The sequence below is a fragment of the Streptomyces sp. NPDC008121 genome, assembly GCF_042957155.1.
Taxonomy (GTDB): domain Bacteria; phylum Actinomycetota; class Actinomycetes; order Streptomycetales; family Streptomycetaceae; genus Streptomyces.
The window spans coordinates 1-114132 of record NZ_JBIBHT010000009.1 but is presented as its reverse complement, the minus strand read 5'-3'; the positions used below and the strand labels follow the sequence as shown (position 1 = coordinate 114132).

Here is a 114132-nt window from a genome sequence, read left to right as displayed (position 1 = left end):
CTACACCGCCCGAAGAGCCGGAGAACTGACATGTCGACGCTGCGCGTCACCGCCGAACTGCTGACCGTCCACCCGCATCCGAACGCCGACGCCCTGGAGCTGGCCCAGGTGGGCCTCTACCGCGCCGTCGTCGCCAAGGGCGCGTACCGCAGTGGTGATGCCGCGATCTACATCCCGGAGCAGGCCGTCCTCCCCGCCGCCCTCGTCGACGAACTGGGGCTGACCGGCCGGCTCGCCGGCAAGGCGTCGGACCGGGTCAAGGCGGTACGGCTGCGCGGCGAACTGTCGCAGGGCCTGGTGTGCCGGCCCACGGCCCTTGCGGACGTGGACCTGGCGCGGGCCGCCGAGGAGGGGACCGATTTCGCCGAGGTCCTGGGGATCACGAAGTGGGCGCCGCCGATACCGCCGACGATGAGCGGGGACGTGGAGTCCGCGCCGGATCTGCTGCCCTGGGTCGACATCGAGAACCTCCAGCGCTATCCGGGGATCTTCGAGCCCGGCGAGCCGGTGGTGCTGACCGAGAAGCTGCACGGCACGGCCTGCCTGATGACGTACGTCGCCGAGGACGGGCGGGTGCACGTCTCCTCGAAGGGGTTCGGCGGCAAGGGCCTGGCCCTGACGGAGGATCCGCGCAACCTCTACTGGCGGGCGATCACGGGCCACGACGTCCCTGCCGTCGCCGCGCGCCTGGCCGCCCGTCTGGGCGCGCGCCGGGTCGGGCTGTTCGGCGAGGTGTACGGCTCCGGGGTCCAGGACCTCGGCTACGGCGCCGACGCCCGCTCCCAGGGTCTGGGGTACGCCGTCTTCGACGTCTCGGCCGAGATCGACGGCGAGGTGCGGTGGCTGGACCCGGCCGCCGTCCTGGAGCCGGGTGAACTGCCGCTCGTACCGCGGCTGTACGAAGGGCCCTACGACCTCGACACGGTGCTGGAGCTGGCGAGCGGCCGGGAGACGGTGTCGGGGCGGGCGCTGCATCTGCGCGAGGGCGTCGTGATCCGCCCGGCGGTCGAGCGGTACAGCCCCGTGACGGGCGGCCGCGCCATCGCCAAGGCGGTCAGCCCGGCGTATCTGACGCGCAAGGGCGGGACCGAGTTCGAGTAGGGACCGGCCGGCGACGGCCGGAGAACGAGACCAGGGGCCCGCCCACGGGGGTGGCGGGCCCCTTTCCCTGCCCGCTGCGGCGCGTGACAGGCCCCCTTTCCCGGCCCGCGGCCCGCTCCTACTCGTCCGCCGCCACCCGCTCCGCCATCAGGCGCGAGCCCGTCATGCTGCGGCCGAACGCGTCGTCCGGGTTGGACAGCACGCAGGTCTCAAGCGACAGGCACCCGCAGCCGATGCAGTCGCTCAGGTGGTCCCGCAGCCGCCCCAGCTGCTTGATCCGCTCGTCCAGCTCGGTGCGCCAGGCCGCCGACAGGCGGGCCCAGTCGTCGTGCGTGGGCGTGCGTTCCTCGGGGAGCTCGGCGAGCGCGCCGCGGACGGTCGCCAGCGGGATGCCGACGCGCTGCGCCGCCCGGATGAAGGCGACCCGGCGCAGGGTGTCGCGGCCGTACCGGCGCTGGTTCCCGCTGGTACGACGGCTGGTGATCAGGCCCTTGGACTCGTAGAAGTGCAGGGCGGACACGGCCGCTCCGCTACGCGCGGACAGCTGACCGACGGTGAGCTCGTGGATCTTCTCCGGAATCTGTGGCACCCCTCGAACCCTACTGGTGGGTCCCGTTCGTCCGTTGACAGGAGCCCACCCACCCCCACATGCTGAGCAAGCGCTTAGACATGGGCACGAGAAGGGACGAGGAAACATGGCAGAGCCGAGGATCTTCACCTCACCGGAGGAGCTCCGCGCCGCCGTCGGCGAGCAGCTGGGCCACAGCGACTGGCTGGAGATCGAGCAGAAGCGGATCGACCAGTTCGCCGACGCGACCGGTGACCACCAGTGGATCCACGTGGACCCGGAGCGGGCCGCGGCCGGCCCGTTCGGCACCACCATCGCGCACGGCTATCTGACGCTCTCGCTGCTGCCGACGCTCGTCCCGCAGATCATGCGCGTCGAGGGCATGAAGATGGGGCTCAACTACGGCACGGAGAAGGTCCGTTTCCCCGCCCCCGTACCGGTCGGCTCCCGGCTGCGCGCCGACGCGGTGCTGACGAAGGTGGAGGAGGCCGGGGGCGGCGTGCAGGTGACCGCGAAGGTGACGATCGAGCGCGAGGGCGGCGACAAGCCGGTCTGTGTCGCCGAATCGGTCTCCCGCTACTACTTCTGAGCGCCGACCATCCGCAGCACGAGGTCGGCGTAGAGCGCGCCGACCTCGTCCGGCGTCCTGCGCCCCTCGGCGTTGAACCAGCGTGAGACGTCGATGCAGAGCGAGAGCACCGCGACGGTGGTGCCGGCCACGTCGGGGACGTCGAACTCCCCGGCCGCCACGCCCTCCTCGATGATCCCGCGGACGGCGGCGTCGGACTCGCGGCGCAGGGCCACGATCTCGGTGCGGTGCTCCGGGCCGAGCGCGTCGAGTTCGTACTGCACCACGCGCGCGGTGGTGTGCCGCTCGGCGTGCCAGCGCACGAAGGACCGGACGGCGTCGGCGAGCCGCTCCCCGGCGGTGCCCTCGCCGTCGGCCGCGGCCCGGAGGATCTCCAGGGCCTTGTCGTGGCCGATCCGGCTGATCCGGTGGAGCAGCTCTTCCTTGGTCTTGTAGTGGATGTAGAGCGCGGCCGGGCTCATACCGGCCCGGCCGGCGATGTCGCGGGTCGTGGTGGCGTGGTAGCCGCGTTCGGCGAACGCCTCGACGGCCGCCACCAGCAGCCGCCTGGCCGCTTCGGGCGTGACCTCGCCCCACGGCACGTCCTCGCCGCCGGGCGTCTCCTCCGTCGCGTCCGCCGCGCTCATCGTTCGCCCCTTCTCCAGCCCGTCAGGACGAACACCATACAACGAGGGTGAGCAAGCGCTTAGAGGCGCGTGCCCGGAGCTTCCGGAACGTGCTCAGAGCTTCTGGAAGGGGTCGTGCTCGGCGAGGAGCTTCTCCAGCCGCGCCTGGTCGACCCGGCTGACGATCTGGCCGGCCTCCTGGCGGTCGCGGACGACCTTGGCGAGGGTGAAGGCGGACGTGGTGAGGTAGAGGACGGCGATGGCGAGGAAGGACCGCACCCAGGCGTCGGCGTCCAGGTTGAAGATGCCGATGCTCACGGCCGCGAGGGCGAGCCCGAAGGAGATGACGGCCTGCAGGTAGTAGGCGGCCGTGTTCTGCTGCTTGACCGGTGTGTCGCTCATGGGGACAGCATCGGACGGATGTGGCACCCGCCACATCCGTCCGGATACTCAGCGTGGGTACTCAGCGGCACGCGGTACGGGCTGCTCGGAGCGCTCCGAGGTTTCAGGGCGCTCCGAGCGGTGGCGCTCGGGGACGGGGGCGCCCGGCCTGCGGCTCGGCGGGCTCAGAACGCCGAGACGCCCGTGAGCGCCCGCCCGATGATCAGCTTCTGGATCTGGCTGGTGCCCTCGTACAGCGTCATCACGCGTGCGTCGCGCAGGAGTTTGCCGACCGGGTACTCGTCGATGTAGCCGTAGCCGCCGTAGACCTGAAGGGCGTTGTTGGCCGCCCGGACGGCGGCCTCGGAGGCGTACAGCTTGGCCTTCGAGGCGGCGGTGGCGAAGTCCTGGCCCCGGTCGATCAGATCGGCGACGCGCCAGGTCAGCAGCCGGGCGGCGTCCACGTCGACCGCGATGTCGCTGATCATCTCCTGCACCAGCTGGTAGGAGGCGATGGGCTTTCCGAACTGCTCGCGCTCCCCCGCGTAGCGGACGGCGGCGTCGAGCGCGGCCTGCGCGATGCCGACACAGCCGGCGGCGACCGACATCCGGCCCTTGGCCAGGGCGGACATGGCGAGGGCGAAGCCCTTGCCCTCCGGCCCCAGCAGCGCGTCGGCCGGCACCCGGACGTCCTCCAGGACCAGTTCGGCCGTCGCCTGGCCGCGCAGACCGAGCTTGCCGTGGATGGTGCGCCGGGTGAGGCCGGGGGTGTCGGTGGGGACGAGGAAGGCGGAGATGCCCCGGTGACCCGGGGCGTCGCCGGTCCGGGCGAAGAGGAGCGCGACATCGGCCCAGGTGCCGTTGGTGATGAACATCTTCGAGCCGTTGAGCACATAGGTGTCGCCGTCGCGGACGGCCCGGGTGGCGAGCGCGCCGGCGTCGGAGCCCGTGCCGGGCTCGGTCAGGCCGAAGCAGCCGAGCGCGTCGCCCGCGGTCAGCCGGGGCAGCCACCGGCGCTTCTGCTCCTCGCTCCCCCAGGCGGCGATCGTCTTCGTGACGAGACCGAGCGAGACGGAGACGATCCCGCGCACGGAGGAGTCGCCGCGCCCGAGCTCCTCGGTGACCAGGCAGTAGGCGAGGTGGTCGCCGCCCGAACCGCCGTACTCCTCGGGGACGGTGAGGCCGAGGAAGCCGAGCGCCCCGAGCTTCTTCACGATCGACTTGTCGACGTTCTCGGCGCGGTCCCACTCCACAGCGTGCGGGGCGACCTCGCGCGCGACGAAGTCCTCGGCGAGCCGCCGTACGGCTTCCTGCTCCTCGCTCAGCTCCAGATTCACGGTGCCACCCCACTCGACTTTAATTACCACTGCTAGTTTTTAGCGTCACGCCTACTATGTGCGCCATGGCCCGACCGCGCAAGCCCCTCCTGAGCAGAGACCGGATCGTCGAGACGGCGAGCGCGCTCGTGGACGCGGAGGGCCTCGCCGCCGTCTCCACCCGGCGACTCGCGGCCGAGCTGGGCGTGAGCGGGCCGTCGCTCTACAACCACTTCCGCACGAAGGACGAGATCCTGGACGCGGTCGCGGACGCGGTCAGCGCGAAGGTAGATCTGTCGATGTTCGACGAGGCCGACGGCCGGGACTGGCGTACGGCGCTGCACGACTGGGCCGCCTCCTACCGCGCGGCCCTCGCCGACCACCCGAACATCGTCCCCGTCCTGGCCCAGGGCCCGGGGCGCCGCCCGGCGGGACTGCGCGTGGCGGACGCCGTCTTCGGCGCGATGGTCCGGGCGGGCTGGCCGCCGGCCCAGGCCACCTATATCGGCGCCCTGATGCGCTACTTCGTCACCGGCTCGGCGCTGGGCTCCTTCGCCCGTGGCTTCGTGGACGACGAGACGGCCTACGACCCGGCGGACTACCCTCACCTCGGCCAGGCGCACCTGCTTGCGGAGCACCGGCAGAAGGTCGACGACGGCGCGTTCGACACGGGTCTGAGGGCGCTGCTCGACGGGCTCGCGCTGCAGTACGAGACGGGGGAACGGGGAGCATGGGCCAGACAGGAGTCGACGAGCGGCTCGTAGCGGCGGTCACGGACGGCGACGCGGAGGCCGTCCGCGCCCTGCTGGCCGCGGGAGCGGACCCCGGCGCCCGGACCGGGGAAGGACTGCCCGTGCTCTGCGCGGCGGTGGCCGCCCACGACGCCGGGACCGCCCTCGCCCTGGTGGAGGGCGGCGCGGACCCGGACCAGGAGCTGCCGGACGGGACGACCCCGCTCGGCCGGGCGGTCGAGGGCGGCTCCCCGGCCGTCTTCGAGGCGGTCCTGGGGACCGGACCCCGGCTGCGGCAGGCGCCGCCCGCGCGGGAACGGCTCCTCGGCCTCGCCCGCCGGTGGCACGGTACGGGGGCCGAGGCGGGGCTCCGGTGCGCGACGGGCACCGCAGGCCCCGCGCGGACCCTTCTGGTCGAGGACTCCGAGGACCGGACCGTGGAACAGGTGACGCTCGGCGGGCGGACCGTACGGGACGGGCACGGAGCGATCCTGACCGCGCTGGAGTGGGCCTTCCGTGTCCTGACCCCGGTGGACGAGCTGGTGGAGCGGGCGGTGGCCTCCCCCTACGCGAGCCCGGACCACGTCGCCTGGTGCGCGGCGCGCGGGGTGCTGACCGAGCGACGCAGCCGCGAGACCTGGGCGGCGCTCGCCGCCTACCGCCACCACCCGGACCCGGCGCGCCGGCTCTTCGCCGTGGACGTCCTCTGGAGGACCGCCGTCTTCCAGGGGAGCCACCGCAACTCCTACGCGAAGGACACCGCCGGGCTCCTCGCCGAATGGGCTCCGCACGAGCCGGACGCCGAGGTCCTCACGCGGATCCTCGACACCTACAACCATCTGGAGCACCCCGGCCACGAGCGGCTCGGCCTGCTCTTCGCGGATCACCCGCATCCGCCCGTCCGGGCCGAGGCGGCGTGCGCCCTGGCCGGCGAGGAGGCGCGCTCCTCCGCCGCCCGGGCGGCGCTGCTCGGCCTGGCACGCGACCCCGACGCCCGGGTGCGTGCCATGGCGGGCGACATGCTGGCCCGGACGCACGACCTCACGCCCGAGGTCACCGACGCCCTGCTCGCCCTGGTCGCGGACCGGGACGACGAGGTGCGCGGGCGGGCCGCGGCGGCGCTCGCCGGCAGCCGGGACCGCTCCCCCGCCGCCGCGGCCGCGCTGTGGGGACTCCTCGACGAGGACGATCCGTCGCTGCGGCTGGAGGGCGCCTTCGGTCTGGCCCTGCGCGACGACCCGCGGACCGAGGAGGCGTACCGGCGGGCGGGGCCGTCGGCCGGTACGGAGTTCGAGCACGATCACCGGCCCACGCAGCTGCTTCACTACCGGTGGCGCGCCCGGGACCGTTCGGCGGACGCCGAAACGTGAGTGCGGCACCCTGGAGCCATGGCCGCCCACGACCTCGCCGCCCTCGCGGCGCTCCTCGCCGACGAGACCCGTGCCGCCTTCCTCCTCGCCCTGCTCGACGGGCGGGCCTGGACGGCGGGCGAACTCGCGCGCCACGCACGCGTGGCGCCGTCCACCACCAGTGAGCACCTCGGGAAGCTCGTCGCCGGCGGCCTCCTCGCCGAGGAACGGCAGGGCCGGCACCGCTACGTCCGCCTGGCCGACTCCGGGGTCGCGCACCTGGTGGAGGACCTCGCCGCCCGCGCCGAGCCCGTCCGCAAGGACGCGCCGCGTTCGCTGCGGGCCGCGAGCGCCGGGCACGCCATGGCGCGGGGGCGGACCTGCTACGACCATCTCGCCGGACGGCTCGGCATCACGATCACGGAGGCGATGACCGGACGCGGACTGCTGCGCCAGGACACCGGGTTCGCGCTCACCGACGGGGGCGTGGAGTGGTTCACGGCGCTGGGCATCGCGCTGGAGCCGACGCGGCGCCGCCCGATCGCCCGCGGCTGTCTCGACTGGACCGAACGCAGACCGCATCTGGCGGGGGTCGCGGGCGCGGCGCTCTGCCGTCACGCGCTCGACGCCGGATGGTGCGTACGGATCGGCTCGGAACGGGCGGTGAAGGTCACCGGCACGGGGGAGCACGCGCTGCGGGACACCCTGGGCATCGAGCCGGAGACAATTCGGTGAGCGCCGAAGGGTCCAGGGCCTACCGTCACCCCATGACCAACTCTCCCGCCCCCGCCGCCTCCCGGCTCGCGCTCGCCGCCGCCGGTGTCACGGTCGTCCTGTGGGCCTCGGCCTTCGTCTCCATCCGCAGCGCCGGAGCCGCCTACTCCCCCGGCGCGCTCGCGCTGGGGCGGCTGCTCGCCGGGGCCGTCGTGCTCGGCTGCGTCCTGCTGATACGGCGGGAAGGGCTGCCGTCCCGGCAGGCCTGGCCGGGCATCCTGATCTCCGGACTGCTCTGGTTCGGCGTCTACATGGTGGTGCTGAACTGGGGCGAGCAGGAGGTCGACGCCGGGACCGCCGCGATGGTCGTGAACATCGGCCCGATCCTGATCGCCCTGCTCGGGGCCCGCTTCCTGCACGAGAAGCTGCCGCCCCGGCTGATCGCGGGCATGGCGGTGTCGTTCGCGGGGGCGGTGACCGTCGGCCTCTCCATGTCGGGCGAGGGCCACGCCTCGGTCCTCGGCGTGCTGCTGTGCCTGCTCGCGGCGATCGCGTACGCGGGCGGGGTCGTCGCCCAGAAGCCCGCGCTCGCCCACGGCAGCGCCCTGCAGGTCACCACGTTCGGGTGCCTGGTCGGGGCCGTGGGCTGTCTGCCCTTCGCCCCGCGGCTGCTCGACGAGCTGGGCCGGGCGCCGCTGTCGGCGACCCTGAACATGGTCTACCTCGGGGTGTTCCCGACCGCGCTCGCCTTCACCACCTGGGCCTACGCCCTGGCCCGGACGACCGCGGGAAGGATGGGCGCGACGACGTACGCCGTGCCGGCGCTGGTCGTGGTGATGGCGTGGGTGTTCCTCGGCGAGCTGCCGGGACTGCTGACGCTCGCGGGCGGCGTGCTCTGCCTGGCGGGCGTGGCGGTCTCCCGCTCCCGGCCGAAGCCGCCCGGGGCGGTGCCCTCGGCCGGGAGCGCCGACGCGACGCCGGAGAAGGTCTGACGCCCGCCCCCCCGGTGGGCGGGCGCCAGGACTCCCGAGCGCTGGTACGGGGTTGTCGGGCGCTGGTCAGAAGATGACGAGCGCCCGGCCGCCCTTGCCCGCGAGCATGTTGTCGAAGGCGCCCGGGATGCCGTCGAGGGTGATCCGCTCGGTGACCAGGGTGCTCAGGTCGAGGCGGCCGGCCCGGATGTGCTCGGCGAGGACCGGCAGGTCCTTCGCCGGGTCGGAGTTGCCGTAGACGCAGCCGGACAGGGTCCGTCCCCAGTGGAACAGCTCCAGGGCGTGGAAGGTGACCTGCTGGTCCTTGCCGCCGATGCCGACGACCGTGGTGCGGCCGCCGCGCCGGGTGGAGTCCCAGGCGGTACGGATGGTGACGGCGCGGCCGACGCACTCCACGGCCACGTCGGCTCCCTGACCACCCGTCAGCTTCCGGATCTCCCGGGCGGTCGTGTCGGAGGCGACGACGTACTCGGTGGCTCCGGCGGCCCGCGCCAGGGCCTCCTTCTCGGGGGACACGTCGACCGCGATGATCGGCGAGGCGCCGGCGATCCGGGCGGCCTGGAGGGTGGCGAGGCCCACGCCGCCGACGCCGAAGACGACGACGGACTCCCCCTCCCGTACCCGGGCGGAGTGGTGGACCGCGCCCCAGCCGGTGAGGACGGCGCAGCCCAGGAGGGCGGCGTCGGTGAGCGGGACGCCGTCCGGGGCGGGCAGCACGCAGGAGGCGGCGACGACGGTCTCCTCGGCGAAGGCGGCGACGTTGAGGCCGGGGTGGAGTTCGGTGCCGTCCTCGGTGACGGCGTGGACGTTCCCCGCTCCCTTCAGGGCGTCGACGCAGAGCCACACCTCACCCAGCGCGCAGGGGTGGCAGGCGCCGCAGGACGGGGCCCAGTTGAGGACGACCCGGTCGCCGGGGGCGATGTGGGTGACGCCCTCGCCGACAGAGACGACCGTGCCGGCGCCCTCGTGACCGAGGACGGCCGGGACCGGCAGCCGCATGGTGCCGTTGGTGAGGGAGAGGTCGGAGTGGCAGACGCCGGCGGCGGCCAGCCGGATCCGGACCTGGCCGGGGCCGGGCTCGGGGAGTTCGATGCCGGTGATCTCCAGCGGAGAGCCGACGGCGGGCAGGACGGCGGCGCGGATCACGCTCACGCTCGGGGCTCCTCGGGGCTCAGAACTGGAGGGACTTGGTCTGGAGGTACTCGGCGAGTCCATGGGCGCCGAGTTCGCGGCCGACGCCCGACTGCTTGTAACCGCCGAAGGGCGCCAGCGGGTTGAAGCGGCCGCCGTTGATGTCGACCTGGCCGGTCTCCATCCGGCGGGCGAAGGAGACGGCCCGCTCCTGCTCTCCCCAGACGGCGCCGGCGAGGCCGTAGACGGTCCCGTTGGCGATCGCGAGGGCGTCGTCCTCGTCCTCGTACCGGAGGATCGAGACGACCGGGCCGAAGATCTCCTCCTGCGCGATGGTCATCTCGGGGGTGACGTCGGCGAAGACGGTCGGGGAGACGTAGTAGCCGGTCTCCCGCGGGGCGTCGGGGCCGCCGGCGACGATCCGGGCACCCTCCTCGACGCCCTGCTCGATGTAGCCGCGGACACGCTCCCGCTGCTTGGCGTTGACGAGCGGTCCGACGCGTTCGCCGGGGACGTAGGCGGCGACGGCCTCGGCGGCGAGGGAGACGGCCTCGTCGTACTGGTCGGTGTGGACCAGCATCCGGGTCCACGCGCTGCACGTCTGGCCGGAGTTGGACATGACGTTGGCGATGCCGACGGTGACCGCCTTGCGGAGGTCGGCGCCGGGCAGGATGACGTTCGCCGACTTGCCGCCGAGCTCCAGCGCGACCCGCTTGACGGCTCCGGCGGCGGTGGCGCCGATCCGCTTGCCGACGGCGGTCGAGCCGGTGAAGGAGACCAGGTCGACGTCGGCGTGCTCGGCCAGCGCCTGGCCGGCGACCGGGCCGAGGCCGGTGACCAGGTTGAACACCCCGGCCGGGACACCGGCGTCGTGGACGGCCTCGGCGAAGAGCTGGGCGGTCAGCGGGGTGTCCTCGGCGGGCTTGAGGACGACGGTGCAGCCGGCGGCGAGCGCGGGGGCGACCTTGGCGACGATCTGGTGGAGGGGGTAGTTCCACGGGGTGATCGCGCCGACCACACCGACCGGCTCGGAGTAGACGGTGGAGTTGCCGACCTTCTCCTCGAAGGGGTGGGTGGCGGCCAGCTCGGCGTAGGAGCCGGCGACGGCGATCGGCAGTCCGGTGTGGACCGCGGCCGCGAGCTTGGGCGGGGCGCCCAGCTCGGCCGTGACCGTGGCGGCGATCTCCTCGGCGCGGGCGGCGAGCGCGTCGCGCAGGGCGCCGAGGCGGGAGGCGCGCTCGGCCGGCGGGGTGGCGGCCCAGGCGGGCAGGGCCGCGCGGGCGGCGCGCACGGCGGCGTCGACGTCCTCGGCGGTGCCCGCGGGGACCCGGGCGATGACCTGCTCGTCCGCGGGATCGATCACCGGGATGGTGTCCGTGGAGGAGGCGGGGCGCCACTCCCCGCCGATGTACATCGCGTCGTGGGCCTTCATCCGCTGTCTCCTCACGTGACCGACCGGGCGCCGTCCGAACCCAAACTAGCGCTGATAGTTTTGCGGCGCCAGGGCCCCCGGACGTGCGCCGCGTCTCAACGGCGGAAGGCGGCCGCGCGGAAGGCCGCCCTGCGGAAGGCGGCCCTGCGGGAGGCCGGCCTGCGTGGCCGGTCAGAAGTCGGCGAGGGTCGGCTCGTCAAGGCGCGCCACGGATTCCTGCGCGAAGCGCCGTTCGTACACGTCCCTGATCCGCTCGATCCGCGGGTCACGGACCGTGGCCTCGGCGGCCGGGTAGAGCAGGATCAGCTCGTACGAACGCTCCCGCTCGATGGTGCCGTTCCCGTCCCGCCACTGGCCACGGCCCTCCTGCACCGTCAGGCCGCCGGGGAAGGCGGGCGTCACCTCCGTGTCCACGAAGGCCATGAACTGCCGGTCGGTCACGTCCGCTCCCCCGTCGGGGCGTTCGGTCCCGAAGAAGAGCCGGGTCTCCACGTACGGCTTGCCCCGGCTCTTCGGCGTCCCGGCGGTGACGGCGTCCGGCGCCGTGACCGTGGCGGTCGTGGCGGCGGCCGGGGCCGCCCCCCGCGTCCCGTCGAGCGTGGCGTACGCGGTGGGCGCGGCGGCGACGAGCAGCAGCCCGGCGACACAGGCGGCCACACGGCCGCGGGTGGTGGTGAACGGGCGGTGGGTCATGGGCCTCTCCCTGGGTCGTGGCGCCACGGGCGTGGTGTGCGCGCCGGCGGTGTGCGCGGGCGCGCGGAGGCGCCGACGGGCGCGCGCCGGGTGGCGCGGCCCGCCGGCTTCCGGCGTGACGCGGTCAGATCTCCTTGTCGAGATCGGTGAGGTGGGCGTAGACGACGACGTTCGACTCGTACCCCTTCTTCGGGTCGAACGAGCCTCCGCAGGTGAGCAGCCGCAGCTCGGGGCGGCCCCGGGACCCGTACACCTCCTTGTCCGGGAAACCGGCCTTGGTGTACGTACGGACCTTGTCCACCGTGAACACGGCGACGCGGCCGTCGGCCCGGGCGACGCGGACGGTGTTGCCGGGGCTGAGCACGTTGAGGTTGAGGAAGATGGCGGGCCCGCTGCGGGTGTCGCGGTGGCCGACGACCACCGCCGTGCCGCGTTCGCCCGGGGTGGGGCCGCCGCGGTACCAGCCGACGACGCGGGGGTTGTCGACCGGCGGGGTGGCGAGCCGGCCGGCGCCGTCGAGGCCCAGGTCGACGACCGGTGCCTCGATGGTGATCGCGGGGACGGCGAGACTGGTGGGTCGCGAGCGCCCCAGGGGCGCGGGCGGCGACCCGGGGCCCGCCTCCGCCGCGGGTTTCGGCTTGGCCGCGGCGGTGCCCGGCGACCTGCCGGGAGCCTTGCTCGCGGGCGGGTTGGGGGGCTTGGCCGCGGGCTGCGGCCGTGCCCCTGCCGCCGGCTCGACGGCGGGCTTCGGCCGGGACGGAGGCTCGGGCGCGGGATCGGGGGGCGCCTTCGGCTTCTGGTCGGCGTGGAGCCCGGTTACGGCCGGGGCGGCAGCGGACGCCGCCGCCCCGTGCGCGGCCGGGGCGGCCGCGATCGGTGGGCCCGACGGTTCCCCGTCCTGGGCCCACCAGATGCCGCCGACGACCAGTGACAGGGCCACCACCACCGTCCGGGCGAGCCGGAGGAGGCGCCGCTGCCTGCGCGTGTAGCGGGACCTACGCGGCGCCATCGGTGCGGCGGCGCGACCGACGGAGACGGACGAGGATCAGTCCGGCCGTGCCGGCGAGACCCGCGGCCAGTGCCGTGCCGACGCCGAAGGCGGAGCTCTCGTCGCCGGCGAGTTCGGCGCTGCCGCCACCGCCCGCTCCGACGGGACCCTGCGGGGGCCTGCCCTGGTGGCCGTTGCCGCCGCCGTTGTCGCCGGGTCGGTGGTTGTCGCCGTTGGAGCCGGGGCGGTGGTTGTCGCCGTTGCCGCCCTGGCCGCCGTTCGGGCCGTCGAGGAAGTCGGCGCAGTCGACCTTGAAGATCTTGCTCTTCTTGGCGCCCAGCTGACCGGCCCAGGTCCACTCGACCTTGTACGTGCCGTCGCCGAGCTCCAGGTCAGGAGTGAAGCCGTTGCCCTCGGAATCGATGGTGATCGCACCGCTCCTGACAACGCCACCCCGCGGCGGCTGCGGCGAGATCGTCCAGCTCAGGGACTGGAGCCCGTCGAAGCTGAGGGCGGCGAAGTAGAAGGTGCAGACCTTGGGCTCGTGGCGCTGGTCGTTCTCGGGGCTGCGGGGCGGCTCGTCGGGGCGCCCGGCGTGGTGGACCTTCACGTCGCCGTTGTCGCCGGGGGCGGCGACGGCGGCGGGCGCACCGGCCAGGGCCGCGGCACCGAGAGCGAGGGTCGCGACGGCTGTGGAGAGAAGGGGGCGGACAGCCTGAGCGGTCATGCGGGGGTTCCTCCAGTCATGAAGACGGTCGGATGAATCAACCGATAATCTGACTATCTGTCATTACGAGGAAGCGGAGAGTGGCCGCAACGCCGCGACACTCCCCGACATTCACTCCCCCGGCGCAAGCACGCTCACGGCCCGTGACGGCTGACCGGGACCTGCGCCCCGCGCCGGGCCCCGGCCCCCACTTCCCCGGCCCCCGCCTCCCGTCCCCTGTCTAGACGGTTCCGAAGAGGATCCCCGCCCCGAGGACCACCAGCGAGGTCAGCGCGGCCCACTTGACCGTGAACTTCGTGTGGTCGCCGAACTCGACCTTCGCCATGCCGACCAGGACGTACACCGCCGGCACGAGCGGGCTCGACATGTGCAGGGCCTGTCCGGCGAGCGAGGCGCGGGCGATCTCCAGCGGCGAGACCCCGTGGGCGGCGCCCGCCTCGGCCAGGACCGGGAGCACGCCGAAGTAGAAGCCGTCGTTCGACATGAAGTACGTGAGCGGCAGGCTGAGCACGCCCGTGACCAGCGCCATGTGCGGGCCCATGGCGTCGGGGATCGCCCCGACGAGCCAGTCCGCCATGTGCTCGACCATGCCGGTGCCGGTGAGGACGCCGGTGAAGACGGCCGCCGCGAACACCATGCCGGAGACGTTGAGGACGTTGTCGGCGTGCGCCGCGATCCGGGCCTTCTGCTCCGCCATCTTGGGGTAGTTGACGCTCAGCGCCAGCGCGGCCCCGATCAGGAAGAGCACCGGAATCGGCAGGAGTTCGAGGATCATCGCGGCGAGCAGGGCCACGGTGAGCGAGGCGTTGAACCAGTACAGCCGGGGGCGCAGCGTCGGGCGGTTCGGGTCGAGCCCCTGGAAGCCGTCCTCGCCCGTCCCTCCCACCGCCGGGGAGGCACCGGCACCGGCGCCGTCCGTGCCACCGGAGGCACCGGTACCGGCGCCGTCCGTACCACCGGAGGCACCGGCCCCATCCGTACCGCCGGAGGCACCGGCCCCGTCCGTACCGCCGCCGGTCGTGACCAGGACCGTCTCGGGCTCCGTCACCAGCGCCTCGTCCAGGGTGAGGTAGCCGATCCGGTTCCGCTCGCGGCGGCCGAGGACGTACGCGAGGACGAAGACGAAGAGCAGACCGGCGCCGAGGGCCGGGATCATCGGCACGAAGATGTCGGCCGCGTCGAGCTTGAGCGCGGTGGCGGCGCGGGCGGTGGGGCCGCCCCACGGCAGGGTGTTCATGACGCCGTTGGCGGTGGCGGCGACGCCGGTCATGACGACCAGGCTCATCCCGAGCCGCTTGTAGAGCGGATACATGGCGGAGACGGTGATCATGAAGGTGGTGGAGCCGTCGCCGTCGAGCGAGACGATCGCGGCCAGCACCGCCGTACCGACCACGACCCGGACGGGGTCCGCCTTGCAGAAGCGCAGGATGCCCCGGACGATCGGGTCGAAGAGCCCCACGTCGATCATCACGCCGAAGTAGACGATCGCGAACATCAGCATCGCCGCGGTGGGCGCGAGCTTGCCGACACCGTCGAGGACGAAGTCGCCGAGCTGCGCGCCCTGCCCGACGAGGACACAGAACAGCGCGGGGATCAGGACGAGCGCCGCGATCGGCGACATCCTCTTCATCATGATCAGGACCAGAAAGGTCGCGATCATGGCGAAGCCGAGGACGGTCAGCATGGAGGACACCTCACGTTCACCTTCGAACTCCCACCGGGAGGACTCCACCGGTGCGGCGGTCCGGATGACGTTAGGTGCCCCCTTCCGCCGTTAACAAGATGTCGACGCGTGAGCAATACGAGCAAAAGCCCAGGTCACGGCGGGAGCGCTACGTACGGGTGTCACGGCAGGGGTGTCACGGCGACGGGGAAGCCGTTGAGCACGGCGGTGCCCGAGAGGGGGTCCAGCCGGGAGCCGTCGAGGAGCTGGTTGACGTTGACGCCCGGGCGGGCGGCGGCGACGGCGAGCCGGGTGCCGGGGCGGTCGTGGCCCCAGCCGTGCGGCAGGCTGACCACCCCGGTCCGCACGGTGTCGGTGATCTCCACCTCGACGTCCAGGGCGCCGCCCTCGGCGGTGACGCGGGCGGGCTTCCCGTCGGCGAGCCCGAGCCGGTCGGCGTCCCGCGGGTGGACCTGGAGGGTGCACCGGTTCGATCCGCCGTTGAGGGAGGGGACGTTGTGCAGCCAGCTGTTGTTGGAGCGCAGGTGGCGGCGGCCGACGAGCACGAGCCCGTCCCGGCCGGCGTCCAGGGCCGCTCGCAGCCGGGGCAGGTCGGCGGCGAGGGGCGGCGGGAGCAGTTCGACGCACCCGCTGCGGGTCTTGAGGAGATGCGGCAGGCGGGGCCGCAGCGGACCGAGGTCGACCCCGTGCGGCTGCCGGCGGAGCGCGTCGAGGGTGAGGTCGTACGGTCCGAGGCGGAGCATCAGGTCCAGGCGCCGCTCGGCCCCCGTGGCGCCGGTGAGCAGGGCGGCCTGTTCCCGCGGGTCGGCGCCGAACAGCGGCGAGTGCTCCTGGGTGACGGCCTTGGCGAGGGCGGTGTCGACGGCGAGGTCGTCGACGGCGGAGGGCGGGGCTCCATGCATGCCGGAGACGGCGAGGATCAGCCGGGCGTGGATCTCGCACTCGTCCATGCGCCCCTCCTCCAGGGGGACGGCGGCCGGGGTGAAGCGCGCCTGATTACGGACGGCGAAGCCGTTGAAGGCGAAGTCGAAGTGCGCGCTCTGGGAGGGCGGCGGCGGGGGCAGGACGACATCGGCGTGGCGCGTGGTCTCGTTGAGGTAGGGGTCGACGGCGACCATGAAGTCGAGGGCGCCGAGGGCCGCGTCGAGGCGCTGTCCGTCGGGGGCGGACAGGACGGGGTTGGCGGCGATGGTGACGACGGCCCGGATCCGCCCCTCGCCCTCCGTCTCGATCTCCTCGGCGAGGGCGGCCGTCGGCAGTTCGCCCTTGGCCTCGGGGTGGCCGGAGACCCTGCTGGCCCAGCGGCCGAGCGCGAAGCCCTTGCCGGGTCCCGCGGGCCGGGGCGCGGGAGCGGTGGCGGACAGCGGGAAGAGCGCCCCGCCGGGGCGGTCGAGGTTGCCGGTGAGGACGTTGAGGACGTCGACGAGCCAGCTGGCGAGCGTTCCGTACGCGACGGTGGAGCTGCCGATGCGTCCGTAGACGGCCGCCGAGGGCGCGGCGGCGAGTTCGCGGGCGACCGCGCGGATGGTGGCGGCGTCCAGGTCGCAGGCGTCCGCGACGGCCTCGGGGCTGAACTCCGCGAGCGCGGCGCGGACTTCCTCGACGCCTTCCACGTGCCCGTCGAGCGCGCCGAGGTCGGTGAGGTCCTCGGCGAAGAGGGTGTGGGTGAGCGCGGCGAGGAAGAGCGCGTCGGTGCCGGGGCGGATGGCGAGGTGCCGGTCGGCGAGGGCGGCCGTGCGGGTGCGTCGGGGGTCGACGACGGTGAGGGTGCCGCCGCGCTTGCGCAGCGCCTTGAGCTTGCCGGGGAAGTCGGGGGCGGTGCACAGACTCCCGTTGGACTCCAGGGGGTTGGCGCCGAGCATCAGCAGATGGGCGGTGCGGTCCAGGTCCGGCACGGGGACGGCGAAGGGGTCGCCGAAGAGCAGCCCGCTGGAGACGTGCTTGGGCATCTGGTCGAGCGTGGAGGCGGTGAAGAGGTTCCTGGTCCCGAGCGCGCCGATCAGCAGGGGCGGGTAGAGGGCGCCGGCCATGGTGTGGACGTTGGGGTTGCCGAGGACGATGCCCACCGCCTGTGGCCCGTACTCCTCCACCAGCGGCCGGATCCGGGCGGCGATGAGGTCGAACGCCTCCTCCCACGAGGCGTCCCTGAGGACCCCGTCCGTACGGACGAGCGGGCCCTTGAGCCGGTCGGGGTCGGCGTCGACCTCGGCGAACGAGGCGCCCTTGGGGCAGATGAAGCCCTGGCTGAACACGTCGTCGCGGTCGCCGCGCGCTCCGGTGACCCGGGGCCCGTCGAGGGTCAGCGTCAGCCCGCAGGTGGCTTCGCAGAGGGGACAGATGCGCAGGGCCGTGGACATGGAGGTCTCCCTGGGGCGTCGGCGGGTGCCGCCGAGCATACCGACCGGTAGGGATGAAGGGGAGGGGTTCCGCGAGCGGCCTGGACGCGGGGCGGGGGCGGGAGCGGGGGGCCGTTACGCGAGCGAGGGGGGTTACGCGAGGGAGGGGGCGAGGTAGGCGTGCAGGAGCTCGCGGGTCTCGGCGATGAGGGCCGGGTCGCCGGTGGGGCCGACGCGGAAGGCGAGGTGGAGGAGGGCGTCCGTGGCCTCGACGCCGACCAGGACCTTGCGGCGCAGGGCCTCGTCGGCGGGGCGGTCGAGGGTGGCCGCCAGCAGGGCGCAGAGCCGGTCGGCGACCAGGTGGTTGGGGTCCTCGTCGCCGGGTTCGCCGGGGCTGGGGACGCCGAAGTCGACCAGGGCGAAGCCGGGCACGGACCGCTTCATGGCGATGTACTCGTCGAGGACGGTGTCGATGGCCCGGCGGGCGTCGACGGCCGGGAGGGCGGCGAGGCGGGCGGTGATGCGCTCGGCGTACCGGTCGAGGTTGCGGTGGGCGAGGGCGGCGGCCATGGCGCGCTTGTTGCCGAAGAAGCGGTAGACCGAGCCGATGGGGACGCCCGCGCGGAGGGCGACGGCCCGGGTGCTCAGCTGTTCGTAGCCGGTCTCGTCGAGGAGTTCGGCGCAGGCGTCGAGGATCCGGGCGAGGCGGTCGGCGCTGCGCTGCTGGACGGGCGCGCGACGCAGGGCGGGCTGGGCGGGCCGGTCGGGCGGACTGGGCTGGGGCACGGGGACCATGATGCCGTTCCGCGCCGGGTCAGGCGATGAGGAGGCCGATACCGCCGAGGGTGTACACGATCATCAGCGCGAAGAGGGGAAGCTGCCCGGCCAGTGCCCGGGCGGGCGGGAAGAGTCGCACGGCGCGGTCGTGGGCGGCGATGACGCCGAGGACGTGGCCGGTGACGACGGCGACGACCTGGAGGGTGGCGAGGCCGCCGGGACCCAGCGGTGGGGCGGGCGAGGGGGCGTTGTCAGTGCCCGCTGCCATCATGACGGTACGTGGTCCTTCGGTGACCAGGAGTGTGAAGTAGTGGGCGACGAGATAGCCGAGCGCGATCGGCAGGAGGGAGTGGGCGAAGGACGAGAGGGGGTGGGTGAGTTCGGGGGACATCAGGCGCAGGGCGCCGGCGCAGAGGCCGTAGAGGGCGGCGACGAGGGCGACGGCGGCGAGCAGTCCGAGGGTGGCGGTGAGGGTGGGGCCGAGTGGCGAGGTCTGGAGGGTGGTGAGCCAGCGGGGGTGGTCGGAGAGGCCGTCGTAGGCGGTGGAGCCGAGGAGGACGCAGACGGTGGCGACGAGGCCGGGGGCCTGGGGGGTGGAGTCGAGGCCGTCGAAAGGGGAGCGCAGGACGAGTCGGCCGTCGGCGCGGCGGCCGAGCGGGGAGAGCCGGGCGAGGAGGGAGGAGTAGAGCTCGAAGGGGTCGGCCCGGGCGAACCACCGCTCGCCGTATCGGGCGGCGCCGAGGAGTTGGACGGCGGTGAGGACCGCGAGGAAGGTCAGGAGGGTGGGGGTGGACGTGGGGTCGGGGGCGGCGAGTTCGAGCCAGGCGAAGGCGAGGAGTCCGGCGGCGGCCGGCCGGGTGCCGAGCCGGGCGGGCACCGGGTGGGGGTCCCCGGTGGGGCGGAGCGGGCGGAGGAGGGAGTGGAGCGCGCGCAGGGGGTTGAGGAGGCGCCAGACGGGTCCGAGGAGCAGGGAGGCGGGGACGAGTCCGACCCAGAGCAGGACGTAGACGGCGCCGGGGGCGGGGTTGCGGTCGGGGTCGTCCGGGCCGAGGAGGAGATGGAGGAGGACGGTGATCGCGGCCGCCAGGCCGAGGGCGCGCAGGGCGGTGCGGGTGGCCGGGGCGTCCGCGAGGCGCTGGAGGGCGGCGGGCAGGGGGCGGCCGGCGCGGTCGCCGCGGAACCGGGAGGTGGACCAGAGCAGGCCGAGGGCGAGGAAGGAGACGAGGAGGGCGGTGAAGGCGCCGGCGTAGGCGTAGAAGGGCGAGAGGGGCAGGTCGTGCTGGGCGCCGACGCCGTGCGCGAGGGCAGTCATCGGACGAGGAGTTGGGTCAGCACGAGTCCGGACTCGTGGGTCTCGACCTCGAAGAGGCCGGTGCGGTCGACGGTGAGGGTGAGGGAGGCGGGGCGGCCCGCGGGGAGCGGGAGTTCGCGGTCGTAGCCGTGGACGTGGAGGGTGTCGGCGCGGTCGCTGGTGACGCGGAGGGTGAGGCGCTCGCCCTTCTTCAAGGAGACGCGGGAGGGAGGGGGTTGTACGGACGTGCCGTCGACGCGGATGTCCACGGTCCGGCCGGCGGGCGGGTCGGGGGCGGCCGTGGGGGCGGTGGAGGCGGTGGTCGGGGCGAAGCCGGCCGTGGCCTGGACCGGCCTGCCGTCGACGGCCCAGACGGTGTGGTCGTCGGCGTGGAGCCGGACGGTGAGGCTCCGGGCACCGGGCGGAACGTGGTGCCAGGGGCCGTAGGCGCGGGCGGCCTCCCGGCCGTCGACGAGCAGCCGGGCGTATCCCCTGCCCGGGACGGCGGCGCCGCCGACGCTCTCCGGGGTGAACCGGAACCTCTCCACGGCCAGGTGGACGTTCCAGCCCCCCTCGGAGTCGGGCCGCACCTCCAGCCGCACGCCCGGCGCCCTCCCGGCCGGCGCCTCCCGCAGCCGGTGCCCTGCCTCGTCCTTCGCCGCGAGCAGCGTGCCACTGCCCGCGGTGGCCTCCTGGTGCCCGGTCCCCGGCTTGTGATGCGTGGTGGCCCGCCCCCCGCACCCGGCGACGAGAAGAACGGCGAGAACCGCGACCAGCACCGGCCGGCCCGCCCACCGGCCCGCCCACTGGACGAACCACCGCCGCGGCCCGGACCGGCGGACGCGCGGGGCGCCGTCGCCGGCCGGGGCGGGGGCGGCGCCAACGTGGGCGGGGGCCCCGGCGACGGCGAGCCCGACCGGCCCGGACCCGGGCGGAACGGGCCCCACCGGCGCGGACCCTGCCGACGCGCGCGCGAGCGGAACGGACCCGACCGGAAAGCGCGACCCCTGGCCCGCCGGTTCGCGCTGCCCGCCGGTCGTCTCGGGGCGGGTCATTCGGTCGCCTCCGCGCCCGAGCGGGGTGCCCCGGCCGCGGGGTCGTCCCGGCGCGAGCGAGGTGGCCCGACGACCGGGGTGCCGTGGGCGGGCTCCGGCCGGAGGGCGTCGCCGTCCCGGCCGTCCGGCCGCGTGCCCTCCGTCCTCTTCCCCGTGGCGGGGCCGGAGGCCGCAGGGCGGGTGGAGAGGGTGGCGGACCAGAGGATCCAGGCCACGGCCAGGAGGGTGCGGAGCCAGGCGGGGCTGAGGGGGATCCAGGGGATCATGAGGACGGCCTTGTCGAAGGCGTCGAGGAGGGTCAGGGCGCCCAGGGTGAGGGTGGTCCAGGCGAAGGCGGGGCGGGCCGGGCGCAGGGTGAGGCCGAGGGCCGTCCACCAGGCGCCGGTCAGGAGGAGGGCCAGGGCGGGCAGGGGCCCGGAGGCCAGGCCCAGGGTCGAGCCGGCGACGTCGAGGGCGAGGCCCACGAGGCCGAGGAGGGTCGCCGCGCCCGCCAGGCGGCTGCCCCGCAGCCTGCGCCACCACAGGGCCCCGCCCACCAGCGCGAGGACCACCGCGGACCCCAGGGCGAGCTGGGTCTCGACGCGCTGGACGCCCCGGGCGCCGTACCAGTCGCAGCCCGCCGGAAGCCGTCGCGTCTGGACGTCGTAGTCGGCGCAGACCAGCAGATGGGCGAGCTTGGACGGTTCGCCGACGAGCCGGTCGGTGTTCCCCGAGACCTCGCCCCGGCGCGCCCCGCACTCGGGCAGGGTGCCCGGGGTGGAGGCGCCGGTGCCGGCCTGCCAGCAGTTCCCGCCGCCCTGGCCGTCCCACCACACGTCGGTGCGGTTGGGTCGGGAGGCGCCCGACCGGTCGACGCCCAGGTGGTTGCCCGCGTAGCGGTTGTGGTGGGAGGTGTCGGTCTGCTTGCCCCAGGCCGACTCGCCCCGGATGAAGGCGGGGACGGCGCTCAGGAAGAAGGCGGCGCGCTGGTGCCCGTACACCCAGTTGTTCTCGTAGAGGTTCCAGTTCCCGCCGGCGGTGATGATGCCGGTGCCCGGGGGCATGGAGATCTGCGGGCAGACGACGCCCTGTTCGTAGCCGCGCTCGACGGGCGGCGCGGCGCAGGTGCCGTCGGCGACGTACCGGTAGTAGTTCTGGTTGTTGTCGTGGATGAGGTTCCGCTCGAAGCGGGCGTGGTTCTGCGGCAGTCCGGGGTGGCCGGGGAAGGCCGAGTCCATGGAGGCGCCGCCCATGTTGTGGTCGAACTCGTTGTCGTGGACCCAGACCGAGTCACCGGCCGTGCCGGAGTAGCCGACCATGTTGTGGTGGCTGCGGCAGCCGGTGATCTCGATGGAGTAGCGGGGGACGTCGTAGCCGCGGCCGTTGTTGATGTCGGAGGCCGAGCCGGGGTAGATGCCGGAGTCGCCGTTGCCGTACGACTCGCAGTTCTTGTAGAGGCCGTGGTCGGAGGCGAAGGTCAGGAAGCCGTACTCGTCGTTCCATCGGGTCAGGACGTCGTCGATGACGAAGCCGTCGGCGGCGAGGACGTACAGCGAGTTGAAGGTGGTGCGCTGCGCGGTGAAGTTCCGGAAGTAGATGCCGTCGGAGCGGTCGGCGCGCACGGCGTTGAGCTTGGTGTAGGCGGCGTCGACGACGACGTCGAGGCGGGAGGCTCCGGTGCCCTCGATCTGGAGGTCCTTCTTGCCGAGGACGGCGACCAGGTTCTGGTTGTGCGGGCACCGCCGCTGCTGTTCGTACGACAGGATCTGGTAGCCGAGCGAGGAGCGGGGCGCGTCCAGGGAGGCGCAGGCGCCGGTCGGCGTGGCGCGGGAGGGCTCCTCCTCGTACAGGCCGGGCAGCACGGCGATGGTCATGCCGGGGCGGTCGACGGCGTCGACGGCGTCCTGGAGGTGGCGGTGTCCCCCGCCGGGGCCGCCCCGCGCGCAGCGGGCGAAGAGGGCGAGGTTGCGGGCCTTCAGCGCGGCGGGGAAGCGGGCGATCCGCCGGTCGAAGTCGGCCCGGTCGGTCTTGCAGACCAGGAGGTCGGGCTCCCCCGTGCGCAGGACCGGCACGCTGCCGGAGCCGTCGGGGAAGGTGACGGGCCGTTCCTCGTGGGCCTGGGCCCCCGGGGCGGCGAGGAGGGAGGCGGCGAGCGCCGCCAGGACGACCGAGAGCGTGAGGAGGAGCCTGCGGGTCCACGACATGCGCTGGAGAGTAGAGCAATGTTCATGTTTTGGAACCCCTCGTGCACGGACTTCGTCCCACTCCCGCCGCGGTGCACCGTTGACGCGAGCGGGGGCGGAATCCTACGGTCATGCATAGGATTCTTTGAGGGCAGAGGACAGGAGCGCGCGATGACCACGGAGAGCACCGAGCGGGCGAGAAAGACGGCCGAGGGGCTTCGGTACACCACCGGCTTCGGCAACGAGCACAGCTCGGAGGCGGTCCCCGGCGCGCTGCCGCACGGCCGGAACTCGCCGCAGCGGGCGCCGCTGGGCCTGTACGCGGAGCAGCTGAGCGGGAGCGCGTTCACCGAGCCGCGCGCGCACAACCGCCGCTCGTGGCTGTACCGGATCCGTCCCTCGGCCGCGCATCCGCCGCTCGCCCGGGTCGGCAACGGCGCCGTACGCTCCGCGCCCTTCACCGAGACCGTGCCGGACCCCAACCGGCTGCGCTGGAACCCGCTGCCCGACCCGGCCGAGGGCACGGACTGGCTCGCCGGCCTCTGGACGCTCGGCGGCAACGGGGACGCGACCCAGCGCACCGGCATGGCCGTGCACCTCTACCACGCCAACGCCTCCATGGACCGCGTCTTCAGCGACGCGGACGGGGAGCTGCTGATCGTCCCCGAACGCGGCGGCCTCCTCCTCCGGACGGAGCTGGGCCTGCTCTCCGCCGGTCCCGGCGAGGTCGCGCTGATCCCCCGCGGGGTCCGCTTCCGCGTGGAGCTGCTCGACGAGAGCGCCCGCGGTTACGTCTGCGAGAACTACGGCGCACCCTTCCAGCTCCCCGACCTCGGCCCGATCGGCGCCAACGGGCTCGCCCACGCCCGCGACTTCCGTGCGCCCGTCGCCGCCTACGAGGACGTCGAGGGCCCGGTCGAGGTCGTCAACAAGTACTGCGGCAACCTCTGGTCGGCGACGTACGGCCACTCACCGCTCGACGTCGTCGCCTGGCACGGCAACCACACCCCGTACGTCTACGACCTGCACCGCTTCAACGTCATCGGGACGATCTCCTACGATCACCCGGACCCGTCGATCTTCACGGTGCTGACCTCGCCCTCCGACACCCCCGGTCTCGCGGGCGTCGACTTCGTGGTGTTCGCCCCGCGCTGGCTGGTCGGCGAGGACACCTTCCGCCCGCCGTACTTCCACCGCAACGTGATGAGCGAGTACATGGGCCTGATCGAGGGCGCGTACGACGCCAAGGCGGAGGGGTTCGTGCCGGGCGGCGGCTCGCTGCACAACATGATGTCCGCGCACGGTCCCGACCGGGAGACCTTCGACCGGGCGAGCGCGGCCGAGCTGAAGCCGCAGAAGATCGACGACGGCCTGGCCTTCATGTTCGAGACCCGCTGGCCGCTCACCGCCACCGGCCAGGCCGCGAACGCCGACCATCTGCAGAGCGGTTACGACGACGTGTGGCAGGGTCTTGAGCGCCACTTCCGGTCGTAGTACGGAGAAAACCGTGACCGCCTTCGCTCCCGACTCACTGGTCCTGAACCGCAAGCTGCCGCTCTGGTACCAGGTCTCGCAGTCCCTGCGCGCCTCCATACTGGGCCGCACGCCCGACGCCTCGCTGCGGCTGCCCACCGAGGAGCAGCTCGCCGCCCATTACGGCGTGAGCGTGCTGACCATGCGGCAGGCTCTCAAGGAGCTGGAGGAGGAGGGGCTGATCAGCCGCCACCGGCGGCGGGGCACCTTCATCGAGCCGGGGGCGAGGCGGTCCACCCCGCGCCGGCTGCTCGGCTCGATCGACGCGATCGTGGCGCAGCAGTCGGGCGAGCTGACGACGGTCCTGGGCCACGGCGCCGAGCCCGTCCCCGGTGAGCTCGCCGAGTACTTCCCGAACGAGTCCGAGGTGATGGCCTATCGGCGGCTGCGCTGTGACGGGGAGAGCGGCGAGCCCACCAACTGGGCCCTGAACGCGGTCCGCCAGGATGTCGCGGCCCGGCTCGACCCGGCCGATCTGGAGCGCTGGCCGATGACGAAGGTGCTGCGGGACGTGGTCGGCGTCCGGATCAGCCGCATCACGGACACGGTCGAGGCCCGGCTCGCGGACCCGGAGACGGCGGGCCTGCTCCAGGTGCCGCTGCTCTCGCCGATCCTGCACTACACCGGGGTGACCTACGGCGAGGACGGGCGAGTGGTGGACGTGGCCCGCATCTTCTACCGGGGCGACCGGTTCTCCTTCACGGTGACGGTCGAGGCCCACTGACCATCCCGGCCCCCGCCCGGGCCGCACGCCCCGACGCGCTGGTGCGCCGCCGGGGGGCCGCTCACTAGGGCGTGTGTCGGAAGTAGCGTCGTCCGCCCGCAGGGCGGGGCCGGGGGCGTCTGGTGCGTGCGATCGCAAGGCGGAGGAAGGAGAGCGCAGCGGGCTGCGCCGACGACCGACAACGCAGCGAGCGTGCGTGCCAGACGTCCCCAGCCAGACGGGACTTTCGAAACACGCCCTAGCATGCGGCACGTGACGGACGAAGAACCCCCTGCGGACGAGGCGCCGCTGCTCGACGAGCTCATGCCGTGGTCCGTGGCGCCGTTGCGGCTCGGCCGGTCGTGGATCGTGGCCCCAGACGTCCGTACCCTGCGCGCTCGCTGGGACCGCCTGGTGGCGGCCGAGGGCGCGGAGCGCGAGCGGCTCTTTCGGTCCAGCAGGGCCCGCACGCCGTCGAGTTCGGTCGCCGCGCTTCCCGGGCAGCGGACCGGCACCGGCCGTCTCGCCCGTGAGTCGGGTCCGTGCCCGGCGCCCGTCCGTCTGGCGCACGGCCCGTTCGACGAGCAGTGGCTGATCCCGGACCACCGGCTGATCGACACCGCCCGGCCCGAGCTGTGGCGGGTGGCCGACGCCCACCAGCTGTTCGCGGTGGAGCAGGGTTACGTCCCCGCTCCGGGGCCGGGCGGCGGCCCCGCGCTGCTGGTGACCGCGGCTCTGCCCGACGGCCGCTCCCCCGCCGGCCGTCCGGGCCGGATCCGCCCGCTCTTCCGCCGCCCCGGCGGCCGGGAGCCGAACGTGGCGCCCGGTCTGCTGGCGCTGCTGGGCGAGCGGTACGGGCACGAGGTCGCCGCCGAGGAGCTGCTGGCCTGGGCCGTGGCGGCGGCCCGTCCCTCCCCCGTGGGGCCCAGGGTGCCGCTGCCCCGGGACCGGGCCGTCTGGGTCCGTGGCGTGGAGCTGGGCCGGCTGCTCACCGGCGTCCAGCTGCGGGGTGCCCGGGGCGGCGAGAAGCCCCGGCTGCCGGGGGGCTGCCGGCCGTACGTACGGGCGGCGATCCCGGCCCGGCCGACGACGCCGGTGTACGACCCCGAGGAGGAGGTGCTGGAGCTCGACGGGGGGCGGATCTCCCCGGTGCCGGCCGAGGCGTGGGAGTTCCGGGTCGGTGGCGTGCGGATGCTGGAGCAGTGGTGCGCGCACCGGACGGCGCCGGCCGAGCCGGGGACCCTGGAGGCGATCGGTCCGGCGGCCTGGCCCCAGGAGTGGACCTCGGAGCTGCTCGAACTGATCACGGTCCTCGCGCTGCTGGCCCGGCACGAGCCGGAGCGTGCCTCCCTCGCCGCGGCCCCCTCGCTGACCCGCGCCGACCTGCGGGCGGCCGCCGTGCTGCCCGTGCCGCAGGGTGCGCGGAGCCCCGCGTCCGTCCTGGACCACCAGGAGGAGGGCCCCGAGGGCCAGTTCGCGCTCCTGTAGGCGGGCGATGTCCGACGCTTCCCCCGGGTGGCCTGCGTGGGCGCGGTGACATGTCCCGCAGTGACAAGGGCGGTGTCCACCGGGTAGGCAGAGCTGTCATGAGCACTCAGCCACTCCCCCTGGAGGGGATCACGGTCGTCGCGGTCGAGCAGGCCGTCGCCGCGCCCTTCGCCACCCGTCAGCTCGCCGATCTCGGCGCCCGGGTGGTGAAGATCGAGCGGCCCGACGGCGGGGACTTCGCGCGCGGCTACGACACGGCGGCCCGCGGGCTCGCCTCGCACTTCGTGTGGTGCAACCGTGGCAAGGAGTCGGTCGCGCTCGATCTGAAGCAGCCGCGGGGCCTCGCGCTCGCCAGCCGTCTGGTGGCCGGCGCCGACGTCTTCGTACAGAACCTGGCGCAGGGCGCGGCGGCCCGTCTCGGCCTGGACGCGGCCACGCTGTGCGCCGCCCACCCCCGGCTGATCGCGGTGGACGTCTCGGGGTACGGGCCGGGCGGGCCGTACGCGCAGAAGCGGGCGTACGACATGCTCGTGCAGTGCGAGGCGGGGCTCGTGTCGGTGACCGGGACCGAGGAACGGCCGGTCAAGTCGGGGATCCCGGCGGCCGACATCGCGGCGGGGATGTACGCGTACGCGGGTGTCCTCGCCGCGCTGGTGCGGCGCGGGACCACGGGCCGGGGCGGGCCGGTGGAGGTGTCCCTGCTCGACTCGCTGGCGGAGTGGATGGGGCATCCCCTGCACCACGGGATGCACGGGGGCACGGCCCCGGCGCGCACGGGTCTGGCGCACGCCGTCATCGCGCCGTACGACGCCTATCCGACGGCGGACGGGAGCCTGGTGCTGCTGTCCGTGCAGAACGACCGGGAGTGGCGGCGGCTCGCCACGCGGGTCCTGGGCCGGCCCGAGCTGGCGGAGGATCCGGCGTTCGCCACGAACACGGCCCGGGTGGCGGGACGGGCGGAGACGGACGCGGTGGTCGCCGCCGCGCTGGCGCCGCTGACGGCGGCGGAGGCGTTGGACCGGCTGGACGCGGCGGGCATCGCCTGTGCCCGTCTGAATACGGTGGCGGATCTGGCCGGCCATCCGCAGCTGGCGGCGCGCGACCGCTGGCGGTCCGTGGACTCGCCGGTGGGGCCGCTGCGTGCGCTGCTGCCGCCGGTCGTCTTCCCGGACGGTCCTGACCCCCGGATGGACCGGATCCCCGCCCTGGGCGAGGACACGGAGAGGGTGTTGGGGGAGCTGGGGGTCACTGCGGCCGAGCTGCGGGGGTTGCGCGGGGACGGGGTCGTGGCGTGACGGGGGGTGACGGTCTCGGAGCGGTCGGGGCGGGTGGCCGGGCACCGGGGTGTCCGATCACCGTCTTCGGGGTTGCGCCCAACCGCTCCCGGACATGCCCCCGGACGGTGTCGGGGGGAGGAACGTCTGCCCGCAACCCTTTCGCGGGGCCTCCGGAGTCGTCCGGAGGCTCAGCCCCGGCTGCCGAAGAGCGAGCGGCGCAGTCGGCGCAGGGGTGCGAAGAGCGAGACGCGCGCGCTCTTGCTGCGTCGGCTGTGCGCGAGGTCACGGGTCGTCAGTTCACGCATCAGCAGCGTCGCCTCGGCCGCCTCGCGCTGGGGCACGGCGGGACCGCCGAGCACCGCGAGATGGCGGTCGAGCCGCGAACTGGTCGCGTTGTTCCCGCATGTGATGGCAGGCACTCGCGGCCTGCTGCGCATTGCTATCTGTTCCATGTCACTCCCCACCCTAACGAGGGCACCCGGCCCGGGCAGGTTAACCCTATCGCCCCACCGTCACACCCGTGTATCCCGGCGGCAGGATTCACCACACTCGTACGGGGGTTGACGGTTACCGTCTGAATCCATCTGATTCCAGGGCGAGTTGGACAGCGATCGAACACCTGCCGAACTGTCACGAACCATCCTGCACGCAAGGGCCTCGGCCATGGTCATCCGGCGGGCTGTGATCTCCACCACCAAGATCACCGCCCGCTGGTTCCGTGGAGTTCGAAATACCCCGGACGGGGGCAGAAATGCACCACCGGGCCGACAACGGACAGGGGAACGCGCCATGACCGTGATCGCGGGGCGGTACCGGCTGCTGGACATCCTGGGCGAGGGCGGGATGGGGACCGTCTGGCGCGCCAGGGACGAGGCGCTCGGCCGCGAGGTCGCCGTCAAGGAGGTCCGCGCCCCCGCGGGCCTCCCCGCGGGCGAGGAGAGCCGGCTGTACGCCCGGCTGGAGCGGGAGGCCTGGGCGGCCGCCCGGGTCTCGCACCGGAACGTGGTGACGGTGTACGACGTGGCGACCGAGCACGGCCGCCCATGGATCGTGATGGAGCTGATCCGCGGGCTCACCCTTTCGGACGTCCTGGACGCGGAGGGTCCTATGCCGCCGCGCCGTGCGGCGCACATCGGCGCCGAGGTCCTGGCCGCGCTGCGAGCCGCCCACGCGGCGGGGGTGCTGCACCGGGACGTGAAGCCGGTCAACGTCCTGATGGGCAACGACGGCCGGGTGGTGCTGACCGACTTCGGGATCGCGACGGTGGACGGCGCCTCGACCCTCACCGTGCCCGGGGAGCTCGTCGGATCCCCCGAATTCCTGGCTCCCGAGCGCGCGTTGGGCGAGAGACCCGGCCCGGCCTCCGATCTGTGGTCGCTCGGGGTGCTGCTGTACGCCGCGGTGGAGGGCAATTCCCCCTTCCGCCAGGACACGCCGCTGAGCACCCTGCGGGCGGTGGTGGACGAGGAGCTTCCGCCGCCACGCCTGGCGGGTCCCCTCGGGCCGGTGATCGAGGGGCTGCTGCGGAAGGACCCCCGGGAGCGGCTGTCCGCGGCGGAGGCCGAACGGCAGCTGCGCCTGGTGGGCGCGGGCGGTTCGCCGCGTACGGAGCCGGTACGGGCGGCGTACGGCCCGGTCGGCCCGACCGTCTCCTCGTCGGCCTCCCCGTCCTCCTCCTTCGGCGGGACAGGGCGCCCGTCGGCCGCCGGGGCCCCGGGGTCCGGCGCCGGCGAGCGGAGGCCGGGCCGCCCGGGGGTGCTGCTCGCCGCCGGCATCGTCCTCCTGCTGATCGCCGGGGGGTTGCTGGCGTACGCGCTGCTCCGGGCCGAGCGGCCGGGCGGTGGCACGGGGGCCGGGGCGGGCGCGGGCGCCACGAGCGGTGACCCGGGACTCACCCCGCCGCCGGCGCGCACGACGGGTGCCCCGGGCGGCTCCCCCGGCACGGCCACCATGACGACGACCACGACCGTGACCACCGCGACCACGACCGTGACCGCCACGCCGCCGGCGCAGACGGTTCTCGTGTACGTGACAGCCGTGCGCGGCAGTTACACCGGGCCGTGCCCGCCGCCGGCCGCCGAGGCCCCGTCCTTCACGGCCACGGTCGCGGTGGGGCGTACGCCCGCCTCGGTGGAGTACCGCTGGGCGACGGAGAGCGGGGAGAGTTCCACGGGTGCCTGGCGGAGGCTGGAGTTCGCGGCCGGCGGTCCGCCGCAGCGGAGGGTCGGCCACACCGAGCCGGCGCACCGCGCGGACGGGGCGCGGCGGGACCGGATCCGGGTGGAGGTCCGGGCCCCGGTCGAGGTCCGGTCGAACTGGGTGCGGACCTCCGTGACGTGCGAGGAGGCGACCCCGTCGGGCGGGGCCGCCTCCTCGGACGGGGTGCTTACGCCACGGCCCTGAAGGCGGGCAGGTAGCCGCCGGACTGGCCGGAGGCGGTGGGGTGGTACGACTCGCCGATGTTGAGCCAGTTGACGCTGTGCAGCCAGGCCGAACCGGAGCAGATCTCGTGTCCGGTGAAGGCGGGGACGACGCTCGCGAAGGTGTAGCCGTGGTCGGCCGCGCGCTTGGCGGTGGCGGCGTTGAGGTGGTCGGAACCGCCGTTGATGGCGCGCCGCTCGTTCTCGCTCAGTCCGGCGACGCAGCTGCCGCCGATCTTGTAGAAGCGGGGGTAGCCGAGGACCACGACGCGGGCGTTGGGGGCCTTGGCTCTGATGGCCGAATACACCGCGTCGAGGCGCCCGGGGAGGGTGGTGTCGACATAGCTCTTGGCTTGATTCACCCGGTTGATGCATGTGGCCTCCGACTGGAGGACGCAGGTGGTCATGACGTCGGCGAAGCCCGCGTCATTGCCGCCGATGCTGAGGGAGACCAGGTCGGTGGCGGCGGAGAGGGGTCCGAGCTGTCCGCTCGTGACATCACCCGTTCGGGCGCCCGAGCACGCGGTGAAGGCGAACGACGAGGGTGAGTTGGCGTTCGCCCAGAGGACGGGGAAGGCGCGGGTGGAGCGCTTGCAGTCGCCACTGGCGCTGTCGTAACTCCCGGCTCCGACACCGGAGGAGTACGAGTCGCCGAGTGCCACGTAGTCGACGGCGGCGGCTTCGGCCGCCTGGGCGTTCCCCGCGCCGGTCAGGGCGAGGACGGCGCCGAGCAGGAGCGAGGACGAGATGGCCGCGAATCGGGACAGTTTCATGGAACCTCCCTGTAGCAGTACCTCTGCGTTACTAGGTAGTAGCAGCGCATGCGGCCAGCTGGAAGTGTCCATGCCAAGAACATTTGGCGAGATCTCCCCGACACCCCGTCACCCACCGTCGTGATCAGGCCATCTGGCGGGTCGTCCGCCGGGCCCCCCGCCCGCCCGGTGCCGGGCCGACAGGCTCCCGGGGCGGAGCCGCGCCCGCGACCCGCGGACCGTCCCGTTCAAAACGCTGTGCGTTCCCTGCCCGATTGCCGGATCATGACCGCCATGTCTCTGACCCAGGCGGAGCCCGCCGAGCCGACCGACCCCCAGCGGGCGCTGCCGATCCGGCTCAACGTCGACGACAGCGACTCGCCCGCCGATGTCGTCGACGCGCTGTTCCTCGGCCGCTTCGCCACGGGCGAGCAGCCGCACTCCCACAGCACCACCCTGGACCGGGTCAAGCCCGCCGCGACCCTGCTGCCCGCAGGGGCGAAGGTGCTGCGCGCGGCCAAGGACGACGACCGCAGCGCCGTGCTCGCCGAGGGCGAGGGCTGGACGCTGCTGGTCAGCCGCTGGAACCGCGGCGCGGACGTCACCGTCACCGCGACCGGAGCGCACCTGGCGGAGCAGGTCCTCAAGGAGGCCACGGACGGCGCCAAGGACGAGCCGGAGCCCCAGCCGGAGAACGTGACGATGGGGTTCTGGTACGTCTCGCCCCGCCGCGGCCCGCACCGCACGACCCGTCAGATCAGCGCCGGTACGTGGGAGGAAATCCGGCCCAACTACACGGCGCCGGTGGCCACGGGGATGGACCGGCTGATGAAGGTCACCCCCGACGACATCGCGGGCCGGCTGCTGCTGCTCCACGGCCCGCCGGGCACGGGCAAGACGTCCGCACTGCGGACCCTGGCCCGATCGTGGCGGGACTGGTGCCAGGTGGACTGTGTCCTGGACCCCGAGCGGCTCTTCAACGACGTCGGGTATCTGATGGACATCGCCATCGGCGAGGACGAGGGCACGGCGAAGGGGCGGTGGCGACTGCTGCTCCTGGAGGACTGCGACGAGTTGATCCGCGGCGAGGCGAAGCACACCGCCGGCCAGGCGCTGTCGCGGCTGCTCAACCTCACGGACGGCCTCCTCGGCCAAGGCCGCAACGTCCTCGTCGGTGTCACCACCAACGAGGACCTGGAGCGGCTGCATCCGGCGGTGGTCCGCCCCGGGCGCTGCCTGGCCCGCATCGAGGTCGGGGGCCTGACCCGGAACGAAGCGGTGGCGTGGCTCGGCACGGAGGAGGGGATCGGCGCCGACGGCGCGACCCTGGCGGAGCTGTACGCGCTGCGGCGCGGCACGACCCCGGCCGGCGTCCCGGAGTCCCGCCGGCCGGACGCGGGGCTCTACCTCTAGGGCAGTGCCGGGGTGCGGCTGCACGTGCGGTACGCGGCGCGCGGGGGCGCGGCGCCCCAGGGTCCGGCCTCGCCTGCTGGGGCGCCGCGTCTCACGGGCGCTGCCTCACGTGCCGTACGCGGCCCGCAGGGCGTCCTCCACCGCCTTGGCCGCCGCCTCGCGGGTCAGGCCGAGCCGGTGGGCCTCCCCCGCGTACGACGCCGCCGCCGTCGCCGCCAGCCGTTCCGCCGCGTCGCCCGCCGCCGCGACGAACGTGCCGTGGCGGCCGCGCGTCTCGATGACGCCGTCCACCTCCAGCGCCTTGTACGCCTTGGCGACCGTGTTCGCCGCCAGTCCGAGGTCCTCCGCCAGCCCCCGTACCGTCGGCAGCTTGTAGCCGACCGGCAGGACGCCGGAGCGGGCGCGCTCCGCGATCTGGGCGCGGAGCTGTTCGTACGGGGCGGTCGGGGAGCCGGTGTTCACGGTGATTCGCAATGTCACCCGCTGATTCTGCCTCCGCCGGGCCCGAAAATGGGAGGCGGCCCCACCACCCGCGGCCGTAGCGTGCGGGCCCATGACTGTGATCGTGCGCGATGTCCGGCCCGAAGACGCGGAGGGCTTTGCCCAGGTGCGGCACGCGGCCCTGCCGTTCATGCTCGCCACCCCCGCGCAGGTGGCCTTCGACTGGGCCCATGCCCATCCCGACGCCCATGCGCGTCCCCTGGTCGCCGAGGTCGACGGGGAGATCATCGGCACCGCCCAGCTGCGCTACGCGCACGACGCCCCGGAGCCGGGGGTCGGTTCCGTCAACGTCTACGTCCACCCGGAGAGGCGGGGACTCGGGGCCGGGTCGCTCCTGCTGCGGGCCTCCGAGGAGCACCTCGCCGAGGTGGACGCCACCACGCTCTACAGCTGGGTGCTGGACGAGCCGCCGAACCGCGCCTTCGCCGAGCGGCACGGGTACGCCCCCCGCCGCTCCGCGCACTTCCTGCGGCTCGACCTGACCGCCGCCGGCCTGCCGCCGCTCCCGGAGACGTCCGCCGGGGTGGAGATCCGCACCGCCGCCGACTTCGCCGCCGATCCGCGGCCGCTGTTCGCGCTCGACGCGCTGACCACCGCGGACGAGCCGGGTGACGTGGGTGCCGAGCTGACCGACTACGCGCACTGGCTGGCGACCACCTGGAACCATCCCCTCTTCGACCCCGGCCTGACCACGGTCGCCGTGGTGGACGGCCGGCCCGTCGCGTTCAGCGCGGCCCAGACCGACGGCCGGGGGCGCTACAACTCCGCGATGACCGGCACCGATCCGGCGTTCCGGGGCCGGGGGCTCGCCAAGCTCGCCAAGACGCACTCCCTCCACCGGGCCCGGGCGGCCGGCTGCACGGAGGCGTTCACCGGGAACGACGCCGGCAACGCACCGATGCTGGCGATCAACACCTGGTTCGGCTACGAGGTCTGCGCGACGGAGGTCCGTCATGTCCGCACGCTCGGTTGAGGTGGTGCTGGTCAAGGCCGGGCGGACGAAGATCCGTTACCCGGCCGACGTCCTCGCCGACGACGGCACCCGGCTCACGGTCCGCGCCCCCTGGGCGGCGGAAGGGGTGCGGGACTTCGGCTTCGTACGGTTCGAGCCGGGCGACGTCTTCGTGGAGCACTACTGGCGCGACCGCTGGTACGCCGTCAAGGAGGTCCGTGACGGGGACGGCTCCCTCAAGGGGTGGTACTGCGACATCGCCCGGCCGGCCCTGATCGACGACGCGGGCGGCGAGGTGGTGGTCGAGGACCTCGACCTGGACCTGTGGGTGTCGGCGGACGGCAGCGAGGTGCTGCGGCTCGACGAGGACGAGTTCGAGGCGAGCGGGCTCGCCGTCCGTGACCCGGAGGCGGCGGAGTGCGCCGTCGTCGCCCTCGACGAGCTGGAGGTACTCGGACGCGAGGGCCTGGCGCAGCTGCTGCGGTAGCGCGCCCGCCGCGGCCCGGGGTGGGGGAACCGGGCCGCGGCGGGCGGCGGGGCGGGGGCGCCGCGAGGGGTCCGCGGCACGGCTGTGCCCGTGCGGGCGGTGCGCCGGCGGTACGCGGGCGCCCCCGGACACCGCTCGGAAGGCCGTCAGTACAGGGTGACGTCCGAGTCCTGCGCGGCGAGGAAGCCGGGCATCGGCAGGCCCATCGGGCCGGTGGGCGTGAGCTGCATCAGGGTGGCCTTCACCCGGGCCGCGCCCGCACGGTAGGCGGGCTCCTTCACGACCCCGGAGTTGCTCCACGTCCGCACCCGGCCGTCGCAGACGGCACGGGTGCCGCCGATCCCGGCGGAGAGGTTCTGCTGGACGAGGGTGCTGCCGACGAAGACGGGGCCGGCGCTGTCGTCGAAGCAGCGGTAGGTGCCGGAGACGGTGACCGTGCCGTCGTCGGCGACGGTTCCGTACGCGTCGACGGACAGGTCGTCGACCTGCTCCGCGTGGGCGGTGGACGCGGTGGCGGCCATGAGCAGGCTGGTGGCGGCGAGGACGAGACGGAGACGCATGGGCGCGGTCCCTTTCGAAGTGGGGGGAACGTTGCCCGCCAGGGATATCGGATCAAGCCGCCCTATGTCCGAAACTCACCCTTTCGGGGGCGCGTTGGGACCGGACGCGACCGGTCGCGGTCTGGCATACCGTCGTACGGTCATACCTTCCGCTTCCTCAGCAGCGGCCAGACCAGCAGGAGCAGGACGACGGCGTACACGGTGACGGAGAAGGGCGTGTCGACCAGGCCCGTCAGCGCACCGTCGCTGATCTGGAGCGCGCGGCGCAGTTGCTGTTCGGCGGCCGGGCCGAGGATGACGCCGATGACGGCCGGCAGCACGGGCAGTCCGTAGCGCCGCATGCCGAAGCCGACGAGTCCGATGACCAGCAGGATCACAAGGTCGAGCGCCTCGCCGCCCACCGCGTACGCGCCGACGGCGGCGAAGAAGAGGATGCCGGCGTAGAGGTACGGGCGCGGGATGCGCAGCAGCTTCGCCCACACCGGGGCGAGCGGCAGATTCAGCGCGAGCAGCAGGACCATGCCGACGAAGAGTGAGGCGATCAGGCCCCAGACCAGGTCGGGTTCGCGCTCGAAGAGGAGCGGGCCCGGCTGGATCCCGTACTGCTGGAACGCGGCGAGCATGACGGCGGCGACGGCGGTCGTCGGCAGCCCCAGGGTCAGCATGGAGACGAGCGTTCCGGCGGCCGACGCGGAGGCGGCGGACTCCGGCCCCGCGACGCCTTCGATGGCCCCCTTGCCGAACTGGTCCCGGTGCTTCGAGAGCCGCTTCTCCGTGACGTACGAGAGGAAGGTCGGGATCTCCGCGCCGCCGGCCGGGATCGCGCCGAACGGGAACCCGATGAACGGCCCGCGCAGCCAGGCCTTCCAGGTGCGCCGGACATCGTCCTTGCCGAGCCACGGCCGCCCGACCGGGAGCGGCTTGCCCGAGGTGCGGCGCAGATGGGCGGCGACCCAGAGGGCCTCGCCGATCGCGAAGAGACCGACCGCGACGATGACGACGTCGATGCCGTCGGCGAGCTGGAGCGAGCCGAAGGTGAGGCGCTGCTGGCCGGTCATCTGGTCGAGGCCGATCAGGCCGATCGTCAGACCGATGAGGAGCGAGGCGAGGCCGCGGATCCGGGAGGAGCCGAGGACGGAGGTCACCGCGATGAAGGCGAGGACCATGAGGGCGAAGTAGTCGGGCGCGCCGATGTCGACGGCGAGTGCGGCGACGGTCGGGGCGAGCGCGACGAGCAGGAGCGTGCCGATCATGCCGCCCGCGAAGTGGCCGATGGCGGCAGCCGCGAGCGCCTGCGCGCCCCGGCCCGCCTTGGCCATCGGATTGCCCTCGATGGCGGCGACGACGGCGGCGCTCTCGCCGGGGGTGTTGAGCAGGATGGAGGTGGTGGAGCCGCCGAACATGGCGCCGTAGTAGATCCCGGCGAACATGATGAAGGCGCCGGTCGGTTCGAGCCCGTACGTCACCGGGAGCAGCAGGGCGACGGCCATGGCCGGGCCGATGCCGGGCAGGACGCCGATGGCGGTGCCGAGGAGCACGCCGAGCGCGGCCCAGAGCAGGTTCATCGGGGTGAGGGCCGTACCGAAGCCGTCGATGAGCGAGTTCACGGAGTCCATGGTCAGAGCACTCCCATCAGCGGGCCGCCGGGCAGCGGGACTCCGAGCAGGTGGTCGAAGACGAGGTAGGTGAAGAGGGAGAGCCCGGCGGCGATGAGGGGATCGCGGCGGGGGTGGCGGCTGCCCAGCGCGTAGGCCGCGCCCCAGAAGAGCAGGGCGCCGGCGACGGGGAAGCCGACGGGCCCGATGAGGACCGCGAAGGCGAGGAAGACTCCGGCGAGGAGCAGCACCGTGCGCCAGTCGCCCGGCTCGGAGAGGTCGACGTCCTCGCCGCCCTCGGCCTCGCCGCGGCCACCGCGCAGCACGTCGACGGTGAGGAGGACGGCCACGACGAGGAGTCCGACGCCGACGACGATCGGGACGGTCCGCGGGCCGACGGGGCCGCGCTGGGCGACGTCGACGGTCATGGTGAGGGCATCGGTGAGGACGAGGACGCCGATGAGGAGGAGCAGGAGGCCGACACCGAGCTCGGAGCGCTCGCGCAGCCGGCCCTTCCGCGCGGGCGCCGCGGGGGTGTCGGGGGGGCCGGGGGTCTCAGGTGCCTCAGGAGATTCGAGGGTCCCGTGGGTCTCAGGGGCCTCAGGAGTCTCGGGGGCCCCGGGGGCATCGGAAGTCCCGGGGGTGTCGGGGGTCTCGGGGGTGGTCACAGTCCCAGCTCCTTCAGTACGGAGCCGACGCGCCGGTCCTGTTCGGCGAGGAACGCGCCGAAGCGTTCGCCGGGCAGGAAGGCGTCGTTCCAGCCGTTCTTCTTCAGCGACTCCCGCCACTGCGGGGAGGCGTGCAGCTCGCCGACCAGGCCGACGAGCTTCTCCCGCTCCGCCTCGGAGAGGCCGGGCGGGGCGACGATCCCGCGCCAGTTGGTGAACTCGGTATCCAGCCCCGCCTCGCGCAGGGTGGGGGCGTCGAGCCCGGGGACCCGCTGGGCGCCGGTGACGGCGAGGAGGCGCAGTTCGCCGGACTCGATCTGGTCGAGGTACTCGCCGACGCCCGAGACGCCGAAGGCGACCTTGTCGCCGAGGATGGAGGCGAGGAGTTCGCCGCCGCCGTCGAAGGGGACGTAGTTCACGGTCTTCGGCGCGATGCCGGCCGCCTGGGCCATCAGCATCGGGGCCAGGTGGTCGGGACCGCCGGGCGAGGACCCGCCGCCGACGGGCAGCTTGCCCGGATCCTTCTTCCAGGCGGCGAGAAGCTGCTGGATGGTCCGGTACGGGGAGTCCTTCCCGACCACGACGATGTCCTGCTCCTCGGTGAGCCGGGCGATCGGAGTGGTGTCGGCGAGGGTCTTCGGGGTCTTGTTGGTGTGGACGGCTCCGACGACGCCGAGGCCCATGGACATCGCGAGCCGGCCGTTGCCGTGCTCGCCGACGAGCCGGGTGAGGCCGACGGTGCCGCCGGCGCCGGGCAGGTTGAAGACCTCGATGCCGGTGGTGAGACCGGCGTCCTCGGCGTTCTTGGCCACGGTGCGGGCCGTGATGTCGTACCCCCCGCCGGGGGTGTTGGGGACCATGAACCGCAGGCCCGGTATCCGCGTGCCGGTGTCGGAGCCGCTGCCGGGCGTGAGCAGCGGCGGCCCCACGAGCACCAGCAGCGCCGCCCCGAACAGGGCGAGGGGAGTGCGCAGACGCACGTGTGCCGCCTCTCGGTAGGTGGGTGAAGTGGCCCACATGTTGCCCGCGCGTGAGGAAGCTGTCTCCCTTCCGCAATCAACGGACGTTGTGGTCCTTGTGGTCGCGACCTAGCGTGTCGGGGTGACGAAAGTGCTGGTGGTGGACGACGACTTCATGGTCGCGAAGCTGCACAGCCGTTATGTGTCGGCCGTGGACGGTTTCTCCGTCGTGGGTGTCGCGCACAGCGGCGCCGACGCGCTGCGCGCCGCGGACCTGTTGCGTCCCGATCTGGTGCTGCTCGACATCTTCCTGCCCGATATGGACGGGATCAGCGTGCTGCGCGAGCTGCGCGGGGCGGGTCTGGGGGTCGACGCGCTGTTCATCACGGCGGCGCGGGACGCGGGCATGATCCGTTCGGCGCTGCGGGCGGGGGCGTTGCACTATCTGATCAAGCCGTTCAACCAGGCAGCGCTGCAGGAGCAGCTGCGGCACGTGGCGGCGCTGCGCAGCCGCCTTGCGGAGCTCGACGAGGCCCGGCAGGAGGACGTGGACCAGATCTTCGGCGCGCGGCCGCCGGGCTCGCGGGAGCTTCCCAAGGGCCTCGCGGCGCCCACGGCGGAGCTGGTGGACGGCATCCTGCGGGCCCATCCGGAGGGCCTGTCGGCGACGGAGTGCGCGGAGGCGGGCTCGCTGTCCCGGGTCAGCGCCCGGCGCTATCTGGAGTACTTCGCGGAGACCGGCCGCGCGGAGATCACCTTGCGGTACGGGGGCACGGGCCGCCCGGAGCGACGCTACCGCCGCCTGGGCGGCTGACACCGCCCGCGCGACGCCCGGAGCCGACGTCCCGAGCCGACGTCCGCGACCGCCACCCGTACGGCTCCGCGCCCGTAGGCTCCGCACTGGTCCGGCCGCCGTCCCGCACCGGCGTCCCTGGCCGGGAGCACGCACCGGTCCGGCCGCCGTCCCGCCCTGGTCGGGAGCACGCACCGGTCCGGCCGCCGTCCCGCCCGTGCGGTTCACCGCGCCGGGCCGCCCGGTGTCCGGCTCACCGTCCGGCCCAGGGCGGCCACCGCCCGGGCGAAGGCCGGGGCGTCGGCGACGGCCGCCCCGCCGGTGTCGTTGTTGAAGAACGCGTACACCTCGGCCTCGTCCGGCCAGGTCCCGGCGATCCGCCCGGCCCAGGAGGCGAGCGCCTGCCGGCCGTAGCGGGGCGCCGGCCGGGCGAGGCCGGCGTGGAAGCGCACGTACCCCCACGGGGCGGTCCGCCACAGCGGGGTCACCGGGCGTGATCCGCGGTCGGCCCAGCACAGCGCGCTGCCGTGCCGTTCGAGCACCGCCCGCAGCGGGCCCTGCGCCTCCCACCAGGAGGGATGCCGGAGCTCCACGGCGACGCGGACGTCCGCGGGGAAGCACCTCAGGCAGGCGTCCAGCGCGTCGACGTCCTCCCGGAATCGCGCCGGCAGCTGGAGCAGCACGGGCCCCAGCCGGTCGCCGAGCCCGGCCGCGTGGTCCAGGAGCCGGCGCACCGGTTCCTCGGGGTCGTGGAGCCGCTTGAGGTGGGTCAGATAGCGGCTGGCCTTGACCGCCATGACGAAGCCGTCCGGTGTCCGCTCCCGCCAGGAGGCGAAGGTCTCGGCCGTGGGGAGGCGGTAGAAGGCGTTGTTGTTCTCGACGGTCGCGAAGGACCGGGCGTACTCCTCCAGCCACAGCCGCTGCGGGACCCCGGGGGCGTAGAGCGCCCCGCGCCAGTCCCGGTACTGCCACCCCGAGGTTCCCACGCGTACGGGCACGGTCCACCCTCTCGGAAACGGCCGGCTCCACCCTCCGCGGGACGGAACGGCCGGTCTGTCCGTGGTGCCTTCTCCGGTGCTTCCTCCGGCGCTTTCTATCGTGCCGCTTAGGCGCTCCTTAAGTCGACCATAAGGATCCCCCTCACCCGCTCCCAGCAGCCCGTTTCACCGGTGCGGACGGCTAGCTTGCTCACCGACCCCACGTTCCCCCCTCCCGAAGGAGTCGCCCTCATGACCGCTCGCCGTACGGCCGCCACCGCTCTCGTCCTCGGCATCGCGCCGCTCGCGCTGGCGGGTCTCGCCGCCGCCCCGGCCGTCGCGCACGGGTCGATGACGGACCCGGTGAGCCGGGTCTCGGCCTGTTACGCGGAAGGTCCCGAGAGCCCCGACTCCCCCGCGTGCAAGGCGGCGGTGGCGGCGAGCGGGGCGCAGGCGTTCTACGACTGGAACGCGGTGAACATCGCCAACGCCGCCGGCAAGCACCGCGAGCTGATCCCGGACGGCAAGCTGTGCAGCGCCGGCAACGACAAGTACCGGGGCCTCGATCTGGCGCGCGGCGACTGGCCCGCGAGCAAGCTGGACTCCGGGGCGCACACCTTCCGCTACAAGGCGACCGCTCCGCACCGCGGCTCCATCGCGCTGTACGTCACCAAGGACGGGTACGACCCGTCGAAGCCGCTGTCGTGGTCGGACCTGGAGGAGAAGCCGTTCGCGACGGTGACCGACCCGCGGCTCGAGGGCGGGGACTACGTCTTCGGCGGGACCGTCCCGAAGAAGTCCGGCCGGCACCTGATCTACTCGATCTGGCAGCGCTCGGACTCCCCCGAGGCGTTCTACACCTGCTCGGACGTCGTCTTCGGGCAGGACAACGGCGGCGCGGGCGGCGGTCCGGCCCCGACGGCGAGCGCGCCGAGCGAGGAGCAGATCGAGGACGGGAAGGACCAGTCCTCGGTCGAGCACGGCGGGCACGGCGACGACGACGCGGGGACCGGCGCGGGCGAGACCGCGGCGGCGCCGGCCTCGGCAGGGGCCGCGCCGGGCGGGTTCGGTTCCTCCGAGGCCGGGGCCGGAACAGAGGCCGGGACGGAGGCGGGAACGGAGGCCGACGGTTCACGCACCGGGACCGGGGCCGCGCCCGGCGCCTCCGCGCCGAACGCGCCCGCCGCCGCCGGCTCGGGCGAGAACCTCGCCGAGACCGGTGGCGACAGCTCGACTCCGTACATCGCGGTCGGCGGCGCCGCCGTCCTGGCGTTCGGCGCGGCCGTGCTCTTCGCCACGGTCCGCCGCTCGTCGCCGTCGACGGGCCGCCACGGCCGCTGATGCGTCAGCCGACGACCGACAGGCAGGTGGTCGGGGTGGCGCGGGCCGGGTCGAGGGCGTTGGCCACCTCGTGGAACGCGACCCGGTCCAGCGTCCCGATCGCCACGTGCTCGGAGAGGTCGAGGGCGCACTTGTCCTGGATGAGGACGTTGGTGACGTGGGCGCCGTCGAGGAACTGCGAGCGGTACGGGGTCACGACCTGGTCGTACTGGGTGGCGATGACCGTGTAGGTCACGCCCGGCACGGTGTCCCCGCCCTGGTTGAGCTTGGTGAGGAACGGCGAGCCGGCGATCTGGTCGGCGAGACCGGGGGTCTTCTCGTCGATCAGGTCGGCGACGCCGGGGAAGTACGGCAGGAGCCGGGTGAGGCCGAGCAGGGTCGTGCCGTGGTTGTCGGGGGCGATGCCGACGAGCGCGCGGACCTTGTCGGCCCCGCCGAGGAACTTGAGGTAGTAGCGGGGCATCATGCCGCCCTGCGAGTGGCCGACGAGGTCGGCCTCGGCGGCGCCGGTGGCCGCGAGCACCCGGTCCACGTAGGCGTCGAGCTGTTCGGCGGACTTGTCGATCGGTCCGAGGCCGTGGAAGAAGGGCACGTTCGGCAGCTGTCCGTAGTCGAGCGAGAAGACGCAGTACCCGCGGTTGACCAGGTACGGCGCGAGGCCCAGCCAGTTGTCGATCGAGTTCCCGAAGGTGCCGTGGACGAGGACGATCGGGCGGGGGTGGGCGGCGGAGGGCTTGCAGGAGAAGTCGTTCCAGCCCCTGCCCGCGGCGGCCGTGACGGCGGCGGGGGACGCGGTGCCGGACGGGGCGGCCGCCGGGGTGGGGGCGGCGGCCTGGGCGGAGGCGGTGGGTGCGAGGGTGGCGGCGGCGGTCAGCAGTAGGACGGACACGGCTCTGAGGGCGTTTTTCCAGGGCAGCATCGTGCGATCTCCTTGTGGCTCAAGGGAAATCCAGGCGAACGATGACAGCGAGCCCTGCGGTCCGGACCACAAGTGGGGATGCTCTGCTCATGCCAAGCTACGCACGGGTAGCCTTTGCTGGGAAGTTACGCGTCGGTAAAAACTGACCGTTCGTCAGTACGGAGCAACGGCCGGGCCTCAGGCCGCCAGCGAGCCCGGTATGACCGCCCGCGGACCGAACTTCGCCCGCGCCCGGTCGGCCACCGCCTCGAGCCGACGGGCCTTCTCGTCCGCCGGGTCGAAGGTCAGCTGCCGCGCGGCCCCCTCGGCGGGGGCGAGCCCTTCGGCGCGCAGCGCGATCCCCCGCACCCGTGCGCGCTGCAGTCCGAACGACGCGTGGATCGTGTACACGAGGTCGGCGAGCGCCGCCGTGTGGGCGGTCGGTTCGCGCAGGGTGCGGGTACGGCTGCTGGTGGACCGGTCCGCGTACCGCACGGTGACCGCCAGGGAGCGGCACACCTGGCCCTCCGTCCGCATCCGGGCACCCAGCTCCCCGGCGAGCGAGAGCAGCGCCCTGCGCTGGGCCGACGGGTCCAACTCGTCATGGGGGAAGGAGTGTTCGGCCGCCATCGAGCGGGAGGCGGCGTTCGGTACGACCGGCGTGCGGTCGACGCCCCGCGCCCGCTCCGCCAGTTCGCGCCCCGCCTTCGCGCCCACCAGCCGCTGGAGCACGGCGAGCGGCGCGTCCGCGACCCGTCCGATGGAGTCGAGTCCGTAGGCGCAGAGGGTACGGGCGGTGGTGCGGCCGACCCCGTCGAGCGCGACGACCGGGCGGTCCCGCAGGAAGCGCTCGGGGTCCTCCACGACCAGGGTGACGCCCGGGCGGGCCTCCCGGGCCGCCATCCGGGCCAGCATCGGGTTGGGCCCGGCGCCGACGACGCAGTCGACGCCGTACAGGGCGAGCGCCCTGACCCGTATCACCGAGGCCAGCTCCGCCGGGCTCCAGCCGAAGTAGCGCAGCGCGCCGCGGACGTCGGCGAGCAGGGTGTCGGGCGGGGCGGCCTCGACGACCGGGGTGAACTCGCCGACCAGGGCGAGCAGGCGCGGAAGCATCGCCTCGTACAGGGGCTCCAGCCGGAACCGTACGCAGAGGATCATCCCGCGCTCCCCGGACTGCTGTGCCACAGCTTGCGGCGCGGCGGGGTCACCGCGCCGTCGCCGGCGGGCCGGAGGTCCGCCCACGGGTTCATCTCGAACCCGGTGGACATCCTGATCCGGCGGCCGCTGTCACCGCCCTTGCCCTGGCCGTCGCCCTGGCTCTGTCCCTGACCCTTCCCCTGGCCGTCGCCCTGGCTCTTCCCCTGGCCGTCGCCGTTCCCGTCACCGTCGCCGTCGCCGTCGCCGTCGCGGCGGGAGGAGGGCCCGCCGTCACCGTTCCCGTCGCCATAGGAGGGCGGGGGCTCCGCGAGCCGCTCCCCCACCGCCTCCAGACCGCCGGCCGCCCGCAGCTCCGCCAGTTCGGCGAGGTTCCACGCCGCGGACCCGACCACGCTGAGACTGCGCGGGCCGCGCCGCTGCACCACGCCGCGGACGAGCAGCAGCCAGGAGTGGAAGACGGTGTGCGCGCAGGCCTCGTGGGAGTCGTCGAAGAAGGCGAGGTCGACCAGGCCCGTGCCGTCGTCGAGCGTGCTGAAGATGACGCGCCTGCCGGAACGGATCGGCGGGGTCTGGGTGGCCGCCTTGGCGCCCGCGACCAGGACCGTCTCCCCGTGCCGGGCCTCGCGCAGCCGTTTGGCGGAGACCACGCCGAGTTCGCGCAGGAGGACGTGGTGGTCGCCCATGAGATGGCGGGAGGCGTCCATGCCGAGGACGCCCAGCTCGGCGCTGAGCCGCTCCGACTCGTCCAGGTCGGGCAGGCCGACGGGGGCGGTCTTCATGCCCTGGGCGAGCGGGAGCTGACCGCCGTAGGAGGCGGCTCCCCGCTGGGTCCGGTGGAGTTCGGTCAGATGCAGCAGCAGATCGCGGCGGTTGGCACCGAAGGCGTCCAACGCGCCCACCTGCGCGAGCCGTTCGGCCACCGGCTTGCGCGGCCGGGCCCGCTCCCAGAAGTCGAGCAGCGAGGCGTAGGGCTGCCCGGCCTCGATGCGCGCGCTCTCCGCCTCGCTGATGCCGTGGACGTCGGAGAGGGCGAGCCGGAGGCCCCACACCTTCGGTGATTCAGACACCAGTTCGATACGGTGGCCGACGGCGGACGCGTTCACGTCCAGGGGCAGCACCGGCACCCCGCGCCGCCGCGCGTCCGCGAGCAGCAGCCGCTTCGGGTACATCCCCGGGTCGTGGGTGAGCAGCCCGGCGTAGAAGGCCGCCGGGTGGTGCGTCTTGAGCCAGGCCGACTGGTACGTCGGCACGGCGAAGGCCACCGCGTGCGCCTTGCAGAAGCCGTACGAACCGAAGGCTTCCACGATCTCCCAGGTGCGGGCGATCGTCTCGTAGTCGTACCCCCGCCGCTCGGCCCGCTGGGCGAACCAGATCCTGATCCGGCCCTGCGACTCGGGGTGCGAGAGCCCGCGCCGCACCTGGTCGGCCTCGCCCCGGCCGCAGCCGGTCATGATCCGTACGATCTCGATGATCTGCTCGTGGAAGACGACCACGCCGTACGTGTCCTTCAGCGCGTCCTCCAGGTCCGGATGCGGGTAGCGGGCGGGGGCCCGGCCGTGACGGGCCTCGATGAAGGGGCGGACCATGTCGGCGGCGACCGGCCCGGGCCGGAAGAGGGAGATGTCGACGACGAGGTCGTGGAAGGTGGCGGGCTGGAGCCGGCCGACCAGATCGCGCTGGCCTGGCGACTCGATCTGGAAGCAGCCGAGGGTCTCGGTGGACTGGATGAGCCGGTACGTCTTCGGGTCGCCCGGCGGCACCCGCTCCGGGTCGTCGAGGTCGATCCGCTCGCCCGTGGTCCGCTCGATCTCGGTGACGGCGTGGGCCATGGCGGACTGCATCCGCACCCCGAGGACGTCGAGCTTGAGCAGCCCGAGGTCCTCCACGTCCTCCTTGTCGAACTGGGACATGGGCAGACCCTCGCCGCTGGTGGGCATGACGGGGGTACGGGTGAGCAGCGAGGCGTCCGAGAGCAGCACCCCGCACGGGTGCATCGCGACGCCGCGCGGCAGCTTGTCGAGGGCCTCGACCAGCTCCCAGAGCCTGCCGTAGCGCTCCTTCTCCCCGGCGAGGGCGCGCAGCTCGGGCAGTTCGTCGAGGGCGGCGAGCGCGTCGCGGGACCGGATGTGCGGGAACGCCTTGGCGAGCCGGTCGATCTCGGCGGGGTCCATGGACAGGGCCGCGCCGACGTCCCGGATCGCGTGGCGGACCCGGTAGGTCTCGGGCATGGCGACGGTGGCGACCCGCTCGGTGCCGAAGCGGTCGATGATCGCGCGGTAGACCTCCAGACGGCGGGCGGACTCCACGTCGACGTCGATGTCGGGCAGGGCGGTGCGGTTCTTGGAGAGGAAGCGCTCCATCAGCAGCCCGTGCTCGACGGGGTCGGCCTGGGCGATGCCGAGGAGGTGGTTGACGAGGGAACCGGCGCCGGAGCCCCGGGCGGCGACCCGGATCCCCATCCTTTTGACGTCGTCCACCACCTGGGCGACCGTCAGGAAGTAGGTGGCGAAGCCGTGGTGGGCGATGATGTCCAGCTCGCGGTGCATCCGGTCCCAGTAGGCGCGGCGCCCGTCGTAGCCGCGCAGCACCATGCCGGCGGCGGCCCGGGAGGCGAGGACGCGCTGGGCGGCGCGGTGCTCGGCGCCGACGAGGTACGGCTCCGGGAAGTGGGCGGACCCGATGCCGAGGTCGTCCTCGGGGTCGAGCAGGCAGTCGGCGGCGACGGCCCGGGTCTGTTCGAGCAGCCGGTGGGCGGTGTCGCGGCGGAAGCCCGCGGCCTCGACGACCCGCTCGGCGGCGGCCGCCATGGCGTCGGCGTCCTTGAGCCAGGCCTCGCCGCTGTCGAGTTCCTTGCGGGGGTCGACGGGGACGAGGCGGCGGGCGGAGTCGAGGACGTCGGCGACGGGCCCCTGGCCGGGGTCGGCGTAGCGGACGTCGTTGCCGAGGACCGGGCGGACGCCCTGCTCGGCGGCGAAGCCGACGGTACGGGCGGCGAGCCGCAGCGAGCCGGGGCCCGTACCGGACCGGCCGTGGTGGACGGCCTCCAGGCGCAGCGCGTCGCCGTACCGCTCGCGCCAGGGGGCGAGCAGCCGGGCGGCCCGGTCGGGGCGGCCGGCCGCGAGGGCGCGGCCGACGTCGGAGGCGGGGCCGAGGAGCACGGTGAGACCGTCGCCGTGGTTGGCGTCCCAGGGCAGCAGGGGCTGGGGCTGCGCTGCGCCGGCCGCGTGGGCCGCGGTGATCATCCGGCAGAGCGCGGCCCAGCCCTCCCGGGAGCGGGCGAGGAAGACGGCGCGGGGCGCGGACTCGTCCACGAAGGCGCCTCCGCGCACGGGGACGCGCCGCGCGGAGGTCCCGTCACCGCGCACCGGCCAGGCGGCGGACCCGGCGGGGGCGGTACCGGCGCGGCGGCCGGGGACGCCGGCGCCGTCCGGGCCGAGGCCGTGGGGGCCGTGGGAGCCGTGGGAGCCGTAGCCCGTGCCACCGGAGCCCGCGTACCCGTTCCGGCCGGGGCCGGTCGGGGCGGGTCCGTCGAGCGCGAGGTCGGCGCCGAAGAGCGGACGTACCCCCGCCTCCGCGCAGGCCTTCGCGAAGCGGACCACGCCCGCGACGGTGTCACGGTCGGTGAGGGCGAGGGCGTCCATCCCGCGCTCGGCGGCGCGCTCGGCCAGCCGCTCGGGGTGCGAGCCGCCGTAGCGCAGGGAGAAGCCCGACGCGGTGTGCAGATGCGTGAACCCCGGCATGCGCACCTCCCGCATCGATTCGTACGTACGTTCCCACCCCCCTCGTCTTCACCATAGACCATTTCGAACGTGCGTACGATACGTCGGGCGCACCGCTCCCCGTCATCCGTTCGGACCCAGCCCACCTGCGGGAACGCCCGGCTCCCCGGAGCGTGGGGGCATGAGTCTCGCCGAGGAACTGAAGAGCGCCGTCACCCCGCGAGCCGCCCTGCTCGTCGTCGGGGTGCTCGCCCTCCAGCTGCTGTTCATCGCCTCGTACGTCGGGGCTCTGCACAACCCGAAACCGAAGGACGTGCCCTTCGGCGTGGTCGGGCCCCAGCAGGTCTCCGCCCAGCTCATCGGGCGCCTGGAGCGGCTTCCGGGCAAACCCCTTGATCCACGGACGGTCACGGACCAGGCCGAGGCCCGGAAGCAGATCATGAACCGGGAGATCGACGGCGCCCTGGTGGTGAACCCCGCCGGCACCACCGACACCCTGCTGGTCGCCTCCGGCGGCGGCACGGTGCTCTCCTCCGCCCTTGACGCGCTCTTCACCCGGGTCGAGGCGGCCGAACGACGCACGCTCAGGACCGTCGACATCGCCCCGGCCTCGAAGCAGGACTTCGACGGCCTCTCGGCCTTCTACCTGGCCGTCGGATGGTGCGTCGGCGGCTACATCTGTGCCGCGATCCTCGCCATCAGCGCGGGCTCCCGCCCCGCGAACCGCGAGCGCGCGCTCATCCGGCTCGGCGTCCTCGCGCTCTACTCGGTCCTCGGCGGGCTCGGCGGCGCGGTGATCGTCGGCCCGATCCTCGGCGCCCTGCCGGGCAGCGTGGCGGCCCTGTGGGGTCTGGGCGCCCTGGTCGTCTTCGCCGTCGGCGCGGCCACCCTGGCCCTGCAGTGCCTCTTCGGCATCGTCGGCATCGGCCTGGCGATCCTGCTGATCGTGATCGCGGGCAACCCCAGTGCGGGCGGTGCCTTCCCGCTGCCGATGCTGCCCCCGTTCTGGAGCGCGATCGGCCCGGCCCTGCCTCCGGGCGCGGGCACCTGGGTGGCGCGTTCGATCGCGTACTTCAAGGGCAACGACGTCACCGGTCCGCTCCTGGTCCTCTCGGCGTGGGCGGTCGTCGGCAGCGTGATCACGCTGGTGATGTCCTCCCTGAAACGGAAGCCGGAGGCGGAGCGCGTCGCGGGCGAGCGGGCGAGGTGAGCCGACCGGGCCCCGGGACGTGACCGGGCCCCGGGGACGTGACCGGGCCCCGACCCCCTCGCACTCGGGGGGCCGGGGCCCGGTCGCGTATCGGTGTTCCTATCCCCTGCCGGGGATCAAGCCGCCTGGCATCAGCCGAAGGCCTTGATGCCGTTCCAGTTGACCGACAGCACCGTCTTGACGGGTGCGTTGGTGTTGGTCTTGGACGGGTGGTAGATCTTGATCGTTCCGTCGGCGGTCGTCCGGGTCCAGATGTCCGGGATCCCGTCCCCGCTCACGTCCGGGATGCCGATGGCGGTGTTCACGTTGACCTCGGTCCAGCTGGTGCCGTACTGGACGTCACCGTTGAGCGAGTTGGCCGCGACCATCAGCGAGTTGAGGTCCACGCTGCCGGCCCCGCCGGCGCCGGGCTTGCCGTGGCGGACGTACATGTTGCCGTTGTCGAGATTGCGCCACAGCAGGTCGGGCGTGCCGTCGATGTTGATGTCCGCGAGGTTGACGATGTCGCGGCGCTCCCAGGCGTCGGCGTTCATCAGGGTCGCCGTCTGGAAGGTGGCGCCGGTGTAGCCGGACAGGACCCAGAAGGAGACACCGGCCCGCAGGACCAGGTCGGCCTTCTTGTCGCCGGTGATGTCGCCGACGGCCTTCAGTTGCGTCCAGGTGGAGGGCGCGGGCGTGTTCGACGGCAGCTTGATCTTGAGCCGCTCGCCGACGTCGAAGGTGCCGTAGCCGTCGCCCGGGTAGAGCCAGAAGCCGCCGTCGGGCGTCCGCGCGAACAGGTCGGTGGAGCCGTCGCCGGGGTAGGCGTCGCTGTGGTGGGCGATCAGGGCCGCCTTGCCGGTGGCCGGATCGAACCAGTGCCCCTTGGGGTGCAGGGCCACGGTGCCGTCGGCGCCCTTGCCGTACGAGCCGGCCAGACCGGCGTACAGCTCCCCGCCGGGCCCACCCGGGTAGGAGAACAGGTTGCCGTTGGCGTCGATGACGAGCAGGTCGGCGATGCCGTCGCCGCCGACGTCACCGGGGCCGTCGGCCGTGTCGCGCGGCGGCACGTAGAAGGCGTAGTCGGTCCGGGCGCTGACGTTGCCGTTCGCGTCCAGGGCGAAGATGTGCAGCCAGTTCGGGCCCGCGTGCGGGGGCTTGAGCGCCGGGTCCGTGAAGGCGCCGTTGACGGCGGGCACGTCCGGGTAGTACATGCCCTCGAAGCCGTACCGGAACTTCGCCGCGCCTTCGGAGCGGAAGGTGATGGAACCGGTCCCGCCGAACTTCACCGACGCCCAGGTCGCGCCGTCGGAGGTGGCCCGCTTGAACGGGGTGGTCTCCTCGTCGACGGTGGGCTGCGGGGGTGAGGTCGGGTCGATCGTGATGCGGCACGGCTCGGTGGTGTTCGGCGGGAAGTACGTGGACACGGCACCGACCTGGTCGATGGCGTGGACGTCCCACGAGTAGGACGTGTTGGCCGTGATGTCCTTGATCAACGGGTCCGTGGCGGCGATGATCCGCTGGGCGGTGCCGCTGGAGTTCGGGGTGATGTCGACCGGGGCCGGGACCGTGCCGCCGGTCTTCCAGAAGCGGAACCGCAGCTTGGAGAGGTTCCCGTCGCCGTCCTTGGCGTTGGCCGACAGGGTGATGTTGGTCTTGCCGATGGTCACACCCGCACCCGGACCGGGCACACAAGACCCACCAGGGGTGCTGGTACCGGCGGTGGGCTCACTCGGGGGACGTTGTAGTCGACCTCGAGGGTGGCGGAGGTGGCGCGGAACTTGCGCCAGGTCTGGGTGTCGCCCTCGCTGGTGGCGCGCATGCCGAAGGTGATGTTCGACCAGCCGTTGTCGGCGCCCTTCTGGGCGGCGGCCTTGACGTTGGCGTTGTCGAACGCCTCGTAAGCGTCCCCGCAGGAGGTGGACCAGCCGTGGGCGAAGGACTTCGACTGCAGGTGGGTGGACCAGGACGGCTGCGCGTTCCAGGTCGTGCCCGTGGAGATCGAACCGGTCAGGTAGAACTTGAACTCACGGTCCGTGCAGGACCAGGAGTGGTTGTTCAGCACCTTGTACGACGCCCGCGTGACGGTGGCGCCCTTGATCTTCGGATCGAACTTCATCCGCCAGAAGGAACGGCCCAGGCCGCCGGTGTCGCTCTCGTAGCCCACGCGGGCGTCGGAGGTGCCGGAGGAGAAGTTCGTACCGTTCCAGAAGCTGCTGTTGGGGTACTTGCGGTAGGCGGTGGTCCACGCCTGCCAGGCGGCGTTCATCGTCGGGTCGACGAACAGCGGGAACTTCACGCCGGGCTTGGTGAACAGACCCGTCTCGGCCACGTTCAGCGACAGCCGGGCGGTGCCGGTCTTGTCACCGTCGAGCGAGACCGGGAGCTGGGCGGAGTGGGCGCCGGGCTCGATACCGGTCAGACCGGACAGCTTCAGCACATCGGTGGGGCTGGCCACGGACGTACGCGGGGCGCTCTCGGGCGCTTCCGGGTCCTGACCGCTGGAGTCCCACGCGAAGGGGGTAGGAATCGAGGCGACTTCCTTGCCCGCCTTGTCCAGGACGAGGACGCGGCCCTTGGGGGCGTCCAGCTGGAAGGTGGCCGTCGTGGACTGGAGCCCGTACGCGACCGACTTCAGCGCCTCCTGCTTCGCCGCTTCCGGAGTCTTCACGATGAGGAGCTGGGCGACACCGCCTTCCTCACGCACGACCAGGAGCAGGTCGACACCGGGAAGAACTTCGGAGTAGAGGGCGCGGGGGCCGTCGAGGACCGGCTCGGGCAGCGCGCCCGGCCAGGTGTAGGCGACGGTGTGGCCGGCAACGTCCATCTCGGCGAGGACGGTCTGACCGGGCTGCGGGGCACGGGCGAAGGAACGGTCCGCACGCGACGCGTCCTTGCTGCCGCTCGAGAAGCGAACCGGGACGGCGGCGTTGACGGGGCGTACTCCCAACCCGTCGGCGGCGCTCCCGGCCCGCGTGAGGGTGTTGTCGATCGGCGCCCACTCGCCGTCGGCGTTCTTCGCCCGCTGCGGAGCCGCGCTCATCTGCGTGCGCATCTGGCCGCTGGGCAGCGCCCACGTCTGCTCGGTCGCGGTGGTCGCCGTGTCGACGAGCACCTGCTTCCGTGTGCGCTTGGCCTCGGCGACGGCAGCGGACTCGTCACGCGGACCGGTCGACGCCGGCTTGGCGTCGGTGGCCTTGTTGCCCTGGGCAACAGGCGGGGTCTGAGGCTGCCACCAGGGAAGCAGTGCGGTGGTCAGAGCGGCCAGAACGAGGCCGAGGGTCAGGGACAGCCTCGTGCGCGTGCGCACGAAGGGGCTGAGTAGTCGAGAGGGCGGCGCGGACACAGTGGTCAACTCCCGTGGAAACAAGGCGGACAGGGGCAGCACGGACACCCCGTACGGCAGACCACGGGGCACAAGGCGCGCACACGATCACACGCGACGCACAGGCCGTCCACACATTTGAAATTTATGAATCCGTTATGCACCCGAAGAAACCGTCGACCGGCTCGCCAATTCCGTCGCCCTTGCGGCTTTCGTGGGTCGCGTACGGCCCGAACGACCCCGAACACACGATCCACCTGAATGGTCGTCATTGACCGGTACTGAGGCGAACTGCGGCGTGAGCCACCTCACTTGACGGCGTCTCAAGCCGTGTCATCGATCTTGAGCGTAGGGCCTCGATGACGGAGAGTTCGCACGCACGTGCCTGCCGCAGCCGCGTGCTTTTGGTGTTTTCCACACCATTCTCCGTTGTCTGAATTTCCTGGGTGGGAGTCGACGCAATGCGTTCTTCAGGTCCACCGTCATGGCTGGGGCGGGGACGCCTAGCCGTGACGGAGTCACAAAGACGGCGCCGGCGGTTGAGCCGCACGGCGACTGTCCTTTTGTTGTCCTCGATGCTGACGGTGACGAGCCTCAGTACGCAGGCGTTGGCGATCCCCGGCGACGGCATGAGCCGCGAGGAGCAGACCGCGCAGGTCGACCTCCCGGACATTCCGAAGAGCACCGAACTCGACGGTGACGAGACGGCGCAGAAGGCGCTGACCACGGCTCCTGAGGTGCCGGTCACGCCGTACGTGCCGAAGAACGTCACCCCGTGGGTGGCCGATCTCGGCAAGGCGACGCTGACCGCGACCAGCGAGCCCGGGGCCACTGTCCCGGTGTCACAGAACCTGCCGATCGCCATCGGCGTTCCCGAGGGTGGGGACCCGGCGGCTCTCGCGGGCGAGTGGAGTGTCGACCTCAAGCCGGTCGAGGCGTCGCAGGACGCGGGCGTCTCCGGCATGATCATGAAGGTCACGCCTCCGGCGACGGCCGACCCGGCCGCGCAGGTCGCGCTGACCGTCGACACCACCGGCTTCGAGGACCTCTACGGTCCGCAGGCGGCTCAGCGTTTCGGTCTGACGCTGCTGCCGGAGTGCGTGTACTCGGACCCGACCGCGGGTGAGTGTGCCGACGACGGCACCTCCACCATGGCCGGCAAGGACGAGGGCGTCGGCTTCGAGCGTCTGAACAGCTCGATGGAGGAGGTGGCGGCCAAGGACGCCCCCACCAAGACCACCGCGGCGAAGGACGCCAAGACCCGCAAGGTCCTGACCGGCACGATCCCGGTCGCGAAGCTCCTGGAAGAGGGAAGCACCGGCGCTTCGGCCCGGAAGGCTTCCTTCTCTGCTGCGGGTACGGAGACCGGCGGCAACGCGGTCGGCATGCTCGACACCGGCTCGTCGGTGCAGGGTGACTTCACCGCTTCCCCGCTGCTGTCGTCCGGCGCCTGGTCGGCCGGCTCCTCCTCCGGTGCGTTCACGTACAACTACCAGGTGCAGGTGCCGGAGACCGCCGGCGGCCTGATGCCGAAGATCGGCCTGGGCTATTCGTCCCAGTCGGTCGACGGCCGGACATCGGCGACGAACAACCAGGCCTCCTGGATCGGTGACGGCTGGGACTACAACGCGGGCTCCATTACCCGTACGTACGCCAACTGCCGTCAGGACTCCAAGCGCGCCGGCTCGAACAACGCGACCCACAAGACCGCGGACCAGTGCTACGGCTCGGAGAACGCCACCCTCAGCCTCGGCGGGATGACCACCGAGCTGGTGTGGGACGCGGCCAAGGGCACCTGGTTCACCGCTAACGGTGACGGCTCGAAGATCGAGCGGCTCAAGGACACGTCCAAGGACCCGCGCTCGGGCATGAAGGACGCGGACGGCGAGTACTGGGTCGTCACGACCAAGGACGGGACGAAGTACCACTTCGGCCTGAACAAGCTCCCGGGCTGGTCGGACAACGGCACCGCCGCCGACGACCCCTACACCGACTCGGTGCTGGCCGTCCCGGTGTACGGCAACCACGCGGGCGAGCCGTGCTACAAGGCCGGTGACTGGAAGAACTCCTTCTGCAACCAGGCCTGGCGCTGGAACCTCGACTACGTCGAGGACATCCACGGCAACGCCATGTCGCTGTGGTGGAAGCGCGACCTGAACTACTACGCGCGGAACTTCAACTTCAAGGCCCCGGTCGAGTACCACCGCGACGGCTACCTGACGCACATCGACTACGGCCAGCGCAAGGACAGCATCTTCTCCGCCCCGGCTCCGGCGCGCGTGAACTTCTCCGTCGAGGAGCGCTGCTTCACCGAAGGCACGCTGACCTGTATCGAGGACAACTTCAAGTCGAAGGACATGGGCAAGTACCGCATCTGGTACGACACCCCGGCCGACCTCCGCTGCGCGCCAGTCACCTCCACCTACAAGCAGAAGTGCTGGAACGCGGGCCCGACCTTCTGGACGCGCAAGCGCCTGGACAAGATCACCACCACCGCACAGCGCAAGGCGGGAGACCCCGCGCGTCAAGCTGTGGACGAGTACAAGCTGAACCAGAACTTCGCCTCGCTGAAGACCGGCCCGAACACGGCCCTGTGGCTGGAATCGGTCCAGCGGACTGGCTTCGCCCGTAACGGCGCCACCGACGCCAGCGTCACGCTGAACACGGTCAGGTTCGAGTCCAACGCCGAGGACATGCCCAACCGGGTCAAGGCGTTCAACCCGCAGCGTCCGGGCTTCTCCCGCCTGCGTATCGCCCGTGTCATCAACGAGTACGGCGGCGAGACCTTCGTCACCTACAAGCCGATCGAGGGCCAGTGCGCCACCGGCACCGGCCTGCCGACGAAGGCGGACACGACCGCACTGAAGGCGAACAACCGCCTGTGCTACCCCTCGTATTGGAACCCGGACCCCGAGGTCGAGGACATCGACTGGTTCCACAAGTACGTGGTCGAGTCGATCGAAGAGCTCCCGAACGTCGCCGGCTCGTACGGAACGAAGACGTTCTACGAGTACAAGAACGCCGGCTGGAAGCTCGCCGACCAGGAGTTCACCAAGAAGTCCACGCGCACGTACTCCCAGTTCGCGGGCTTCGAGCAGACCACCGTCCTGACCGGCCCCAAGCCGTCGGACGCGGACAGCGGCGAAGGCTCCACGGGCGAGAACACCCCCGGCGTCGACGCACCTCAGACCAAGGCCGTCACCCGCTACTACCGCGGCATGGGCGACACCGTCCCGGTCAAGGACGTCCACGGCGTCGAGATCGCCAAGGACAAGGAGCCGTTCGCCGGCCGGATAGCGGAGGAGTTGACCTACTCCAACGCCACGGACGCGGACACCGACTGGCTCTCCCGCTCCAGCACCAAGCTGGAGGCCACCGAGCTCGGCAAGCGGGACCGCGAGGACGGCCTGACCGACCTCAAGGCCTGGCGCGTCACCGAGCCGGAGGAGATCGCTTACACCAAGTCCTCGGGAACGGGTGACGACACCCGCACCCTGCGCGAGGTCCGCACCAAGACCACGTACGAGGGCACTCACGGTCTCCCCACACTCGTCGAGTCGCTCGGCGACACCGGCAAGACCGGCGACGAGTCATGCACCAAGACGGAGTACCTGCACAGCACGGCCAGGAACATCATCGGCCTGTCCAAGCAGGTCCTCGTCTCACCGACAACCTGCGCGAGCGCGAATTTCGCCGACCTGTCGACCCTGGTCGACGCGAATCGCACCAGTTACGACGGCACCGCCTACGGCACCGCGCTCGCCGACACCACCCGTGGTCTCGCCACCGAGTCGTGGTCGCTGAACGGTGCCGGGACCGACTTCCAGACGGACGGCACCAAGGGCTTCGACGCCATCGGCCGTGTGACCCGTGAAACCGACCCGGACGGCAAGCTGTCCACGATCACCTTCGACCCGCCCGCGGGCCAGGTATTCAAGGTCACCCAGTCGAACTCGCTGGGTCACACCCAAATCCAGGAACTGGAACCCGGGCGCGCCACCACGCTCAAGACCACGGATGTCAACGGGCACGTCAGCCAGGCTGTCTACGACCCGCTGGGCCGCCTCGCCGAGGCCTGGGCCCCCGGACGCACCCCGTCCTCCTCGTCGGTCCCCGACTTCCGTGCCGTCTACACGATCCCGAAGCCGGAGGTCGACCCGGAAGACCCGGACCGCGAGATCCGCAAGCCTCCGTACGTCTCCACGTATGCCCGTGGCTACGAGGATCGGATCGAGACCTCCGTCACCCTCTACGACGGACTCGGCCGTGAGCGGCAGTCGCAGGAGGAGGCAGACGGCGGCGGCCGTCTGATCACCGACACGCTGTACAACAGCGCCGGCGAGGTCTGGCAGACCAACAACGCCTACCTCAACGCGGGCGCTCCGACCGGTGAGCTGTTCACGCCGCTCGCCGACACCGCGATCCCGAACATCACCCGCTACGCCTACGACGGTCTCGGCCGCGTAGTCGAGGAGATGCCGGTCCTCAAGGTCGTGCCTCCGGGTACCACCGAAGCCGTCTCGCGGCCGGTGCCGGAGAAGGCGATCCGCTACGAGTACGGCCCGGACTGGTCGAAAGTGATCCACCCGCAGGGTGATTCGTCCTACCGCGTCTTCACCGACGCCCTCGGTCGTACCGTCCGCACCGACACGATGAACCCGGCGGCACCCGACGGGTACACGTCGACGCGCTACCAGTACGACACGCGTGGTCAGTTGGCGAAGGCGACCAGTTCCGCCGACACCACTCACCCGTGGTCGTGGACGTACGACCACCGCGGCCGGATGGCGACCTCCACCGACCCCGACACAGGCACCACGCGCACCGAGTACGACCACCGTGACCGCGTCCTCACGAGCACCAACGCGCGCGGCGTCAAGGTCTGGAACGGCTACGACGAGCTGTCGCGGCCGAAGCAGCAGCGCCTCAACGGCTCCACCGGCACCCTGCTGGCGGACTTCACCTACGACACCGTCAGCGGCGGTAAGGGCATGCCTGCCTCCGCCACTCGCTACACCGACGGCCTTGCGTACACCCAGAAGGTCAACGGCTACACCAAGGACTACGATCCGACCTCGACCACGCTGAGCCTGCCGCAGTCGCTCGCCGACACGTGGGGCCTGGCCAAGGACTACACCTACGGCTACACGTACTCCGACAACGGCATGCTGGACGAGGCGACTCTTCCCGCCGCCGGCAAGTTCGCGGCCGAGAAAATGGTGGTCCGTTACAACAAGGACGGTCTGCCGCTCTCCCTCTCGGGCAAGGACTGGTACGGATCCGAGATCGTCTACTCGCCGTACGGCCAGATCATGCGCTCCACCCTGGGCGCGCAGCCGTACCGGGTCTGGACACAGAACTCGTACGACGAGTCCACCGGCGAGCTCAAGGAGCAGTCGGTCTATCGCGAGCAGAACACCCCCGGCCTGGTCGGCGGGAACCTGGTCTCCAACAGGGGGTACACGTACGACCCGGCCGGTAACGTCACAGGCATCCGTGAGCACGCGGTCGGGATCGAAGAGCGTCAGTGCTTCACCTATGACCCGCTGGGCCAGCTGAAGACGGCCTGGACCTCCAAGGACCAGACGGCCTGTACCACTCCGAAGAACACCGACGGCACACTCAACGTGGCGGCGGGCAAGGACAACTCCGGCTACTGGCAGGAGTACGAGTACGACCTGTTGGGCAACCGCAAGAAGCTGGTCGAGAAGGACCTGACCGGCAATACGGCGAAGGACGCCACGAGCACCTACGCCTACGGCAAGGCTGACGGATCCCAGCCGCACACCCTCAGCAAGGTCTCCAAGACCTACACCACCCCCGAGGGTGCGCAGGTCATGGCCGAGGCGGAGCGGCTGTACGAGCTGACCGGTGAGACCAAGTCCGTCACTTCCCTCCAGAACGGCGACAAGCAGTCCCTGTCCTGGACCTACGACGGCAAGGTCGATCGCATCACGGGCCAGGGCACCGGTGGCAAGACCCCGTACGTGGGTCTCGCCGACAAGTGCCTCGACCTCAAGTCCGGCCTCGCGGTCGCGAGCCAGGCCATCCAGCTCTACCAGTGCAACAGCACTGTGGCGCAGAACTGGCACTTCGACCCGGCCCCCGGCCAAGCGGACGCGAACCTGGGCGCCCTCGAGGTGTACGACAGCTGGTGCATCCAGCCGGCCGCCAACACCGCGGGCTCGGCCGTCCAGCTGCAGAAGTGCAACGGCACCACCGCCCAGCAGCTCAAGCGGAGTGCGTCCGGGCAGCTGACCCACGTCGCCTCCGGCCTGTGCGTGGCTGTCCAGGGCGCGGCGAGCGCGAACGCGACGCCGATCGTGCTGGCTACCTGCGACGCCGCTTCGACGGCGCAGCAGTGGCTGCCGCAGAACGACACCCGTCACATCTACGGCCCCACCGGTGAGCGCCTGCTGACCATCCAGGGCAAGCAGGCCACCCTGGATCTGGGCGAAGCCCAGGTGACCGTTCAGCAGGGCGGAGTCCTGGTCCGCAGCGAACGCACCTACACGGTGCCCGGCGGCGCCGTGCTTCGGTACGCCAACGGCACCGGCGGTGAGGCGCTGGTGGCCCTGGCCTCGGATCACCAGGGCAGCGCCTTCGTAGAGGTCGCTCTGGGCAGCGGCCAGCCGGTCCGCGTCCGCAAGCAGGACCCCTTCGGAAACCAGCGCGGCGCCGACACCGCGGGCCAGAACTTCCAGACGCACCAGGGCTTCCTGGGCAAGATCAGGGACGACGCCTCCGGCTTCCAGCCGCTGGGCGCCCGTCTCTACGACCCTGTCGTCGGTCGCTTCCTGTCCGCCGACCCGTTGATGGACCTGAACGACCCGCTGCAGTCGAACGGGTACGCCTACGCGCACAACAACCCGGTCACGCACTCCGACCCGACCGGTCTGGCCATCACCCTGACCGCGTCGGAGAAGGCGGCGGCCCTCGCGGGCGCGGGCCTGTCGGCGGCGCAGGTCGCGCAGGCGCAGTCCACCATGGGCAAGTCCCTGACCTCGGTCATCCTGTCGGCGGCCTGGGGTGCGCTGAAGGACTTCATCGGCATCAACGACGCCATGGCCTGCTTCGGCGGTGACATGTGGTCGTGCGGCAGCCTGATCGTCGGGGCCATCCCGTGGACCAAGCTCGGCAAGATCCCGTCCGTCCTGAAGGCCGTCAGCCGCACCATCGACGCCATCCAGGCGTTCAAGAAGGCGAAGGCGGCAGCCGAGCTCGTGCTCAAGGCCGCCAAGGCCGCCGAGGCCGCGGCTTTGAAGGCCAAGAAGGCCGCGATCGAGAAAGCCAAGAAGGAAGCCGCGCAAAGAGCCAAGAAGAAGGCCGCCGAGCAAGCGAAGAGGAAGGCCGACGCGGCAGCCGCCGCGAAGAAGAAGACGGGTAACCCCGTCCAGAAGAAGGCCCAGGTCAAGGCGGCCCCCAAGGCCTCGTCCCAGCCCAAGCGCTCGGGAGGCGGCAAGGTCAGCCTCTCCAAGCCGGGCGGCAAATCCGGTGGTTCCTCCCGCAGCAAGGGCGGATCCAGCGGCAGCGGTGGTTCCGGCAAGGCCGAGGAAGGAGGAGGCGGCGGCTCCTGCTCGATTGCCAACAGCTTCGTGCCGGGCACGAAGGTCCTGATGGCGGACGGCTCCACCAAGCCGATCGAGAAGGTCAAGGCCGGCGACAAGGTCAAGGCGACGGACCCGAAGACCGGGGAGACCCGGATCGAGACGGTCACGGCGGAGATCAAGGGCCAGGGCCTCAAGCGTCTCGTCACCGTCACCATCGACATCGACGGCAAGAAGGGATCCAAGACGGCCAAGGTCACCGCGACCGACGGCCACCCCTTCTGGGTCCCCGAGCTCGGCGAGTGGATCGACGCCACTGACCTGAAGTCGGGTGAACGGCTTCGGACCAGTGCCGGTTCCGACGTCCGGGTCACCGCGGTCCAGCGCTGGACCACTCAGGGCGCCACGGTGTACAACCTGACGGTCTCCAACCTGCACACGTACTACGTGCTGGCGGAGAACACGCCCCTGCTGGTGCACAACGCGTGCGGCGAAGCCGATCACGCGGAAGAGTGCTACTGCAACTGGGGTGAGCCGGTCGTCCCGCGTACCGACGCCCCCGACCCGGGCTCGTCCTGGGACAGTGCGCCCAACTCCGGGAACTCCGGAACGACGACCCGCGATGTCCACGGCTCGGATCGCACCGCAATGCGGGGCGTTGACGTCAACAACGTGTGGCAGAACGGGACGATGTTCAATCAAACCGATGGTCAAATCGTCAAGGTTCTGGACAACGGAAACGGTACATTTGACATCGTGGTGCGGGACATGAGCAATCCCAGCGGCGCGCCCACCACTGTCATGAAGGACGCGACGCAGAACTACGTCAACAACCAGACCCGAAGTGGGCGGTGGTCGTGACCGACGAGCGAGCTGCTTGGACCGGCGTCGTGAGCGAGCGGCTCAGATGCTGCATCTGCGGGCAGTCGACCGACGATGCGTCGGACTACGTCCTCATCGAGATGACCGCACCCTCCGCCGAGACGCGGCAGTGGTTCGGTGCCCACGCCGAGCATGTGAACGGAGTACTCGCGGAAGGGTTTCAGGTCGAGGTGCACATGATGTGATCCTCGGCGTGAGCGCCCGGAAGGTTTCTGACGCTCTCCTCAGCTGAACGACCAGCAGCGCTGCCCACCGGACACCGTTCGGTGGGCAGCGCTGTTTCCGTCGTCACCGCCCCGCATGGGGACGTGCCCATCCCGGATGGGGCTACGAAGAGGCGACTTCCGGCTAGTAGACGCTGACCCCGTACGCGCTCAGCGCCTCCCTGACCGGCTGGAAGAACGTCGTGCCGCCGGAGGAGCAGTTGCCGCTGCCGCCGGAGGTGAGGCCGATCGCGCGGCTGCCGGAGTAGAGCGGGCCGCCGGAGTCGCCCGGCTCGGCGCACACGTTGGTGCGGATCATGCCGTAGACGATGTCGCCGCCGCCGTAGTTGACCGTGGCGTTGAGGCCGGTGACCGAGCCGCTGTGGGTGCCGGTGGTCGAGCCGCGGCGGGTCACGGACATGCCGACGGTGGCGTTCGCCGCGCTGGTGATGTCCACGTTGCCGACGGTGCCGGACTTGGTGACCGAGCTGTTGGTGTAGCGGACGATGCCGTAGTCGTTGTTCGGGAAGCTGGAGCCCGAGGTGGAGCCGAGGACGGTCGTTCGCGCGGAGTTGGAGTACCAGGTCCCGGCGCCGTCGGTGCAGTGACCGGCGGTCAGGAAGTAGTAGTTGCCCGCGCTGTCGCGGACGTTGAAGCCGAGCGAGCAGCGCCAGCTGGTGGCGTAGATGGCGTCGCCGCCGGATATCAGCTTGTTGAACCTGCCCGGGGTGCGCTCGACGCGTATCGCGCCGGCGTTGGCGCCCGCCTGGCGCTTGATCTTGGCGATCTCCGCCGGGGAGACCGTGGAGTCGGCGGTGACCACGAGGGTCTTGGTGGCCTGGTCGACGTGCCAGGCGGTGCCCGCGACGTCGGCGGCCAGGACGGCCTCGCCCGCGGCGGAGAGCTGCGTCGCGCTGAACGTCCCGGCGGTATCGGCGTTCGCGGTGGGGACGGCGAGGGCCGCCGCGGCGACGAGACCGGTGGTGACGGCGATGAGACGGGTGCGTCTCGCGGTGACCGTGCGGGGGGTGGTGCGCTTGATCCTCACTTCGCGTTCCTCCAGAGGGGAATCGGGGGTCCGCAGTGGGGTGTCGGACCCGTGAGGCGCGGCCCCAGGGGCCGGCGCTGTGGGGGAGTCTCGGCCCGCCCGGTCGGCGCCGCAAGGGCGCCTTTCGGCCGTACGGCGCTCAACTACCGCGTCAGCGCACCTGATCGGATCCCCGTTCCGCCGTCCGCGCCACGACCCCGGCCTCCGCCGGGCCCACGCCGCCCCTCAGGCCCCGGCCACGCGCCTCTCCCCCGCCGGCACCGCCGTGTCGAGGGTGTTCCCCGGGGGCGGGAACGGGCAGATGAAGTGATCGACGAAGGCGCACGGCGGCAACAGCGCGCGGTTGAAGTCGACCGTCACCGAGCCGTCCGGCGCGGGGGCGGGCGGCCGCAGGAAACGGAAGCGGTAGCTGTCCCGGCCGCTGGTGGCGTCCGCGAAGACCGCCCAGAGCGTGCCGTCGTCCTCGACCGCGACCTGGAGGACGTGCTCGGCGCCGTGGAGCGCGAAGGACAGGTCGCCGGCGAGGCCGAGCCCGCGCTCCTTCCCGTCGGCGTTCTCCACCCGGACGCTGCGGGCCCTCTCGTACGGGCGGAAGGTGCCGGGCACCACATAGCGCTCGTCGTACGGCGTGGCCTCGATGCCCCGGAAGGAGCGGCGGGCAGGCGACTCCGGGTCGAAGTCGCGTACCGCCCAGTCCCCTTCACGGCGCAGGACCACCAGCCGTCGGCCCGCCGACTCGGCCCGGGACTCGTGGATCGGTGCGTGGTCGGCGGTGAGCCGGACGGTGCCGATCAGGGGCTTTCCGTCGACGGTGACGGCGTCCTCGGCGCCCGCCGTGAGCAGCACCTCGTCACCGTCTTCCCGCCACTGGCCGGGAACGGCCGGAATTCGCCCCTCCGGGTGATCGGAGAGCCAGTAGGTGCCGGTGAGGGAGAGCGGTCCGTACGGCGAGGCGACCGCGGCGACGCGCTGGTCGTGCCAGCGCTGCCAGTCCTGCTGGGGATCGGTGGTCATGGTGTTCCACCCTTCCACACGGTCCGGGGAACCCCGAGAGCCGGCCGTGGCGCCGCGACGGGGTACCCCCGTACGGAAGACCACGGCCGGGTCGGACCGGCCCCGCCGTGTCCGGAAGACCGAGCTTCAGCCGTCCGACGGGTCGTCAGCAGTCGCAGCCGCAGCAGTCACAGCACTCACAGGCGCAGTCGCAGCCGTCCTCGTTGCGGCAGCAGCCCTTGCGCTTCTTCCGGGACCACGGCCCCTCGTACTCCTTCGCGCAGCACAGCTGACAGGTGCAGAACAGCCAGGTGAAGGCGGCACAGCCGGCGAGGAACCCGCGCGGCGTGGGCCGCTGCGGCTCGCCGCCGCCCCCGCCGCCGAACTGCGGCGGCAGCCCGCCGTACCCGCCCGAACCACCGGCGCCGGCCGCCCCGCCCCCGTACGGGTTCCCGCCGTACGGGCCGTACGGATTGCCCCCGCCCTGTCCGCCGCCACCGCTCCCGTACGGGTTGCCCCCGCCCTGTCCGCCGCCACCGTTCCCGTACGGGTTCCCGCTCCCCTGCGCCGGGGCCGGCGTCCCGTGTGCGCAGGTGGTCGTGCCGAAGGCCCGGTCCACCGAGTTGCGCAGCTCGTGTGCCAGGAGCATGTGCGCCAGCGTCCCGTCGACGAACCGCGTGTCCCGCAGGGCCAGGCGGATCCCGTGCAGGGCGTCGTCCGCGAGCCGTCGCGCCTCCGTAAGGGAGGTGCCCGTCGCCGTGAGCGGGTTCCAGGCGCCGGAGGCGGCGTCGGCCTGGCGGTCCTCGACGGCGTCCAGGAGGTGGGCGAGGCGTCCGAAGAGCCGGCCGGCCTCGGCCAGCGGCGCGGTGTTCTCCGGCCGGCCCGCCAGCACCGCGGTGTGCGCGAAGGCGGCCGCGGTCGCCGTCTCGGTCGGCTCGGTCACGACGAGGAGCGAGGTGCCGGGGCCGGCCAGCGACTCGATGCCGCCCTGCCGGTCCACCGCGTCGACCAGGACGTCGGTGTCGAAGCCGAGTTCGCGCCCGGTCCGGGCGCCCGCCAGGTCCCAGGACCTGGCCACCCGGCGGGCCGCCGCGGCGACCGGGCGGCGGGCCAGCAGCCCGTCCCGGTCGGCGACGTGGTCGCGCACCTTCGCCGAGGCGAGCACCAGCGAGACCGTGGCGGCGAGCCGGGCCCCCTCGCCGTGGGCGACCGGGGCCCTCTTCATCTGGCGCAGCGGGCAGGGTCCTGCTGTGCGCCGCCCGCCCGGCACGGCGCCGGTCCTGGTGCCGGTCTGAGCCTCCGTCAGGACCGAGACGATGAGGCCGTCGTAGTTGGTGACGACCCTCGCGAACTGGCCGTGGTCGGCGCGCAGCGCCAGGCAGAGGCCGCAGAGATGGGCCATCCACTCGGTCTTGAGGCCGTCGGTGAGGCGGTGCGTGCAGGGCCTGACGATTCCGAACAAGAGACTCCCCCGTGAGTCGTGCGCAGGTGTCCCGCGCGCGTGCGCCAGGCATCGTATCGAGCCGTGGCGTTCACCCGTACGCCCGCCACGTCACCCTTCCGGCCTGACGTTCATATTTTAAGTTGCACACCCCGGCCAATCCTCCGTCAGGCCCCGCATACCGCAGGTTTCCTGACGATTCGCCAGGAAACGGGCCTCACGTTCTGCACCAGTACCGTCACGAATCTCCTGCGCGGCGACTATCCACTTGGCGCGCGATCCGCATGATGGACCACGATAGGGAATGCGGAACCACAAGTGACCGCGCTGAAAGGAGGCGTCCATGGGATCGGTGCGCAAGGCGAGTGCCTGGCTGGGACTCGTCGAGGACAACGACGAGCGTTACTACGACGACGAGTACGCCGAGGGTGCCGAGAACGGTGACGCCTGGGTGACGGACCCGCGGGTGCGGGTGGCGTCCGACTCGGCGCAGGAGCAGGGCCGCCGGATCGCGACCGTCTCCCCGGACGGCTTCCGGGACGCCCGGGGCATCGGTGAGCTGTTCCGGGACGGGGTCCCGGTCATCGTGAACCTCACCGCCATGGAGCCTTCCGACGCCAAGCGCGTGGTGGACTTCGCGGCGGGTCTCGCCTTCGGTCTGCGGGGATCGATCGAGCGCGTGGCGACGCGGGTCTTCCTGCTGACCCCCGCCGACACGCAGATCGTCAGCGGGGACTCCGCCGGGCGTGCGCAGGACGGTTTCTTCAACCAGAGCTGAGCGGGGTGCTCCCCGGCCGGACCTGTCTCGTCCCGACCGGTGAGCGCCCCGCCCGGCCGTACGTCGCCGCTCCCGTTCAGCGCGCGGTGCGCCCGGATCCGGCCCGCTCGACGTGTTCACGTTCGACCGGCCGACGGCCCGCGGACTCCCGCGCGGCTGCTTCGCGCCCGAGGGCCTCGCAGCCGACGGCCGCGCGGCCCGCGGCACCACCCTCCGCTCCTTCACCGACACCGTGCCCGCGACCGGCGGGCTCCGCCGCACCGCGCCCGCGTCCCACGGGCTCGCTGCGCAGGGGCTCGCGCGTCGCCGGCACTCGTACCGCGTCGCGGGCGTCCGCGATCACCGGGAAGGCGGCCGGGTCCTCCGCCTCCACCGGGCACTCCATGACCCGGGGCAGCCGCAGCGCCATCAGCGCGCCGAGGAGCAGCAGCCCGGCACTGACGAGGAGCGTCACGTGCAGGCCGTTCACGAAGGCGTGCCGGGCCGCGTGGTACAGCGCCGTCCCGGCCGTGCCGCCGAGCCGGTCGGCGACCTGGTAGGCCTCGCCGAGCGAGTTCGCGGCGGCCCGGCCCGCTTCGGCCGGGACGCCCGGCACGGCGGCGAGGCCGGGGCCGTACGACGCGTTCATCACGCTGCCCAGCAGGGCGATGCCCATGCCCGCGCCGAGCTGGTACGAGGTCTCGCCGATCGCCGCCGCCCCGCCCGCGCTCTCCGGCGGGGCCTCGCTGAGCATCGACTCGTACGCCGAGAAGAGCGTCGTCTGCAGGCCGAAGCCGAGCAGGACGAAGCCGACGGTGAGCAGCAGCGGCCGGTCGTCCTGGCCCATCATGACCAGCAGCAGGACGGCCGCGGCCGTGAGGACGAAGCCCCAGCCGACCATCCGGCGCGGGCCGATGCGGCGCAGCGTGTACGAGCCGGTGGCGCCGGCCGCCATGGCGGCGAAGGTGAGGGGCAGCAGGCGCAGCCCGGTCTCCAGGGGGCTCAGTCCGAGGACCAGCTGGAGGTACTGGACGGCGATCAGCTCCAGGCCGACCAGGGCCAGCATGGCGAGCACGATGCAGCCGACGGAGGTGGTGAACGCGGGCCGGGAGAACAGCCGCATGTCGACCAGGGGATGCTTCCGGCGCCGCTGGCGCCGTACGAAGAGGATCAGGAGCGCCGCGCCGAGGAGCAGCGGCCCCGCGGTCTCGAGGGAGAGCGGCGGGTCGCCGGCGCCGATCCGCTTCACGCCGAGGACCGCGCCGAGGACGCCGGCCGCCGCCATCAGCGCGCCGAGGATGTCCCAGGGGCCGTCGCCGCCGCCCTTGGACTCCGGGAGCAGCCAGCGGCCGGCCGGGAGGATCAGCGCCATCAGCGGGATGTTGATCAGGAAGACCGAGCCCCACCAGTAGTGCTCGACGAGGAAGCCGCCGAGGACCGGTCCTGTGGCGGCGCCGACCGCGGCGACGGCGGTCCAGATGCCGATGGCGGTGGCGCGCTCCCGCCGGTCGGGGAAGACCGCCCGGAGGATCGACAGGGTGGCGGGCATGATCATGGCGCCGCCGACACCGAGCAGGGCGCGGGCCCCGATCAGCACCTCGGGGACGGTCGCCAGGGCGGCGACCGCGGAGGCGACCCCGAACAGCGCGTAACCGAGCAGGAGCACCCGGCGCCGTCCGACCCGGTCGCCGAGCGTGCCGAAGAGGATCAGCAGTGAGGCGCAGATCAGGGGGTAGGCGTCCACGATCCAGAGGAGCGCGGTGGAGCTGGGGCGCAGGTCCTCGGTGAGGGAGGGGACGGCGACGTGGAGGACGGTGGCGTCCAGGGCGACCAGCAGCAGGCTGACGCAGAGGACGACGAGGACGACCCAGCGGTTGGCACCGCCGCCGGCGGCCCGGAGCCGTGCTCCGGCCGTGATCGTCCGCTGCATGTCCGTACCTCCCAGTGAATCTCTCGCGCTCGGCGGTCGCCGACCGGGGCGCGCGGCCTCGTGGCGGCCCGGCATCGACGGGCGAGTGAGCCGTCAGCGTACGCGAGTTCAAGGCCCGAGCGCGTGGTGCAGCTCTCACCCCGGCGGGCCGGGGAGTGTGTCGTACGCCACTCCGGGGCGCCGCGTGTCGCGTGGAATTCCACGCGGACAAGCGTGTGGGGCATTTCCCCGGCGTACAAACAGACTTCCGGAAAGTCGCCTCCGGCATTAGGGCGGAAGCTCATCGGATTCTCAGACCGGGGCCGGGAAAAACCCCCCGGTTGAGACCAACTCCACATCACATCGTCATCACGAAGAGACCGGATCGACCAGGGTCGCTACTCACTCCCTGTAACGTCGATTGGGTGCGTACCGACATCTTTGCCCGGCTGGACCGGGAGCCGGAACCGCCGAAGATAGAGGTCCCGCGGATGACCCGCACGCGTCTCGCCCTCTTCGGCGGGACGTCGGCGTTCTATCTCGCCATCGTGGTGGCCGTGCTGCTGTCGTCCTGGCTGGTGACCCTCGACTGGAAGATCATGCTCTTCCGTCCCTACCAGCAGTGGCCGGAGCTGCACGCCTTCCTCGACTACTACGTGGTCCTCGGTCAGCGCGGCCCCACAGCCGTGATGGTGGCGGCCTGGCTGGGCTGGCGCTCATGGCGCCAGCACACGCTGCGTCCGCTGCTCACCCTCGGCGCGGCGCTGCTGCTGCTGAACATCACGGTCGGCGCGGTCAAGATCGGACTCGGCCGTCTCGGCCCCCATTACGCGACGCAGATCGGCTCGGCCGAGCTCTTCGCCGGCGGCGATATATTTCCGTCGGGACACACCGCCAACGCGGTCGTGACCTGGGGAATCCTGGCCTATCTGGCCACGACTCCGCGGGCCCGGCGCTATCTGTCGGCCCTCTCGGCCGTGGTCGCCCTGGGCGTCGGCCTGACCACCGTGTATCTGGGGACGCACTGGCTCAGCGACGTACTGCTGGGCTGGGCCGCCGGCCTGCTGATCCTGCTCGCGCTGCCCTGGTGCGAGCCGCTGATCGCCTGGGCGGAGGCGCTGGTCCTCAGCCTGCGGGACCGGGTGCGCGAGCAGCTGCGGGCCCGTCGCCGTCTGGTGCCCTCGCTGCCCGTCGCGACCGGCGGCCCGCGTCCGGCGCCGTATCCGCGGCGTCCGGCGGCGGCGGAGGAGCCGGTACGGGAGGTCGTCGGGTCCAGAACCGGCAGGGCGGCCCCGGCCGGGCGCGGAGAGGGGCGGCTCGCCCCGCCGCTGGCCGCCCGGCCGCACGCCGTGCGCTCGGAGCGGACCCCGGTCACCCCGGCGGGCAGCCGTCGGCCGCCGCACTCGCGGCCGCTCACGGGTGGCTGAGAACCGCCAGGAGCATCCCGGCACGACCGCATGGAGAAGGGCCCCGGCTTCGGCCGGGGCCCTTCCCTCTGTCCGGCGGTCGCGGCCGCCTCCCGGGTCCGGGAGGGCGTGCGTCCGCGCTAGCCGAGCCAGCAGCGGGTGACGGTGCCGTTGTCCACCTCGAAGTTGAGACGCCCTTCGAGGTACTCCATGGTGATGATCGAACCGGGCGGAAGAGAGCGCACCACGCTCCAGCCACGGGCCTTGGCGAGCTGCTCGGCGCGTTCGGCGTCGAGCCCCACGTAGGACTCCGCGGAGCCGTCTTCGGGCGGTACGGGAGAGGTCGGCTTGGGTGTCATGTGCCCACGGTAGGCGGCGTCGGACGGTGACGGAAGCGCGGGGTGTTCGAGAGGCCCGAACTACCTCATGTACCTCACCGGTCACGCTTGTGTCACAGGTTCTCGACATATGTTTGACAAGAACATCATCACTCGATCAGGCGGTTTCCGGCCGTTTCTCCGGCAATTCAGGGACTCATAGCGAAGGTGCCGCAGAAGCCCGGCAATTCCCCTGTCCGGCCCGTGCGGACGGAATTGACGGAGCGCCACACCCCCGGGCCGCATTACGACGGCCGACGGCCATTCGACCCCGCACACCACGGCGGATCAGCTCTCGACCGAAGCCGTATCGGGATCCGCGCCGAGAACCGGCTCAGGCGCCTGAGCGGCGCTCTGAGCAGGGGCGCGGCCGCCGGGAGCCCGGCCGAGGGCGCGGTCGATACGGTCTCTGATCGTCCGCATCCGTTCGTCCAGGCCGGGCGGATCGATCACCTCGAACTCCAGGCCCATCAGCGCCACGTGCATCAGCAGATAGTCCGGGTTCGCGGCACCGGTGCGGAGCAGGCAGGCGTCCTCGCCGTCCGCCTCCAGGACGCCGTCCATGGGCCCGACGACCGTGGCCGCCTCCGCGAGGGGGACGTGCAGCCGGAAGGTCGCCTCCAGGGCGTAGGCGGCCGTGGAGACGCCCTTCGAGACATAGGCGGCGAGGTCCTCGGCGGGCGGTTCGCGGGGCGGGAACCGCGGGCCGTGGGGCGGCGTGGGCTCGATCCGGTCGGCACGGAACGTACGCCAGCCCACCCGGTCCACGTCCCAGGCGACCAGGTACCAGCGGCGCTCGGTGCACACCAGGCGGTGCGGCTCGACCGTGCGGCGGCTGGTGGCGCCGCCGTGGTCCCGGTACGCGAAGCGGAGCCGTTCGCTGTCCCGGCAGGCGGCCACCAGCTCGGTGAGGACCGCCGGGTCGACCGGGCTTCCCGGTGTGCGGAGCATCGGCACGGTGTAGGCGTTCAGGGCGCTCACCCGGCGCCGCAACCGGCCGGGCAGGACCTGCTCCAGCTTGGCCAGGGCGCGTACGGAGGTCTCGCCGATGCCCTCGATGCCCTGGCCGGCGGCCGTGCGGAGCCCGACGGCGACGGCGACGGCCTCCTCGTCGTCCAGGAGCAGCGGGGGGAGTTCGGCGCCCGCGCCGAGCTGGTACCCGCCCCCCGTACCCGGGCTGGCGTTGACGGGATAGCCGAGCTCGCGCAGCCGGTCGACGTCCCGCCGCACGGTCCGCGGGGTGACACCGAGCCGGTCGGCGAGATCGGCGCCGGACCATTCGCGGTGGGCCTGCAGCAGTGAGAGCAGGCGCAGCAGTCGTGCGGAGGTCTCCAACATGGGGCCGAGTCTGCCAGCCGTCGCGGACAGCTACGGTCCTCGATGAAGGGCGCCAACCTCGGAGTACGGAACCACCCCCGACCGCCCGGTGCCGCCGAGCCGGGCACCGAAGCCGGGGGCGCCGGGCCGGGCGGGGTCAGCGGAAGCGGCGGACCAGCGTGCCGGCCTTCGCCTTCGCGGTGTAGACGGCGTCGATCGCGGTGCCGATCGTGCGGTGCAGGGCGTCCCGCACGGCTCCGTGGTGGCGGGCGCGGGCGCCCCGGGCGGCCAGGGCGGACCAGATCTCCTCGTGCCGGGCGGCGATCCGGACCGGGTCGAAGCGCTCGGAGGCCGCCAGGGCGGCGCGCGCGGTCTTCGCGCGCAGTTCGTCGTCGTCGATCAGCTCCCGCAGGGCGCGGGCGATCGCGGCCGTGTCGTCGACCGGCACGAGGCGGCCGTCGACGCCGTCCTCGATGATCTCCCGGGGGCCGTGCGGGCAGTCGGTGGAGACGACCGGCAGTCCGCACCGCATCGCCTCGACGATGGTCATCCCGAAGGACTCCCGCCGGGAGGTGACGGCCGCGAGCGAGCCCTTGGCCCACTCCGGCTCCATCGGGTTGGCGGTGCCCATGAGGAAGACGTTCTCGCCGAGACCGAGCCGCTCGATCTGCCGGGCGAGCGTCTTCTTCAGGTTGTCGGCGGCGTCACCGGTGCCGTAGATCCGCAGCCGCCAGTCGGGACGGGCCGCGGCCACCTCGGCGAAGGCGTCGATGAGCACGTCGTACCGCTTGACGGGGGTCAGCCGCCCCGCCGCGACGACGATCTTCGCCGCGGGGTCCGCCGGCGGCACGCTCGGCGCGGGGACGCTGTTGGGGACGGCGTCGATCCGGACGTCCGGCCGGGCGAGCGCGCGGTACGAGCGGGCGTCGGCCTCGGTGACGGTGGTGACGGCGTCCAGGAGGGCGTAGTGGTGCCCGATGTCGCGGCGCAGCCGGTAGCTGTGGCCGTCGAGGATGAGGTGCTCCTGGCCGACCAGGACCGGGCCGCGCCGGGCCTGCCGGGCCAGCTGCACGTTGAGGCCGGGGCGCGTGGCGACCACCACGTCGGCCTCGACGGTCCTCAGGTGCTCGCCGATCCGGGCGTCGGTGAGGGCGCTGTACTGCTTCCACCGGCCGTCGCCGCGCGGGAAGACCCGGGCGGGCCGGGAGAAGTCGGGGTGACCGCCGTCGTAACCGGGGCTGTTCTTCCGCAGGTCGACGAGGTGGCGCAGCGTCACTCCGGCGGGGACGCCGAGGATCGGTTCGTCGCGGTGGCGGAACACCGAGACGATCTCCACCTCGTGACGCTCCGCCAGCACCTGGGCGAGGGTGAACGTCGTCCGGATGGTGCCGCCGATGTGGTAGCCGTTGTGGAGCAGAAAGGAGATGCGCATCGTGCTGCCGGTTCCCCCCGGTGAATGGGTCGGTCGTGGCGACTGTACTGCGTGGCCGCCCGCCCCTTCACGGTCGGTAGCCGCCTGGGAGGCGGCGGCACGGCCGGTGCCGCCGCCTCCCGCCCGGTCCAACCGGCCTACAGGGGTGCGATCTTCAGCATGGTGCCGGTCACGATGCGGTTCGGGTCGGCGCCGATCAGGGTGCGGTTCGCCTCGTACAGCGCCTTCCAGCCCCCGCTGATCCCGAAGCGCCGGGCGATCGAGCTGAGGGTGTCCCCCGGCTGGACCACGTGGGCGCGCCCGCTCAGTCCGTACCGTCGGGAGCAGACCGGCCAGGCGTTCCAGCCCTGGATCCGCAGGACATCCTCCGCGACCGTGATCTGCTGCTGACGGGTCGCCAGGTCGGCGCGCGCGGCGTGGCGCAGGCCGCCGAACTCCACCCAGGTCGACTGCCGGAACTGCAGGCCGCCGTAGAAGCCGTTGCCGGTGTTCGTGTTCCAGCGGCCGCCGCTCTCGCACTCGGCGACGCAGCCCCAGGGCCACTGGTCCTCTGCGCACGAGGCGGCCGACGCGGGCGGGGCGCCGGACGCCGGCGGGCCGCCCGACCCCGGTGCGGTGCCGGGATCCTCGGTCGCGTCGGGGGCGTCCGCGCCGCCGGGGTCCGCCGGGCCGTCGGAGTCCGCCGGCCCGCCGGGGCCCTCGGTCCTGGGCGGGTCCCAGGGAGCGTCGGAGCCCCACGGGCCGTCGGCCCACGGGATCCCCGGGGCCCACGCGGTGTCAGGGGCCCACGGGACGACCGGGATCCAGGGCGCCGACGGGCGCCCGGGGACCCCCGGCAGAGCGGGAAGCCCGGGCACGCCCGGGGCTCCGGAGGCTCCGGGACGCGGCGGAGGTCCGTCCGCTTGGGCCGGCGCCGGGAGCAGGGCCAGCAGAGCGGCGGAGCACACACCGGCTGTCATCCATACGATTTTCGACATCGACGCAGGCTAGGCAGCCCGCCCGCCTCCCGGGCCCGTGCCGCGCGGTACGGGCCGCGCCGCCCACCCGGTCGGAGGTACCGGCGCTCGCGCAACTTGGCGCGCCGCGACGCGTGACCCCGGCAGAGCCTCTCCCGTTGAACTCGTCATGAGACGAGCCGGGATCCGCCCGGTGTCGCACGTACCGAGTCCAGGGAGCCCCCCGTGCCGCGCATGCTCGACGTCAGCGAGGACGTACGCGCCGAGATCGGCGACGAAGAAGCCGACCGGCTGCTCGCCGGCGACAATGCCCCGGGCAGCTACGACTGCACCTCCTGCCGCACGCCGGGCGACTCCGAGCAGGAGCGCACGAGCACCGTGCTGTTCGTCGGCGAGGAGACGGCCGTCCTGGCGTTCGCCCACGCCAGCTGCATCCCCTCGCAGGTCGTCCAGGTCGCCGAGGAGCAGCTCCAGGGTGCCGTCCGTTCCATCGCCGCGACGGACGCGGCGGACGCGCTCACGGCCGCCCACCCGGAGCAGGCGGTCCTCGGGGTGACCAGTGGTCTCGTGCTGATCGAGGGGGAGCTGCACCCGGCGCTGGTCGTCGAGCCGACCGCGCCCGTCGCGCGTCCGGGGTCGGACGGGCTGAGCGACGAGTTCCTGCCGCTGCTGATCGAGCAGGGTTTCGCGCCGGTGTCCGACCTGAACCGGAAGCCGGGCACGCTGCCGGGCTGGTCGGTGCTCGTGGCCATGGGCCAGCTGCACTCCGTGCTCCAGCCCGGTGCGGGCGGCCACGGCCAGGCCGCCTGGTGGCAGGCCCACCAGCCGCTCCAGGTGACGGAGGGCTGGCGCGCGGCGGCGAACAAGTCGCATACGGTCCTGGTCTTCGCCGCGCCGGTGGGTTCGATCGGGCAGCAGCCGCGCGAGGACCTGCTGCGCGACGCGCTGGAGAAGGCGGCGGCCAACGGCCGTCTGGTCGCGGCCGCGATGCCGCTGGCCGGCACGTGAGGGAGCACGGTCGTCCCGGCTTAGGGGCGGCGGGGCACGGCCCCGGGGGTCCGACGGTCCCCCGCCCCCGGCGGGCGGCTCTTTCCGAGGGCCGCCCGCATCCGACGGACGACGGTGTCGTTGGCACATACGTGCACACATACGACCCACTCCGTCAGCCCTATCCGAGTCAGATCCCTTCGATGCGTCCCGCGCAGGACGTGATGGCGGGCGAGTCGGCGACGCCGATCTACGACGCCCTGTACTCGGAGTACCGCCGGTCGTTCCGCGCCCTGCCGGGTGACCGCAGCGGCGAGGAGGATCTGACCTTCCGGGCCTTCGGTACGCAGGTGGGCTCGGGACTGCACGGGCACTACGGCCACCGGCACGCGGCGCAGCCGACGGCGTGGTCGGCGCAGCACCACCACCTCCCGGCGGCCCTTCCGCCGGGGCCCCGCAGGGGTCTGTAGGACGGCGGGGGTACGGGGATACGGCCGAGGGCCGGGGCGATGCGCCCCGGCCCTCGGCCTTTGTCGTCCTCCGCCTCCGCGAAGGACGCGCGACCGCATCGCGGTCCCGCGGCTACTTCTTGCGGCCGCGCTTCTCGCGCACGCGCACCGAGATGTGGATCGGGGTGCCCTCGAAGCCGAACTCCTCGCGCAGCCGGCGCTCGACGAAGCGGCGGTAGCCGTGCTCCAGGAAGCCGGAGGCGAAGAGGACGAACCGGGGCGGCTTGGTGCCCGCCTGCGTGCCGAAGAGGATGCGGGGCTGCTTGCCGCCGCGGATCGGGTGCGGGTGGGCGGCGACCAGCTCGCCGAGGAAGGCGTTCAGACGGCCGGTGGGGACGCGGGTCTCCCAGCCGGCGAGCGCGGTCTCGATCGCCGGGACCAGCCGGTCCATGTGGCGGCCGGTCTTGGCGGAGACGTTGACCCGGGGCGCCCAGGAGACCTGCTGCATCTCGGTCTCGATCTCGCGCTCCAGGTAGTAGCGCCGCTCCTCGTCCAGCTCGTCCCACTTGTTGTAGGCGATGACGAGGGCACGCCCGGACTCGACCGCCATCGTGATGATGCGCTGGTCCTGGACCGAGATGCTGTCCGTGGTGTCGATCAGGACGACGGCGACCTCGGCCTTCTCGATCGCGGCCGCGGTCCGCAGGGAGGCGTAGTAGTCCGCGCCTTCCTGGAGGTGGACCTTCTTGCGGATGCCGGCGGTGTCCACGAACTTCCACGTGATGCCGCCGAGCTCGATCAGCTCGTCGACCGGGTCGCGGGTGGTGCCGGCCAGCTCGTTGACGACGACGCGGTCCTCGCCGGCGACCTTGTTGAGGAGCGAGGACTTGCCGACGTTCGGACGGCCGATGAGCGCGATGCGGCGCGGGCCGCCGACGGCGTTGCCGAAGGTCTGCTCGGGGGCCTCGGGCAGCGCCTCCAGGACGGCGTCGAGCATGTCGCCCGTACCGCGGCCGTGCAGGGAGGAGACGGGGTGCGGCTCGCCGAGACCGAGCGACCACAGGGCGGTGGCGTCGGCCTCGCCGGACGGGCCGTCGACCTTGTTGGCGCAGAGCACGACGGGCTTGCCGGCCCGGCGCAGCAGCTTGACGACGGCCTCGTCGGTGTCGGTGGCGCCGACGGTGGCGTCCACCACGAAGACACAGGCGTCGGCGGCCTCGATGGCGTACTCCGCCTGGGCGGCGACGGAGGCGTCGATGCCGAGGACGTCCTGCTCCCAGCCGCCGGTGTCGACGACCTTGAAGCGGCGGCCGGCCCATTCGGCCTCGTAGGTGACGCGGTCGCGGGTGACGCCCGGCTTGTCCTCGACGACGGCCTCACGGCGGCCGATGATCCGGTTCACCAGGGTCGACTTGCCGACGTTGGGGCGGCCGACGACGGCGAGTACGGGGAGCGGGCCGTGCCCGGCCTCCTCGATCGCGCCTTCGACCTCCTCGACGTCGAAGCCCTCGTCCGCGGCGAGCTCCATGAACTCCGCGTACTCGGCATCGCCAAGCGCCCCGTGGTCGTGCTGGTCGTTCATGAAGTCCGTTCCTTGATCATTCGTGGTCGGTGGGGTGCCCGAGCCTCGGGGCCCACTACTCAGAGTCTCGCTCAGCGCCCGGTGAGGCGCCTGGCGTTTTTCAGGTGGGCGGTGAGCCGCTCCTGAATGCGTATGGTGGCGTCGTCGAGCGCCTTGCGGGTGCGGCGGCCGCTCCCGTCCCCCGCCTCGAAGGCGTCGCCGAAGACGACGTCCACGCCGCTGCGCAGCGGAGGCAGTGCCTTGACCAACCGTCCGGGGCGGTCGGAACTTCCCAGCACCGCGACCGGGACGATCGGCGCACCGCTGCGGAGGGCGAAGTAGGCGAGCCCGGCGCGCAGCGAGGCGAAGTCGCCTTCGCCGCGGGTGCCCTCGGGGAAGATCCCGAGGACGCCGCCGTGGTCCAGGACCGCGAGGGCGTTGGCGATCGCGGTCCGGTCGGCGGTGGCCCGGTCCACCTTGAGCTGCCCGATCCCTTCCAGGAAGGGGCCGAGGGGGCCGATGAAGGCTTCCTTCTTGATCAGGAAGTGCACCGGCCGGGGGGCGGTGCCCATCAGCATGGGCCCGTCGATGTTGTGGGCGTGGTTGACGGCGAAGATGACGGGCCCGGAGGCCGGCACCCGCCAGGCGCCCAGGACGCGCGGCTTCCACAGGCCGTACATCAGCCCGATGCCGATGCCGCGCCCCACGGCGGCGCCCTTCGCGGAGGGCAGGGTCACCGCGCGGCCGCCCTCTTCTCCTCGACCAGCGTGACGACGCATTCGATGACCTGGTCGAGGGTGAGGTCGGTGGTGTCGACCTCGACGGCGTCGTCGGCCTTGGCCAGCGGGGACGTCTTACGGCTGGAGTCGGCCGCGTCCCGCTTGACCAGGGCCTGCCGGGTGGCGGCCACGTCGGCGCCCTTCAGCTCGCCGGAGCGGCGTGCGGCGCGGGCCTCGGGGGAGGCCGTGAGGAAGATCTTGAGGTCGGCGTCGGGGAGGACGGTCGTACCGATGTCCCGTCCCTCGACGACGATGCCGCCGTCCGCGCTCCGGGCGATGGTCCGCTGGAGTTCGGTGATGAGGGACCGCACCTCGGGGACGGCGCTGACGGCGCTGACCTTGGCGGTGACCTCTTCGGTACGGATGGGTCCGGCGGCGTCGGTCCCGTCGACGGTGATCGTCGGGCGGGCCGGGTCCGTACCGGAGACGATGACGGGCTTGGCGGCGGCGTTGGCGACGGCGTCGGCGTCCTGGACGTCGACGCCGTTGCTGATCATCCACCAGGTGATGGCGCGGTACTGGGCGCCGGTGTCCAGGTAGCTCAGCCCCAGCTTGGCGGCAACCGCCTTCGAGGTGCTCGACTTGCCCGTGCCGGAGGGCCCGTCGATGGCGACGATCACGGTTTCCACGGTGGGGAACACCTTCCTGGGTACGCGGTGAGGCCCATCGGATGCGGGGGGCCACCCCAAGGTTACCGATTCCCGCGCACCCATTCGGCCCAGCGGGCGGGACGACCGCGTCACCCCGCCCGCAGCGCCCAGCCCCGCTCCTGCAGCGCCGCCCCCAGGACGGGGGCCGCGGAGGGCTCCACCATCAGCTGGACCAGGCCCGCCTGCTGCCCGGTGGCGTGCTCGATGCGGACGTCCTCGATGTTGACACCCGCGCGGCCCGCGTCCGCGAAGATGCGGGCCAGCTCGCCCGGCTGGTCGCTGATGAGGACGGCGACCGTCTCGTACTGGGCCGGGGCGGCGCCGTGCTTGCCGGGGACGCGCGCGCGGCCCGCGTTGCCCCGCCGCAGGACGTCCTCGACGCCCGTGGCGCCGCCGCGGCGCTCGGTCGCGTCCGCGGACTGCAGCGCGCGCAGCGCCTGGACCGTCTCGTCCAGGTCGGCCGCGACGCCCGCGAGGACGTCGGCGACCGGTCCGGGGTTCGCCGAGAGGATCTCCACCCACATGCGGGGGTCGGAGGCCGCGATCCGGGTGACGTCCCGGATGCCCTGGCCGCAGAGCCGTACCGCGGTCTCGTCCGCCTCCTCGAGCCGTGCGGCCACCATCGACGACACCAGCTGCGGGGTGTGGGAGACGAGCGCGACCGCCCGGTCGTGGGCGTCCGCGTCCATCACGACCGGTACGGCGCGGCAGAGCGCGACCAGCTCCAGGGCCAGGTTCAGGACCTCGGTGTCGGTGTCCCGGGTGGGGGTGAGCACCCAGGGCCGTCCCTCGAAGAGGTCGGCGGTCGCGGCGAGCGGCCCCGAGCGCTCCTTGCCGGACATCGGGTGGGTGCCGATGTAGGCGGTGAGGTCGACGCCCAGCTCCGTCAGCTCCCGCTTGGGGCCGCCCTTGACGCTCGCGACGTCGAGGTAGCCGCGGGCGAGGCCGTCCCCGATCGCGGCGGCGAGGGTGCGCGCCACGTGCGCGGGCGGTACGGCGATGATCGCGAGGTCGACGGGCCCCTCGGGCGCCTCGTCCGTGCCGGCGCCGAGGGCGGCGGCCGTCCGGGCGCGGGCCGGGTCGTGGTCGCGGAGGTGGACGGCGACGCCCCGGCCGGCGAGGGCGAGGGCGGCGGAGGTCCCGATCAGTCCGGTGCCGATGACGAGCGCGGTCCTCACTGGGCGATGTCCTTGCGCAGGGCCGCGGCGGCGCCGAGGTAGACGTGGGCGACGTCCGGCTTGGGGAGGTCGGACTCGACGTGGGCGAGGAGGCGTACGACCCTCGGCATGGCGCCCTCGACGTCCAGCTCCTGCGCGCAGATCAGCGGGACGTCGACGATGCCGATCCGGCGGGCCGCGGCGGCCGGGAAGTCGCTGTGGAGGTCGGGGGTGGCCGTGAACCAGATGCTGATCAGGTCGTCGGCGGTGAGCCCGTTACGCTCCAGGACGGCGGTGAGCAGCTCCTCGACCTGCTCGTGCATGTGTCCGGCCTCGTCCCGTTCCAGCTGGACGGCGCCTCGGACCGCTCGTACCGCCACGTCGTGCTCCTTCGAAATGCGATCAGTGCTCCGATCAGCGTAGTGACCCTCTCAGGGGCCGGTTCGCGGCGACCGCCCTCCGAGACAGGGTCACTGTCGCTCCGGCGGGGCCGGGACGCCACTCGGCGCGGGCGGCCGTGCGGGGGAGCCGGGGGGCCGGGTCCAGGCGTGTTGCCGCGCGGCGGCGGGGTGCGTCGCCAAGCTGGAGGGCATGAATCCAGAAGCTCCCGACGTCGCACCGGCCCCCGACGTCACGCCCCGCCGTTCCGTGCTGTTCGCCGGCGCCGGTTCGGTCGCCGCCCTGGCCACCGGCTGCGGCTCGGGCGGGGGCGAGGACGGCACCGCGACGGCCAGTCCGACGGCGGGCACGGACGGCTCACCGTCGCCGTCCGCGTCCGAGCCGGCCGCCTCCTCCCCCACGGCGTCCGCGCCGGCCGGTGACGCGCTGGCGCGCACCACGCAGATCCCCGTGGGGGGCGGGGCCGTCTTCAAGGAGCGCAAGGTCGTCGTCACCCAGCCGAAGGCCGGCGAGTTCAAGGCCTTCTCGGCGGTCTGCACCCACCAGGGCTGCCTGGTGAACAAGGTCGCGGACGGCACGATCGACTGTCCGTGCCACGGCTCCAAGTTCCGCGTCGCCGACGGTTCGGTGGCCGTGGGCCCGGCGACGCGGCCCCTGCCGGCCGAGCGGATCACCGTGTCCGGGGACCGGATCACCCTGGCGTAGCCTGTCGCCCATGACTCCGGCAGAACTGGTGCGCGACCATACGATCTACTCCTGTGTCATGGGGTCGCGCGCCTTCGGTCTGGAAACCGAGGGGAGCGACACCGACCGTCGGGGCGTCTTCCTCGCCCCGACCCCGCTCTTCTGGCGCTTCGACAAGCCCCCGGCCCAGGCGGAGGGCCCGGGTGAGGAGCAGTTCAGCTGGGAGCTGGAACGCTTCTGCGAGCTGGCCCTGCGCGCCAACCCCAACGTCCTGGAGTGCCTGCACTCCCCCGTGGTCGAGTCCATCGACGCCACCGGCCGCGAGCTGGTCTCGCTGCGGGAGGCGTTCCTGTCCCGCCGGGCGCACCGGACCTTCGTCCGGTACGCGGGCGGGCAGCGCAGGAAGCTCGACGCCGACGTCCGCCAGTACGGCGCGCCGCGCTGGAAGCACGCCATGCATCTGCTGCGGCTGCTGATGAGCTGCCGGGACCTGCTGCGGACCGGTGAGCTGACCATCCACGTCGGCGACGAGCGGGACCGGCTGCTCGCGGTGAAGCGCGGCGAGGTGCCGTGGCCCGAGGTGGAGTCCTGGATGGCCCGCCTCACGGAGGAGGCCGACAGCGCCTCCACCACGAGCCCCCTGCCCGCCGACCCGGACCACGCGCGCGTGGAGGACTTCCTGACGCGCGCCCGCCGCTCCTCAGCGCTCCGCGTCCTCCAGCCGGACGCGGACGACGAGATCGTGCAGGGCGTCGTGCCCGCCGGGAGCCTCGGGCAGCCCTGAGCCGGCCTGGGCCGCGTCCAGGACACCGTGGAGCGCCTCCACGTCCCCGCGCACCCGTTCGGCGTCCACTTCGGCGGCACCGTGCTCGGCCGCCGCCTTCGCCTCGATCAGGTCGGGTACGTAGACGGGGGCCTCGGCCACCTCCCCGACGAGTGTGGGCAGGTGGGCCTGCACCTCGCCCGCGCGCATCAGATGGATGCCGGTGAGCAGGGCGCGCAGCGTGTAGAGGAGCGGCTTCAACTCCCCCGTCCGCTCGAACAGCCGCCACTGCGTGCCCGCGAAGCCGCGGTAGTGGTGCGCGTGGTGTGCGGTGAGCACCCGCGGGGCGAGCGCGGTCAGCTCGGCGTGCACGTCGGTGGTGTGGGCGACCAGCGGGGAGAGCAGCTGCTCCAGTACGTAGCCGTTGCGCCGCAGCATCAGCCGGACGAACTTCCGCAGGTCGTGCGTGACGAGGTCCATCTCGACCCCGTCGCGGTCCCACATCCGGGTCCGTGTCTCCTCGGGTTCGCGCAGCCCGATCAGCCCGGCGACCGGCAGCAGGTGGACGCCGCGCAGGTCCACGTCCGAGTCGCGGGAGGGGAAGCCGTACAAGTGGGCGCCGGAGACGGTGGCGAAGACCAGCGGGTCGGGCTGTTCCGCCACGATCGCGGAGAGGTCCGTGGCGGGGGTGAGGGCGAGCGTCATGGATCAAGCGTCCCAGAGGGCGCCCAGGGTCAGGAGGTCGGAGCGGTACTCGATCCGGTCCGTCCAGGCCGCCGGCCAGGCGCCCGGGCCCAGGTGGGCGCCGGCGAAGGCGCCTGTGAGGCAGGCGATCGAGTCGGAGTCGCCCCGGGTGCAGGCGGCCCGGCGCAGGGCGGTGAGGGGCTCGTCGGGGAAGAGCAGGAAGCACAGCAGCCCGGTGGCGAGGGCTTCCTCCGCGATCCAGCCGTCGCCGGTGGCGGCGCACGGGTCCAGCTCCGGGTCGGCCGTGCGCTGGACGGCGTCGAGCCTCTCCAGGACGGCGAGGCACTCGTCCCAGCCCCGCTCGATGAAGTGGCGGGCCGACGGGTCCTGCGCGTACGTCCACAGGTCGCCGAGCCAGGTCTCGTGGTAGCGGGAGCGGTTCTCGTAGGCGTACGAGCGCAGGTGGCCGACGAGCCCGGTCGGGTCGACGCCCTGGGCCAGCAGGTACACGGCCCGGGCCGTGAGGTCGGAGGCGGCCAGCGCCGTGGGGTGTCCGTGGGTGAGCGCGGCCTGGAGCTGGGCCGCGCCGGCGCGCTGCTCCTCTCCGAGACCGGGAACGAGGCCGATCGGGGCGACCCGCATGTTGGCGCCGCAGCCCTTGGACCCGGTCTGGCTCGCCCGCTGCCAGGGGATCTCGGTCGACAGCAGACCGCAGGCCACCATGCAGGTGCGTCCCGGGGCGCGGTCGTTGTCCGGGGAGCGGTACCAGGCGACGAACTCCTCCCGGACCGGCCCGGCCATCCCGGCCGGGGAGAGCACGCCGTGGTCCATGGCGGTGCGCAGACCGCGGCCCAGGGCGAGGGTCATCTGGGTGTCGTCGGTGACGTACGCCGTCCCCGTCCCCTGCCCCTCGCCGGGGAGTGCCATCTCCCGCCAGGGGCCGCACTTCGCCAGGATCGACGGGACGTCGTTGAACTCGGTCGGGAAACCCAGCGCGTCCCCCAGCGCCAGGCCCATCAGTGCGCCGGTCGCGGCCTGCTTCGTCGTCGTCATCATGGGGTGGTTCGTCCTTCCGGTCGCAGGAGCGGCGGGTGGAGGGCCGTGGCCTCTCCCGCCCGGTAGAGAGCGGCCGGTTTCCCCCGTCCGCCGGTGAGGCGCGGTGGTCCTTCCACGGCCCGGACGAAGCCGGGGGTGGCGAGGACCTTGCGCCGGAAATTGGGGCGGTCGAGTTCGACGCCCCAGACCGTCTCGTACACCTGCCGCAGCTCGCCGAGGGTGAACTCGGGCGGGCAGAAGGCGGTGGCGAGGCAGGTGTACTCGAGCTTGGCGCCGATCCGGTCGCGGGCGTCGGCGAGGATCCGGTCGTGGTCGAAGGCGAGCGGCCCGTGCGTGCCGTAGGGCGCCCATCGCGCCCGTGCCGCGTCGCCGCCGCCGTGCGGCTCGGGCGGGTCGGGGACGAGGGCGGTGTAGGCGACCGAGACGACCCGCATCCTGGGGTCGCGGTCGGGTTCGCTGTAGGTGCGGAGCTGTTCGAGGTGGAGCCCGGCGACGGTGTCCGCGGCGAGGCCGGTCTCCTCGGCGAGTTCGCGGCGCGCGGCCTGTTCGGAGGACTCGCGGGGCAGGACGAATCCGCCCGGCAGGGCCCAGTCCCCGGCGTACGGCTCCTGGCCGCGCTCCACCAGCAGGACGTGGAGGTGCTCCTCGCGGAGGGTGAAGACGGCGAGGTCGGCGGTGACGGCGAACGGCTCGAAGGCGTGGCGGTCGTAGCCGTCGGGGGCCTGGGCGGGGGCCTGGGCGCGGTTCATCGGCGCTCCGGAAGGGGGTCGGCGAGGTGCCAGCCCTCGGCGAGGAGGGCGTCCACGGCGGCGACGGCGGTCGCCAGCCGCTCCTCGTGCGGGCCGGTGAGGACGGCGGTCCGGCGGCCGCTGTGGGCGAGCTGGGTCACGAAGCGGGCGGTCATCCAGGGGCGCAGGTGCTCGCCGTCACGCAGTCCGTCGTCCTCGAAGTCGACGCCGTGGTGGTCGGTGAGCAGCCAGAGGTGCTGGCGGCCGCGGGCGGCGATCTGGCCGGTGTCGGCGCTGGCCGTACCGATGTACCGCTCGTGCCAGATGGTGGTGGCGAAGGCGTCGGTGTCGCAGATCAGGACGGGCGATCCGGCGCGGGCGGCCTCCTCCTCCAGCTCGGCCTGGCGCTGGGCGATGACGGGGAAGTCGCTGGAGCGGAAGGTGACGTCCGGCCACGTGGCGCCGGGGCGTTCGGCGCGCAGTTCGGCGAGCTTGAGTTCGCTGTACGCACGGCCGTACTCCGGTACGTACCCGGTGCGGGACCACACTCCGCCGCGCTTGCGGTAGTGGTCGGCGAGGGCGAGGGCCAGGGTGGTGGTGCCGGTGGACTCGGCGCCGAGGACGACGATCCGGCGGGTGAGCGCGGCCCGTACGGGCGGTTCGAGGAACTCCCAGTTGCCCACGGGGTCCTTGCGGACGGCGGTGCCGGAGACGGGGAAGAGCGCACGGTCCGGGTCGACGCAGACGGCGTCGGCGCCGAAGCGGCGGCCCAGCTCCTCGCCGTAGGGCTCGGAGGTGAAGACGGCGTCGACGGGTTCGGGCACGGCGGCACGGAAGACGGCCATGTGGGCGGCCCACACGTCCGGGTCCTGGAGGTCGACGGGGATGTCGTCGACGGCGCCGACGACGAGGACGTCGGGGTGGGTCTCGCGCATCCAGGCGACCCGGTCCTCCAGGGGCAGGGTCTCCACGGAGGAGGCGCAGACGAGGACGGTGAGGCGCTCGCAGCGGTCGCGGGCGGTGCGGACGAGGTGGTGGTGGCCGGCGTGCGGCGGATAGAACTTGCCGAGGACCAGGCCGTGGCCGTAGCGCTTCATGCCGCCGCCTCCACCGGGATCGCGCGCCGGGTGGTGAGGTCGCGGTTCCAGTTGCGCAGGCCGAGGAGGCAGAGCGTGAGGAAGCCGGCGTACAGCAGGGAGGTCAGGTACAGCTCCTTGTGGGCGTACAGGGGGATGTACACGAGGTCGGCGGCGATCCAGAGCCACCAGGACTCCAGCCGCTTCCGGCACTGGCCGTAGGTCGCCGCCAGGGAGAGCGCGGTGGTCAGGGCGTCCCAGAAGGGGACGGTCGAGTCGGTGGCGCGGTCCAGGAGCAGGGTGAGGGCGAGGGTCCCCACCGCCCCCGCCGTGATCAGCCACGTCCACTCGGTGCGCGAGGTGCGGCGCACCGGGAGGGTGTCGGAGCCTGGTCCACCCCCGTGGGTCCAGGTCCACCAGCCGTACACGGCGAGGGCGATGAAGACGATCTGGAGGCCGGCGTCGGCGTAGAGCCCGGCCTGCGCGAAGAGAAGGATGAAGAAGAGGTTGTTGGCGATGCCGAGGGGCCAGTTGGCCAGGTGCTGGCGGGCGACCAGCCAGACGCAGAGCGCTCCGCTGCCGAAGCCGAGGACCTCGGTCCAGCTGACCGGGGTGTCCAGGACCGTGAAGAGCGGCTGCTGCAGGGGTTCGAGGATGTTCGCGAGGCTCACGCCCGCCTCCTTAAGAGTCACCTTGACTATAAAGGGGGACGGGCTTCGGCCACAAGTGCGATCGGGACATGCGAGAAGCCCGTGACCGCCGGGCGGGCGGTCACGGGCTTCTGCGCGGGTCGTCCGAGGACGACGGTGCTACATGCCGACTTCCTTCATCAGCATGCCGACCTCGGTGTTGGTCAGACGGCGGAGCCAACCGGACTTCTGGTCACCGAGCCCGATCGGGCCGAAGGAGGTGCGGACCAGCTTCTCGACCGGGAATCCGGCCTCGGCGAGCATGCGGCGCACGATGTGCTTGCGGCCCTCGTGGAGGGTGACCTCGACGAGGTAGTTCTTGCCGGTCTGCTCGACGACGCGGAAGTGGTCGGCGCGGGCGTAGCCGTCCTCCAGCTGGATGCCCTCCTTGAGCCGCTTGCCGACCTCGCGGGGCAGCGGGCCGGTGATGGCGGCCAGGTAGGTCTTCTTCACGCCGTACTTCGGGTGCGTGAGGCGGTGGGCCAGCTCGCCGTGGTTGGTGAGCAGGATGATGCCCTCGGTCTCGGTGTCGAGCCGTCCCACGTGGAAGAGCCGGGTCTCCCGGTTGGTGACGTAGTCGCCGAGGCACTGGCGGCCGTCGGGGTCCTCCATGGTGGAGACGACGCCGGCGGGCTTGTTCAGCGCGAAGAAGAGGTACGACTGGGTGGCGACGGTCAGGCCGTCGACCTTGATCTCGTCCCGCTCCGGGTCCACGCGCTTGCCCTGCTCCAGGACGATCTCGCCGTTGACCTCGACACGGGCCTGCTCGATGAGCTCCTCGCAGGCGCGCCGCGAGCCCATGCCGGCGCGGGCGAGGACCTTCTGCAGCCGCTCGCCCTCCTGCTCGGCGCCGGGGAAGGTCTTCGGGGTCCGGATCTCCGGACGGTCGGCGTACCGGTCGCGGTTGCGCTGCTCGATCTTGGCGTCGAGTTCGCGCGAGCGCGCCGGAACCTGCCGCTGGCCGTGCGGGCCGCGGCGGGGCGGGGTGCCGCCCTGGGGGGCCTTCGGGCCGCCCTTGGCGCCCCCGCGGGCCGCGGAGCCGCGGCCCTTCTTGGGGCCGTCGGAGGGGCCGCCGGTGCCGCCCACGTCGTAGCGACGCTCCTCGGGGCGCGGGTTGCGGGGGCGGCCGCCGCCCTGCTGGTCGTCGCGGCTGTTGCCGGCGCCGCGGTAGTTGCCGCGCCCGCCTCCGCCGCCGCTGCTGCCGCCGCGGCCGCCGCTGTTGCCACCACGGCTCCCGCCGTTGTTTCCGCTGCTGTTCCTGCCGCTGCTGCTTCGCATCAATCTTCCGTCGTCTTGTCGTCTGCGTCCGGGTCGAACGACGGAACCCCTTCCAGCGTCTCCGCCTCGATCGCGTCCGCCTCGGGGAGGAAGGGCGCGAGTTCCGGGAGCTCGTCCAGGCCGCGCAGGCCCATCCGCTCCAGGAAGTGGTTCGTCGTCCTGTACAGGATCGCACCTGTTTCGGGTTCCGCGCCCGCCTCCTCCACCAGACCGCGCTGGAGGAGGGTCCGCATGACCCCGTCACAGTTGACCCCGCGGACCGCGGAGACCCGCGAACGGCTGACCGGCTGGCGGTACGCGACGACGGCGAGGGTCTCCAGGGCCGCCTGGGTGAGCCGGGCCTGCTGGCCGTCCAGGACGAACGCCTCGACGGCCGGGGCGTACTCCGCCCGCGTGTAGAAGCGCCAGCCGCCGGCGACGGTGCGCAGTTCGAAGCCGCGGCCCTGGGCGGTGTACTCGTCGGCCAGCTCGCGCAGGGCGTCGCCGACCTCGCGGCGGGAGACGTCGAGGACCTTGGCGAGGTGGTCCTCGGTGGCGGGCTCGTCCACGACCATGAGGACGGCTTCGAGGGAGGGTTTGAGGTCGCTCACGCGCGGGCCTCCGTTTCGTGATCGGGTTGTTCGTCGAACTCGTCGGTGACCCGGGTCTCCCCGTCGCCGCCGGTCCAGGAGACGGTGAGTTCGCCGAGGGCCTCGTCCTGGTCGAGGGCGACGGCACGGTCCCGGTAGAGCTCCAGCAGGGCGAGGAAGCGGGCGACGACGGTGAGGGTGTCGGGGGCGTCCCGGGTGAGCTCCCGGAAGGCGAGGGTGCCGCGCTCCCTGAGGAGGGCGACGACGATCCCGGCCTGTTCGCGGACGCTGACGAGGGGGGCGTGGATGTGGTCGACGTACACCTGGGGCTTGGCCTTGGGCTGCATGGCCTTGACGGCGAGCCTGGCGAAGCCCTCGGCGCCGATGCTGATGACGACCTCGGGGAGCAGTTCGGCGTGGTGCGGCTCGAGGCCGACGGTCCGGGGGTATCTGCGGCCCTCGGCCTCCCACCGGTCGCCGAAGATGTCGGCGATCCGTTTGTACGCGCGGTACTGGAGGAGCCGGGCGAAGAGCAGGTCCCGCGCCTCCAGGAGCGCGAGGTCGGCCTCGTCCTCCACCTCGGCGGCGGGCAGCAGCCGGGCGGCCTTGAGGTCGAGGAGGGTGGCGGCGACGACGAGGAACTCGGTGGTCTGGTCGAGGTCCCAGTCGGCGCCCATGGCCCGGATGTGGGCCATGAACTCGTCGGTGACCTTGGAGAGGGCGACCTCGGTGACGTCGAGCTTGTGCTTCGAGATGAGCTGGAGCAGCAGGTCGAACGGCCCCTCGAAGTTTTCCAGCCGCACGGTGAACCGCCCACCGTCGGCGGCGGCGCCTGGGTCGGGGGCGGGAGCGGGCGGGCCGGGGGCTTCGGGGCCAGGGGCGGCGACCTCGGGGGCGGCGGTCTCTCGGGCGGTGGCCCGGGCTGCGGGCGCCTCGGGGGCCGGGACGGCCTCGGGGCCGGGCGCCTCGGAGCCGGGCGCCTCAGGGAGAAGCGCCTCGGGGGCCGGTACGGCCTCGGGGCCGGGCGTCTCGGGGCCGGGCGGCGCCGGCCGGGTCGGGCCCGGGACGTTCGTGCTGTGCGGGTCTTCGCTTCCGGCCGGGCCCGCCGGTGGTTCCGCGACGGGCCGGGGCTCCCCGTGCCCCCTCCCCGGGGCCGCGGCCACGGGGCCCGCCGCCTCGGGCGGGGGCTCGGGGGCCGCGGGGGGCGTTCCGGGGCCCCTGCCGAGGGCGCGGCGGGGCGGGCGGGACGTTTCGGCGGGGGGCGGGGGCATCGGGGTCCAGGGAGGAGCAGGGGCGCGGCAGGCCCGCAGGCTACCCTCAGCGGCCGCGCAGGCGGCGCACGAGGATGCTCGCGTCGCCCCGGGACTCCAGGTCCGCCAGGACCACCGCGACCGCCTCGCGGACGATCCGGCCCCGGTCCACGGCGAGCCCGTGCTCGCCGCGCAGCACCAGACGGGCATGCTCCAGGTCCATCAGCTCCTCGGCGGAGACGTAGACCGTGATCTTCTCGTCGTGACGCTCCCGGCCGCTGGGCCGCCGGTTCGGCGACCGGCCCCGTCGGCGGGCCGCCGGCGCGACCGGCGCCGAGGGCTTCGCCTGCGGCGCGGTCTCCGCGGGATCGGCCGTCCGGGCCCGCGGCTCCGCCGTCTCCGACCCCGCCGCCGAATGCTCCGCCGACGCCGAGCCCTCGGCCGCCTCCGGGCCGCTCTCGCCCGCCGGAGCCGGCACGCGGGCCTCACCCCTGCGCGGTGACGACGCCTGCAGCGCCATCCCCCCGGTCGTACGGAACAGTTCGTCGGCGCCGGGCAGACTCACTCGGCGTGACACCGGGCGAGCACCTCCCTGGCGAGCTGACGGTAGGCGGCGGCGCCCACGGAGTTCGAGGCGTACGTCGTGATCGGCTCGCCGGCGACCGTGGTCTCCGGGAAGCGCACGGTCCGGCCGATCACCGTGTGGTACACGTGGTCGTCGAAGGCCTCGACGACCCGCGCGAGCACCTCACGGCTGTGCACGGTCCGGGAGTCGTACATCGTGGCGAGGATGCCGTCGAGCTCCAGCTCGGGGTTGAGCCGCTCCTGGACCTTCTCGATCGTCTCGGTCAGCAGGGCCACACCGCGCAGCGCGAAGAACTCGCATTCCAGCGGCACGATGACCTTGTGAGCCGCCGTCAGCGCGTTGACGGTCAGCAGACCGAGCGAGGGCTGACAGTCGATCACGATGTAGTCGTAGTCGTTCATCAGCGGCTTCAGGGCGCGCTGGAGCGTGGACTCGCGCGCGACCTCGCTGACCAGCTGCACCTCGGCGGCCGAGAGGTCGATGTTGCTCGGCAGCAGGTCCATGTTGGGAACGGCGGTCTTGAGCAGCACCTCGTCCGCTGACATGCCCCGCTCCATGAGCAGGTTGTAGACGGTGAGGTCGAGCTCCATCGGGTTCACGCCGAGACCGACCGACAGGGCTCCCTGCGGGTCGAAGTCGACGAGCAGCACCCGTCGCCCGTACTCCGCGAGCGCGGCACCCAGGTTGATGGTCGACGTGGTCTTGCCGACGCCGCCCTTCTGGTTGCACATCGCGATGATCTTCGCGGGTCCGTGATCGGTCAGCGGGCCCGGGATCGGGAAGTACGGCAGGGGCCGTCCGGTGGGGCCGATCCGCTCGCGGCGCTGCCGGGCAGCGTCGGGTGCGAGGGTGGCCGCGTACTCCGGGTCGGGCTCGTACTCGGCGTCAGGGTCGTAGAAGTGCCCCTCGGGCACCTCGTCGTAGGCGGCGAAGTGGGTGGACTCTCGGCCACTCTCGTTGCCGGCCGTGGCGTTCACGTGTAGGCCGTCCATCATCTTCATCGTGTGGGCTGTCGTCATGGGCTGATGTGTCGCGAAGGTTCGCACAGCGACGGAGCCGACAGGGGCTCCTGGCCGGCCACCCCCGGGAGTAAATGTCGACTCATTCACAAGTCGTCTTACCTCCTTGGATGTGACCAGGAACATTTATCGATAGGTCAGCGTGGCGCCATGCCGACGGTTTGCGACTCTATGGCGTGTCACCGCTCCGCAGCAACACAATCCGCCGGACCCGGCCCGATGTGTCGGCAACCGAACACCCCTCTGTCAAGGGCGCGCAGCCACGCATCCACACGTTTCGGGGGTGTGCGAAACGGTTAAAGGGTTACGTTCGAGGCGAGTTGACCAGGGCCGTAGACGTGGCCGGACACACATCCGGCCGGACCTTGGTGCACAAGGTCCGGCCGGATGCATGAGGTTGACGGCGCTCCTCGTCGGGAGGCCGGTGAGCGTCAGCCCAGGAGGCTCGTCAGCTCGACGTGCGCGAGGCCGTGCGCCTGCGCGACTTCCTTGTAAACGACCTTGCCGTCATGGGTGTTGAGGCCCAGGGCGAGGGCGGCGTCGCGGCGCAGCGCCTCGGCCCAGCCGTTGTTCGCCAGCGACACGATGTAGGGAAGCGTGGCGTTGGTGAGGGCGTACGTGGAGGTGTTCGGGACCGCGCCCGGCATGTTGGCGACGCAGTAGAAGACCGAGTTGTGGACCTGGAAGGTCGGCTCCGCATGGGTGGTCGGACGGGAGTCCTCGAAGCAGCCGCCCTGGTCGATCGCGATGTCGACAAGGACACTTCCGGGCTTCATCTTGGCGACGAGCTCGTTGGTGACCAGCTTCGGGGCCTTGGCGCCCGGGATGAGGACGGCGCCGATGACGAGGTCGGCCTCGACGACGGCCTTCTCCAGCTCGAAGGCGTTGGAGACGATCGTCTTCACCTTGGTGCCGAAGATCTTGTCGGCCTCGCGGAGCTTGTTGATGTCGCGGTCGAGCAGGGTCACGTGGAAGCCCATGCCGACGGCGATCTGGGTGGCGTTCCAGCCGGAGACGCCGCCACCGATGACGACGGCCTCGCCGGCGTGGGTGCCGGGGACGCCGCCGGGGAGCACGCCGCGGCCGCCGACCGAGCGCATCAGGTGGTAGGCGCCGACCTGCGGGGCGAGGCGGCCCGCGACCTCGGACATCGGGGCGAGCAGCGGCAGCGCGCGGTTCGCGGTCTCGACGGTCTCGTACGCGATGGCGGTGGTGCCGGACTCCAGCAGGGCGTCCGTGCACTCGCGGGACGCGGCGAGGTGGAGGTAGGTGAAGAGGGTCTGGTCCTTGCGGAGGCGGTGGTACTCCTCCGCGATGGGCTCCTTGACCTTCAGCAGGAGGTCGGCGGTCTCCCAGACCTCGTCGGCCGTGGGCAGGATCCGCGCACCGGCCGAGACGTACTCCTCGTCCGTGATCGAGGAGCCGGCTCCGGCGTTCTGCTCGACGAAGACCTGGTGGCCGTTGCGGACGAGCTCGTGGACACCGGCGGGGGTGATGGCCACGCGGAACTCGTTGTTCTTGACCTCGCGGGGGATGCCGACCTTCATCGTCGATCACGGTCCTTGAATCAGGGGGGATAACTGGGGGCACTGCGATACATACCCGGCCGCATCGTGGCGCACCGGGACACACCACGATCGAACGCGGCTCACCCAGTCTAATGAAGGAGTTCCCGCTGTCTAGCCTTGCAAAGCATTAATCTTCGAGACAGCCACTGCGGATTTCGCAGGCGGAGGGTGCGGTTCCAAGCAGTCTTTCGGCTGCTGAGCGGTGCAGCCGGGCGGCGGCGGGGTCGCCGAGCCGGTCCAGGGTGTCGGCGAGCCGCAGCTGCAGGGCCGCCTGGAGCCGTACGTCCTGGGCACGCCGGGCCCACTCGACCGCCTCCTCGCAGGTCCGCAGGGATTCCTGCGGCCGTCCGGCGTACTCCTGGACCCGGGCCGCCTCGCTCAACGCCCGGGCGTAGGCGGGGAGATCGGACTGCCGGCGGTAGCCCGCGGCGGCGGCGCGCCAGTTCCGCAGGGCCTCGCCGTAGCGGCCGGCGTAGGTGTGCACCGCGCCGAGCCTTGCGTAGAGCCGGGCCTGGTCGGCGCGCTCGTCGCGGGCGAGGCGCTGGGCGAGCGCGCGGCCGTACCAGTCACCGGCCCGCTGCCAGTCCCCCAGCTCCTGGTAGGAGCCGCCTACGGATTCCATCGCGCGGCCGATCGCGTATGGGTCGTTCGCGGCCCGTCCGGCGTCCAGCGCTTCCCGGTAGCGGGCGAGCGCGTCCCGGGTCCGGCCGCTCCCGGCGTCGAGATCGGCCAGGTTCAGCAGGGCGGCGGCCCGCTCGCGGTGCAGTCCCCGGCGCTCGGCGACGTCGAGGACGAGCCGGTGCAGGCCGTAGAGGTCGGGGGCGGCCGCCTCGGCCCCCCGGTGGGCGGCGAGCGCGCGGACCAGGGCGGCGACCAGGCGGCGGGCCAGGGTGTCGAGCTCGCCGTCGGCGACCGCGAGCCGGGCGGAGGCGAGCAGGACGGGCCTGCGGCCCTCCAGCCATTCGGCGGCGGCGGGGGCGTTCGGGAAGCGCAGGGCCCGGGGCAGGCCGGCCAGCTTCCTGCGGGCGGCGGAGCCCTCCGGTTCGGTGACGGCGCGGCAGGACTGCAGGAGCCGTACGGTCCGCTCCAGCATCCGGGCCCGGGCGAGCTGCACCTCGGCGGGCCGGTCGCGCTCCTCCAGCTCGGTGCGGAGCAGGGGGACGAGGTGCGCGGGGATCTCGTACTCTCCTCCGTCGCGCTCCCCGAGGAGCCCGAGGGTGGCGAAGTCGGCGAGGGTGGTGGCGGCGGCGGAGACGGAGCAGCCGGCCAGGGCGGAGGCGGTGTGGGCGTCGGCGCGGCCGAGCGGGGCGAGGCAGAGGAGCCGCAGGGTCCGCGCGGCCGGGGCGGGCAGGGACTCGTGGACGAGCTGGAAGGCGCGGGTCACCGGGTCGCCCGGCAGGGCGCGCAGTCGTTTGGCGAGGTCGGCGACGGAGGACTTGGGGCGGGCGGCGAGCCAGCTGCCGGCGAGGACCAGGGCGGCGGGCTGGCCGCCGCACTCCTCGGCGAGGGTCTCGGCGGCCTGGGGGTCGACGGTGACCCGCACCGATCCGGTGTAGGTGGTGAGCATCTCGATGGCCGACTTGGGGTCGAGTCCGCCGACCGTGCAGGGGCGGACGTCCGGGATGCCGGTGAGGGGGCCCTGGGCGACGGCGACGACGAGGGCGTCGGGATGGTCGGGGATCAGGGGGTCGACCTGGGCCGCGTCGACGGCGTCGTCCAGGACGAGGACGGTCCGCCGGTCCGCCAGGGCGGTGCGGACCAGTTCGGTCAGCTCGTCCTCGGCGGCACCGGGGGGTTCCTCGACGCCGAGGTCCTCCAAGAGGCCGCGGGCGGCCAGCGCGGTGGGGACGGGCTCGCCGCCGGGCTCGGTGAGCCGGGCGCGGTACACCCCGTCGGGGTATCGGGCGGCGAGCCCGGCGACCAGCTCCTCGGCGAGGGCCGTCCGCCCGGAACCGGGCCGTCCGGCGATCAGCAGGACGCGCGCGCGGGGGGCTTTGCGGCCGGTCAGGGTGTCGAGCCCGGTCCGTTCGATGTCGGCGCGCAGCGCCTTCAACTCCCGCTGTCGCCCGAAGAATCGACGCACCCCGCCCGCTGTCACCGCCTGATCCGTCACGGGCCACGCTCCCGTCCACCTGCGCACGAGCCGATCCCGCGGGGATCTCCGCACGGGCGATCCCGAGCGTAGTTCAGGGCACGGCCCCGACCCGGCGGAGCGCGGCGGGCAGGTCCCCCGATCGGATCAGCAGATCGTCAGATCGGAACCCTCGGAGACGACCCGGGGGCGGAATTCCTCCCGGCCGCCGACCGGGCCGGTGTACCCCCGCCGGCCGCCGGGGTCCGAGGGTCCGGGCCGGCCGCCGCCGGGGTCCGAGCGTGAGCCCGCCCTCCGCGCCCGGCCCGTCTACCCGACCGCCCCGGCCCTACGCCTGCCCGCGCCCACCCCGACGCGCACGCCGACGCATGCGCCCGCGCGACGCCTGCGTCCGCGCCTACGCCTCGAAGGGGCGGGCCGGCCACGGCGAGTCCGCCGGCCGCAGGGTGGCGACGCCGCCGTCCACCGCGCGCGCGGCCGCCAGCGACAGGACGCCCACCACCAGGCAGTTGTTGTGCAGCTCGCCGGCGAGGGCGCCGCGCACCAGGTCGTCCAGGGGGACCCGGGCCAGCTCCATGTCGGCCTCCTCCTCGGCGACCTCGTAGCGCTCGCCCTCGGCCGCCGAGAGGTCCCGGGCCAGGAAGATCCGTACCGCCTCGTCGCAGCCGCCCGGCGTGGTGTAGACGTCGGTCAGGACCCGCCAGTCCTCGGCCTTGACGTGCGCCTCCTCGTACAGCTCGCGCTGCGCCGCGTGCAGCGGGTTCTCCCCCGGCACGTCCAGGAGACCGGCCGGGATCTCCCACAGTTTCATCCGCACGGGGTGCCGGTACTGCTTCAGCACCAGGACGCGGTCCTGCTCGTCGAGGGCGACGACCGCCACCGAACCGGGGTGGACCTGGTAGTCGCGGCGCGCGACCGTGCCGCCCGGCATGACCACGTCGTCCGCGCGGACACTCGTCTTGTTGCCCTGCCAGGGGGTCGTCGTGGCGACGACCTGCCACTCCTCGGGGGTGTCCTGCAACTCCATCTGCGTCCTCCCACACACGAAAACCGGGGTACGGATCCCTCAGGACCCGTACCCCGGCAACGTTAACCGCTCGCGGCTACTTGCCCGTCTTGCGCTCCACGGCCGCCTTGACCAGGCCGGCGAAGAGCGGGTGCGGACGCGTCGGGCGCGAACGCAGCTCCGGGTGGGCCTGCGTGGCGACCAGGTAGGGGTGCACCTCGCGCGGGTACTCGACGTACTCGACGAGCTTGTTGTCCGGGGACGTGCCCGAGAAGACGAGGCCCGCCTTCTTCTCCAGCTCCGCGCGGTAGGCGTTGTTCACCTCGTAGCGGTGGCGGTGGCGCTCCTCGACGTACGGCTGGTCGGCGTAGACCTCGCGGACGATGGAGCCCTCGGCGAGCTTCGCCGGGTAGAGGCCCAGGCGCATCGTTCCGCCCAGGTCCCCGGCGCCCTCGACGTACGCGAGCTGCTCCTCCATCGTCGAGACGACGGGGTGCGCGGTCGCGGGGTCGAACTCGGTCGAGTTCGCCTCGGGGATGTCGGCCAGGTTCCGCGCGGCCTCGATGACGATGCACTGCAGGCCGAGGCAGATGCCGAGCAGCGGCACCTTGTTCTCGCGGGCGTACTGGATGGCGCCGACCTTGCCGCTCACACCGCGGTCGCCGAAGCCGCCGGGGATGAGGATCGCGTCGACGTCGCCGAGCTGCTTCTGCGCGTCGGCCGGGGTCTTGCAGTCGTCGGAGGTGACCCACTTGACCTTGACGCGCGCCTTGTTGGCGAAGCCGCCGGCCCGCATGGCCTCGGTGACCGAGAGGTACGCGTCGGGCAGGTCGATGTACTTGCCGACGAGCGCGACGGTGACCTCGTGGTCGGGGTTGTGGACGCGGTCGAGCAGGTCGTCCCAGGTGGACCAGTCCACGTCGCGGAACGGCAGGTCGAGCTTGCGGACGACGTAGGCGTCCAGGCCCTCGGTGTGCAGGACCTTGGGGATGTCGTAGATCGACTTGGCGTCGATGGCGGCGACGACGGCGGCCTCGTCCACGTCGCACATCAGCGAGATCTTGCGCTTGATGGCGGTGGGGACGTCGCGGTCGGCGCGCAGCACGATCGCGTCCGGCTGGATGCCGATGTTGCGCAGGGCGGCGACGGAGTGCTGGGTCGGCTTGGTCTTCAGCTCGCCGGAGGGGCCGATGTAGGGCAGCAGCGAGATGTGCACGACGAAGACGTTGTCGCGGCCGACCTCGTGGCGGACCTGGCGGACCGTCTCCAGGAACGGCAGCGACTCGATGTCGCCGACGGTGCCGCCGACCTCGGTGATGACGACGTCGACGTCGTCGGTCGCCATGCGGCGGATCCGGGACTTGATCTCGTTGGTGATGTGCGGGATGACCTGGACGGTGTCGCCGAGGTACTCGCCACGCCGCTCCTTGGCGATGACCTGGGAGTAGACCTGGCCCGTGGTGACGTTGGCGGAGCCGTCGAGGTCGACGTCGAGGAAGCGCTCGTAGTGGCCGATGTCCAGGTCGGTCTCGGCGCCGTCGTTGGTGACGAACACCTCGCCGTGCTGGAACGGGTTCATCGTGCCGGGGTCGACGTTGAGGTACGGGTCGAGCTTCTGCATCGTGACCCGCAGGCCCCGCGCCTTGAGGAGCGCACCCAGGCTGGAGGCGGTCAGGCCCTTGCCGAGGGAGGAGGCGACACCCCCGGTGACGAAGATGTGCTTGGTCGTCGTGGTTTTGGGCGGCATCGCCAAGAGGGGGCTCCCGTGGTCGCGTTCTGGAGGTGCGTACCGGCGTCCCCTCCGGAAGAATCGGGGGGTGCCGTCGCTGCGGTTTCGGGGGCCTCGGCTTTCGCCGTTTCCCACCGGTCCACGGGGTACCAGGGTATCAGCGACGAAGGGAGGCCGCTTCCGGCCACACGGGGCAGTCGGGTGCATACGGACGGCTACACCACAGGTCACGGTGGCCTCACCCGTTCGGCGCAACGCCGTTATCAGGGCGTTGCCGCCGCTGCTTAGGGTGCGACGTATCCTGCTCGGACACTCCCTGCCGAGGCGGACCGGCCATCGGCAGCACCCCCGCCAGTCAACCGGAAGCACGGGGCTCGTCAACCATCCCTTGACTGCTGGCACCATCTGTAGGAAGCGCCCCGCGGGGCGGACGTGGCCGTTCGACTGGAGATTGCACGTGGCCGGGCGCATCGAGGATTACGCACTCATCGGAGACATGCAGACCGCGGCACTGGTCTGCCGGGACGGCAGCGTCGACTGGCTCTGCCTGCCACGCTTCGACTCGCATGCCGTCTTCGCCGGGCTCCTCGGTACGGAGGAGCACGGTTTCTGGCGGGTCGCGCCCGCCGTGGCCGAAGGCGCCACCCCGGCGCCGGCCGACCGGCGCCGCTACGTCGGCGACTCCCTGATCCTCGAATCGGAGTGGGACACGCCGCGCGGCACGGTCCGGGTGACCGATTTCATGCCCCCGCGTGACGGCGCGCCCCAGCTGATCCGGATCGTCGAGGGCGTCTCCGGGCGCGTGCCGATGCACTCCGCGCTGCGGATGCGGTTCAGCTACGGCCGCGTGGTGCCGTGGGTGCACAAGGTCGGGGACCGTACGGTCGCCGTCGCCGGGCCCGACTCCGTGTGGCTCGACACCGAGATCGAGACCCACGGCAAGGACCTCACCACCTACTCCGACTTCACCGTCACGCCCGGTGACCGGATCACGTTCACGATCAGCTGGCAGCCCTCGCACAAGGAGCCGCCCGCCCTGCCGGACCCGGAGGGTTCGCTGGAGGCGACGGCCGACTTCTGGCGCGACTGGGTGGCCCACTGCACGTACCACGGCCCGTACCGCGAGGCGGTGGTCCGCTCCCTGATCACGCTGAAGGCGCTGACGTACGCGCCCACCGGCGGCATCGTCGCCGCGCCGACCACCTCCCTGCCGGAGGAGATCGGCGGCGTCCGCAACTGGGACTACCGCTACACCTGGCTGCGCGACGCGGCGATCACGCTGTCGTCGATGCTGCGCACCGGCTACCGCGAGGAGGCGCGCGCCTGGCGGGACTGGCTGCTCCGCGCGGTCGCGGGCGACCCGGAGAACCTGCAGATCATGTACGGCATCGCCGGCGAGCGCGAGCTGGGCGAGGCCGAGCTGGACTGGCTGCCCGGGTACGAGAACTCCGGCCCGGTCCGGGTCGGCAACGGCGCGGCCAACCAGCTCCAGCTCGACGTCTACGGCGAGGTCACCGAGGCGCTGCACCTGGCCCACATGACGGGCCTCTCGCGCAACGACTACGCCTCTCTGCTCCAGCTGAAGCTGATCCGCTACCTGGAGACCCACTGGAACCAGCCGGACGAGGGCATCTGGGAGGTGCGCGGCCCGCGCCGCCACTTCGTGCACTCGAAGGTGATGGCCTGGGTGGCGGTCGACCGCACCATCAAGCTGATCGAGTCCGGGGACGCCGACGGCCCGCTGGAGCGCTGGCGGCAGCTGCGCGACGACATCCACCGGGACGTGTGCGAGAAGGGCTACGACAAGGACCGCAACACGTTCACGCAGTCGTACGGCTCCAAGGAGCTGGACGCGTCGCTGCTGCTGATCCCGCAGATGGGCTTCCTGCCGCCGGACGACAAGCGGGTCATCGGCACCATCGAGGCGATCCAGCGGGAGCTGTCCACCGAGGACGGCTTCGTGCTGCGCTACCCCACCGCCGGCGCGGAGGCGGGCGTCGACGGCCTGGAGGGCGACGAGGGCGCCTTCCTGGCCTGTTCGTTCTGGCTCGCCGACGACCTGGCGATGATCGGCCGGGTGGACGAGGCGCGCCGGCTCTTCGAGAAGCTGCTCTCGCTCCGCAACGACCTGGGGCTGCTCGCGGAGGAGTGGGACGCGCGGCTCCAGCGCCAGGTGGGGAACTTCCCGCAGGCGTTCAGCCACGTCCCGCTGATCGACACCGCCCTGCGGCTGACGGCGAGCGGCGCGTACGGAGGTTAGGGAGGCCGGGCGGGGTCCGGGGCGTCGAGAAGCGGGCCGACGACCGCCGCCCTACGATGAAATGGTCCTGTCCCCCCTCGGAAAGGGGGGCGTCCCATGGCTCCCCCGAAGACCGTTCCGCCCACCGCCCTCGCCGCGCTCCGCGAGGCATCGGCCGGTGAGGTGCTCGTACCCGGTGATCCGGGCTACGACGAAGCCAGGACCGTCCACAACGCCATGATCGACCGCCGCCCCGCGGTCATCGCCCAGTGCGCCAACCCCTCCGACGTCTCGCGCGCCGTTCTCTTCGGCCGGGAGGCCGGGCTGCCGATCGCGGTGCGCGGCGGCGGGCACAGTGTCGCCGGGGCGTCCGTCGTCGACGAGGGCCTGGTCGTGGACCTGCGCCGGATGCGCGCGGCGGACGTGGACCGCGACGAGCGGACCGTACGGGTCGGCGGCGGCGCGACGATGAGCCATCTGGACCGGGCGGCCGAGCCGTTCGGCCTGGCCACCACCGGCGGACGGGTGTCCACCACCGGGGTCGGCGGCTTCACCCTGGGCGGCGGATCGGGCTGGCTGGAACGGAAGTTCGGTCTGGCCTGCGACAACCTGGTCGCCGCCGAACTGGTCACGGCGGAGGGCAAGCACGTCGTGGCGAGCGACCGGGAGAACCCCGAGCTGTTCTGGGCGCTGCACGGCGGCGGCGGGAACTTCGGCATCGCCACCTCCCTCACCCTGCGGCTGCACGAACTCCCGGCCATGAGCATGGCCATGCTGTTCTACCGCCCGGAGGCCGCGCCCGAGGTGGGCCGCGCCTTCCGCACGGTCTTCGCGTCCGCCCCCGCCGAGGCCGGCGGCGGCATGATCTACTTCCCCGCGCCGCCCGAGCCCTTCATCCCCGAGCACCTGGTCGGCACGCTCGTCTGCGCCGCGCTGATCACGTACGCCGGTCCGGTCGACGAGGTCCACGAGCTGGCCGCGCCGCTGCTGGCGCTGCGGCCCGAGGTCGAGGTCGTCACGGACATTCCGTACGCGGATCTCCAGTGCATGATCGACGACCCGCCGGGGCTGCGGAACTACTGGTCGGCGGAGTACCTCCGCGAGTTCCCGGACGAGGCGGTCGACGCCTTCTGCGCCCGCGCGGCGCGGATCCCGATGCCCACCACCACCCAGCACGTGCTGTTCCCGATGGGCGGCGCCGTGGCGGACGGCCCGTCCCGGTTCCCGTTGCCGTGGCGCACCGCGCCCTGGGCCGTGCACCCCTTCGGGACGTGGGAGAAGCCGGAGGACGACGCCCGGGTGGTGGCCTGGGTGCGCGACGTGCGGGCCGACGCGAGGCCCTGGTCGGTCGACGCCGTGTACCTCAACTTCATCGGCGCCGAGGGCGAGCAGCGCGTCGTCGCCGGCTTCGGCGCCGACAACTACCGTCGGCTCGCCGCCGTCAAGGCGGAGTACGACCCCGACAACGTCTTCCGCCTCAACCACAACATCACCCCGGCCCCGGCGGCCGCGTGACCCCCGCCCCGCGGCCCCGCCCGGGAAGGCCGCCCACGATGGTCCCGGCGGCGCCGGTGACGTACGACACACTCGACAGAGGGTCGGGCAAGTGGCGCCGGGGCGCGACGAGTTGTCGCCCCCGGGAACGGACCGGGCCGACCCGCGAGCGCCCGGTGATGCCGCGGGAACAGGGACGCGGGTAGCGTCCGGGCCCATGGACAGTCAGGGCGGGATCACCGTGCAACGGGCGCTGGAGCTGCCCGGGCTGCGCGGCGGGCTCCCGGAGGTCGTCGCCGGCGCGGACCGGCTGCACCGCACGGTGCGCTGGGTGCACGCCGGCGAGGTGCCGAACATCGCGTCGCTGCTCAAGGGTGGTGAACTGCTGCTCACCACGGGGCTGGGCCTCGGCACCCGCCCGGCGGAACAGCGCGCCTTCGTGCGCCGCCTCGCGGACCGGGGCATCGCCGCGCTCGTCGTCGAGCTGGGGCCGCGCTTCTCGCGGCTGCCGGCCACGATCGTGGAGACGGCCCGGGCGACCGGCCTGCCGCTGGTGCAGCTGCACCGCGAGGTGCCGTTCGTGGCGGTGACGGAGGAGATCCACACCGAGATCGTCAACGGCCACTACGCCCTGCTCCGGCAGGCGGACGACGTGCACCGGCGGTGTACGGACGCGCTGCTCGGCGGGGGCGGGGTGCCCCAGGTCCTCCAGATCCTGGCCGAGTTCACGGCGAACCCGGTCTTCCTGGAGACGGCGGACGGCCAACTCCTGTACGCGGCGGGGAGCGAGTCGGCCCCCGCGGATCCGCTCCAGGTGTGGGACGGGCTGCGCGGGCAGCGGGCGGCGCGCGAGTCGGGGCCGCCCACGGGCGCGGTCCTGGTGGACGTGCCGGGCGGCGGCGGCCCGGGCACCGGCGCCGTCCGCGCGCGGCTCGCCCTGCTCGCGGTCGCCGGTCCCCTGTCCCTCGTCCACCGGATGGCCGCGGAACGGGCGGCCGGGCTGCTGGCGGTCGTCCTGATGCAGGCGCGCCAGGAGGAGGAGCTGGCGGCGCGGGGCAGGGGCGACTTCCTGACGGACCTGGCCGAGGGACGGATCACGCCGGAGGACGCGCCGGCCCAGGCGCGGGTGCTCGGCTTCAAGCCCGGGGACGGCCCGCTGCTCCCGGTGGTGATGCGCCTGGCCCCCGAACTCTCCCCCTCGGGCAACTGGGCGCTGCTCGCCCGGGCGGTCCTGGAGGAGCTGGCGTCGGTGGGCGTCCCGGTACTGCTGGGCGTCCGTCCCGTCGAGGGCCGGGTGCCGCTGCTGCTCGGGCTGCGGACGGAGTCGGAGCGTACGGCGGTGGCGGACCGGGTCGCGGCGGCGCTGCGGGCCGGGGTGGAGCGGGCGGGCCTGGAACGGGCCGGCGCGCACGCGCCGGTGATCGTGGTCGGTGTCGCGGGCGGCTGGGCGGCGGCCTCGGCGAGCCTGCGCCACGCCGCCGAGACGGCGACGGCGGCGCAGGGCCTCTCGGACCGCCCGTGGTACGACGCCCGGCGTCTGGACATCGACCTGCTGCTGTGGCGGCTGAGGGACCACCCGGACCTGGCGGCCTTCGTGGACCGCGCGATCGGTCCCCTGCGCGACCACGACCGCACGTCCCGACCGCCCCTGCTGCCCACGCTGGAGACGTATCTGGCCCACGCGGGCCGCAAGGCGGAGACGGCGCGGGAGCTGCATCTGAACCGCCAGACGCTCTACAACCGCCTGGCCCGGATCTCCGAACTCCTCGGCACGGACCTGGACGACCCCCAGACGGTCCTGGCCCTGTCCCTGGCGCTGCGGGCACGCCGGCTCACGGCGTAGGGGGGCGCGCGGAAGCGCGGGGCGGCGGCGGCTGGCACGCGCCCTGATCCAGCTTGATCGACAAGCGCCCCCTCGGGGGCCGGCGGCACCGGGAAGCGCGGGGCGGCGGCAGGGGGCCCGGCGTCAGCGTCGGCCCGACAGTTCGTCGTAGACGCTGAGGACGTGCGCGATCGTCTCGTCCTCCGTCGGCCACGTCCCGGCCTGGACCCGCCCCGCCGCGGCCAGGTCCATCCGCCGGTCGGTGTCCTCCAGCAGCCCCCGCACCGCCTCGGCCAGCGCCGGAGCGTCCCCCCGGGGGACCAGCTCGGCCGCGTCGCCGACCAGTTCCGGGACCCCTCCGACGGCCGTCGCCACCAGCGGTACGCCCAGCCGCAGCGCCTCCTGTGCCAGCAGGGACCGGGCCTCCCACCGCGAGGGCAGGACGGCGACGTCGGCCGCCGCGAGGAGCTCCGCCACGTCGTCCCGGCGGCCGATCAGCCGGACCGCCAGCCGCTCGGTCTCGATCCGGCGCTGGAGGGCCGCGCGTTCGCGCCCCTCCCCCGCGATCACGAGCAGCGGCTGGGGGTCGAGCTCCCGCCACCGGCGGGCGGCGTCGAGCAGCGTGTCGTACCCCCGCTCGGGCTCCAGCGCGCCCACGGCCATCAGCAACGGCCGGTCCACGGCGCCCAGTTCCGCCCGGGCCTTCCCGTCGTGCAGGCAGACCGGCGCCCGTGAGGCGGGGACGGTCACCGGTGCGAGACGGGCGTCCCGCGCGCCGCGCCGACGGGCGCGGTCGACGAGCTCGGAGGAGGTCGCGAGGACGACGTCCGCCGTCCGCGCGGTCCTTCGTTCCAGCAGCCGCAGCAGCCCGCCCCGCGCGCCCTCCACGTGGTTGCGGGTGTGCCAGGTCGTCACGAGCGAGGGCGCCGTCCGGCCGCCGCCCGAGAGGGCGAGGGCGGCCCGGACCGATGCGTGCAGTCCGTGCGCGTGGACGACGTCCGCTCCGGCACTGGCGCCGCGGAGGGCCGCGACCGTCGCGGGGTCGTTGCGGCGCGGCACGGGGACGAAGCGCGCGCCGGCGCCGATGAAGTCGTAGACGCGGTCGAGTTCGGCCGGGGCGCAGACGGTCACCCGCACGCCCCTCGCCACCAGCCCCGAGGCAAGTGATCTGACGTGAGCGCTGCTGCCCGCGCTGCCGCCGCCCAGCACTTGGACCGTACGGAGCTGTGTCACGCGCCCAAGGATGCCAGTCCGTACGCACGTTCCGGCACCGAAGACGCTTCGTTGTCGTGTCGTTCCCGTGTCGGAGGCGGCAACACCCCGCGCACGTTCACCCACACGGGTGAACGTGCGAGGTCACCGGGCTGCCGCCCCTGACCGCCTCGCGGGGCCGACCACCCGGCACCGGCCTCGCGGGCTCCCTCAGCCGTCCGCCCGGGCCGTCGCCAGAAGCTCCTCCGCGTGCGCCCGCGCCGTCTCGGAGTCCTCCTGCCCGGCCAGCATCCGCGACAGCTCGCGGACCCGGTCCTCGCCCTCCAGGACGGTGACGCCGGACCGGGTCACGGACCCGTCGTCGGTCTTCTCGACCAGCAGCTGACGGTCCGCGAAGGCCGCCACCTGCGGAAGGTGCGTGACGACCACGACCTGCGCCGACTTGGCGAGCTTGGCCAGCCGCCGCCCGATCTCCACGGCCGCCTTGCCGCCGACGCCCGCGTCGACCTCATCGAAGAGGTACGTCGGCACCGGGTCCACCCCGGCGAAGACGACCTCGACGGCGAGCATCACCCGCGACAGCTCGCCGCCGGACGCGCCCTTGGCGATCGGCCGCGGCGGGGCCCCGGGGTGGGGCGCGAGCAGCAGCTCCACCTCGTCGGCGCCGGACGGCCCGTAGGCCACGGACCGGCCGCCGACCTCGACGCCCGAGGCCTCGTCGACGGACTCCGTCTGCCGGATGTCGAAGGACACGCGCGCGTGGGGCATGGCGAGGGAGGCAAGTTCGGCGGTGACCGCGTCGGCGAACCGGGCGGCCGCCTCCGTACGGGCGTCGGTGAGCGCCTGCGCGAGGAGCGACAGCTCGGCCCGCAGCGCGTCCCGCTCGGCCGTCAGCTCGCCGATCCGGTCGTCGTCGCTCTCCAGCTCGGTCAGCCGGGCCGCGCTCTCCTGCGCCCACGCCAGGACGGCGGAGACGTCCGCCCCGTACTTCCGGGTGAGCTGGGTCAGCGCCGCGCGCCGCTCCTCCACGACGGCGAGCCGCCGCGGGTCGGCGTCCAGATCGTCGGCGTACCCGGCCAGCTCCCCGGCGACGTCGGCGAGCAGGATGGAGATCTCCCCCATCCGGTCCGCGAGCGAGGCGAGCGCCGGGTCGTGCGCGCGCACGGCGTCGAGCGCGCGACCGGCACCGGCGACCAGGGTGGTCGCGTCGACGGCCTCCGGGTCCTCGGGGTTCCCGGCCAGCGCTCCGTGCGCGAGGGCGGCGGCGGAGGCGAGGGCCTCGGCGTGACCGAGGCGTTCCGCCTCGGCGGCCAGGTCCACGTCCTCGCCGGGCAGCGGTGCGACGGCCTCGATCTCACCGAGACCGAAGCGCAGCAGATCGGCCTCCTGGGCCCGCTCGCGGGCGCGAGTGGTGATCTCGTCCAGCTCGGCGGCGACGGCCCGCAGCCGCCGGTACGCCTCCCCGTACGCGGCCAGCGGCACGGCGACGGCGTCGCCCGCGTACCGGTCGAGCGCCCCGCGCTGCCGGGCCGGCTTGAGCAGGCCCTGCTGGTCGGTCTGGCCGTGGACGGCGACGAGTTCGTCGGCGAGTTCGGCGAGCAGCCCGACGGGCACCGAGCGACCGCCCAGATGGGCCCGTGAGCGCCCCTCGGCCGAGATCGTCCGGCTGACGAGCAGCACGCCGTCGTCCAGCTCGGCGCCCGCCTCCTCGGCCCGTACGGCGGCGGTGGCGCCCGGAGGCACGCTGATCCGCCCCTCGACGACGGCGGACGCCGCGCCGATCCGCACGAGGGCCGGGTCGGCGCGCCCGCCGAGCAGCAGCCCCAGGCTGGTCACGACCATCGTCTTGCCCGCGCCGGTCTCGCCGGTCACCGCGGTGAAACCGGGTGACAGCTCGACCACCGCGTCGTCGATGACCCCGAGCGACCGTATCCGCATCTCCTCCAACACGGGGAAGACCTTACGAGGTCCGGCCCCCGCTGTGCGACGACCCCTGCCGCAACAGCCCGAACCCGCAGGTCACCGGGGAGTCGGCCGACCGTTTCTGTCACCCGTGGGAGTGGGCGGCCCGGGGCGGGGCAGGCTCAGTGGGGGGCGCCGCGCCAGCCCGACACGGGCAGGGCGAACTTCGCCACGAGCCGGTCCGTGAAGGACGCGTGGTGCAGCCGTGCGAGGCGTACGGGCACGGCCCCGCGCCGCACCTCCACCCGCGCCCCGGCGGGGAGTTCCACGGTCCGCCGTCCGTCGCACCACAGCACGCCGTTCGGGGTGTGCGGCTCGACCTCCACGGCGAGCACCGACTCCGGGGTGGTCACCAGCGGCTTGGCGAAGAGGGCGTGCGCCCCGATCGGCACCATGAGCAGCGCCTCGACCTCCGGCCAGATCACCGGTCCGCCGGCCGAGAAGGCGTACGCCGTGGAGCCGGTGGGAGTCGCGCAGATCACTCCGTCGCAGCCGAAGCCGGTCACCGGACGCCCGTCGATGGCGAGGACGACCTCCATCATGCGTTCCGGGGAGACCTTCTGGACGGCCGCCTCGTTCAGCGCCCAGTCCCGGTGCAGCACGTCGCCGTTCTCGTACACGACGACGTCGAGGGTCATCCGCTCCTCGACCTCGTACGCCCGCGTGACGACCCGGTCGACGACCTGGTCGAGGTCGTCGCGCTCGGCCTCGGCGAGGAAGCCGACCCTGCCCAGGTTCACCCCGAGCATGGGCACGCCCGAGGCGCGGGAGAGCTCGGCTCCGCGGAGCAGGGTCCCGTCGCCGCCGAGGACGACGATCAGCTCACAGCCGTCGAGCGCGTCGGGGTGCGCGTCCGGCACCATCTCGACCGACGGCGGCAGCGGCAGGTCGGCCGCCTCCGCCTCCAGGACGCGCACCCCGATCCCGCTGCGGAGCAGCCCCAGGACGACGAGTTCGGCGCTGCGCACTGCGGCCGGCCGGCCGGTGTGTGCGAGCAGGAAGACGGTACGCGTACCTGTGTTCAACGAGGTCCCTCCGCCACGGCGCGGTCGACATCCGCCGGATCGAGCGCGGGCGCCCCGGCCCGCAGCCACAGAAAGTACTCGACGTTGCCCGAGGGGCCCGGCAGCGGGCTGGCCGTGACGCCGAGGACGCCGAGGCCGAGGTCGCCCGCCTGGCGTGCCACGTTCCGTACGGCCTCGGCCCGCAGTTCGGGGCTGCGGACGACGCCGCCGGTGCCGAGGCGCTCCTTGCCCACCTCGAACTGCGGCTTGACCATGAGCACGAGGTCGGCGCCGGGGGCGGTGCAGGCCGCCAGCGCGGGCAGGACGAGGCCGAGCGGGATGAAGGAGAGGTCTCCGACGACGAGGTCGACCGGCTGCCCGTCGATCGCCTCCACCGTCAGCTCCCTGACGTTGGTGCGGTCCTTGACGGTGACGCGCTCGTCGCTCTGCAGCGACCAGGCGAGCTGGCCGTAGCCGACGTCGACCGCGACGACGTGCGCGGCGCCCGCCCGCAGCAGGACGTCGGTGAAGCCGCCGGTGGACGCCCCGGCGTCGAGCGCCCGGCGGCCTTCGACCTTCAGCCCCAGCGGCACGAAGGCGGCGAACGCGCCGGCCAGCTTGTGGCCGCCCCGGGAGACGTAGTCGGGGTCGTCGGCGTCCTGGGCCACGACGATGGCCGCGGCGGTCTCGACCTGCGTGGCGGACTTGGTGGCGACGGTCTTCCCGACGGTCACCCGCCCCGCGGCGATCAGCTGGCCGGCGTGCTCGCGCGAGCGCGCGAGCTTGCGGCGTACCAGCTCGGCGTCGAGGCGGCGGCGTGCCACTCCTGCCACGTTCGGTTCAGCTCCTGTGGTCGTACGGATCGGATGACGGGTTCGGTCCGGGGCGCACGGCGTCGAGCGAGGTCAGCTCGTCGCGCAGCCCACGGTGTACATCCTCGTACACCTCCAGGTGTCCGTCCGCCGTGAGGTGGTCGAGATCGCCGAGCCGCCCGAGGACCCCGTCCACGCCGCCGTGTCCGGTCGCCTCCCGCGCCACCCCGAGGGGTGCGGGCCCGGCGGGCCCGAAGTCCGCGTCGGCGAGGGGGGCGGAGAGTCCGGGGCGGGGGCCGTCGGGCCGCGCGGCGCCGGGACCGGAGGGCTCAGGGGCAGCCGGGTGCGCGGTCGCGGGGCGGGGAGCCTCGGGGCGCCCGGCCTGAGGGGCGTCGGCCTGCGCGGTCGCGGGGCGGGGGCCGTCGGGGCCCGCTCCGTCGGCGTCCGGTCGCGGCGGGGACGGCGGTACGGGCTCCGGCTCCTGGTCGGTCGCCCGTTCCGGGCCCGGCGCCGGCGGCGGTTCCGGCATGACGTCGTTCATCCCATGACGCTATCGCGAAGCCCTGGGGTAACGTCGATCATGATGGCCACGATCACGGAGTGCCGGAGCGCACTCGACAGACTTTCGGACAACCTGGCGCGGGCGAACGGCGAGGTCCGCGGCGCCGCCGCGCTCGACCGCACCCTCAGCTGCCACATCACGGACCTCGACACGACGTTCACCGGCCGCCTCGAAGGCGGCCGGATCGAGGTCGAGGACACGGTGGAGGGCCCGCCGCCCGCCAAGGCGCAGATCCGTCTGGCCATGACCGGCGACGATCTCGTGGCGATGGTGGCCGGCGAGCTGAACTTCGCCAAGGCCTGGGCCTCCGGCCGGGTCAAGCTGGAGGCCGGCCTCCGCGATCTGCTGCGGCTGCGGTCGTTGCTGTAGCGGGGTCGACACCGGCCCACGGGCCATCGGACACCGCGGTCTCCCGGGCGCCGCGTGCCCGCCGGTCGCCCCCTGCCCCGGCCGCGGGCCCCTGACCGCGGGTCCCTCAGCCCCCGGTCTTCACGTCCCCGGCCACCGGCCCGCCGCCCGCCGGCCCACCGGCCGGACGCCCCCGTCCCCGCGCCTTTCGCCCCGCGGGCACCACCAGCGGGGTCCCCGTCTCCGGGTCCTCGATGACCTGGCAGCGCAGTCCGAAGACCCGCTCGACCAGCTCGGCGGTCACGACCTCGGACGGCGGCCCCTCCGCGACCACCTCGCCGTCGCGGACGGCGATCAGGTGGGTGGCGTAGCGGGCGGCGTGGTTCAGGTCGTGCAGGACGGCCACCAGGGTCCGGCCCTGCGTCTCGTGCAGCTCGGCGCACAGGTCGAGGACGTCGATCTGGTGCTGGATGTCGAGGAACGTCGTCGGCTCGTCAAGCAGCAGCAGCGGCGTCTGCTGGGCGAGCGCCATCGCGATCCAGACCCGCTGGCGCTGACCGCCGGACAGCTCGTCGACGTACCGCTCCCCCAGCTCGCCGACCCCGGTCGCGGCCATCGACTCCTGGACGATCCGCTCGTCCTCCGGGGACCACTGCCGCAGCAGGCCCTGGTGCGGGTAGCGACCGCGCGCCACCAGGTCGGCGACCGTGATGCCGTCGGGCGCGAGGGACGACTGGGGCAGCAGCCCGAGAGTCCTGGCGACCTTCTTCGCGGGCATCGTGTGGATGGTCTGCCCGTCGAGCAGCACCCGGCCCCGGCTGGGCTTGAGCATCCGGGAAAGGGCGCGCAGCAGGGTCGACTTGCCGCACGCGTTCGGCCCGACGATGACGGTGAAGGAGTTGTCGGGGATCTCGACGGACAGGTCCCGGGCGATGACCCGCTGGTCGTAGGCGAGCGTGACCGAGTCGGCGCTGAGCCGCTGCGCGGGCGCATCCGGCCGGGACCGGGCCGGGCCCCCCGCCCGGATCGGCGCGTCTGTCGCCGTCGCTGTCGGCGTCCCGGTGCGCGTCTGACCGTGCATGCCCGTACTCCTGCTCCTGTGGTTCCGGTCGTGGTTCGTGTCCGCGCTCACAGCCGGCCCGCCTTGCGTTCGGTGACGAGCAGCCAGAGCAGATAGCAGCCGCCGAGGATCCCGGTCACGACTCCGACCGGCAACTGGCGGTCGCCGAAGGCGTTGGTGGCGGTCCAGTCGGCGATCAGGAGGAGGGCCGAGCCCATGAGGGCGGAGACGGCGAGGTTGGGGCCCGGGGCCCGCGTCAGCCGGCGGGCCAGCTGGGGGGCGCTAAGGGAGACGAAGACGATGGGGCCGGCGGCGGCCGTCGCGACGGCGACGAGGAGAACGGCGGAGCCCATCAGCACGATCCGGGTCCGTTCGACCCGCACCCCGAGCGCGAACGCCGCGTCGTCGCCCATCTCCAGCATGCGCAGCGACCGACCGTGCGCGAGGACCAGCGGCAGCAGCAGACAGCAGACCGCGAACAGCGGCCGGAACTGGGTCCAGTCGCGGCCGTCGAGCGATCCGGTCATCCACACCACCGCGCGCGTGGCGTCGACCAGGTCGGCCTTGGTGATCAGGTAGTGGATGACGGCGGTGAGCATGGCGGCCGCGCCGATGCCGACGAGGACGAGGCGGTAGCCGTGGACCCCGCGCTTCCAGGCGAGGAGGTAGATCGCGGCGCCGGTGACGAGACCGCCGACGACGGCTCCGCCCGCGGCGGCGAGCGCGTCGCCCTGGAAGAGCACGATGACGGTGAGCGCGCCGACGGTGGCGCCCTGCCCGAAGCCGATGACGTCGGGGCTGCCGAGCGGATTGCGGGAGATCGACTGGAAGACCGCGCCGCCGATGCCGAGCGCGGCCCCGACGAAGACGGCAACGAGGATACGCGGCAGCCGCAGCTCCATGACGGCGAACTCCTGCACGGCGGTCCCGTCGCCGAACAGGGTGGTGACAACGTCGCGGGGGGCGATGGGGAAGTCGCCGGTGCCGAGGAGGACGACGGCGGCGGCGAGGGTGAGCACGAGCAGCCCGAGCACGGAGACGGCGACGCGGGGCTCGTAGCGTACGGAGAGCCCGCCGCCGGTCCGTATCGACTTGGTGGTCACAGCTGGGCCATCCTCTTGCGGCGGACGAGTCGGATGAAGACGGGGCCGCCGACGAGCGCGGTGACGATGCCGACCTGGAGCTCCGAGGGGCGGGCGACGAGCCGGCCGATCACGTCGGAGCCGAGGAGCAGGACCGGCGCGAGCACGGCGGCGTACGGGAGGATCCAGCGCATGTCGGGGCCGGTGAGGGCGCGGACGAGGTACGGGACCATCAGCCCGATGAAGACGATGGGGCCGCAGGCGGCCGTCGCCGCGCCGCACATCAGGGTGACGGACACCATGGCGATGACGCGGGTGCGGTTGAGGTGGGCGCCGAGGGCGCGGGCCGTGTCGTCGCCCATCTCCATGGCGTTGAGGGGCCGGGAGATGAGCAGGGCGAGGACGACGCCGACGAGGGTGAACGGGGCGACCCGGCGCACGGTCTCCATGTCGGCGGAGGCGAGCGAGCCGACGGTCCAGAAGCGGAGCCGGTCCAGGGCCGCGGAGTTCAGCAGCTGGACGGCGTTGACGTAGCCGTAGAGCGCGGCGGTGGCGGCGGTTCCGGCGAGCGCGAGACGCACGGGTGTGGCGCCGCGGCTGCCGCCGAGGACGTACACGACGACGGAGACGACCGCGGCGCCGAGGAAGGCGAACCAGACGTAGTCGGAGACCTCGGTGATCCCGAGGAAGGCGATCGCGGAGACCACGGCGGCGGCGGCGCCGGCGTTGACGCCGAGGAGGCCGGGTTCGGCGAGGGGGTTGCGGGTGAGGCCCTGCATCACGGCGCCGGACAGGCCGAGTGCGACGCCGACGAGCAGACCGAGCAGCGTCCGGGGCACGCGTACGTCACGGATGATGACGTCGTTCCCGGTGCCGGTGTTCTGGAACAGGCCGTGCCACACATCGCCGAACGGCACCGGTTTGGCGCCGATCATGATGCTCAGGACACAGACCAGCAGCAGGACGCCGACGGCCGCGACCAGTCCGACGGCGCGCAGGGAGTTCCGGCGCGTCGGCGTCTGGGCGGGACTCGTCTGCTCCGCGCTCGCGACGGAGGGGCTCTCGACCAACACGGCAGTTAGGTTAGCCTAGCCTGCCATCGCGACCGTCTCCCCGGTATGCCTGCCCGACGGCCCGAAGCCGCAGGTCCGCGCCGCCCCGATACCCCCGCCGGGGCCGCCGGCGCCCCGCCCGGTCCCCGGAGCCAGGGGCCACCGGCACCCCGCCCGTCGCCAGAGCCGGGGCCGTGAAGCCCCGCCCCGGCGCCCCGGTCAGCTCCCGCCGCCTCCGCGACGCCCCGTCACCGCCCCAGCCCTCACAGCCGTCACAGCTGTCCCAGTCTTTCGAGCGCCTTCCCCGCGTCCAGACCGCACGCCCCGGCGCCCGCCTGGGACCAGGCGGCCGCGCACAGCGCCCGCACCCCGTCGAGCGGGTCGTCGCCCTCACCGTCGAGCACCAGCGCACCCCCGCTCACGGACGCCGTCCAGCCGCCGCACACGAAGCCGCCGGCGTCCGTCCCGGCGACCTCCGGCTGCCCGGTCAGCAACCCCCGCAGATCCGCGTCGACGTACGTCGGCCGGTGCTCCGGCACCGCCGCGAGGAGCTGCGCCACGTCCGTCACGCCGGTCAGGACGAGGAGCGAGTCCACTCCGCCGTTGAACGCCCCCTCGATGTCGGTGTCCAGCCGGTCCCCCACGACCAACGGCCGCTTCGCCCCGGTCCGCAGCACGGTCTCGCGGTGCATCGGGGGCAGCGGCTTGCCCGCCACCTTCGGCTCGGCGCCGGTGGCGATCCGCACGACCTCCACGGCCGCGCCGTTCCCCGGCCCGATGCCCCGCGCCCCGGGGATGGTGAGGTCGGTGTTCGACGCGTACCACGGCACGCCCCGCGCCACCGCGTAGCTCGCCTCCGCGAACCGCCCCCACGGCAGCTCCGGGCCCCCGTACCCCTGGGCCACGGCCGCCAGGCCTTCCTCGTCCGCCGACTCCACCGGCTCCAGGCCCCGCTCGCGCAGCGCCACCCGCAGCCCTTCCCCGCCGATGACCAACACCCGCGCGCCCTGGGGCACTTCGTCGGCGATCAGCCGGGCCACCGCCTGCGCGGAGGTGATGACATCCCCGGCCTCGGCGGGGACCCCCAGCTCGGTCAGATGCGCCGCCACCGAGTCCGGCGTCCGCAGCGCGTTGTTGGTGACGTACGCGAGGTGCATGCCGCCGTCCCGCGCGGCGCCCAGCGCCTCCACCGCGTGCTCGATCGCCTCCCCGCCCGCGTACACCACACCGTCCAGGTCCAGCAGCGCCGTGTCGTACACCTCGCTCAGCGGTCGCTCGCTGCCGTCCGGGCGCTGCCTGCCCTGCCGGCCCGGGCCGCCGCCGGTCTCGCCGTCACCCATGTCCTCGTACTCCTCTGCATCGCCGCGCGGTACTCCCCCGCTGCCCCCGATCATCGCTCATAGCCACCGCCCACTTACGATTGCGTAATGAACACCTCAGGTCTCGCGGCCGATGACGTCCGCGCCGACGGTCTGCGTCTGCTTCCCTTCCGGGGACTGCGCTACGTCCCCGAACGGGTCGGCAGTCTGGCCGCCGTGACCTCCCCGCCGTACGACGTCGTCGTACGGCCCGACGGGCTGCTCCACCTCGAGTCCGCCGACCCCCACAACATCGTCCGGCTGATCCTCCCGCAGGCGATCACCGCCGGCACCCGCCACCGCAAGGCCGCGGTCACCCTGGACCGCTGGCTCGCCGACGGCGTCCTGGCCCCCGATCCGGTACCGGCGCTGTACGTGTACGAGCAGCACGGCGACGGCATCCTCCAGCGCGGGGTGATCGGTGCCCTGGAACTGTCCGAGCCGGCGGCGGGCGTCGTGCTGCCCCACGAGGACGTGATGCCGCACATCGTGGAGGACCGGGCCGCGCTGATGCGGACGACGGCCGCCAACCTGGAGCCGCTGCTCCTCACGTACCGGGGGGACGGCGACGCCGCCGCGGAGGTGATCGAGCGGACCGTCCAGGGCGAACCGCTGCTGTCCACGACCACGGAGGACGGTTTCTGCCACCGGCTGTGGTCCATCACCGACCCGGCCGATCTGGCGGCGGTCAGCGCGGGCCTCGCCGACCACCAGGCCCTCATTGCGGACGGCCACCACCGCTGGGCGACGTACCTCAGGCTCCGCGAGGAGCACGCCTCCCCGGGCCCGTGGAACTACGGTCTGGTGCTCCTCATCGACACCGCCCGCTATCCCCTGCGGGTACGCGCCATCCACCGCCTGCTGAACCGTCTTCCCGTCGCCGACGCGGTCGCGGCCCTCGGCGACGCCTTCCGCGTCCGCCGCGTGGAGGGGCCCCTGCCGGCGGCCATGGAGGCTCTCGCCTCGGCCGCGTCGGAGGGCAACGCCTTCCTCCTGGCCGGCGACGGCGCGTTCCATCTCGTGGACCGGCCGGCTCCGGAGCTGCTCGCCCGCACGGTCCGCACGGACCGCCCCGAGGCCTGGCGCACCCTGGACGCGACGGTCCTGCACGCCGCTCTCCTCGATCACGTCTGGCGCATCCCGGACGCTCCCGAGGACATCGCCTACATCCACGACACCGAGGCCGCCGTCGAACAGGCCGAGCGCCGGAACGGCACGGCGGTGCTCATGCATCCGGTCCGTGAGGAGGTCGTACGCGACCTGGCACGGCAGGGCGTCACCATGCCCCGCAAGTCGACGTCGTTCGGCCCGAAGCCGGCGACAGGCCTGGTCCTGAGAAGCCTGGCGCTGGATTAGGAGGTTCGAGGTACGAAAAAAGGGCGGCACCCGGTGGGGTGCCGCCCTTCTTTTTCATACGAGGTCAGGCCTGGCGGCCCTCGTCGTCGTCCTCGTCGTCCTCGTCCTCGTCGTCGAGGTCGTCCGCCTCGTCGACGGGGGCGATCTCGACCACCGTGTCGGCGTCGGTGCCGGGCTCGTCGATGACGTCCACGAACTCGACGCCGTCCAGCTCGGCGAGCCGGTCGGAGGCGTCGGTCGCCCCGTCCTTGTCGGCCTCGAGCGCCTTGGCGAACCACTCGCGGGCCTCGCCCTCGCGGTCGGCGGCGAGGAGCGCGTCCGCGTAGGCGTACCGCAGCCGGGCGGTCCAGGGGTGTACGGCGGTGGAGGCGAGCTCGGGGCTCTGCAGGGTCACGATGGCGGCGTCGAGCTGCCCCATGTCCCGGCGGGCGCCGGCGGCGACGAGCCGCATCTCGACCTGCCCGGCCTTGTCGAGCTTCTGCGTCTCGGGCTCGCCGGCCATGGCCAGCGCCCGCTCGGGGCGGCCCATGCCGCGCTCGCAGTCGGCCATGACGGGCCACAGCTCGACGCCACCGGTCATCCGCCGTGCGGCCCGGAACTCGGCCAGCGCCTCGGAGTACTTCTGCGTCGCGTACGCGGCGAAGCCTGCGGCCTCGCGCACGGCGGCGACGCGGGAGGCGAGGCGGAGGGCGATGCGGGAGTACGCGTACGCCTGCTCCGGGTCCTCGTCGATCAGGTTGGCGACCATGACGAGGTTGCGCGCGACGTCCTCGGCGAGCCCCTTGGGCAGGCTCATCAGCTCCTGGCGGACGTCCTGGTCGATCTCATCACCGGTGACCTCCTCGGGGATCGGCAGCCGCTTGATCGGCGCCCGGTCCGGACGGTCCCGGTCCCGGTCGTCCCGGCGCCCGTACCCACCCCGGTCGTCACGGCCGCGGTAACCGCCGCCCCGGTTGTCGTCGCGCCGGTCGTCGCGCCGGAAGCCGCCACCACGGTTGTCGTCCCGACGGTCGTCCCGGCCGCGGTAGCCGCCACCGCCACGGCTGTCCCCACGGTCATCGCGCCGGAACGGCGGGCGCTCGCCACCACGGCTGTCGTCCCGGCGGAACGAGGGCCGGTCGTCACGGCGCTCGTCGCGACGGAAGGAAGGCCGGTCGTCGCGCCGCTCGTCACGCCGGAACGCCGGACGCTCGCCACCACGGTCGTCACGCGGGAACGAGGGACGGTCGTCACGACGCTCATCCCGGCGGAAGCCACCGCCCCGGTTGTCATCACGCCGATCGTCACGCCGGAACGGCGGACGCTCGCCACCACGGCTGTCGTCACGCCGGAACGGCGGACGCTCGCCACCACGGTTGTCGTCACGCCGGAACGGCGGACGCTCGCCACCACGGTTGTCATCACGCCGGAACGGCGGACGCTCACCACCACGGCTGTCGTCACGCCGGAAGCCACCGCCACCGCGGTTGTCGCCACCACGGCTGTCGTCACGGCGGAAACCGCCACCGCGGTTGTCGCCACCACGGTCATCGCGACGGAAACCACCGCGGTCGTCACGACGGTCGTCACGACGGTCATCGCGCCGGAACGCCGGGCGCTCGCCACCACGGTTGTCATCACGCCGGAACGGCGGACGCTCGCCGCCACGGTTGTCGTCACGCCGGAAACCGCCACCGCCGCGGTTGTCGCCACCACGGCTGTCATCCCGGCGGAAACCGCCACCGCCGCGGTTGTCGCCACCACGGCTGTCATCCCGGCGGAAACCGCCACCGCCGCGGTTGTCGCCACCACGGTCATCGCGACGGAAACCACCGCGGTCGTCACGACGGTCATCGCGCCGGAACGCCGGGCGCTCGCCACCACGGTTGTCATCACGCCGGAACGGCGGACGCTCACCACCACGGCTGTCGTCACGCCGGAAACCGCCACCGCGGTTGTCGCCGCCACGGCTGTCGTCACGACGGAAGCCACCGCCGCCACGGTTGTCCCCACCGCGGCTGTCGTCACGACGGAAGCCGCCACCGCCACGGTTGTCCCCGCCACGGTCATCCCGGCGGAAGCCGCCGCCGCCTCGGGTGTCGCCACCACGGTTGTCGTCACGACGCGGGCCACGGAAGCCGCCCCGCTCGCCGCCGTCCTTGCGACGCGGCTCGCGCTCCGGACGGTCGTCGGGAGAGTTGGTGGACATCGACGTGACTCCTGTCTTCGGGTACTGCAGTCATTCTCGCGCAGCCGGCACCCGGACGCGCTTTGGAAAAATCTGGACAAACAAAAAGGACCCTTGGTCCCAGCATGAACGCTGGGACCAAGGGTCCTGAAAGATTGTTCGGCGGCGTCCTACTCTCCCACAGGGTCCCCCCTGCAGTACCATCGGCGCTGAAAGGCTTAGCTTCCGGGTTCGGAATGTAACCG

At 73.0% G+C, this 114132-nt stretch carries 95 protein-coding genes, 1 rRNA gene and 1 pseudogene; 30 read left to right on the top strand and 67 right to left on the bottom strand.

All coding sequences use genetic code 11. The features are described 5' to 3' along the window. Positions 1-30 precede the first annotated feature (30 nt). Complete coding sequence (locus ACFZBD_RS27890; RefSeq protein ID WP_391144629.1) at positions 31-1101, top strand: RNA ligase (ATP); 1071 nt, start codon at positions 31-33, stop codon at positions 1099-1101. A 118-nt stretch (positions 1102-1219) separates the two neighbouring features. Here ACFZBD_RS27890 and soxR read toward each other — a convergent pair whose 3' ends face one another. Beyond that, positions 1220-1690: a redox-sensitive transcriptional activator SoxR gene (soxR, locus tag ACFZBD_RS27885; protein ID WP_391144626.1), complete on the bottom strand. Its 471-nt coding sequence runs from the start codon at positions 1688-1690 to the stop codon at positions 1220-1222. 106 nt (positions 1691-1796) lie between these two features. On the opposite strand from soxR, the gene ACFZBD_RS27880 reads away from it, so the two are divergent. Further along, a complete protein-coding gene (locus tag ACFZBD_RS27880; RefSeq protein ID WP_391144623.1) occupies positions 1797-2258 on the top strand; it encodes a MaoC/PaaZ C-terminal domain-containing protein in 462 nt (153 codons plus the stop codon). Here ACFZBD_RS27880 and ACFZBD_RS27875 read toward each other — a convergent pair. From ACFZBD_RS27875 to ACFZBD_RS27865, 3 genes are all read right to left on the bottom strand, one after another. Further along, positions 2249-2884, bottom strand: a complete 636-nt coding sequence (locus tag ACFZBD_RS27875; RefSeq protein WP_391144620.1) for a TetR family transcriptional regulator — start codon at positions 2882-2884, stop codon at positions 2249-2251. The genes ACFZBD_RS27880 and ACFZBD_RS27875 overlap by 10 nt on opposite strands. Before the next feature lie 93 nt (positions 2885-2977). Next, positions 2978-3265, bottom strand: coding sequence for a YiaA/YiaB family inner membrane protein (locus ACFZBD_RS27870; RefSeq protein ID WP_391144617.1), 288 nt, complete (start codon positions 3263-3265; stop codon positions 2978-2980). A 164-nt stretch (positions 3266-3429) separates the two neighbouring features. Next, on the bottom strand, positions 3430-4581 hold the full coding sequence (locus ACFZBD_RS27865) for an acyl-CoA dehydrogenase family protein (RefSeq protein WP_391144614.1): 1152 nt from the start codon (positions 4579-4581) through the stop codon (positions 3430-3432). Positions 4582-4646: 65 nt separating this feature from the next. On the opposite strand from ACFZBD_RS27865, the gene ACFZBD_RS27860 reads away from it, so the two are divergent. The 4 genes from ACFZBD_RS27860 to ACFZBD_RS27845 are packed head-to-tail and all read left to right on the top strand — an operon-like array spanning position 4647 to position 8346. Next, positions 4647-5324 carry a TetR/AcrR family transcriptional regulator C-terminal domain-containing protein gene (locus tag ACFZBD_RS27860; protein ID WP_391144612.1) on the top strand — a complete coding sequence of 226 codons (678 nt, stop codon included), beginning with the start codon at positions 4647-4649 and terminating at the stop codon, positions 5322-5324. Then, on the top strand, positions 5291-6661 hold the full coding sequence (locus tag ACFZBD_RS27855; protein ID WP_391144609.1) for a HEAT repeat domain-containing protein: 1371 nt from the start codon (positions 5291-5293) through the stop codon (positions 6659-6661). Before ACFZBD_RS27860 ends, ACFZBD_RS27855 begins: the two co-directional genes overlap by 34 nt. Before the next feature lie 18 nt (positions 6662-6679). Further along, positions 6680-7375, top strand: coding sequence for a helix-turn-helix domain-containing protein (locus tag ACFZBD_RS27850; protein ID WP_391144607.1), 696 nt, complete (start codon positions 6680-6682; stop codon positions 7373-7375). 32 nt (positions 7376-7407) lie between these two features. Then, positions 7408-8346 carry an EamA family transporter gene (locus ACFZBD_RS27845; protein WP_391144604.1) on the top strand — a complete coding sequence of 313 codons (939 nt, stop codon included), beginning with the start codon at positions 7408-7410 and terminating at the stop codon, positions 8344-8346. A gap of 66 nt (positions 8347-8412) precedes the next feature. On the opposite strand, the gene ACFZBD_RS27840 is transcribed toward ACFZBD_RS27845, so the two are convergent. The 11 genes from ACFZBD_RS27840 to ACFZBD_RS27790 all read right to left on the bottom strand — a co-directional run bounded on the left by ACFZBD_RS27840 (position 8413) and on the right by ACFZBD_RS27790 (position 22643). Beyond that, the gene (locus tag ACFZBD_RS27840) at positions 8413-9492 is read right to left on the bottom strand and encodes a zinc-binding dehydrogenase (protein ID WP_391145322.1); all 1080 of its coding nucleotides are present in this window, start codon (positions 9490-9492) and stop codon (positions 8413-8415) included. A 25-nt stretch (positions 9493-9517) separates the two neighbouring features. Continuing rightward, complete coding sequence (locus tag ACFZBD_RS27835; RefSeq protein ID WP_391144601.1) at positions 9518-10909, bottom strand: aldehyde dehydrogenase family protein; 1392 nt, start codon at positions 10907-10909, stop codon at positions 9518-9520. Between the two features lie 171 nt (positions 10910-11080). Beyond that, the gene (locus ACFZBD_RS27830) at positions 11081-11602 is read right to left on the bottom strand and encodes a DUF3574 domain-containing protein (protein ID WP_391144598.1); all 522 of its coding nucleotides are present in this window, start codon (positions 11600-11602) and stop codon (positions 11081-11083) included. A gap of 124 nt (positions 11603-11726) precedes the next feature. Continuing rightward, positions 11727-12611: a class F sortase gene (locus ACFZBD_RS27825; RefSeq protein WP_391144595.1), complete on the bottom strand. Its 885-nt coding sequence runs from the start codon at positions 12609-12611 to the stop codon at positions 11727-11729. Beyond that, the gene (locus ACFZBD_RS27820) at positions 12598-13317 is read right to left on the bottom strand and encodes a hypothetical protein (protein ID WP_391144593.1); all 720 of its coding nucleotides are present in this window, start codon (positions 13315-13317) and stop codon (positions 12598-12600) included. The genes ACFZBD_RS27825 and ACFZBD_RS27820 overlap by 14 nt, the downstream gene beginning before the upstream one ends. Positions 13318-13537: 220 nt before the next feature. Then, positions 13538-15001, bottom strand: coding sequence for a citrate:proton symporter (locus ACFZBD_RS27815; protein ID WP_391145319.1), 1464 nt, complete (start codon positions 14999-15001; stop codon positions 13538-13540). A 161-nt stretch (positions 15002-15162) separates the two neighbouring features. Continuing rightward, positions 15163-17358, bottom strand: a complete 2196-nt coding sequence (locus ACFZBD_RS27810) for a molybdopterin-dependent oxidoreductase (RefSeq protein WP_391144591.1) — start codon at positions 17356-17358, stop codon at positions 15163-15165. 132 nt (positions 17359-17490) lie between these two features. Then, complete coding sequence (locus ACFZBD_RS27805) at positions 17491-18132, bottom strand: TetR family transcriptional regulator (RefSeq protein WP_391144589.1); 642 nt, start codon at positions 18130-18132, stop codon at positions 17491-17493. A gap of 19 nt (positions 18133-18151) precedes the next feature. Then, complete coding sequence (locus tag ACFZBD_RS27800; protein ID WP_391144587.1) at positions 18152-19426, bottom strand: hypothetical protein; 1275 nt, start codon at positions 19424-19426, stop codon at positions 18152-18154. Further along, positions 19423-20460 (bottom strand): hypothetical protein, encoded by a 1038-nt coding sequence (locus ACFZBD_RS27795; protein ID WP_391144584.1) that lies wholly within the window; start codon positions 20458-20460, stop codon positions 19423-19425. The genes ACFZBD_RS27800 and ACFZBD_RS27795 overlap by 4 nt, the downstream gene beginning before the upstream one ends. Next, a complete protein-coding gene (locus tag ACFZBD_RS27790) occupies positions 20457-22643 on the bottom strand; it encodes a right-handed parallel beta-helix repeat-containing protein (protein ID WP_391144582.1) in 2187 nt (728 codons plus the stop codon). The genes ACFZBD_RS27795 and ACFZBD_RS27790 overlap by 4 nt, the downstream gene beginning before the upstream one ends. Positions 22644-22793: 150 nt before the next feature. Here ACFZBD_RS27790 and hmgA point away from each other — a divergent pair, with 150 nt between their 5' ends. The 4 genes from hmgA to ACFZBD_RS27770 all read left to right on the top strand — a co-directional run bounded on the left by hmgA (position 22794) and on the right by ACFZBD_RS27770 (position 27641). Continuing rightward, a complete protein-coding gene (hmgA, locus tag ACFZBD_RS27785; protein WP_391144580.1) occupies positions 22794-24116 on the top strand; it encodes a homogentisate 1,2-dioxygenase in 1323 nt (440 codons plus the stop codon). A gap of 13 nt (positions 24117-24129) precedes the next feature. Further along, positions 24130-24879, top strand: a complete 750-nt coding sequence (locus ACFZBD_RS27780; protein WP_391144578.1) for a UTRA domain-containing protein — start codon at positions 24130-24132, stop codon at positions 24877-24879. Between the two features lie 243 nt (positions 24880-25122). Continuing rightward, the gene (locus ACFZBD_RS27775; protein ID WP_391144574.1) at positions 25123-26346 is read left to right on the top strand and encodes a type ISP restriction/modification enzyme; all 1224 of its coding nucleotides are present in this window, start codon (positions 25123-25125) and stop codon (positions 26344-26346) included. A 98-nt stretch (positions 26347-26444) separates the two neighbouring features. After that, positions 26445-27641 (top strand): CoA transferase, encoded by a 1197-nt coding sequence (locus tag ACFZBD_RS27770; RefSeq protein WP_391144571.1) that lies wholly within the window; start codon positions 26445-26447, stop codon positions 27639-27641. A 170-nt stretch (positions 27642-27811) separates the two neighbouring features. Here ACFZBD_RS27770 and ACFZBD_RS27765 read toward each other — a convergent pair whose 3' ends face one another. Further along, complete coding sequence (locus ACFZBD_RS27765; protein ID WP_391144569.1) at positions 27812-28075, bottom strand: hypothetical protein; 264 nt, start codon at positions 28073-28075, stop codon at positions 27812-27814. Between the two features lie 337 nt (positions 28076-28412). Here ACFZBD_RS27765 and ACFZBD_RS27760 point away from each other — a divergent pair, with 337 nt between their 5' ends. Next, positions 28413-30026 (top strand): protein kinase, encoded by a 1614-nt coding sequence (locus ACFZBD_RS27760; protein ID WP_391144567.1) that lies wholly within the window; start codon positions 28413-28415, stop codon positions 30024-30026. Here ACFZBD_RS27760 and ACFZBD_RS27755 read toward each other — a convergent pair. After that, a complete protein-coding gene (locus ACFZBD_RS27755) occupies positions 30010-30816 on the bottom strand; it encodes a GDSL-type esterase/lipase family protein (RefSeq protein WP_391144564.1) in 807 nt (268 codons plus the stop codon). The two genes, ACFZBD_RS27760 and ACFZBD_RS27755, sit on opposite strands and share 17 nt — an antisense overlap. Positions 30817-31080: 264 nt before the next feature. Here ACFZBD_RS27755 and ACFZBD_RS27750 point away from each other — a divergent pair, with 264 nt between their 5' ends. After that, complete coding sequence (locus tag ACFZBD_RS27750) at positions 31081-32208, top strand: DUF5925 domain-containing protein (RefSeq protein ID WP_391144561.1); 1128 nt, start codon at positions 31081-31083, stop codon at positions 32206-32208. Between the two features lie 105 nt (positions 32209-32313). Here ACFZBD_RS27750 and ACFZBD_RS27745 read toward each other — a convergent pair whose 3' ends face one another. Beyond that, positions 32314-32688, bottom strand: a complete 375-nt coding sequence (locus ACFZBD_RS27745; protein ID WP_391144558.1) for a GntR family transcriptional regulator — start codon at positions 32686-32688, stop codon at positions 32314-32316. Positions 32689-32761: 73 nt separating this feature from the next. Here ACFZBD_RS27745 and ACFZBD_RS27740 point away from each other — a divergent pair, with 73 nt between their 5' ends. Beyond that, the gene (locus ACFZBD_RS27740) at positions 32762-33682 is read left to right on the top strand and encodes a GNAT family N-acetyltransferase (protein ID WP_391144555.1); all 921 of its coding nucleotides are present in this window, start codon (positions 32762-32764) and stop codon (positions 33680-33682) included. Next, a complete protein-coding gene (locus ACFZBD_RS27735; RefSeq protein WP_391144552.1) occupies positions 33663-34148 on the top strand; it encodes a DUF402 domain-containing protein in 486 nt (161 codons plus the stop codon). Before ACFZBD_RS27740 ends, ACFZBD_RS27735 begins: the two co-directional genes overlap by 20 nt. A 146-nt stretch (positions 34149-34294) precedes the next feature. Here the strand turns inward: ACFZBD_RS27735 and ACFZBD_RS27730 are convergent, their stop codons facing one another. The 4 genes from ACFZBD_RS27730 to ACFZBD_RS27715 form a co-directional block, all read right to left on the bottom strand. Beyond that, positions 34295-34708, bottom strand: coding sequence for a DUF6299 family protein (locus tag ACFZBD_RS27730; protein WP_391144550.1), 414 nt, complete (start codon positions 34706-34708; stop codon positions 34295-34297). A gap of 140 nt (positions 34709-34848) precedes the next feature. Further along, the gene (locus ACFZBD_RS27725) at positions 34849-36324 is read right to left on the bottom strand and encodes a tripartite tricarboxylate transporter permease (RefSeq protein WP_391144548.1); all 1476 of its coding nucleotides are present in this window, start codon (positions 36322-36324) and stop codon (positions 34849-34851) included. A gap of 2 nt (positions 36325-36326) precedes the next feature. Then, positions 36327-36971, bottom strand: a complete 645-nt coding sequence (locus ACFZBD_RS27720; protein ID WP_391144546.1) for a tripartite tricarboxylate transporter TctB family protein — start codon at positions 36969-36971, stop codon at positions 36327-36329. Further along, complete coding sequence (locus ACFZBD_RS27715) at positions 36968-37951, bottom strand: tripartite tricarboxylate transporter substrate-binding protein (RefSeq protein WP_391144543.1); 984 nt, start codon at positions 37949-37951, stop codon at positions 36968-36970. The genes ACFZBD_RS27720 and ACFZBD_RS27715 overlap by 4 nt, the downstream gene beginning before the upstream one ends. A 121-nt stretch (positions 37952-38072) precedes the next feature. On the opposite strand from ACFZBD_RS27715, the gene ACFZBD_RS27710 reads away from it, so the two are divergent. Then, positions 38073-38744, top strand: coding sequence for a response regulator (locus ACFZBD_RS27710; protein ID WP_391144540.1), 672 nt, complete (start codon positions 38073-38075; stop codon positions 38742-38744). A gap of 203 nt (positions 38745-38947) precedes the next feature. On the opposite strand, the gene ACFZBD_RS27705 is transcribed toward ACFZBD_RS27710, so the two are convergent. Beyond that, positions 38948-39721, bottom strand: coding sequence for a DUF72 domain-containing protein (locus tag ACFZBD_RS27705; protein WP_391144537.1), 774 nt, complete (start codon positions 39719-39721; stop codon positions 38948-38950). A gap of 231 nt (positions 39722-39952) precedes the next feature. On the opposite strand from ACFZBD_RS27705, the gene ACFZBD_RS27700 reads away from it, so the two are divergent. Next, complete coding sequence (locus ACFZBD_RS27700) at positions 39953-41041, top strand: lytic polysaccharide monooxygenase (RefSeq protein ID WP_391144535.1); 1089 nt, start codon at positions 39953-39955, stop codon at positions 41039-41041. A 4-nt stretch (positions 41042-41045) separates the two neighbouring features. Here ACFZBD_RS27700 and ACFZBD_RS27695 read toward each other — a convergent pair whose 3' ends face one another. From ACFZBD_RS27695 to ACFZBD_RS27685, 3 genes are all read right to left on the bottom strand, one after another. Next, positions 41046-41960: an alpha/beta fold hydrolase gene (locus ACFZBD_RS27695; RefSeq protein WP_391144532.1), complete on the bottom strand. Its 915-nt coding sequence runs from the start codon at positions 41958-41960 to the stop codon at positions 41046-41048. A gap of 177 nt (positions 41961-42137) precedes the next feature. Then, a complete protein-coding gene (locus tag ACFZBD_RS27690) occupies positions 42138-43097 on the bottom strand; it encodes a hypothetical protein (protein WP_391144529.1) in 960 nt (319 codons plus the stop codon). Further along, a complete protein-coding gene (locus ACFZBD_RS27685; RefSeq protein ID WP_391144526.1) occupies positions 43094-46837 on the bottom strand; it encodes a DNA polymerase III subunit alpha in 3744 nt (1247 codons plus the stop codon). The genes ACFZBD_RS27690 and ACFZBD_RS27685 overlap by 4 nt, the downstream gene beginning before the upstream one ends. Positions 46838-46997: 160 nt before the next feature. Here ACFZBD_RS27685 and ACFZBD_RS27680 point away from each other — a divergent pair, with 160 nt between their 5' ends. Beyond that, positions 46998-48026: a DUF3533 domain-containing protein gene (locus ACFZBD_RS27680; protein WP_391144525.1), complete on the top strand. Its 1029-nt coding sequence runs from the start codon at positions 46998-47000 to the stop codon at positions 48024-48026. Positions 48027-48157: 131 nt separating this feature from the next. Here the strand turns inward: ACFZBD_RS27680 and ACFZBD_RS27675 are convergent, their stop codons facing one another. Together ACFZBD_RS27675 and ACFZBD_RS27670 are read right to left on the bottom strand one after the other, a co-directional pair. Beyond that, the gene (locus tag ACFZBD_RS27675; RefSeq protein WP_391144522.1) at positions 48158-49675 is read right to left on the bottom strand and encodes a hypothetical protein; all 1518 of its coding nucleotides are present in this window, start codon (positions 49673-49675) and stop codon (positions 48158-48160) included. Further along, positions 49672-51315 (bottom strand): hypothetical protein, encoded by a 1644-nt coding sequence (locus tag ACFZBD_RS27670; protein WP_391144519.1) that lies wholly within the window; start codon positions 51313-51315, stop codon positions 49672-49674. The genes ACFZBD_RS27675 and ACFZBD_RS27670 overlap by 4 nt, the downstream gene beginning before the upstream one ends. Before the next feature lie 590 nt (positions 51316-51905). On the opposite strand from ACFZBD_RS27670, the gene ACFZBD_RS27665 reads away from it, so the two are divergent. Together ACFZBD_RS27665 and ACFZBD_RS27660 are read left to right on the top strand one after the other, a co-directional pair. Then, positions 51906-59738, top strand: a complete 7833-nt coding sequence (locus ACFZBD_RS27665; RefSeq protein ID WP_391145316.1) for a ricin-type beta-trefoil lectin domain protein — start codon at positions 51906-51908, stop codon at positions 59736-59738. After that, the gene (locus ACFZBD_RS27660) at positions 59735-59944 is read left to right on the top strand and encodes a hypothetical protein (RefSeq protein ID WP_391144516.1); all 210 of its coding nucleotides are present in this window, start codon (positions 59735-59737) and stop codon (positions 59942-59944) included. The genes ACFZBD_RS27665 and ACFZBD_RS27660 overlap by 4 nt, the downstream gene beginning before the upstream one ends. Positions 59945-60107: 163 nt before the next feature. On the opposite strand, the gene ACFZBD_RS27655 is transcribed toward ACFZBD_RS27660, so the two are convergent. The 3 genes from ACFZBD_RS27655 to ACFZBD_RS27645 all read right to left on the bottom strand — a co-directional run bounded on the left by ACFZBD_RS27655 (position 60108) and on the right by ACFZBD_RS27645 (position 63465). After that, positions 60108-61010: a trypsin-like serine protease gene (locus ACFZBD_RS27655; RefSeq protein ID WP_391144515.1), complete on the bottom strand. Its 903-nt coding sequence runs from the start codon at positions 61008-61010 to the stop codon at positions 60108-60110. A 225-nt stretch (positions 61011-61235) separates the two neighbouring features. After that, entirely contained in the window at positions 61236-62024 is a 789-nt protein-coding gene (locus ACFZBD_RS27650) for a DUF1684 domain-containing protein (RefSeq protein ID WP_391144513.1), read from the bottom strand. Between the two features lie 145 nt (positions 62025-62169). After that, on the bottom strand, positions 62170-63465 hold the full coding sequence (locus ACFZBD_RS27645; RefSeq protein WP_391144511.1) for a DUF5685 family protein: 1296 nt from the start codon (positions 63463-63465) through the stop codon (positions 62170-62172). Between the two features lie 322 nt (positions 63466-63787). On the opposite strand from ACFZBD_RS27645, the gene ACFZBD_RS27640 reads away from it, so the two are divergent. Next, positions 63788-64222, top strand: coding sequence for a cell division protein SepF (locus ACFZBD_RS27640; protein WP_391144508.1), 435 nt, complete (start codon positions 63788-63790; stop codon positions 64220-64222). 76 nt (positions 64223-64298) lie between these two features. Here ACFZBD_RS27640 and ACFZBD_RS27635 read toward each other — a convergent pair whose 3' ends face one another. Further along, on the bottom strand, positions 64299-66131 hold the full coding sequence (locus ACFZBD_RS27635; RefSeq protein ID WP_391144506.1) for an MFS transporter: 1833 nt from the start codon (positions 66129-66131) through the stop codon (positions 64299-64301). Between the two features lie 404 nt (positions 66132-66535). Between ACFZBD_RS27635 and ACFZBD_RS27630 the strand changes: the two genes are divergently transcribed. Next, positions 66536-67537 (top strand): phosphatase PAP2 family protein, encoded by a 1002-nt coding sequence (locus ACFZBD_RS27630; protein WP_391144505.1) that lies wholly within the window; start codon positions 66536-66538, stop codon positions 67535-67537. Positions 67538-67656: 119 nt separating this feature from the next. Here ACFZBD_RS27630 and ACFZBD_RS27625 read toward each other — a convergent pair whose 3' ends face one another. The 4 genes from ACFZBD_RS27625 to ACFZBD_RS27610 form a co-directional block, all read right to left on the bottom strand. Then, positions 67657-67875: an I78 family peptidase inhibitor gene (locus ACFZBD_RS27625; RefSeq protein ID WP_391144503.1), complete on the bottom strand. Its 219-nt coding sequence runs from the start codon at positions 67873-67875 to the stop codon at positions 67657-67659. 306 nt (positions 67876-68181) lie between these two features. Then, complete coding sequence (locus tag ACFZBD_RS27620; RefSeq protein ID WP_391144501.1) at positions 68182-69231, bottom strand: WYL domain-containing protein; 1050 nt, start codon at positions 69229-69231, stop codon at positions 68182-68184. 136 nt (positions 69232-69367) lie between these two features. Then, positions 69368-70642: a glycosyltransferase gene (locus ACFZBD_RS27615; RefSeq protein WP_391144499.1), complete on the bottom strand. Its 1275-nt coding sequence runs from the start codon at positions 70640-70642 to the stop codon at positions 69368-69370. Positions 70643-70779: 137 nt separating this feature from the next. Further along, a complete protein-coding gene (locus ACFZBD_RS27610) occupies positions 70780-71601 on the bottom strand; it encodes a transglycosylase family protein (RefSeq protein ID WP_391144497.1) in 822 nt (273 codons plus the stop codon). A gap of 222 nt (positions 71602-71823) precedes the next feature. Between ACFZBD_RS27610 and ACFZBD_RS27605 the strand changes: the two genes are divergently transcribed. Together ACFZBD_RS27605 and ACFZBD_RS27600 are read left to right on the top strand one after the other, a co-directional pair. After that, complete coding sequence (locus tag ACFZBD_RS27605) at positions 71824-72606, top strand: hypothetical protein (RefSeq protein ID WP_391144495.1); 783 nt, start codon at positions 71824-71826, stop codon at positions 72604-72606. A 131-nt stretch (positions 72607-72737) separates the two neighbouring features. Further along, entirely contained in the window at positions 72738-73055 is a 318-nt protein-coding gene (locus ACFZBD_RS27600) for a hypothetical protein (protein WP_391144494.1), read from the top strand. Positions 73056-73167: 112 nt separating this feature from the next. Here ACFZBD_RS27600 and der read toward each other — a convergent pair whose 3' ends face one another. The 5 genes from der to aroH all read right to left on the bottom strand — a co-directional run bounded on the left by der (position 73168) and on the right by aroH (position 77561). Continuing rightward, the gene (gene der, locus ACFZBD_RS27595; protein ID WP_391144493.1) at positions 73168-74616 is read right to left on the bottom strand and encodes a ribosome biogenesis GTPase Der; all 1449 of its coding nucleotides are present in this window, start codon (positions 74614-74616) and stop codon (positions 73168-73170) included. Positions 74617-74687: 71 nt separating this feature from the next. Beyond that, a complete protein-coding gene (locus ACFZBD_RS27590) occupies positions 74688-75374 on the bottom strand; it encodes a 1-acyl-sn-glycerol-3-phosphate acyltransferase (protein ID WP_391144491.1) in 687 nt (228 codons plus the stop codon). Continuing rightward, positions 75329-76015 carry a (d)CMP kinase gene (gene cmk / locus ACFZBD_RS27585; protein WP_391144490.1) on the bottom strand — a complete coding sequence of 229 codons (687 nt, stop codon included), beginning with the start codon at positions 76013-76015 and terminating at the stop codon, positions 75329-75331. Before cmk ends, ACFZBD_RS27590 begins: the two co-directional genes overlap by 46 nt. A 98-nt stretch (positions 76016-76113) precedes the next feature. Further along, the gene (locus ACFZBD_RS27580; RefSeq protein ID WP_391144488.1) at positions 76114-77202 is read right to left on the bottom strand and encodes a prephenate dehydrogenase; all 1089 of its coding nucleotides are present in this window, start codon (positions 77200-77202) and stop codon (positions 76114-76116) included. Next, the gene (aroH, locus tag ACFZBD_RS27575; RefSeq protein WP_391144485.1) at positions 77199-77561 is read right to left on the bottom strand and encodes a chorismate mutase; all 363 of its coding nucleotides are present in this window, start codon (positions 77559-77561) and stop codon (positions 77199-77201) included. Before aroH ends, ACFZBD_RS27580 begins: the two co-directional genes overlap by 4 nt. 211 nt (positions 77562-77772) lie before the next feature. Between aroH and ACFZBD_RS27570 the strand changes: the two genes are divergently transcribed. Together ACFZBD_RS27570 and ACFZBD_RS27565 are read left to right on the top strand one after the other, a co-directional pair. Then, entirely contained in the window at positions 77773-78285 is a 513-nt protein-coding gene (locus tag ACFZBD_RS27570) for a Rieske 2Fe-2S domain-containing protein (protein ID WP_391144484.1), read from the top strand. A gap of 10 nt (positions 78286-78295) precedes the next feature. After that, a complete protein-coding gene (locus tag ACFZBD_RS27565; protein WP_391144482.1) occupies positions 78296-79048 on the top strand; it encodes a DNA polymerase beta superfamily protein in 753 nt (250 codons plus the stop codon). On the opposite strand, the gene ACFZBD_RS27560 is transcribed toward ACFZBD_RS27565, so the two are convergent. The 14 genes from ACFZBD_RS27560 to ACFZBD_RS27495 form a co-directional block, all read right to left on the bottom strand. Then, positions 78965-79732, bottom strand: a complete 768-nt coding sequence (locus tag ACFZBD_RS27560; RefSeq protein WP_391144480.1) for a DNA polymerase beta superfamily protein — start codon at positions 79730-79732, stop codon at positions 78965-78967. The genes ACFZBD_RS27565 and ACFZBD_RS27560 overlap by 84 nt on opposite strands. Before the next feature lie 3 nt (positions 79733-79735). Continuing rightward, complete coding sequence (locus ACFZBD_RS27555) at positions 79736-80764, bottom strand: ADP-ribosylglycohydrolase family protein (RefSeq protein WP_391145314.1); 1029 nt, start codon at positions 80762-80764, stop codon at positions 79736-79738. Then, positions 80764-81516 carry an NUDIX domain-containing protein gene (locus ACFZBD_RS27550; RefSeq protein ID WP_391144478.1) on the bottom strand — a complete coding sequence of 251 codons (753 nt, stop codon included), beginning with the start codon at positions 81514-81516 and terminating at the stop codon, positions 80764-80766. Before ACFZBD_RS27550 ends, ACFZBD_RS27555 begins: the two co-directional genes overlap by 1 nt. Beyond that, positions 81513-82592: an AAA family ATPase gene (locus ACFZBD_RS27545; RefSeq protein WP_391144476.1), complete on the bottom strand. Its 1080-nt coding sequence runs from the start codon at positions 82590-82592 to the stop codon at positions 81513-81515. Before ACFZBD_RS27545 ends, ACFZBD_RS27550 begins: the two co-directional genes overlap by 4 nt. Next, positions 82589-83242, bottom strand: coding sequence for a nicotinamide riboside transporter PnuC (gene pnuC, locus ACFZBD_RS27540; protein WP_391144475.1), 654 nt, complete (start codon positions 83240-83242; stop codon positions 82589-82591). The genes ACFZBD_RS27545 and pnuC overlap by 4 nt, the downstream gene beginning before the upstream one ends. 138 nt (positions 83243-83380) lie before the next feature. Further along, positions 83381-84538: a pseudouridine synthase gene (locus tag ACFZBD_RS27535; RefSeq protein WP_391144472.1), complete on the bottom strand. Its 1158-nt coding sequence runs from the start codon at positions 84536-84538 to the stop codon at positions 83381-83383. Beyond that, positions 84538-85128 carry an SMC-Scp complex subunit ScpB gene (gene scpB / locus ACFZBD_RS27530; protein WP_391144469.1) on the bottom strand — a complete coding sequence of 197 codons (591 nt, stop codon included), beginning with the start codon at positions 85126-85128 and terminating at the stop codon, positions 84538-84540. The genes ACFZBD_RS27535 and scpB overlap by 1 nt, the downstream gene beginning before the upstream one ends. Next, positions 85125-86378 (bottom strand): segregation/condensation protein A, encoded by a 1254-nt coding sequence (locus ACFZBD_RS27525; protein WP_391144467.1) that lies wholly within the window; start codon positions 86376-86378, stop codon positions 85125-85127. Before ACFZBD_RS27525 ends, scpB begins: the two co-directional genes overlap by 4 nt. Positions 86379-86424: 46 nt before the next feature. Continuing rightward, complete coding sequence (locus ACFZBD_RS27520; RefSeq protein ID WP_391145311.1) at positions 86425-86922, bottom strand: hypothetical protein; 498 nt, start codon at positions 86920-86922, stop codon at positions 86425-86427. Beyond that, the gene (locus tag ACFZBD_RS27515) at positions 86919-87962 is read right to left on the bottom strand and encodes a ParA family protein (RefSeq protein WP_229818740.1); all 1044 of its coding nucleotides are present in this window, start codon (positions 87960-87962) and stop codon (positions 86919-86921) included. Before ACFZBD_RS27515 ends, ACFZBD_RS27520 begins: the two co-directional genes overlap by 4 nt. A 431-nt stretch (positions 87963-88393) precedes the next feature. Beyond that, a complete protein-coding gene (ald, locus tag ACFZBD_RS27510; protein ID WP_391144464.1) occupies positions 88394-89509 on the bottom strand; it encodes an alanine dehydrogenase in 1116 nt (371 codons plus the stop codon). Between the two features lie 148 nt (positions 89510-89657). After that, positions 89658-91643 (bottom strand): tetratricopeptide repeat protein, encoded by a 1986-nt coding sequence (locus ACFZBD_RS27505; RefSeq protein WP_391144461.1) that lies wholly within the window; start codon positions 91641-91643, stop codon positions 89658-89660. 376 nt (positions 91644-92019) lie between these two features. Next, a complete protein-coding gene (locus ACFZBD_RS27500; RefSeq protein ID WP_391144459.1) occupies positions 92020-92649 on the bottom strand; it encodes an NUDIX domain-containing protein in 630 nt (209 codons plus the stop codon). A 76-nt stretch (positions 92650-92725) separates the two neighbouring features. After that, positions 92726-94375 (bottom strand): CTP synthase, encoded by a 1650-nt coding sequence (locus ACFZBD_RS27495; RefSeq protein ID WP_391144457.1) that lies wholly within the window; start codon positions 94373-94375, stop codon positions 92726-92728. Positions 94376-94814: 439 nt separating this feature from the next. Here ACFZBD_RS27495 and ACFZBD_RS27490 point away from each other — a divergent pair, with 439 nt between their 5' ends. The 3 genes from ACFZBD_RS27490 to ACFZBD_RS27480 all read left to right on the top strand — a co-directional run bounded on the left by ACFZBD_RS27490 (position 94815) and on the right by ACFZBD_RS27480 (position 99933). Next, positions 94815-96617, top strand: coding sequence for a glycoside hydrolase family 15 protein (locus tag ACFZBD_RS27490; protein WP_391144454.1), 1803 nt, complete (start codon positions 94815-94817; stop codon positions 96615-96617). Between the two features lie 96 nt (positions 96618-96713). Then, the gene (locus ACFZBD_RS27485; RefSeq protein ID WP_391144451.1) at positions 96714-98111 is read left to right on the top strand and encodes an FAD-binding protein; all 1398 of its coding nucleotides are present in this window, start codon (positions 96714-96716) and stop codon (positions 98109-98111) included. Positions 98112-98307: 196 nt separating this feature from the next. Continuing rightward, positions 98308-99933 (top strand): PucR family transcriptional regulator ligand-binding domain-containing protein, encoded by a 1626-nt coding sequence (locus ACFZBD_RS27480; RefSeq protein ID WP_391144449.1) that lies wholly within the window; start codon positions 98308-98310, stop codon positions 99931-99933. A 123-nt stretch (positions 99934-100056) separates the two neighbouring features. On the opposite strand, the gene ACFZBD_RS27475 is transcribed toward ACFZBD_RS27480, so the two are convergent. The 5 genes and pseudogenes from ACFZBD_RS27475 to ACFZBD_RS27455 form a co-directional block, all read right to left on the bottom strand. Further along, a complete protein-coding gene (locus tag ACFZBD_RS27475) occupies positions 100057-101145 on the bottom strand; it encodes a glycosyltransferase (RefSeq protein ID WP_391144447.1) in 1089 nt (362 codons plus the stop codon). Between the two features lie 189 nt (positions 101146-101334). Further along, positions 101335-103062 carry a DNA repair protein RecN gene (gene recN / locus ACFZBD_RS27470; protein WP_391145308.1) on the bottom strand — a complete coding sequence of 576 codons (1728 nt, stop codon included), beginning with the start codon at positions 103060-103062 and terminating at the stop codon, positions 101335-101337. A gap of 146 nt (positions 103063-103208) precedes the next feature. Beyond that, positions 103209-104111, bottom strand: coding sequence for an NAD kinase (locus ACFZBD_RS27465; RefSeq protein WP_391144444.1), 903 nt, complete (start codon positions 104109-104111; stop codon positions 103209-103211). Next, on the bottom strand, positions 104108-104923 hold the full coding sequence (locus tag ACFZBD_RS27460; protein WP_391144441.1) for a TlyA family rRNA (cytidine-2'-O)-methyltransferase: 816 nt from the start codon (positions 104921-104923) through the stop codon (positions 104108-104110). The genes ACFZBD_RS27465 and ACFZBD_RS27460 overlap by 4 nt, the downstream gene beginning before the upstream one ends. A gap of 7 nt (positions 104924-104930) precedes the next feature. Beyond that, a pseudogene (locus ACFZBD_RS27455) lies at positions 104931-105257 on the bottom strand (hypothetical protein); the annotation flags it as partial. A gap of 228 nt (positions 105258-105485) precedes the next feature. Between ACFZBD_RS27455 and ACFZBD_RS27450 the strand changes: the two are divergent. Beyond that, on the top strand, positions 105486-105833 hold the full coding sequence (locus tag ACFZBD_RS27450; RefSeq protein ID WP_391144438.1) for an SCP2 sterol-binding domain-containing protein: 348 nt from the start codon (positions 105486-105488) through the stop codon (positions 105831-105833). Positions 105834-105939: 106 nt separating this feature from the next. On the opposite strand, the gene ACFZBD_RS27445 is transcribed toward ACFZBD_RS27450, so the two are convergent. The 4 genes from ACFZBD_RS27445 to ACFZBD_RS27430 form a co-directional block, all read right to left on the bottom strand. Next, positions 105940-106893, bottom strand: coding sequence for an ATP-binding cassette domain-containing protein (locus ACFZBD_RS27445; protein WP_391144435.1), 954 nt, complete (start codon positions 106891-106893; stop codon positions 105940-105942). Between the two features lie 47 nt (positions 106894-106940). Then, positions 106941-107975: an iron chelate uptake ABC transporter family permease subunit gene (locus tag ACFZBD_RS27440; RefSeq protein WP_391144432.1), complete on the bottom strand. Its 1035-nt coding sequence runs from the start codon at positions 107973-107975 to the stop codon at positions 106941-106943. Continuing rightward, positions 107972-109027 carry an iron chelate uptake ABC transporter family permease subunit gene (locus tag ACFZBD_RS27435; RefSeq protein WP_391144430.1) on the bottom strand — a complete coding sequence of 352 codons (1056 nt, stop codon included), beginning with the start codon at positions 109025-109027 and terminating at the stop codon, positions 107972-107974. The genes ACFZBD_RS27440 and ACFZBD_RS27435 overlap by 4 nt, the downstream gene beginning before the upstream one ends. Positions 109028-109278: 251 nt before the next feature. Continuing rightward, entirely contained in the window at positions 109279-110346 is a 1068-nt protein-coding gene (locus ACFZBD_RS27430; RefSeq protein WP_391144427.1) for an HAD-IIA family hydrolase, read from the bottom strand. A gap of 87 nt (positions 110347-110433) precedes the next feature. On the opposite strand from ACFZBD_RS27430, the gene ACFZBD_RS27425 reads away from it, so the two are divergent. Then, positions 110434-111720, top strand: a complete 1287-nt coding sequence (locus ACFZBD_RS27425) for a DUF1015 family protein (protein ID WP_391144425.1) — start codon at positions 110434-110436, stop codon at positions 111718-111720. A gap of 64 nt (positions 111721-111784) precedes the next feature. On the opposite strand, the gene ACFZBD_RS27420 is transcribed toward ACFZBD_RS27425, so the two are convergent. The 3 genes from ACFZBD_RS27420 to rrf form a co-directional block, all read right to left on the bottom strand. Continuing rightward, a complete protein-coding gene (locus tag ACFZBD_RS27420) occupies positions 111785-112576 on the bottom strand; it encodes a hypothetical protein (RefSeq protein WP_391145306.1) in 792 nt (263 codons plus the stop codon). Next, entirely contained in the window at positions 112516-113832 is a 1317-nt protein-coding gene (locus tag ACFZBD_RS27415; RefSeq protein WP_391145368.1) for a hypothetical protein, read from the bottom strand. The genes ACFZBD_RS27420 and ACFZBD_RS27415 overlap by 61 nt, the downstream gene beginning before the upstream one ends. Before the next feature lie 212 nt (positions 113833-114044). Beyond that, positions 114045-114132 (bottom strand): 5S ribosomal RNA (rrf, locus tag ACFZBD_RS27410); the annotation flags it as partial.

What these genes read in the sequence shown, in the direction of transcription:
- ACFZBD_RS27890 (WP_391144629.1), top strand. Translation starts at nt 31, where the DNA reads ATGTCGACGCTGCGCGTCACCGCCGAACTGCTGACCGTCCACCCGCAT.
- ACFZBD_RS27880 (WP_391144623.1), top strand. Translation starts at nt 1,797, where the DNA reads ATGGCAGAGCCGAGGATCTTCACCTCACCGGAGGAGCTCCGCGCCGCC.
- ACFZBD_RS27875 (WP_391144620.1), bottom strand. Translation starts at nt 2,884, where the DNA reads ATGAGCGCGGCGGACGCGACGGAGGAGACGCCCGGCGGCGAGGACGTG.
- ACFZBD_RS27870 (WP_391144617.1), bottom strand. Translation starts at nt 3,265, where the DNA reads ATGAGCGACACACCGGTCAAGCAGCAGAACACGGCCGCCTACTACCTG.
- ACFZBD_RS27860 (WP_391144612.1), top strand. Translation starts at nt 4,647, where the DNA reads ATGGCCCGACCGCGCAAGCCCCTCCTGAGCAGAGACCGGATCGTCGAG.
- ACFZBD_RS27855 (WP_391144609.1), top strand. Translation starts at nt 5,291, where the DNA reads ATGGGCCAGACAGGAGTCGACGAGCGGCTCGTAGCGGCGGTCACGGAC.
- ACFZBD_RS27850 (WP_391144607.1), top strand. Translation starts at nt 6,680, where the DNA reads ATGGCCGCCCACGACCTCGCCGCCCTCGCGGCGCTCCTCGCCGACGAG.
- ACFZBD_RS27845 (WP_391144604.1), top strand. Translation starts at nt 7,408, where the DNA reads ATGACCAACTCTCCCGCCCCCGCCGCCTCCCGGCTCGCGCTCGCCGCC.
- ACFZBD_RS27835 (WP_391144601.1), bottom strand. Translation starts at nt 10,909, where the DNA reads ATGAAGGCCCACGACGCGATGTACATCGGCGGGGAGTGGCGCCCCGCC.
- ACFZBD_RS27830 (WP_391144598.1), bottom strand. Translation starts at nt 11,602, where the DNA reads ATGACCCACCGCCCGTTCACCACCACCCGCGGCCGTGTGGCCGCCTGT.
- ACFZBD_RS27825 (WP_391144595.1), bottom strand. Translation starts at nt 12,611, where the DNA reads ATGGCGCCGCGTAGGTCCCGCTACACGCGCAGGCAGCGGCGCCTCCTC.
- ACFZBD_RS27820 (WP_391144593.1), bottom strand. Translation starts at nt 13,317, where the DNA reads ATGACCGCTCAGGCTGTCCGCCCCCTTCTCTCCACAGCCGTCGCGACC.
- ACFZBD_RS27815 (WP_391145319.1), bottom strand. Translation starts at nt 15,001, where the DNA reads ATGCTGACCGTCCTCGGCTTCGCCATGATCGCGACCTTTCTGGTCCTG.
- ACFZBD_RS27810 (WP_391144591.1), bottom strand. Translation starts at nt 17,358, where the DNA reads ATGTCCACGGCCCTGCGCATCTGTCCCCTCTGCGAAGCCACCTGCGGG.
- ACFZBD_RS27805 (WP_391144589.1), bottom strand. Translation starts at nt 18,132, where the DNA reads ATGGTCCCCGTGCCCCAGCCCAGTCCGCCCGACCGGCCCGCCCAGCCC.
- ACFZBD_RS27800 (WP_391144587.1), bottom strand. Translation starts at nt 19,426, where the DNA reads ATGACTGCCCTCGCGCACGGCGTCGGCGCCCAGCACGACCTGCCCCTC.
- ACFZBD_RS27795 (WP_391144584.1), bottom strand. Translation starts at nt 20,460, where the DNA reads ATGACCCGCCCCGAGACGACCGGCGGGCAGCGCGAACCGGCGGGCCAG.
- ACFZBD_RS27790 (WP_391144582.1), bottom strand. Translation starts at nt 22,643, where the DNA reads ATGTCGTGGACCCGCAGGCTCCTCCTCACGCTCTCGGTCGTCCTGGCG.
- hmgA (WP_391144580.1), top strand. Translation starts at nt 22,794, where the DNA reads ATGACCACGGAGAGCACCGAGCGGGCGAGAAAGACGGCCGAGGGGCTT.
- ACFZBD_RS27775 (WP_391144574.1), top strand. Translation starts at nt 25,123, where the DNA reads ATGCGGCACGTGACGGACGAAGAACCCCCTGCGGACGAGGCGCCGCTG.
- ACFZBD_RS27770 (WP_391144571.1), top strand. Translation starts at nt 26,445, where the DNA reads ATGAGCACTCAGCCACTCCCCCTGGAGGGGATCACGGTCGTCGCGGTC.
- ACFZBD_RS27765 (WP_391144569.1), bottom strand. Translation starts at nt 28,075, where the DNA reads ATGGAACAGATAGCAATGCGCAGCAGGCCGCGAGTGCCTGCCATCACA.
- ACFZBD_RS27760 (WP_391144567.1), top strand. Translation starts at nt 28,413, where the DNA reads ATGACCGTGATCGCGGGGCGGTACCGGCTGCTGGACATCCTGGGCGAG.
- ACFZBD_RS27755 (WP_391144564.1), bottom strand. Translation starts at nt 30,816, where the DNA reads ATGAAACTGTCCCGATTCGCGGCCATCTCGTCCTCGCTCCTGCTCGGC.
- ACFZBD_RS27750 (WP_391144561.1), top strand. Translation starts at nt 31,081, where the DNA reads ATGACCGCCATGTCTCTGACCCAGGCGGAGCCCGCCGAGCCGACCGAC.
- ACFZBD_RS27740 (WP_391144555.1), top strand. Translation starts at nt 32,762, where the DNA reads ATGACTGTGATCGTGCGCGATGTCCGGCCCGAAGACGCGGAGGGCTTT.
- ACFZBD_RS27735 (WP_391144552.1), top strand. Translation starts at nt 33,663, where the DNA reads ATGTCCGCACGCTCGGTTGAGGTGGTGCTGGTCAAGGCCGGGCGGACG.
- ACFZBD_RS27730 (WP_391144550.1), bottom strand. Translation starts at nt 34,708, where the DNA reads ATGCGTCTCCGTCTCGTCCTCGCCGCCACCAGCCTGCTCATGGCCGCC.
- ACFZBD_RS27725 (WP_391144548.1), bottom strand. Translation starts at nt 36,324, where the DNA reads ATGGACTCCGTGAACTCGCTCATCGACGGCTTCGGTACGGCCCTCACC.
- ACFZBD_RS27700 (WP_391144535.1), top strand. Translation starts at nt 39,953, where the DNA reads ATGACCGCTCGCCGTACGGCCGCCACCGCTCTCGTCCTCGGCATCGCG.
- ACFZBD_RS27695 (WP_391144532.1), bottom strand. Translation starts at nt 41,960, where the DNA reads ATGCTGCCCTGGAAAAACGCCCTCAGAGCCGTGTCCGTCCTACTGCTG.
- ACFZBD_RS27690 (WP_391144529.1), bottom strand. Translation starts at nt 43,097, where the DNA reads ATGATCCTCTGCGTACGGTTCCGGCTGGAGCCCCTGTACGAGGCGATG.
- ACFZBD_RS27685 (WP_391144526.1), bottom strand. Translation starts at nt 46,837, where the DNA reads ATGCCGGGGTTCACGCATCTGCACACCGCGTCGGGCTTCTCCCTGCGC.
- ACFZBD_RS27680 (WP_391144525.1), top strand. Translation starts at nt 46,998, where the DNA reads ATGAGTCTCGCCGAGGAACTGAAGAGCGCCGTCACCCCGCGAGCCGCC.
- ACFZBD_RS27665 (WP_391145316.1), top strand. Translation starts at nt 51,906, where the DNA reads ATGCTGACGGTGACGAGCCTCAGTACGCAGGCGTTGGCGATCCCCGGC.
- ACFZBD_RS27650 (WP_391144513.1), bottom strand. Translation starts at nt 62,024, where the DNA reads ATGACCACCGATCCCCAGCAGGACTGGCAGCGCTGGCACGACCAGCGC.
- ACFZBD_RS27640 (WP_391144508.1), top strand. Translation starts at nt 63,788, where the DNA reads ATGGGATCGGTGCGCAAGGCGAGTGCCTGGCTGGGACTCGTCGAGGAC.
- ACFZBD_RS27635 (WP_391144506.1), bottom strand. Translation starts at nt 66,131, where the DNA reads ATGCAGCGGACGATCACGGCCGGAGCACGGCTCCGGGCCGCCGGCGGC.
- ACFZBD_RS27625 (WP_391144503.1), bottom strand. Translation starts at nt 67,875, where the DNA reads ATGACACCCAAGCCGACCTCTCCCGTACCGCCCGAAGACGGCTCCGCG.
- ACFZBD_RS27620 (WP_391144501.1), bottom strand. Translation starts at nt 69,231, where the DNA reads ATGTTGGAGACCTCCGCACGACTGCTGCGCCTGCTCTCACTGCTGCAG.
- ACFZBD_RS27615 (WP_391144499.1), bottom strand. Translation starts at nt 70,642, where the DNA reads ATGCGCATCTCCTTTCTGCTCCACAACGGCTACCACATCGGCGGCACC.
- ACFZBD_RS27610 (WP_391144497.1), bottom strand. Translation starts at nt 71,601, where the DNA reads ATGACAGCCGGTGTGTGCTCCGCCGCTCTGCTGGCCCTGCTCCCGGCG.
- der (WP_391144493.1), bottom strand. Translation starts at nt 74,616, where the DNA reads ATGAACGACCAGCACGACCACGGGGCGCTTGGCGATGCCGAGTACGCG.
- ACFZBD_RS27590 (WP_391144491.1), bottom strand. Translation starts at nt 75,374, where the DNA reads ATGCGTCGTCACGCTGGTCGAGGAGAAGAGGGCGGCCGCGCGGTGACC.
- ACFZBD_RS27570 (WP_391144484.1), top strand. Translation starts at nt 77,773, where the DNA reads ATGAATCCAGAAGCTCCCGACGTCGCACCGGCCCCCGACGTCACGCCC.
- ACFZBD_RS27565 (WP_391144482.1), top strand. Translation starts at nt 78,296, where the DNA reads ATGACTCCGGCAGAACTGGTGCGCGACCATACGATCTACTCCTGTGTC.
- ACFZBD_RS27560 (WP_391144480.1), bottom strand. Translation starts at nt 79,732, where the DNA reads ATGACGCTCGCCCTCACCCCCGCCACGGACCTCTCCGCGATCGTGGCG.
- ACFZBD_RS27555 (WP_391145314.1), bottom strand. Translation starts at nt 80,764, where the DNA reads ATGACGACGACGAAGCAGGCCGCGACCGGCGCACTGATGGGCCTGGCG.
- ACFZBD_RS27550 (WP_391144478.1), bottom strand. Translation starts at nt 81,516, where the DNA reads ATGAACCGCGCCCAGGCCCCCGCCCAGGCCCCCGACGGCTACGACCGC.
- ACFZBD_RS27545 (WP_391144476.1), bottom strand. Translation starts at nt 82,592, where the DNA reads ATGAAGCGCTACGGCCACGGCCTGGTCCTCGGCAAGTTCTATCCGCCG.
- ACFZBD_RS27535 (WP_391144472.1), bottom strand. Translation starts at nt 84,538, where the DNA reads ATGCGAAGCAGCAGCGGCAGGAACAGCAGCGGAAACAACGGCGGGAGC.
- ACFZBD_RS27525 (WP_391144467.1), bottom strand. Translation starts at nt 86,378, where the DNA reads ATGCCCCCGCCCCCCGCCGAAACGTCCCGCCCGCCCCGCCGCGCCCTC.
- ACFZBD_RS27515 (WP_229818740.1), bottom strand. Translation starts at nt 87,962, where the DNA reads ATGACGACAGCCCACACGATGAAGATGATGGACGGCCTACACGTGAAC.
- ald (WP_391144464.1), bottom strand. Translation starts at nt 89,509, where the DNA reads ATGAAGGTCGGCATCCCCCGCGAGGTCAAGAACAACGAGTTCCGCGTG.
- ACFZBD_RS27500 (WP_391144459.1), bottom strand. Translation starts at nt 92,649, where the DNA reads ATGGAGTTGCAGGACACCCCCGAGGAGTGGCAGGTCGTCGCCACGACG.
- ACFZBD_RS27495 (WP_391144457.1), bottom strand. Translation starts at nt 94,375, where the DNA reads ATGCCGCCCAAAACCACGACGACCAAGCACATCTTCGTCACCGGGGGT.
- ACFZBD_RS27485 (WP_391144451.1), top strand. Translation starts at nt 96,714, where the DNA reads ATGGCTCCCCCGAAGACCGTTCCGCCCACCGCCCTCGCCGCGCTCCGC.
- ACFZBD_RS27480 (WP_391144449.1), top strand. Translation starts at nt 98,308, where the DNA reads ATGGACAGTCAGGGCGGGATCACCGTGCAACGGGCGCTGGAGCTGCCC.
- recN (WP_391145308.1), bottom strand. Translation starts at nt 103,062, where the DNA reads ATGCGGATACGGTCGCTCGGGGTCATCGACGACGCGGTGGTCGAGCTG.
- ACFZBD_RS27450 (WP_391144438.1), top strand. Translation starts at nt 105,486, where the DNA reads ATGGCCACGATCACGGAGTGCCGGAGCGCACTCGACAGACTTTCGGAC.
- ACFZBD_RS27445 (WP_391144435.1), bottom strand. Translation starts at nt 106,893, where the DNA reads ATGCACGGTCAGACGCGCACCGGGACGCCGACAGCGACGGCGACAGAC.
- ACFZBD_RS27430 (WP_391144427.1), bottom strand. Translation starts at nt 110,346, where the DNA reads ATGGGTGACGGCGAGACCGGCGGCGGCCCGGGCCGGCAGGGCAGGCAG.
- ACFZBD_RS27425 (WP_391144425.1), top strand. Translation starts at nt 110,434, where the DNA reads ATGAACACCTCAGGTCTCGCGGCCGATGACGTCCGCGCCGACGGTCTG.